Source organism: Pseudomonas sp. Sample_16, from assembly GCF_004307665.1.
In the GTDB taxonomy this organism is placed as follows: domain Bacteria; phylum Pseudomonadota; class Gammaproteobacteria; order Pseudomonadales; family Pseudomonadaceae; genus Aquipseudomonas.
In genome coordinates, this window is the sequence record NZ_RCOB01000097.1 from 29,168 (window position 1) to 144,510 (window position 115,343).

At 58.1% G+C, this 115,343-nt stretch carries 76 protein-coding genes and 7 pseudogenes (1 of these 83 cut by a window edge); 49 read left to right on the top strand and 34 right to left on the bottom strand.

Features of this window, described 5'->3' with window-relative positions:
* Nucleotides 1-221: 221 nt before the first annotated feature.
* On the bottom strand, nucleotides 222-1,580 hold the full coding sequence (locus tag D8U69_RS13980) for a glutamine synthetase family protein (protein WP_130907519.1): 1,359 nt from the start codon (nucleotides 1,578-1,580) through the stop codon (nucleotides 222-224).
* Between the two features lie 161 nt (nucleotides 1,581-1,741).
* On the opposite strand from D8U69_RS13980, the gene D8U69_RS13985 reads away from it, so the two are divergent.
* Entirely contained in the window at nucleotides 1,742-2,674 is a 933-nt protein-coding gene (locus tag D8U69_RS13985; protein ID WP_130904817.1) for a helix-turn-helix domain-containing protein, read from the top strand.
* On the opposite strand, the gene D8U69_RS13990 is transcribed toward D8U69_RS13985, so the two are convergent.
* Nucleotides 2,671-3,267: a cupin domain-containing protein gene (locus tag D8U69_RS13990; protein WP_130904818.1), complete on the bottom strand. Its 597-nt coding sequence runs from the start codon at nucleotides 3,265-3,267 to the stop codon at nucleotides 2,671-2,673. The two genes, D8U69_RS13985 and D8U69_RS13990, sit on opposite strands and share 4 nt — an antisense overlap.
* A gap of 105 nt (nucleotides 3,268-3,372) precedes the next feature.
* The gene (locus D8U69_RS13995) at nucleotides 3,373-5,328 is read right to left on the bottom strand and encodes an FAD-dependent oxidoreductase (protein WP_130907520.1); all 1,956 of its coding nucleotides are present in this window, start codon (nucleotides 5,326-5,328) and stop codon (nucleotides 3,373-3,375) included.
* 282 nt (nucleotides 5,329-5,610) lie between these two features.
* On the opposite strand from D8U69_RS13995, the gene D8U69_RS14000 reads away from it, so the two are divergent.
* From D8U69_RS14000 to D8U69_RS14085, 18 genes are all read left to right on the top strand, one after another.
* Complete coding sequence (locus tag D8U69_RS14000) at nucleotides 5,611-6,405, top strand: class II aldolase/adducin family protein (protein ID WP_130907521.1); 795 nt, start codon at nucleotides 5,611-5,613, stop codon at nucleotides 6,403-6,405.
* A 291-nt stretch (nucleotides 6,406-6,696) separates the two neighbouring features.
* Nucleotides 6,697-7,344, top strand: coding sequence for a TetR family transcriptional regulator C-terminal domain-containing protein (locus D8U69_RS14005; RefSeq protein WP_130907595.1), 648 nt, complete (start codon nucleotides 6,697-6,699; stop codon nucleotides 7,342-7,344).
* A gap of 75 nt (nucleotides 7,345-7,419) precedes the next feature.
* The gene (locus D8U69_RS14010) at nucleotides 7,420-8,136 is read left to right on the top strand and encodes a response regulator (RefSeq protein WP_056855303.1); all 717 of its coding nucleotides are present in this window, start codon (nucleotides 7,420-7,422) and stop codon (nucleotides 8,134-8,136) included.
* A complete protein-coding gene (locus D8U69_RS14015) occupies nucleotides 8,136-8,915 on the top strand; it encodes a transporter substrate-binding domain-containing protein (protein ID WP_130907522.1) in 780 nt (259 codons plus the stop codon). The genes D8U69_RS14010 and D8U69_RS14015 overlap by 1 nt, the downstream gene beginning before the upstream one ends.
* Nucleotides 8,912-11,173, top strand: coding sequence for an ATP-binding protein (locus D8U69_RS14020; protein WP_130907523.1), 2,262 nt, complete (start codon nucleotides 8,912-8,914; stop codon nucleotides 11,171-11,173). Before D8U69_RS14015 ends, D8U69_RS14020 begins: the two co-directional genes overlap by 4 nt.
* A 206-nt stretch (nucleotides 11,174-11,379) precedes the next feature.
* The gene (locus tag D8U69_RS14025; RefSeq protein WP_130907524.1) at nucleotides 11,380-12,792 is read left to right on the top strand and encodes an amino acid permease; all 1,413 of its coding nucleotides are present in this window, start codon (nucleotides 11,380-11,382) and stop codon (nucleotides 12,790-12,792) included.
* 330 nt (nucleotides 12,793-13,122) lie between these two features.
* Nucleotides 13,123-13,914, top strand: coding sequence for an enoyl-CoA hydratase-related protein (locus D8U69_RS14030; RefSeq protein WP_130907525.1), 792 nt, complete (start codon nucleotides 13,123-13,125; stop codon nucleotides 13,912-13,914).
* Nucleotides 13,915-13,956: 42 nt separating this feature from the next.
* Nucleotides 13,957-15,117 (top strand): acyl-CoA dehydrogenase family protein, encoded by a 1,161-nt coding sequence (locus D8U69_RS14035; RefSeq protein WP_130907526.1) that lies wholly within the window; start codon nucleotides 13,957-13,959, stop codon nucleotides 15,115-15,117.
* An 18-nt stretch (nucleotides 15,118-15,135) separates the two neighbouring features.
* Entirely contained in the window at nucleotides 15,136-17,235 is a 2,100-nt protein-coding gene (locus D8U69_RS14040) for an acetate--CoA ligase family protein (RefSeq protein WP_130907527.1), read from the top strand.
* 10 nt (nucleotides 17,236-17,245) lie between these two features.
* Nucleotides 17,246-18,853, top strand: coding sequence for a 5-guanidino-2-oxopentanoate decarboxylase (locus tag D8U69_RS14045; RefSeq protein WP_130907596.1), 1,608 nt, complete (start codon nucleotides 17,246-17,248; stop codon nucleotides 18,851-18,853).
* Nucleotides 18,854-18,877: 24 nt separating this feature from the next.
* A complete protein-coding gene (locus D8U69_RS14050; protein ID WP_130907528.1) occupies nucleotides 18,878-20,068 on the top strand; it encodes an aminotransferase class I/II-fold pyridoxal phosphate-dependent enzyme in 1,191 nt (396 codons plus the stop codon).
* The gene (locus D8U69_RS14055; RefSeq protein ID WP_130907529.1) at nucleotides 20,061-21,476 is read left to right on the top strand and encodes an aldehyde dehydrogenase family protein; all 1,416 of its coding nucleotides are present in this window, start codon (nucleotides 20,061-20,063) and stop codon (nucleotides 21,474-21,476) included. Before D8U69_RS14050 ends, D8U69_RS14055 begins: the two co-directional genes overlap by 8 nt.
* A gap of 98 nt (nucleotides 21,477-21,574) precedes the next feature.
* Complete coding sequence (locus D8U69_RS14060) at nucleotides 21,575-23,176, top strand: ABC transporter substrate-binding protein (RefSeq protein ID WP_130907530.1); 1,602 nt, start codon at nucleotides 21,575-21,577, stop codon at nucleotides 23,174-23,176.
* A 167-nt stretch (nucleotides 23,177-23,343) separates the two neighbouring features.
* Entirely contained in the window at nucleotides 23,344-24,303 is a 960-nt protein-coding gene (locus D8U69_RS14065) for an ABC transporter permease (RefSeq protein WP_056855312.1), read from the top strand.
* A 3-nt stretch (nucleotides 24,304-24,306) separates the two neighbouring features.
* Nucleotides 24,307-25,134: an ABC transporter permease gene (locus tag D8U69_RS14070; protein ID WP_056855313.1), complete on the top strand. Its 828-nt coding sequence runs from the start codon at nucleotides 24,307-24,309 to the stop codon at nucleotides 25,132-25,134.
* Between the two features lie 2 nt (nucleotides 25,135-25,136).
* On the top strand, nucleotides 25,137-26,780 hold the full coding sequence (locus D8U69_RS14075) for an ABC transporter ATP-binding protein (protein WP_130907531.1): 1,644 nt from the start codon (nucleotides 25,137-25,139) through the stop codon (nucleotides 26,778-26,780).
* A gap of 9 nt (nucleotides 26,781-26,789) precedes the next feature.
* Entirely contained in the window at nucleotides 26,790-27,497 is a 708-nt protein-coding gene (locus tag D8U69_RS14080) for an NAD(P)H-dependent oxidoreductase (protein ID WP_130907532.1), read from the top strand.
* A 107-nt stretch (nucleotides 27,498-27,604) separates the two neighbouring features.
* The gene (locus tag D8U69_RS14085; protein WP_130907533.1) at nucleotides 27,605-28,060 is read left to right on the top strand and encodes a YMGG-like glycine zipper-containing protein; all 456 of its coding nucleotides are present in this window, start codon (nucleotides 27,605-27,607) and stop codon (nucleotides 28,058-28,060) included.
* A 13-nt stretch (nucleotides 28,061-28,073) separates the two neighbouring features.
* Here D8U69_RS14085 and D8U69_RS14090 read toward each other — a convergent pair whose 3' ends face one another.
* From D8U69_RS14090 to D8U69_RS14100, 3 genes are read right to left on the bottom strand one after another with little or no spacing between them, the layout of a single operon-like run.
* Nucleotides 28,074-29,117: a DUF2955 domain-containing protein gene (locus D8U69_RS14090; RefSeq protein WP_130907534.1), complete on the bottom strand. Its 1,044-nt coding sequence runs from the start codon at nucleotides 29,115-29,117 to the stop codon at nucleotides 28,074-28,076.
* On the bottom strand, nucleotides 29,107-30,246 hold the full coding sequence (locus D8U69_RS14095) for an HlyD family secretion protein (RefSeq protein WP_056855319.1): 1,140 nt from the start codon (nucleotides 30,244-30,246) through the stop codon (nucleotides 29,107-29,109). The genes D8U69_RS14090 and D8U69_RS14095 overlap by 11 nt, the downstream gene beginning before the upstream one ends.
* Nucleotides 30,239-31,777, bottom strand: coding sequence for a TolC family protein (locus D8U69_RS14100; RefSeq protein WP_130907535.1), 1,539 nt, complete (start codon nucleotides 31,775-31,777; stop codon nucleotides 30,239-30,241). The genes D8U69_RS14095 and D8U69_RS14100 overlap by 8 nt, the downstream gene beginning before the upstream one ends.
* Before the next feature lie 238 nt (nucleotides 31,778-32,015).
* Between D8U69_RS14100 and D8U69_RS29950 the strand changes: the two genes are divergently transcribed.
* From D8U69_RS29950 to D8U69_RS14150, 10 genes are all read left to right on the top strand, one after another.
* Nucleotides 32,016-34,019 carry an aminotransferase class I/II-fold pyridoxal phosphate-dependent enzyme gene (locus D8U69_RS29950; protein ID WP_130907536.1) on the top strand — a complete coding sequence of 668 codons (2,004 nt, stop codon included), beginning with the start codon at nucleotides 32,016-32,018 and terminating at the stop codon, nucleotides 34,017-34,019.
* Between the two features lie 27 nt (nucleotides 34,020-34,046).
* Complete coding sequence (locus tag D8U69_RS14110; RefSeq protein WP_130904833.1) at nucleotides 34,047-34,829, top strand: transporter substrate-binding domain-containing protein; 783 nt, start codon at nucleotides 34,047-34,049, stop codon at nucleotides 34,827-34,829.
* A gap of 143 nt (nucleotides 34,830-34,972) precedes the next feature.
* On the top strand, nucleotides 34,973-35,686 hold the full coding sequence (locus tag D8U69_RS14115) for an ABC transporter permease subunit (RefSeq protein ID WP_056855322.1): 714 nt from the start codon (nucleotides 34,973-34,975) through the stop codon (nucleotides 35,684-35,686).
* An 18-nt stretch (nucleotides 35,687-35,704) separates the two neighbouring features.
* Nucleotides 35,705-36,403: an ABC transporter permease subunit gene (locus D8U69_RS14120; protein ID WP_056855323.1), complete on the top strand. Its 699-nt coding sequence runs from the start codon at nucleotides 35,705-35,707 to the stop codon at nucleotides 36,401-36,403.
* On the top strand, nucleotides 36,403-37,368 hold the full coding sequence (locus tag D8U69_RS14125) for a DMT family transporter (protein ID WP_130907537.1): 966 nt from the start codon (nucleotides 36,403-36,405) through the stop codon (nucleotides 37,366-37,368). The genes D8U69_RS14120 and D8U69_RS14125 overlap by 1 nt, the downstream gene beginning before the upstream one ends.
* Nucleotides 37,369-37,382: 14 nt before the next feature.
* A complete protein-coding gene (locus D8U69_RS14130) occupies nucleotides 37,383-38,399 on the top strand; it encodes a succinylglutamate desuccinylase/aspartoacylase family protein (protein ID WP_130907538.1) in 1,017 nt (338 codons plus the stop codon).
* Between the two features lie 2,141 nt (nucleotides 38,400-40,540).
* The gene (locus D8U69_RS14135) at nucleotides 40,541-40,780 is read left to right on the top strand and encodes a hypothetical protein (RefSeq protein ID WP_130907539.1); all 240 of its coding nucleotides are present in this window, start codon (nucleotides 40,541-40,543) and stop codon (nucleotides 40,778-40,780) included.
* 71 nt (nucleotides 40,781-40,851) lie between these two features.
* Nucleotides 40,852-41,097 (top strand): hypothetical protein, encoded by a 246-nt coding sequence (locus D8U69_RS14140; protein ID WP_130907540.1) that lies wholly within the window; start codon nucleotides 40,852-40,854, stop codon nucleotides 41,095-41,097.
* A 50-nt stretch (nucleotides 41,098-41,147) separates the two neighbouring features.
* A complete protein-coding gene (locus D8U69_RS14145; RefSeq protein ID WP_130907541.1) occupies nucleotides 41,148-42,380 on the top strand; it encodes a hypothetical protein in 1,233 nt (410 codons plus the stop codon).
* Between the two features lie 770 nt (nucleotides 42,381-43,150).
* Nucleotides 43,151-45,145, top strand: coding sequence for a patatin-like phospholipase family protein (locus D8U69_RS14150; protein ID WP_241668658.1), 1,995 nt, complete (start codon nucleotides 43,151-43,153; stop codon nucleotides 45,143-45,145).
* 547 nt (nucleotides 45,146-45,692) lie between these two features.
* Here the strand turns inward: D8U69_RS14150 and D8U69_RS14155 are convergent.
* The 4 genes and pseudogenes from D8U69_RS14155 to D8U69_RS29785 all read right to left on the bottom strand — a co-directional run.
* Nucleotides 45,693-45,815, bottom strand: a pseudogene (locus D8U69_RS14155) (transposase); the annotation flags it as partial.
* Between the two features lie 262 nt (nucleotides 45,816-46,077).
* Nucleotides 46,078-54,384 carry a hypothetical protein gene (locus D8U69_RS14160; RefSeq protein ID WP_130907542.1) on the bottom strand — a complete coding sequence of 2,769 codons (8,307 nt, stop codon included), beginning with the start codon at nucleotides 54,382-54,384 and terminating at the stop codon, nucleotides 46,078-46,080.
* Nucleotide 54,385: 1 nt separating this feature from the next.
* Nucleotides 54,386-65,965: a hypothetical protein gene (locus D8U69_RS14165; protein ID WP_130907543.1), complete on the bottom strand. Its 11,580-nt coding sequence runs from the start codon at nucleotides 65,963-65,965 to the stop codon at nucleotides 54,386-54,388.
* A 232-nt stretch (nucleotides 65,966-66,197) separates the two neighbouring features.
* Nucleotides 66,198-66,363 (bottom strand): annotated as a pseudogene (locus tag D8U69_RS29785) (integrase); the annotation flags it as partial.
* Nucleotides 66,364-66,754: 391 nt separating this feature from the next.
* Here D8U69_RS29785 and D8U69_RS14175 point away from each other — a divergent pair.
* The gene (locus D8U69_RS14175) at nucleotides 66,755-67,090 is read left to right on the top strand and encodes a hypothetical protein (protein ID WP_130907544.1); all 336 of its coding nucleotides are present in this window, start codon (nucleotides 66,755-66,757) and stop codon (nucleotides 67,088-67,090) included.
* A 664-nt stretch (nucleotides 67,091-67,754) separates the two neighbouring features.
* Nucleotides 67,755-67,943 carry a hypothetical protein gene (locus D8U69_RS14180; RefSeq protein ID WP_130907545.1) on the top strand — a complete coding sequence of 63 codons (189 nt, stop codon included), beginning with the start codon at nucleotides 67,755-67,757 and terminating at the stop codon, nucleotides 67,941-67,943.
* Between the two features lie 175 nt (nucleotides 67,944-68,118).
* On the opposite strand, the gene D8U69_RS14185 is transcribed toward D8U69_RS14180, so the two are convergent.
* The 7 genes and pseudogenes from D8U69_RS14185 to D8U69_RS29490 form a co-directional block, all read right to left on the bottom strand.
* Nucleotides 68,119-68,472 carry a hypothetical protein gene (locus D8U69_RS14185; RefSeq protein ID WP_130907546.1) on the bottom strand — a complete coding sequence of 118 codons (354 nt, stop codon included), beginning with the start codon at nucleotides 68,470-68,472 and terminating at the stop codon, nucleotides 68,119-68,121.
* Entirely contained in the window at nucleotides 68,427-68,843 is a 417-nt protein-coding gene (locus tag D8U69_RS14190) for a hypothetical protein (protein ID WP_130907547.1), read from the bottom strand. Before D8U69_RS14190 ends, D8U69_RS14185 begins: the two co-directional genes overlap by 46 nt.
* Before the next feature lie 496 nt (nucleotides 68,844-69,339).
* The gene (locus D8U69_RS14195) at nucleotides 69,340-70,632 is read right to left on the bottom strand and encodes a hypothetical protein (RefSeq protein ID WP_130907548.1); all 1,293 of its coding nucleotides are present in this window, start codon (nucleotides 70,630-70,632) and stop codon (nucleotides 69,340-69,342) included.
* Nucleotides 70,632-70,952, bottom strand: coding sequence for a hypothetical protein (locus D8U69_RS14200; protein ID WP_130907549.1), 321 nt, complete (start codon nucleotides 70,950-70,952; stop codon nucleotides 70,632-70,634). Before D8U69_RS14200 ends, D8U69_RS14195 begins: the two co-directional genes overlap by 1 nt.
* 272 nt (nucleotides 70,953-71,224) lie before the next feature.
* Nucleotides 71,225-71,473: pseudogene (locus D8U69_RS14205) on the bottom strand (integrase core domain-containing protein); the annotation flags it as partial.
* Between the two features lie 88 nt (nucleotides 71,474-71,561).
* On the bottom strand, nucleotides 71,562-72,782 hold the full coding sequence (locus D8U69_RS14210; protein WP_177434567.1) for a hypothetical protein: 1,221 nt from the start codon (nucleotides 72,780-72,782) through the stop codon (nucleotides 71,562-71,564).
* A gap of 101 nt (nucleotides 72,783-72,883) precedes the next feature.
* The gene (locus D8U69_RS29490; RefSeq protein ID WP_206663066.1) at nucleotides 72,884-73,288 is read right to left on the bottom strand and encodes a hypothetical protein; all 405 of its coding nucleotides are present in this window, start codon (nucleotides 73,286-73,288) and stop codon (nucleotides 72,884-72,886) included.
* Between the two features lie 328 nt (nucleotides 73,289-73,616).
* Between D8U69_RS29490 and D8U69_RS14215 the strand changes: the two genes are divergently transcribed.
* Nucleotides 73,617-75,065 carry an ATP-binding protein gene (locus tag D8U69_RS14215; protein WP_130907550.1) on the top strand — a complete coding sequence of 483 codons (1,449 nt, stop codon included), beginning with the start codon at nucleotides 73,617-73,619 and terminating at the stop codon, nucleotides 75,063-75,065.
* Nucleotides 75,062-75,673, top strand: coding sequence for a hypothetical protein (locus tag D8U69_RS14220; RefSeq protein ID WP_130907551.1), 612 nt, complete (start codon nucleotides 75,062-75,064; stop codon nucleotides 75,671-75,673). Before D8U69_RS14215 ends, D8U69_RS14220 begins: the two co-directional genes overlap by 4 nt.
* Nucleotides 75,674-75,742: 69 nt before the next feature.
* On the opposite strand, the gene D8U69_RS14225 is transcribed toward D8U69_RS14220, so the two are convergent.
* Complete coding sequence (locus tag D8U69_RS14225) at nucleotides 75,743-76,699, bottom strand: hypothetical protein (RefSeq protein WP_130907552.1); 957 nt, start codon at nucleotides 76,697-76,699, stop codon at nucleotides 75,743-75,745.
* 558 nt (nucleotides 76,700-77,257) lie between these two features.
* Here D8U69_RS14225 and D8U69_RS14230 point away from each other — a divergent pair.
* From D8U69_RS14230 to D8U69_RS14240, 3 genes are read left to right on the top strand one after another with little or no spacing between them, the layout of a single operon-like run.
* A complete protein-coding gene (locus tag D8U69_RS14230; protein WP_130907553.1) occupies nucleotides 77,258-79,084 on the top strand; it encodes a Mu transposase C-terminal domain-containing protein in 1,827 nt (608 codons plus the stop codon).
* 25 nt (nucleotides 79,085-79,109) lie between these two features.
* On the top strand, nucleotides 79,110-79,970 hold the full coding sequence (locus D8U69_RS14235) for a TniB family NTP-binding protein (RefSeq protein WP_130907554.1): 861 nt from the start codon (nucleotides 79,110-79,112) through the stop codon (nucleotides 79,968-79,970).
* Entirely contained in the window at nucleotides 79,967-81,037 is a 1,071-nt protein-coding gene (locus D8U69_RS14240; RefSeq protein WP_130907555.1) for a hypothetical protein, read from the top strand. The genes D8U69_RS14235 and D8U69_RS14240 overlap by 4 nt, the downstream gene beginning before the upstream one ends.
* Nucleotides 81,038-81,316: 279 nt before the next feature.
* Here the strand turns inward: D8U69_RS14240 and D8U69_RS14245 are convergent, their stop codons facing one another.
* A complete protein-coding gene (locus D8U69_RS14245; protein WP_130907556.1) occupies nucleotides 81,317-81,649 on the bottom strand; it encodes a hypothetical protein in 333 nt (110 codons plus the stop codon).
* A 194-nt stretch (nucleotides 81,650-81,843) separates the two neighbouring features.
* Between D8U69_RS14245 and D8U69_RS14250 the strand changes: the two genes are divergently transcribed.
* Nucleotides 81,844-82,146: a helix-turn-helix transcriptional regulator gene (locus tag D8U69_RS14250; protein ID WP_130907557.1), complete on the top strand. Its 303-nt coding sequence runs from the start codon at nucleotides 81,844-81,846 to the stop codon at nucleotides 82,144-82,146.
* 21 nt (nucleotides 82,147-82,167) lie between these two features.
* Here the strand turns inward: D8U69_RS14250 and D8U69_RS14255 are convergent, their stop codons facing one another.
* Nucleotides 82,168-83,316: a tyrosine-type recombinase/integrase gene (locus D8U69_RS14255; RefSeq protein WP_130907558.1), complete on the bottom strand. Its 1,149-nt coding sequence runs from the start codon at nucleotides 83,314-83,316 to the stop codon at nucleotides 82,168-82,170.
* Between the two features lie 78 nt (nucleotides 83,317-83,394).
* Between D8U69_RS14255 and D8U69_RS14260 the strand changes: the two genes are divergently transcribed.
* A complete protein-coding gene (locus tag D8U69_RS14260; protein WP_130907559.1) occupies nucleotides 83,395-84,267 on the top strand; it encodes a DNA-binding protein in 873 nt (290 codons plus the stop codon).
* Nucleotides 84,268-84,432: 165 nt separating this feature from the next.
* On the opposite strand, the gene D8U69_RS14265 is transcribed toward D8U69_RS14260, so the two are convergent.
* Nucleotides 84,433-85,347 (bottom strand): hypothetical protein, encoded by a 915-nt coding sequence (locus D8U69_RS14265; RefSeq protein WP_153189006.1) that lies wholly within the window; start codon nucleotides 85,345-85,347, stop codon nucleotides 84,433-84,435.
* Nucleotides 85,348-85,718: 371 nt separating this feature from the next.
* On the opposite strand from D8U69_RS14265, the gene D8U69_RS14270 reads away from it, so the two are divergent.
* The 4 genes from D8U69_RS14270 (at nucleotide 85,719) to D8U69_RS14285 (ending at nucleotide 91,845) form a co-directional block, all read left to right on the top strand.
* Nucleotides 85,719-88,046 carry an ATP-dependent endonuclease gene (locus tag D8U69_RS14270; RefSeq protein ID WP_130907561.1) on the top strand — a complete coding sequence of 776 codons (2,328 nt, stop codon included), beginning with the start codon at nucleotides 85,719-85,721 and terminating at the stop codon, nucleotides 88,044-88,046.
* Nucleotides 88,043-89,947 (top strand): UvrD-helicase domain-containing protein, encoded by a 1,905-nt coding sequence (locus D8U69_RS14275; protein WP_130907562.1) that lies wholly within the window; start codon nucleotides 88,043-88,045, stop codon nucleotides 89,945-89,947. Before D8U69_RS14270 ends, D8U69_RS14275 begins: the two co-directional genes overlap by 4 nt.
* Nucleotides 89,948-90,024: 77 nt before the next feature.
* Nucleotides 90,025-90,768 (top strand): UvrD-helicase domain-containing protein, encoded by a 744-nt coding sequence (locus D8U69_RS14280; RefSeq protein WP_130907563.1) that lies wholly within the window; start codon nucleotides 90,025-90,027, stop codon nucleotides 90,766-90,768.
* 57 nt (nucleotides 90,769-90,825) lie between these two features.
* Nucleotides 90,826-91,845: a hypothetical protein gene (locus D8U69_RS14285; RefSeq protein ID WP_130907564.1), complete on the top strand. Its 1,020-nt coding sequence runs from the start codon at nucleotides 90,826-90,828 to the stop codon at nucleotides 91,843-91,845.
* A gap of 297 nt (nucleotides 91,846-92,142) precedes the next feature.
* On the opposite strand, the gene D8U69_RS14290 is transcribed toward D8U69_RS14285, so the two are convergent.
* Both D8U69_RS14290 and D8U69_RS14295 read right to left on the bottom strand, forming a co-directional pair.
* Nucleotides 92,143-94,314, bottom strand: a complete 2,172-nt coding sequence (locus D8U69_RS14290; RefSeq protein ID WP_130907565.1) for a P-loop NTPase fold protein — start codon at nucleotides 94,312-94,314, stop codon at nucleotides 92,143-92,145.
* A 197-nt stretch (nucleotides 94,315-94,511) separates the two neighbouring features.
* A pseudogene (locus tag D8U69_RS14295) lies at nucleotides 94,512-94,736 on the bottom strand (transposase domain-containing protein); the annotation flags it as partial.
* Between the two features lie 4 nt (nucleotides 94,737-94,740).
* Between D8U69_RS14295 and D8U69_RS14300 the strand changes: the two are divergent.
* Nucleotides 94,741-95,346 (top strand): annotated as a pseudogene (locus D8U69_RS14300) (arginine N-succinyltransferase); the annotation flags it as partial.
* A gap of 442 nt (nucleotides 95,347-95,788) precedes the next feature.
* On the opposite strand, the gene D8U69_RS14310 reads toward D8U69_RS14300, so the two are convergent.
* From D8U69_RS14310 to D8U69_RS14330, 5 genes and pseudogenes are all read right to left on the bottom strand, one after another.
* On the bottom strand, nucleotides 95,789-96,589 hold the full coding sequence (locus D8U69_RS14310) for a pirin family protein (protein ID WP_130907566.1): 801 nt from the start codon (nucleotides 96,587-96,589) through the stop codon (nucleotides 95,789-95,791).
* 11 nt (nucleotides 96,590-96,600) lie between these two features.
* On the bottom strand, nucleotides 96,601-97,671 hold the full coding sequence (locus tag D8U69_RS14315; protein WP_130907567.1) for an alkene reductase: 1,071 nt from the start codon (nucleotides 97,669-97,671) through the stop codon (nucleotides 96,601-96,603).
* Nucleotides 97,672-99,388: 1,717 nt separating this feature from the next.
* A complete protein-coding gene (locus D8U69_RS14320) occupies nucleotides 99,389-99,823 on the bottom strand; it encodes a phosphate-starvation-inducible PsiE family protein (protein ID WP_177434571.1) in 435 nt (144 codons plus the stop codon).
* Nucleotides 99,824-100,015: 192 nt separating this feature from the next.
* Nucleotides 100,016-100,753, bottom strand: a pseudogene (locus tag D8U69_RS14325) (AAA family ATPase); the annotation flags it as partial.
* Nucleotides 100,750-102,435 (bottom strand): annotated as a pseudogene (locus D8U69_RS14330) (heavy metal translocating P-type ATPase); the annotation flags it as partial. The pseudogenes D8U69_RS14330 and D8U69_RS14325, both read right to left, overlap by 4 nt.
* Nucleotides 102,436-102,851: 416 nt before the next feature.
* Here D8U69_RS14330 and D8U69_RS14335 point away from each other — a divergent pair.
* The 3 genes from D8U69_RS14335 to ftsH all read left to right on the top strand — a co-directional run bounded on the left by D8U69_RS14335 (nucleotide 102,852) and on the right by ftsH (nucleotide 106,342).
* Nucleotides 102,852-103,394 (top strand): Hsp20/alpha crystallin family protein, encoded by a 543-nt coding sequence (locus D8U69_RS14335; RefSeq protein ID WP_056855336.1) that lies wholly within the window; start codon nucleotides 102,852-102,854, stop codon nucleotides 103,392-103,394.
* Nucleotides 103,395-103,730: 336 nt separating this feature from the next.
* On the top strand, nucleotides 103,731-104,378 hold the full coding sequence (locus tag D8U69_RS14340; RefSeq protein WP_056855587.1) for a BON domain-containing protein: 648 nt from the start codon (nucleotides 103,731-103,733) through the stop codon (nucleotides 104,376-104,378).
* A gap of 86 nt (nucleotides 104,379-104,464) precedes the next feature.
* Nucleotides 104,465-106,342 carry an ATP-dependent zinc metalloprotease FtsH gene (gene ftsH, locus D8U69_RS14345; RefSeq protein WP_130907569.1) on the top strand — a complete coding sequence of 626 codons (1,878 nt, stop codon included), beginning with the start codon at nucleotides 104,465-104,467 and terminating at the stop codon, nucleotides 106,340-106,342.
* A gap of 6 nt (nucleotides 106,343-106,348) precedes the next feature.
* On the opposite strand, the gene D8U69_RS14350 is transcribed toward ftsH, so the two are convergent.
* Entirely contained in the window at nucleotides 106,349-108,721 is a 2,373-nt protein-coding gene (locus tag D8U69_RS14350; protein ID WP_056855337.1) for a phosphoketolase family protein, read from the bottom strand.
* 224 nt (nucleotides 108,722-108,945) lie between these two features.
* On the opposite strand from D8U69_RS14350, the gene D8U69_RS14355 reads away from it, so the two are divergent.
* Nucleotides 108,946-109,692 (top strand): helix-turn-helix domain-containing protein, encoded by a 747-nt coding sequence (locus tag D8U69_RS14355; protein ID WP_056855338.1) that lies wholly within the window; start codon nucleotides 108,946-108,948, stop codon nucleotides 109,690-109,692.
* A 13-nt stretch (nucleotides 109,693-109,705) separates the two neighbouring features.
* The gene (locus tag D8U69_RS14360; RefSeq protein ID WP_056855339.1) at nucleotides 109,706-110,689 is read left to right on the top strand and encodes a zinc-dependent alcohol dehydrogenase family protein; all 984 of its coding nucleotides are present in this window, start codon (nucleotides 109,706-109,708) and stop codon (nucleotides 110,687-110,689) included.
* 151 nt (nucleotides 110,690-110,840) lie between these two features.
* Here D8U69_RS14360 and D8U69_RS14365 read toward each other — a convergent pair whose 3' ends face one another.
* The 4 genes from D8U69_RS14365 to D8U69_RS14380 form a co-directional block, all read right to left on the bottom strand.
* Nucleotides 110,841-111,179, bottom strand: coding sequence for a hypothetical protein (locus tag D8U69_RS14365; RefSeq protein ID WP_130931790.1), 339 nt, complete (start codon nucleotides 111,177-111,179; stop codon nucleotides 110,841-110,843).
* Nucleotides 111,130-111,465, bottom strand: a complete 336-nt coding sequence (locus D8U69_RS14370) for a hypothetical protein (RefSeq protein WP_130907571.1) — start codon at nucleotides 111,463-111,465, stop codon at nucleotides 111,130-111,132. The genes D8U69_RS14365 and D8U69_RS14370 overlap by 50 nt, the downstream gene beginning before the upstream one ends.
* Nucleotides 111,446-112,825, bottom strand: coding sequence for an MBL fold metallo-hydrolase (locus tag D8U69_RS14375; protein ID WP_130907572.1), 1,380 nt, complete (start codon nucleotides 112,823-112,825; stop codon nucleotides 111,446-111,448). Before D8U69_RS14375 ends, D8U69_RS14370 begins: the two co-directional genes overlap by 20 nt.
* Nucleotides 112,826-112,924: 99 nt before the next feature.
* Nucleotides 112,925-113,845: a universal stress protein gene (locus D8U69_RS14380; RefSeq protein ID WP_130907573.1), complete on the bottom strand. Its 921-nt coding sequence runs from the start codon at nucleotides 113,843-113,845 to the stop codon at nucleotides 112,925-112,927.
* A 291-nt stretch (nucleotides 113,846-114,136) separates the two neighbouring features.
* Here D8U69_RS14380 and D8U69_RS14385 point away from each other — a divergent pair, with 291 nt between their 5' ends.
* Nucleotides 114,137-114,562: a potassium channel family protein gene (locus D8U69_RS14385; RefSeq protein WP_056855342.1), complete on the top strand. Its 426-nt coding sequence runs from the start codon at nucleotides 114,137-114,139 to the stop codon at nucleotides 114,560-114,562.
* A 37-nt stretch (nucleotides 114,563-114,599) separates the two neighbouring features.
* Here the strand turns inward: D8U69_RS14385 and D8U69_RS14390 are convergent, their stop codons facing one another.
* Nucleotides 114,600-115,343, bottom strand: the 3' portion of a protein-coding gene (locus tag D8U69_RS14390; RefSeq protein WP_130907574.1) for a universal stress protein. 141 nt of this gene lie beyond the right edge of the window; 744 of the gene's 885 nt are visible here — the last part of the coding sequence; its start codon lies off the right edge, out of view; the stop codon is at nucleotides 114,600-114,602.

Consider the following 115,343-nt stretch of genomic DNA (forward strand, 5'->3'; position numbering starts at 1 on the left):
GCAGGGACGCGGAGCGTCCCGGGCTGTGTTCCCACGCAGAGCGTGGGAACGATCATTTATCGCTGGCAAGCCAGCTCCCACAGGGGAATGTTGATCGTTCCTACGCTCCGCGTGGGAATGCCTCCACGGACGCTCCGCGTTCGGCTGTTGCAGGGACGCGGAGCGTCCCGGGCTGTGTTCCCACGCAGAGCGTGGGAACGATCAACGATCATGAGAACTGGTCAGACGCTGAGCATCAGGAACTCACGCTCCCACGAACTGATCACCCGTTTGAAGTTCTCGTGCTCGGCGCGTTTGACCGCGACGTATCCGCGCACGAACTTGTCGCCCAGGTAACGGCCGATGGTTTCGCACTCTTCCATTTTGGTCAGGGCGTCTTCGATGGTGATCGGCAAACGCAGGTTACGGCGTTCATAAGCCCGGCCCTGGACGGCGGCGCTCGGCTCGACGCGCTCGACCATGCCCAGGTAACCGCACAACAAGCTGGCCGCGATGGCCAGGTACGGGTTGGCATCGGCGCCCGGCAAGCGGTTTTCCACGCGCATGGCGTCCGGGCTGGAGGTCGGTACGCGCAGGCCGACGGTGCGGTTTTCTTCGCCCCATTCGACGTTCACTGGCGCCGAGGTGTCCGGCAGGAAGCGGCGGAACGAGTTGACGTTCGGCGCAAACATCGGCAGCACTTTCGGGATGTATTTCTGCAAGCCGCCGATGTGGTGCAGGAACAGCTCGCTCATGTTGCCATCGGCGTCGGCAAAGATCGGCTTGCCGGTGGCGATATCCACCACGCTCTGGTGAATGTGCATGGCGCTGCCCGGCTCGTCGCCGACCGGTTTGGCCATGAAGGTCGCCGCCACGTTGTGCTTGAGCGCCGCTTCACGCATGGTGCGCTTGAACACGGTGATCTGGTCGGCCAGGTCCAGCGCATTGCCATGGCGGAAGTTGATTTCCATCTGCGCCGGGCCGTCTTCGTGGATCAGCGTATCGAGGTCCAGGCCCTGCAATTCGCACCAGTCATAGACGTCTTCGAACAGCGGGTCGAACTCGTTGGCGGCATCAATGGAGAACGACTGACGACCGCTTTCAGCACGACCCGAACGGCCCATCGGTGCCTTGAGCGGCAAATCCGGGTCCTCACAGCGCTGGGTCAGGTAGAACTCCATTTCCGGTGCGACAATCGGCCGCCAGCCTTTGTCGGTGTACAGCTGCAAGACTTTCTTCAGCACGTTGCGCGGCGACAGTTCGATCGGGTTGCCGAACTTGTCGAAGGTGTCGTGGATGACGATGGCGGTCGGCTCGATGGCCCATGGAATCACATAGACCGCGTCCGCGACAGGCTTGCAGACCATGTCGATGTCGGCCGGGTCGAGCAGGTCGTAGTAGATGTCGTCGTCGACAAAGTCCCCGGTTACCGTTTGCAAAAGCACACTTTCCGGCAGGCGCATGCCTCGCTCATGCAGGAACTTGTTGGTGGGTGCAATTTTGCCGCGTGCAATGCCGGTCAGGTCGCTGACGACGCACTCGACTTCGGTAATCTTGTGATCTTTCAGCCAAGTGAACAGCTGATCGAAAGGGACATTCATAAAGACCTCGTTATTGGTTTTATTAACGCCAGGAGAGGCCGGTTTCATCCGCCGGACACTTCCCCTGTAGCGCGTTGACGTCTATCTTGGGCGAGCCTCGCGGTTCCATCTATCCACTTTAAGCAGCACAAAGTGCACCAAAAGAGTGCGCAAGGTCACCCATGACAAACGGCAATTCACTCCAGGTTCAAGCGTTCAGCACCGTCGATGTGGCCGAGCAAATCCGTGTCACGCCGGGCTGGACTCAGCATTACCAACAGATGTCACCGGGGCATTTCGCCGGTCTGGTGCGCTATCTGGATTTACAGGGCGTGGAGATCTACGAAGAGCACATGAACACCCGGGTCGAGCAGAATTTCAGTGCACCGCAGGGGGCGCTGGCGTTCTGTTTCGATCGCAGTGACAACGCGCTGTACGTGTTGAATGGTGAAAGCCGCAACATCTGGATCACCCCGGAGAACTACCAGGAAATCGCCGTGGTGTTCGGTCCGGAGTTCGTGCAACGCAATCGCCTCGATGTCGCCCGGCTCGAAGGGTTGTTCATGGCGCCGCTCAACTCACAGCAGAACGCGCTGTTCTGCCGTTGGCTGAGCAGCACGCTGACGCGGCTGTCGCAGACGTTCGATCCGCCGACCCGGGAAGCGCTGACTCAGCAATTGCTGGATGACTGTCTGTTTATTCTCGACAACGCCTGCGTCTGTCTCGATCAAGGCGCGTTGCAGCGCCGGGCCGGAGAGCGGGCGATCATGAAGCGGGTAGGGGAATGGGCGGCAGACACCCCGGAAGAACACCTCAACCTGCTGGAGCTGTCCCGGGTTGCCGGTGTTTCACTGCGCCAGTTGCAGCATGCGTTCAAGGCCTATACGGGCATGGCGCCAACCCAGTGGCTGCGACTGCGGCGCCTGAACAGTGCCCGCCGTGAATTGCTCAGCCGCACGCCGACGCAAACCACCGTGGCAGAAGTGGCCATGCATTGGTCGTTCTGGCATTTGGGGCGGTTTTCCAGCAGCTACCGTGCACTGTTCAAGGAGTTGCCGAGCGACACGCTCAAGCGGGCAAGTGCCACTCAACCCATTGGACGTGGCCGGCGTTAAAACGTCGGCGGGGTAATCACCCAGATCACTACCGCATCGACTTCACCAGGGTTGCCGTAGCGGTGCGGTTCCCGGCTGGAAAAGCTGAAGCTGTCGCCTTCACAGAGCTGGAAATGGCGCTCGCCAACCCACAACTCGAAGCGCCCCGACAGCACATACCCGGCTTCCTCGCCTTCGTGGCTGTAGCTTTGCTGGCTGTAGGTGCCGGGCGGAAAACGCGAGTGGAGCATTTCCAGCTGTTGATTGGGTTGCGGCGTGAGCAACTGGTCGACGATGCCATCCTCGTAATGCACGCTCAGTCGGCTGTTCTTGCGCACCACGATGCCGTCATCTTCGGGGGCGGTATTGGCTTCGCTGGCGAAGAACCACTGGATGGTCACGCCGAGGCTGCGGGCAATATTGAACAGCGCCGGGATCGACGGATAGGCCAGGTTGCGTTCCAGCTGGCTGATGTAGCCGGCGGTCAGTTCGCTCTGTTGCGCCAACGCTGCCAGGGTCATGCCCCGACGTTTGCGCAGGCCGCGAATTCGCGTGCCGAGAAAGTGCGGCTCTGCGGCGCCGGTTGCGGGCTGTGTGGTGTTGCTGTTGCTCATGGTCAAATCCGAACCGGAAGGAGTGGCGCAAACCCCTGTAGGAGCGAGCAGGCTCGCTCCTACAGGGTCGGTGTTAGCCGTTGATGGCCCGGAGTATAAACAGGCTTAAAGCTCCCACGCGACTTTCAGACCTTCATAAATCGCTTCTTCAGCCGTGCGCGGCGCGAGGCAGTCGCCGATACGGCGAAACTCCACCAAACCTTGCAGTTCGGCACCCAGCGTGTCGACCGGTTGATGGCCCTGGCACAGTACCAGCGTGTCGATATTTTCCAGCAGCATCGGCTCACCACTGGCGGTGTGTTGCAGATACACAGTGTTGTCATCACAACCGTACAACCGGGCGTACGGAATGATCGGGATGCCCAGTTTGTGCAATTCACCGGCCAGTTGATCGCGGACATACAACGGCAGGTTTTCCCCGCAATGAGTGCCGTTGACCGCCAGTTGCACCTGATGCCCGGCGCGGGTCAGGCGCTCGGCGATGCCGGGGCCGATCCAGTCGCAGCGCCAGTCGACCACCACTACCGAGCGGCCAATCTGCACCTCTTCGCGCAGCACTTGCCAGGCGTCCACCACCTGCAATTCGCCACCGCGTTCGAACATGGGCCAATAAGGTTCGGCGCCGGTGGCGATGATCACCATGTCCGGTTTTTCCTGCTCCACCAAGGCGCGGTTGACGCGGGTATTACGCACCACGCGCACACCGGCCAATTCCATCTCCCGTTGCAGGTTGGTGCTGGCCCCACCGAACTCGCTGCGCCGTGGCAGCAATTGCGCGAGCAATACCTGGCCACCGAGTTGCGGACTGGCTTCGTACAGCGTCACTTCATGCCCACGTTGTGCGGCGACGGCGGCCGCTTTCATCCCGGCCGGGCCGCCACCGGCGATCATGATCCGTTTGCGTGTTTTAGCTGTTTGCCGTTCGCCAAAGATCAGCTCACGACCGGTTTCCGGGTGCTGGATGCAGGAGATCGGCAAGCCCTTGTGGAAATGCCCGATACACGCCTGATTGCAGGCGATGCACGCACGCACGTCTTCGGCGCGGCCAGTATCGGTTTTGTTGGGCATCTGCGGGTCGCAAATCAACGCCCGGGTCATGCCGCAGACATCGGCCTGGCCCCGAGCCAGAATCAGCTCGGCCTCCTGGGGCTGGTTGATGCGCCCTGTGACGAACAGCGCAATCGCCAGACTGGCCTTGAACGTCCCGGCTTCCCTGGCCAGGTAAGCCGCCTCGATCGCCATCGGCGGCACGATGTGCACGGCACCGCCCAGCGACGCCGAGGTGCCGGCGACGATGTGCACGTAATCGAGCTGAGTTTGCAGCGACTGCACGGCGGCCAGGGATTCGTCTTCGGTCAGGCCTTCGGGATCGCGCTCATCGGCAGAGATGCGCAGGCCGATGATGAACTGCTCGTCAGTGGCGGCGCGTATCGCAGCGATGACTTCGCGAAGAAAACGCAGGCGCTGTTCGAGTTCGCCGTTGTAGCCATCGGTTCGGCGGTTGACCCGTGGATTGATGAATTGCGCCGGCAGGTAACCGTGGCTGGCGACCACTTCCACGCCATCGATGCCGGCCTGATGCAAGCGGCGGGCGGCGGCGGCATAGCCGGTGACAATCTCGTCGATCATCGCCTGGTCCAACGCGCGTGGCATCACCCGGAAGCGCTCGTTGGGCACCGCCGAGGCCGAGTAGGCCACCGCCAGCAAGCCGTCGCTGGACTCCATGATTTCCCGGCCCGGATGGAACACCTGGGACAACACCACGGTGCCGTGGGCGTGGCAGGTTTGCGCGAGTTTGCGATAACCCTCGATACAGGCATCGTCGGTGGCCATCAGCACATGGGAGGTATACCGCGCGCTGTCATGCACGCCGGCCACTTGCAGCACGATCAACCCGACACCGCCTTCGGCACGCGCCCGGTGATAGGCGATCAGTTGCTCGTTGACCAGGTTGTCGGTGGGCATCGACGTGTCATGACCGCTGGACATGATGCGGTTTTTCAGGCGCTTGCCACGAATCTGCAAGGGTTCGAACAGGTGCGCGAAAGCAGGTGTCGGCATGGTGCGGGCTACTCCAGGCAGGCTGACTGTATAGGAGCGAGCCTGCTCGCGATGGATTCAAACACGCCGCGGGGTATCAGGTTCACGGTGTCATCGTTGACGTCCATCGCGAGCGGCTCGCTCCTACAAAATTGTCAGTTGATGTTGTTTTTTTTCTATAGAAATTTACCTGTAGTAAAAAATCAATCTATTTCTTTACTTTGGTGCACGGAAAGCGACTGGACGTTCAACACGTCCAGCCTTACTGTCTGCCCCAGCCGATCAACCTGGAGAACCATAAAAATGATTGAGATCGCGAGTCATCTGACTGCCGCCCCGGGGCGCAGCGCCATCGAACAGCGACTGCGCGAGGAACTGGCCGCGTGTTATCGACTGATCGCGCACTTTCGCATGACTGACCTGATCTTCACCCACATCTCGGTGCGCATTCCGGGGCCCGAGCACCATTTTCTAATCAACCCGTACGGGCTGATGTTCGATGAGATCACGGCGTCGAATCTGGTGAAGATCGGTCTGGATGGCCGAGCCGTCGAATCGTCGCCGTACCCGGTAAACCCGGCCGGTTTCGTGATTCACAGCGCGATTCACGGTGCCCGCGAAGATGCGCAATGCGTATTGCACACCCACACCCGGTCCGGCTGCGCGGTGGCGGCACTCAAGTGTGGTTTGTTGCCGGTGAACCAGATTTCCATGGAGTTCTATGGCCGCGTTGCTTATCACGAATATGAAGGCGTGGCGCTGGACATGAGCGAGCAACAGCGCTTGGTGCAGGACCTTGGCGACAAGCCGGTGTTGATGCTGCGTAACCATGGTTTGCTGACTGTCGGTGAAACCGTCAGCCAGGCGTTTTTACGCATGTATTACCTGGAAAAGGCCTGTGAGATTCAGTTGGCTGCTCAGGCCGCCGGTGAGCTGGTACTTCCATCCGCCGAAGTCTGCGCGCACACCGAGCGCCAGTTCAATGATCCGGGGCGACCGTTGGAAGAGGGCGAACTGAGCGATCCGGATGCGATGCAACTGGCCTGGGCGGCGATGTTGCGGTTGCTGGAGCGGGTGGCGCCGGGTTATCGGGACTGATCTGGATTCTCGGCTGTTGAGGCGGGCCTCATCGCTGGCAAGCCAGCTCCCACAATGTTTTCAGGTGTGCACAGATTTTGCGTACACCCACAATGTTTCTCAGGTGTGCATAGATTTTGCGTACACCCACTAACCCTGTGGGAGCTGGCTTGCCAGCGATGGGGCCCGGTCATGCTCCGAAGTCTTTCAGGCTGGTAACTGACTGGAGGTTTTTCCTGTTCTTGCTGTACAGTCGTTCAACTCGCGGGCCAATCGCGAGTCCCCATGATTGAATCCAGGAGCGTGTTGCCGATGAATCAGGAAGCCCGTTTTTCCCGCATGGAACCGGAGTTGCGCAAGGCCAACCTGATCGAGGCCACGTTGACGTGCCTCAAGCGCCACGGCTTTCAGGGCGCCTCGATCCGCAAGATTTCCGCCGAGGCCGGTGTGTCGGTGGGCTTGATCAGCCATCACTATTCCGGCAAGGACGAACTGGTGGCCGAGGCCTACATGGCGATCACCGGCCGGGTCATGACCCTGTTGCGTGACGCCATGGAGCAAGCGGCGCCCAATGCCCGCGAACGTCTGTCAGCGTTTTTCCGTGGGTCGTTCTCCGCCGAACTGCTCGACCCGCAACTGATCGACGCCTGGCTGGCATTCTGGGGTGCGGTGAAAACCGCCGAGGCGATCAACAAGGCCCACGATCACTCCTACGGCGAGTATCGCGGCATCCTGCGCAAGGTGCTGATGGAACTGGCACAAGAAGAAAACTGGGAAAACTTTGACGCCGATCTCGCGGCGATCAGTCTCAGCGCATTGCTCGATGGCTTGTGGCTGGAGTCCGGCCTCAACCCTGGCACCTTTACCCCGGAGCAAGGCATTCAGATTTGCGAAGCCTGGGTCGACGGTTTGCAGGCCGGTGGCCGCCAGCGTTACTGCATACAGACGAGTAGCTGTTGATCACCCGTTCAGCAGTGGCTACTCTCTGGCGCTGATGCAACACCCTTCTAATAAGAAACAAGCAGGACACCAGCAATGACTCCTCGGGTACTGGTCGTCGATGACGATCCGCTGATTCGCGAACTGTTGCATGCCTACCTTTCCCAGGAGGGCTATGAGGTGCATAGCGCCGCCACGGCGGAACTGGCCGAAACCTTTCTGGCCAGCCAGAGCGTCGACCTGGTCATGCTTGATATTCGCCTGCCGGGCAAGGACGGCCTGACCCTGACCCGCGAGCTGCGGGTGCGTTCGGAAGTGGGCATCATCCTGATCACCGGGCGCAACGATGAAATTGACCGCATCGTTGGCCTCGAATGCGGTGCCGATGACTACGTGATCAAACCGCTCAACCCACGTGAGCTGGTATCCCGGGCGAAAAACCTGATTCGTCGGGTCCGCCACGCGCAGACGCCGCCACCGGTCGCCGCTGTGTCCAAACCGGTCAAACAGTTCGCCGATTGGGCGCTGGACACCGACCGCCGCCGACTGATCGATGCGTCCGGCAGTGAAACCTTGCTGACCCACGGCGAGTATCAGTTGCTCAGCGTGTTCCTGCGCAACAGCGGTCACACGCTCAGTCGCGACCAGTTGATGGACCAGATCCGCAACCGCGAATGGGTGCCCAATGACCGTTCCATCGACGTGCTGGTGGGGCGTTTGCGCCGCAAGTTGCACGACGATCCGGCGGAACCGCAGTTGATCATCACCATTCACGGCGCCGGTTATCTATTCACCGCCAGCCTGGCGGCGTGATGGCTGCAATCAGGCTGCTCTGCCTGATATTGGCGCTGGTGGCGGGCAGTACGTCCGCGGCGCAGACGGTGCGCTATTGCGATTACCCGGTGTATCCGCCGATTTCCTGGAGCGATGGCAAGCACGTCCGTGGGTTGGCGCCGAGCGTGGTGAAAAAACTGTTCGGCCAACTGGGCTACGAGGTTGAAGTGGTGGTGCTGGGCAATTGGAAGCGTTGCCTGCTCGATGCCGCCGAAGGCCGGGTCGACGTGGTCCTGGCGTACAGCACCGCGCAGCGCGAGCAAAGCATGCTGTTTTCTACTGTCCCGGTGCTGCGCGAAGAAGTCGCGCTGTTCGTCAACCGGCAACACCCGGTGCAGTTCGAACACCTGCAAGACCTGGCGCATTACCGGGGCGGGCTGTTGTTCGGCGAAAGCTACGGCGTGGAGTTCGATCGCATGGTCGCGCAAAACAACAACATCGAGTGGGTCTCCGATAGTCGCCAGAACTTCGGCAAGCTGATTCGCGGGCGCATCGATTTCATCACCCAGGAACGCCGCACCGGCCAGCTCTACGTCGAAAGCCTGGCCGGCGCGCAAGATATCGTCGCGTTGCCCACCGCCCTGAGCGTCGACTATCTGCGGGTCGCTGTATCCCGCCGCTCACCGCTGGCCGCGCGGATGGCGGACATCGATGCGCAGCTGCAGCGGATGGTCGAAACCGGTGACATCGAACGCCTGCTCAATGAAAGTGAAGTCACCTACCGCGACATGATCAATCTGCCGGCGAACACCCCATGATCCGCGGCAGATCCGGTGGTTTATTGCGGCGTCTGCTGCTGTTCATTCTGTTGTTCAGCCTGTGCTTTACCGTGCTTGCCAGTAGCGTACAGCTGTATATCGAGTACCGGCGCGAGATGCGCGAGATCGATTCGCGCATGGAGCTGATCCGCGCCGGGTACCTGGCAAGCCTGGAGCGCAGCCTGTGGGATCTGAACCAGGAACAGTTGAACGTGCAATTGCGCGGGCTGGTGGACTTTTCCGACGTGGCACGGGTACATCTGATCAGCAACGATTTCGATCTGGTGCAGGGCAACCCGCATCCGATCGGGCCGCTGCGTATCGAGCGTTTTGTACTGGACTATCAACCACCGTCCGGCCCGTTGCGCCAACTGGGCGAGCTGGAAGTCAGCACCGATCTGGGGGCGGTGTATCAGCGCCTGTATGCCAGCGGCTTGACCAGCCTGTTGTGGATGGGCGCCTTCCTGTGTGGCCTGGCGGTGGCGTTGTCCGGCCTGTTTTATCGCCTGGTGACCCGCCACTTGCAGGTCATGGCCGAATTCGCCCGGCGCATTGCCGCCGGTCAGTGGCAGGAACCCCTGCGCCTGGGCAAGAGCCGTAGCGCCAACGAAGATGAAATCGACACAGTCGCCCACGCCCTCGACGACATGCGCCGGGCAATCCTCAGCGACATCGAACGCCGCGAATCCGATCGACTGGCCTTGCAGGACAACCGCGACGAATTGTTGAAAATGGTCGAGCGGCGTACCGCCAGCCTGATGCGCGCCAAGGATGAAGCCGAAGCGGCCAACCTTGCCAAGTCACGGTTCCTGGCGACCATGAGCCATGAGTTGCGCACGCCGCTCAACGGCATTCTCGGCATGGCTGAGTTGCTGCGCGATGCCCGGCTGGACGAGCGCGACGGCAAACGGCTCGATGCACTGCACAAGGCCGGCGAAGGTTTGCTGACCATCCTTAACGAAGTGCTGTTCTTCGCCAAGTTGGAGGAGGGCGCGAGCCTGCCGGAGCCGGTGGATTTCTCGGTTCGGCAATTGCTCGATGAAGTGCTGACGCTGCTGGAGCCGAAGGCCTTGGCCAATGACACGGTGCTGCAGTGTCGAATAGATCAGCGGGTAGCCGAGCGTTATTACGGCGCCGAACAGTTCTTGCGCCAGGTCTTGAGCAATCTGTTGGCCAACGCGATCAAGTTCACCGAGAACGGCGAGGTCAGTGTCGATGTGGCGTTACTCGCGCAACCTGAAGGCAATCGCGCAGATCGCTTGCGGGTGAGTGTCACCGACAACGGCATCGGCATCGCGCCGCCGATGCAGGCAAAGATCTTCGAGCGTTTTACCCAGGCCAGCGATGAAGTGGCGCAGCGTTTCGGCGGCACCGGGTTGGGACTGGCGATCTGCAAACACCTGGTAGAGCAGATGGGCGGGAGCATCGGTGTCACCAGTGAAGTCGCGCGGGGCAGTTGTTTCTGGTTTGAACTGACGCTGCAACCTGCTGTTGGCGTGACGAGTCCGGTGCCGGTGGACGTGCCGGGGCCGGTGTTGAAGGTTCTGGTGGTGGAGGACGTGGCGCTCAATCGGGAAGTGGTTTCGGGTTTGCTGGAGCGCGACGGCCATCGGGTCTGGCTGGCCGAAGAGGGCGAACAGGCGCTGCGCCAATGTGCTGCGCAGGCATTCGACCTGATTCTGTTGGACGTGCATCTGCCGGGCATGAGCGGTGTGGAACTGTGCAAAAGCCTGCGCAGCCTCGACGGACCGAACCGCACCGCACGTATTTTTGCCCTGACCGCCAGTGTGCAACCGGCACTGGTGCGCGGCTATCTCGATGCCGGCATGGACGGCGTGCTCGCCAAACCGTTGAAACTGGACAATCTGCGCAAAGCCCTGAGGGAGCAACGATCGACTCCGCCACCGATGCACGAAGACAGCGCGATGGACTGGCCGCTGCTGCAAACCCATCGCGACTTGCTGGGCGAACAGAAAGTGCAGGGGCTGCTGGCCGTGCTGCGCGAATCGATCCTGCAGCATCGTGAGGCATTGCGCGAAGCCATTGGCGCCGAAGACGGGACCGAAGTCGCGCACCTGGCTCATCGCCTGGCGGGAAGCTGCGATTCGTTGGGGTTTCGTGCGTTGGCCAATGCGTTGCGTTCGCTGGAGGACGCCGCACGAATCAACGATGAGGCGGCCGTGCGCCTGCTGGCGCCGCAGGTCGACGGGCAATGCCAACGGGCGCTGGACACGCTGGAACCGCTGTTGCAGAGCTGACGTACAAGTTTGTTACGACTTTTCACAACTTCGATCTTTACGTTCAACGCGACCTTACATGGCTTTCCAATAATCGACACAACCGCCGCAGCGCGGTCTTCGAAGCTTATTGGAGATAATAATAATGAATGGCCGTAAAGCTGATTTCTCCCCGTGCCCTGACGTCCTGTCATGCACTGCGCACCTCACCGACTTGGGGTGCTGACATGAACGAAAATACTGATCGCAAAGGCATTCACCTGACCCGCGCCCTGAAAAGCCGGCACATCTTCATGCTGTCCCTGGGCGGGGTGATCGGCACCGGGCTGTTCATGGGCTCCGGCGTGACCATCAATCAGGGTGGCCCGGTTGGGGCGATACTGGCGTATCTGGTGGCCGGTTTCCTGATGTACCTGGTGATGGTCTGCCTGGGGGAACTGTCGGTGCAGATGCCGGTATCGGGATCGTTCCAGACCCACGCCACCAAATACATCGGCCCGGCGACCGGGTTCATGATCGGTTGGGTGTACTGGATGAGCTGGGCGACCACTGTCGGCCTTGAATTCACGGCCGCCGGGATGCTGATGACGCGCTGGTTTCCGACCGTGCCGATCTGGTACTGGTCGGCGCTGTTCGTGGTCGTGCTGTTCGGCATCAACGCGCTGGCGACCCGGGCGTTCGGTGAAGCCGAGTATTGGTTTTCGGGGATCAAGGTGGCGGCGATTCTCGGTTTTATCGTGGTTGGCGTGCTGGTGATCTTCGGGGTGATGCCGCTGAGCAGCGGTGCTCCTGCGCCGATGGCGAGCAACCTGATTGGCGATTCGTTGTTCCCCAACGGCTTGTCGGCAGTGTTCGCGGTGATGATGACCGTGGTCTACGCCTTCCAGGGTTGCGAAATCATGGGCGTGGCCGCCGGCGAAACCGATCAGCCGGAAAAAAGCATCCCGCGTGCGGTGCGCAACGTGGTGTTCCGCGTGCTGATTTTCTATGTGCTGGCGATCATCGTGCTGTCCGCCATCGTGCCGTGGCAGCAAGCGGGGCTGATGGAAAGCCCATTCGTGCAGGTGTTCGACATGGTCGGCATTCCTTACGCCGCCGACCTGATGAACTTCGTGATCCTCACTGCGATCCTGTCGGTGGGCAACTCTGGCCTGTATGCCTCGACGCGCATCCTGTGGGCGATGTCGAAAACCGGCATGGCGCCCAAGAGCCTGTCGCCACTGAGCAAACGCGGGGTGCCGCTGCGTGCCTTGAGTATCACCTTGTGTTTCGCTTTGGTGTCGCTGATGACCAGCTTCATCGCGGCTGACACTTTGTTCATGGTGTTGATGGCAGTGAGCGGGATGTCGGGCACTGTGACCTGGATTGTCATCGCGCTGGCGCAATACAAATTCCGCAAGGCCTACCTGCGCGAAGGCGGCAAACTCAGCGATCTGAAATATCGCGCACCGTGGTTCCCGGTACTGCCACTGATGTGCATCACGCTGTGCTGCTCGCTGTTCGTGTTCCTCGCATTGGATGAAACCCAACGGCCATCGCTGTACTGGGGCTTTGGTTTCATTGCGCTGTGCTATGGCGCGTACTTCCTGATTCATCGCAAGCGCCAGGGCGTGTTGGCGCCGAACTTGCCCACGGTGTAATCCCTTCAATCCGTACATCCCCTGTGGGAGCCAGCCTGCTGGCGATAGCGGAGCATTAGTCAACAGAGATGTTGAATGTGATGACGCTATCGCCAGCAGGCTTGCTCCCACATTGGTTTTGGGGAGGCCGTAGCGAGTTGTTCGAAGTTGTAACAGCGCCACCGGCTTGCGCTCGCGCCATCAGAAAAAATTCAACAAAACCAATGCTTTAGAGATTCATAGAGCTTGTTACAGCTCATTCCACCAACAATTGCCGCCTTGCTGAACACTCGTTTAGTATGGCTTCAAGTCGCATCACCTCAGACTCATCAAAATAATTCGAGGATTCGCATGACTACTCATGATTCGCTGCTCAGCCAGGTCGAAGCAGGCGTTGCCTGGATCACGCTCAATCGCAGCGCACAGCGCAACGCGCTGGACATCCCGACCCTGAAAAGCCTGCAGGCGTTGCTCGATCGCTTCAACACCGATCCAGCGGTGCGCGTGGTGGTGTTGACTGGCAGCGGTCGCAGTTTCTGTGCTGGCGCCGACCTCGATGAGTGGGCCGACGCCGAAGCCCGTGGCGCATTGGAAACCTACGGCTGGACCGAAACTGCCCACGCCTTGATGACGCGTCTGCACAGCCTGGAAAAACCGACGATTGCCGCCATTAACGGCACCGCCGTCGGCGCCGGGATGGATTTGACCCTGTGCTGCGATCTGCGCATCGCCGGGCAGTCCGCGCGGTTCAAGGCCGGCTACACCAGCATGGCCTACTCGCCGGATGCCGGCGCCAGTTGGCATTTGCCACGCCTGATTGGCAGCGAACAAGCCAAACGCCTGCTGTTTCTCGACGAATTGTGGGGCGCTGACCGTGCTCTTGCAGCCGGGCTGGTCGGCGAAGTCTGCGCCGACGATCAACTGCTGACCGTTGCCAGCGAGCTGGCCGCGCGGCTGGCGGCCGGGCCGACATTCGCTTTCGCCCAGACCAAAAAACTCATCCGTGAAGGCGCCGAGCGCAGCCTGCCCGAACAACTGCAAGCCGAACTCGCCGCCGGACTGCTTTGCGGTCGCAGCGAAGACGGTGGCGAAGCCTTGCGCGCCGCCATGGAAAAACGTCCGCCACGCTTCATCGGCCGCTAAGCCTCGCACCCCTTTATCAGCACACGAACAACAGGTAGCAGCATGAATTTCCAACTGACCCAAGAACAAGAAATGTTGGTGGACTCGGTACGCAGCTTCGTCGAGAAGGAGCTGCTGCCCTATGAGACCGAAGTCGACCGTGCCGACGAGGTTTCGCCGGAACTGGCGGCACAGATTCGCGGCAAGGCGATTGCGGCCGGTTTCTACGCTTTCAACATGCCGGAAGAGGTCGGCGGTGGCGGCCTGGATTACCTGTCCCAGGCGCTGATCGAGCGGGAACTGTCGAAAGTCTCCTGGGCGCTGCATGTCTTCGTTGCGCGACCGTCGAAAATCCTCATGGCTTGCACCGGCGAGCAGATCAACGATTACCTGCTGCCGTGCATCCAGGGCGAGAAAATCGATTGCTTCGCCCTCACTGAGCCGGGTGCCGGCTCCGACGCCAATGCGATCAAGACCCGCGCCGTGCGCGAGGGCGATGACTTCATCCTCAATGGCAGCAAACACTTTATCAGCCATGCCGGGCATGCCGATTTCGCCATCGTGTTCGCCGTGACCGACACCTACGAACACAACGGTAAAAAGCGTAACGCCGTGACCTCGTTCCTGGTCGACCGCAACACACCGGGCATGACCATTCGCCGTGGACCGAAATGTGTGAGTAACCGTGGTTACCACACTTTCGAAATGTTCTTCGACGATTGCCGCGTTCCTGCCAACAAAGTGCTGGGCGAAGTCGGCAAGGGATGGGAAGTGGCCAACGCCTGGCTGACTGCCGGGCGGGTAATGGTGGCGGCCAACTGTGTCGGCCAGGCCCAGCGCGCACTCGATGTTTCGTTGCAATGGGCGGCGGATCGCAAGCAATTCGGCCAGCCGATCGGCACCTATCAGGGCGTGTCGTTCAAGTTGGCCGACATGGCCACGCAGATTCGCGCTGCCGAACTGCTGACCCTGCACACCGCGTGGAAAATGGACCAGGGCACCATGACCGATGGCGAGGCCGGCATGGCCAAATTGTTCGCCAGCGAGGTGCTCGGGCGTGCGGCTGACGAGGCGGTGCAGATCTTTGGCGGCATGGGCTTGATGGACGAAAGTCCGGTGGAGCGCATTTGGCGCAACGCGCGGATTGAGCGGATCTGGGAAGGCACTTCGGAAATCCAGCGCCACATCATTTCCCGCGAACTGCTGCGGCCACTGTTGCGCTGATCCGCCCGGAGAATTTCCATGTCGCAAACCATTCGTGACAACCTCAAACGCATGCTCGCGCCACAGCATGTGGCGTTCGTGGGCGGGCGCAGTATGGCGCGTGCCCTCAAGCGCTGCGCCGAAGGTGGCTACCAAGGGCAGATGTGGCTGGTCAATCCGCAGAACGACAGCCTTGAAGGCGTGCCCTGCGTACGCAGTATTGCTGACTTGCCCTGCGGCCCTGACGCGGTATTCATCGCCACCAACCGCGACTTGACCCTGACCTGTATCGCTGAACTCGCCGCCATCGGTGCGGGCGGCGCGATTTGCTATGCCTCGGGTTTTGCCGAAACCGGTGCCGAAGGCCAGGCGCTGCAACAACAACTGCTCGAAGCCGCCGGTGACATGGCCTTGCTCGGCCCCAACTGCTACGGCCTGCTCGACTATCTGCACAGCTGCGCGCTCTGGCCGGTGGCCCACGGCGGCAAAGCGGTGGAGAAGGGCGTGGCGGTGCTGACTCAAAGCGGCAACTTCGCTTACAACCTGTCGATGAGCGACCGCTCGCTGCCAGTGGCCTACATGGCTTCGGTTGGCAATCAGGCGCAACTGGGCGTCGCTGAGTTGATGGATGTGCTGCTCGACGAGCCGCGGGTCACTGCTATCGGCCTGCACCTCGAAGGCCTGAAAAACGTCCCGGGTTTCGCCCGCGCCGCGCACAAGGCGCTGGAGAAGGGCATCCCGATCATCGCTTTGAAAACCGGCGTGTCGCAGATCGGCGCCGAACTGGCCCTGAGTCACACCAGTTCGCTGTCCGGCTCCGATGCGCTGTATGACGCGCTGTTCGATCGCCTTGGGATTATTCGCGTCAGTGGCCCGGTGAGTTTCGTCGAAACCCTGAAAGCCGCGGCCTGCGGCAACTTGCCGGCGGGAAACAGCGTGATCGCGCTGGCGTGCTCCGGCGGTGATGCGGGGCTGATTGCCGACTACGCCGAACGCAACGATCTGGGCTTGCCAAAGCTCGATGACGAGCAGGTGGTTGAGCTGGCCCAGGTGCTGCCGAGTTACGCCAACCTGGTGAATCCGCTGGATTTCACCACGGCGATCTGGGGCGACGGCGAAGCCTTGAACCGCATGCTCGACAGTGCCCTGCGTACTGAAGCCGATGCGGCGATGCTGGTGCTCGATTATCCGGCCGAGTTCACTGGCGAGCGCAAGGAATGCGACCTGCTGCTGGACCTGTTCTGCAAGGCGCTGGTACGGCATGGCAAGACCGGTTTTGTCACTTCGGCGTTCCCTGAGTTACTGCCGGTCCACGCCCGCATTCGTCTGCATGCCCAGGGCGTGGCGGCGTTGCAAGGTGTCGAGGATGGCCTCGCGGCGTGGGGGCGCATTGCCGGTTACCAGCGCAATCGCCGGGCTTTGCTGGAGCTGGGTGAATCGGCGTTGGTGCCGCTGTGCCCGCAAGCGCTGACAGGCGAAGGCGAATTGCTCAATGAATGGGATTCCAAACAAGCGTTAAGAGTCTTCGGCCTGCCGACACCCAACGGTGTTCTCAGCTCACCGGCCAATGCGTTGAAAGACGCCGAAGCATTGGGCTATCCGCTGGTACTCAAAGCCGTCAGCGCACAGTTGCCGCACAAGACTGAAGCCGGCGCCGTGGCGCTGAACCTCAAGGATGGCGTCGCATTAAGCGCGGCCCTGGAAAAAATGCGTTCGAACATTACCGCGTATGCACCGGGCGTACCGTTCGATCAACTGCTGCTGGAGCCCATGGCCAAACCGCCGTTGGCCGAGGTGATTGTCGGCATCAAGCGCGAAAACGACTTTGGCCTGGCGCTGGTGATTGGCGCGGGCGGCATCCTGGTGGAATTGCTCAAGGACAGTCGCAGCCTGTTGCTGCCAACCACCGACGGCGCGATCCGCCATGCCGTGCTCAGCCTGCGCAGCGCACCGTTGCTGCAAGGTTTCCGTGGCCGTGAAGCGGCGGATCTGGAGGCGTTGGTGGCAGCGATTCGCGCGGTCGCCGATTACGCCTGCGAAAACGCCTCGCAGTTGCTGGAACTCGATGTGAACCCATTGTTGGTCGGCGCCGATGGCACGACCGCAGTCGATGCGTTGATTCGCCTCGGCCACGAGTGAGGACATGAACATGCAAAGCAAAACCTTGACCGGTGGCCAGGCGCTGGTGCGTCTGCTGGCCAATTACGGCGTCGAAACCGTATTCGGCATTCCCGGCGTTCACACCCTGGAACTGTATCGCGGCCTGCCAGGCAGCGGCATTCGCCACGTCTTGACCCGTCACGAACAGGGCGCCAGTTTCATGGCTGACGGTTATGCCCGGGTCAGCGGCAAGCCCGGCGTGTGCTTCGTCATCACCGGCCCCGGCGTGACCAACGCCGCCACCGGCATCGGCCAGGCTTACGCCGACTCGATTCCGATGCTGGTGATTTCCAGCGTCAACCACAGCGCCAGTCTCGGCAAGGGGTGGGGCAGCCTGCACGAATGCCAGGACCAACGGGCGATGACCGCGCCGATCACTGCGTTCTCCGCCGTGGCACTGACCGCCGAAGACCTGCCGGAACTGATCGCCCGCGCCTACGCGGTGTTCGACAGCGAGCGCCCGCGTCCGGTACACATTTCGGTGCCGCTGGACGTGTTGTCGGCGCCGATTACCCGCGACTGGAGCAATGACGTGGTGCGGCGTCCGACCCGCGGCCCGGCTTGTGCCACCGCCCTTGATGACGCAGCAGCCAGGCTCAACGACGCAAAACGGCCGATGATCATCGCCGGTGGCGGTGCCTTGAATGCTACCGAGCAACTGCTGGAGATCAGCACTCGACTGGCGGCGCCGTTGTTCACCAGCGTCGCCGGCAAAGGCCTGTTGCCACCGAACGCAGCGTTGAACGCCGGCTCGTCCCTGTGCGTAGAACCCGGCTGGAAGCTGATTGCCGAAGCCGACGTGGTGCTGGCGGTCGGCACCGAAATGGCCGACACCGATTTCTGGCGCGAACGCCTGCCGCTCAACGCTCAACTGCTGCGCGTGGACATCGACCCGCGCAAGTTCAACGACTTCTACCCGTGCGCGGTGGCTTTGCATGGCGATGCGCAACAAACCCTCAGCGGTTTGCTCGAGCGCCTGCCATCCAGCGTACGTGACGCCAGCGCAGCGATTGCCTCGGTTGCCGCGCTACGCGAAGCGGTCAAGGCCAGCCATGGTCCGCTGCAACAGATTCACCAATCGATTCTGGCGCGCATTGCTGCAGAGCTGCCGGAAAACGCGTTCGTCAGCACCGACATGACCCAACTGGCCTACACCGGCAACTACGCCTTCGACAGTCTCGCCATTCGCAGCTGGTTGCACCCGACCGGTTACGGGACGTTGGGTTACGGCCTGCCGGCCGGCATTGGCGCCAAGTTTGGCGCACCGCAGCGCCCCGGTCTGGTGCTGGTGGGCGATGGCGGTTTCCTCTACACCGCCCAGGAACTGGCCACCGCTGTCGAGGAACTGGACAGCCCACTGGTGGTGTTGCTCTGGAATAACGATGCATTGGGGCAGATCCGCGACGACATGCTCGGCCTCGATATCGAGCCGATCGGCGTGCTGCCGCGCAACCCGGACTTCGCCGCGCTCGCACGTGCATTCGGTTGCACCGTGACCCAGCCGCAAAGCCTGGCGGAGCTGCAAACCGACCTGCGCCACGGCTTCAAGCGCAACGGCGTGACCCTGATCGAACTCAAGCATGCCTGCGCCCATTGATCTGTATTAGAAGGATATGAAGCCATGCGCTTTTCCGATCTGACTCAACGTATCGCCGGGGACGGCGCTGCCGCCTGGGATATTCATTACCGCGCTTTGGCACTGCGCGAGCAGGGTGAAGACATCCTGCTGCTGTCCGTGGGCGACCCGGATTTCGACACGCCGCAGCCCATCGTGCAGGGCGCCATCGACAGTTTGCTCAACGGCAACACTCACTACGCCGAGGTGCGCGGCAAGCGTGCCCTGCGTGAAGCCATCGCCAGGCGCCATCAGCAACGTAGCGGGCAACGCGTTTCTGCCGATCAGGTCACGGTGCTGGCCGGAGCGCAGTGTGCGCTGTTCGCCGTTGCCCAATGCGTACTGAACCCAGGCGATGAAGTGATCGTCGCCGAACCGATGTACGTCACTTACGAAGCGGTGTTCGGTGCCTGTGGCGCCGTGGTAGTGCCCGTACCCGTGCGTTCGGAGAACGGCTTTCGCGTGTTGCCCGAAGACGTTGCCGCACGCATCACCCCGCGTACCCGTGCGTTGGCGCTCAACAGCCCGCACAACCCGTCGGGCGCAAGCTTGCCGCGCAGCACCTGGCAAGCGCTGGCCGAGCTGTGCATCGGCCATGACCTGTGGCTGATTTCCGATGAGGTCTACAGCGAACTGCTGTTCGAAGGCGAGCACGTCAGCCCGGCGAGCCTGCCGGGCATGGCCGAGCGCACCGCGACCCTCAACAGCCTGTCGAAATCCCACGCCATGACCGGCTGGCGCGTCGGCTGGGTGGTGGCGCCGCCGTCACTGACCGCGCACCTGGAAAACCTGGCGCTGTGCATGCTCTACGGTTCGCCGGACTTTATTCAAGACGCCGCGGTGATCGCGCTCGACAGTGACTTGCCGGAGCTGCACGCCATGCGCGAAGCCTATCGCCAGCGCCGCGACCTGGTGTGCGACAGCCTCGCCGGAAGCCCCGGTGTACGGGCGTTGAAGCCCGATGGCGGAATGTTCGTGATGGTGGATATCCGCGAAACCGGGCTCAGTGCCCAGGCATTTGCCGATCGCTTGCTGGATCGCCACGGCGTTTCGGTGCTGGCCGGTGAAGCTTTCGGCCCGAGCGCGGCCGGGCATATTCGTCTCGGCCTGGTGGTCGGCGCCGAACCGTTGCGCGATGCCTGTCAGCGCATCGCCCGTTGTGCCCAGGAACTGATGGAGGCCCAGGTTGATGCATAACCACAAGACATTGTTTATCGATGGCCGCTGGCAAACACCTTCGGGGCAAGGCGTGGCCGAGGTCATCAACCCGGCCACCGAGGAAGTCGCCGGCAGCGTGCCGTTGGGCGATGAGCGCGACGTCGACAACGCTGTGGCCGCGGCGCGCAAAGCCTTCGCGTCATGGTCGCGCACACCTGCCAGCGTTCGCGCCGGATATCTCCGGGCCTTGGCCGAACAACTGCGCAACCGCGCCGACGAAATGGCCGCGGTCATCACCGCCGAACTGGGCATGCCGGTGCAATGGTGCCGCTCGGTGCAAGTGGACGGGCCGATCATCGGCCTTGAGCAGTACATCGAGCTGACGCACTTGATGGACGAAGTGCGCGAAGTCGGCAACTCGCTGGTGATTCGCGAGGCGGTCGGTGTCTGCGCCTTTATCAATCCATGGAATTATCCGCTGCATCAACTGATCGGCAAGCTGGCCCCGGCACTCGCTGCAGGCTGCACGGTGGTGGTCAAGCCGAGTCAGGAAACGCCGCTGCACGCGTTTTTGCTGGCGCAAATGATCGAAGCCATTGGCCTGCCGGCCGGGGTGTTCAATCTGGTCAGCGGGCCAGGTTCGAAGGTTGGTGAAGCGTTGGCCAAACACCCGGATGTCGACATGGTGTCGTTCACCGGCTCCACCGGCGCAGGCGTTCGTGTGGCACAGGCGGCAGCGCCTTCAGTGAAACGGGTGTGTCTGGAGCTGGGTGGCAAGTCGCCGCTGCTGATCGCCGAAGACGCCGACCTGGCCGCAGCGGTTCGTTATGGCGTGCAGGACGTGATGATCAACTCCGGTCAAACCTGCACGGCTCTGACCCGCATGCTGCTGCCAGCCAGTCGCTACGCCGAAGCGCTGGAGCTTGCGCTGGCCGAAACCCTGAGCCTGAAAATGGGCGATCCGCTCGACCCGTACAGTTTTCTCGGGCCGATGTGTTCGGCGGGGCAACGTCGCACCGTGCTCGATTACATCAAGGTCGGGCAACAGGAAGGTGCGCGGCTGTTGTGCGGTGGTGATACGCCGTCAGCATTTGAACGGGGTTTCTACGTCAGCCCGACGCTGTTCGCCGATGTCGACAACCGCATGCGCATTGCCCAGGAAGAAATCTTCGGCCCGGTGCTGTGCCTGATTCCCTATGCCGATGAAGCGCAAGCCATCCAGATCGCCAACGACTCGCCGTTCGGCCTGTCCAGTGGCGTGTGGGCCGGCAGCGCCGAGCGTGCCTTGCATCTGGGGCGGCAAATGCGTGCGGGCCAATGCTTCCTCAACGGCGCGGCGTTCAACTATCAGGCGCCGTTCGGCGGTTACAAACAATCGGGCAATGGTCGGGAGTGGGGGGAAGAAGGACTGAACGAATTTGTCGAAGTGAAGGCGATCCAGGTGTGACCGTTGGCGATTCAAACGTTGTACGCACCGGGCCTTGGTCCGGTGTTTTGCGTTGTTTTGAATGGGTATTCCGTTAGCTTTTGATCAGGGGCAATCCAATGAGCGATAACAAAAACAAGATTACTCAAGCGAACCATGAATTCAGCTTCCCGCGTCGCGACTTCTTGAGGTACAGCGCCGCGGCGGCTGCCGTGGCCGGGGCGTTCACCATGGGCCTGCCGTTTGGCGCCATGGCGGCGCAGGCGACGCCGAAACCCGGTGGTGTATTGCGCCTGGGCCTGGCCGGTGGCAGCACCACCGATTCAAAAGACCCCGGCTCCTGGGTCGATACCTTCACCTTCGTCGGGTTCTCGGCGATCTATAACACCCTGACCGAGATTGCCGTCGACGGCACGGCGATCCCCGAACTGGCCGAAAGCTGGACCTCGAGCCCGGACGCACGGGTCTGGACGTTCAAATTGCGCCAGGGCGTGACCTTCCACAATGGCAAGACCCTGACCGCCGACGATGTGGTCGCCTCGATCCAGCATCACCTCGGGGAAAAATCCAGCTCGGCGGCCAAAACCGTGCTGGGCGATGTGGCCAAGGTCAGCGCCAACGGCAGCGACAGCGTGGTGTTCGAACTCAAATCAGGCAACGCCGATTTCACCTACGTGGTTGCCGATTACCATCTGGTGATCATGCCGAGCAAGGACGGTGTGCCGGACTGGCAGGCTGGTGTCGGTACCGGCGGTTATCGTCTGAAGGATTTCGAACCGGGCGTGCGCATGACCCTGGAACGCAGCCCGGATTACTGGAAGGCAGGGCGGGCACACTTCGCCGGCGCCGAGCTGATTGCAATTGGCGATGGCGCGGCGCGAATCAACGCACTGGTCACCGGGCAAGTCGACGTGATCAACAAGGTCGACTTGAAAACCGTGGCATTGCTCAAGCGCAACCCGAACCTGGTGATTGAGGAAACCAAAGGCGCGCAGCACTACACCTTCCCGATGCTCACCGACAGCCAGGTGTTTCAGAACAATGACGTGCGCCTGGCAATGAAGCATGCGATCAACCGCGAAACCTTGTTGGCCTCGGTGCTGTACGGCTACGGCCTGGTCGGCAACGACCATCCGATCCAGCCCGGTAGCCGCTTCATCAACACCGCACTGGAGCAGCGCACCTACGATCCGGAGAAGTCGCGCTTCTATCTGAAAAAGGCCGGCCTGGATTCGCTCAAGGTGCGCCTGCAAGCCTCCGACGCGGCGTATACCGGCGCTGTCGACGCATCCGTGTTGTTCAAGGAGCAGGCCCGTGCAGCCGGGATCGACATCGATGTGGTGCGTGAACCGGCCGACGGCTTTTTCACCAACGTGTGGATGAAGCAGCCGTTTACCACCTCGTTCTGGTACAGCAGCCTGACCGCCGACCGCATGTTCAGCATCGGTTACGCCAAAGGCGCAGCGTGGAACGAAACCCACTGGGACAACCCGCGATTCAATCAACTGCTGAATGCCGCCCGTGGCGAGATGAACGAACCGCTGCGCCGCGAGATGTACAACGAAATGCAGGGCCTGTGCCGCGATGAGGGCGGGGCGATTGTGCCGTTGTTCGCCAGTTCGGTGGCAGCGCGATCCAACCGTGTCGCGCACGGCGGGCAGACAGCGCCGTATGGCGAACTGGATGGCTTGCGGGTGATCGAGCGGTGGTGGCAGGCATAACGAAATAATCGATGCGATGAAAACCCGTGTGGGAGCTGGCTTGCCAGCGATGGCGTTGGCACTGTCAACATTGATGTTGCATGACCTGCCGCTATCGCTGGCAAGCCAGCTCCCACATCGGACATTTGCAGTCTTCACAGGCGTGCCCAAATTCAAGGAACTGCATGATGAGAAGTATTTTCAAGCTATTGGGACAGCGTCTCGCATTAGGCCTGCTTTCGTTGTTCGCTGTATCGGTGATCATCTTCCTGGCTGTCGGCCTGCTCCCGGGGGACATCGCCCAAGCCATGCTCGGCCAGTCCGCCACTCCGGAAACCGTGGCGGCTTACCGCGCGCAATTGGGCCTGGACCTGCCGCCGCTGACCCGTTTCGGGCATTGGATCTGGCAATTGCTGCAGGGCGATCTCGGCGTGTCACTGGCCAACCAGCGACCCATCGCTGACCTGGTCGGTTCGCGCCTGGGCAACACCTTCAGCCTCGCATTGCTGGCGGCGCTGGTATCGGTGCCACTGGCGTTGCTGCTGGGCATGCTCGCGGCGTTGTATCGCAATAGCTGGTTTGATCGCTTGCTCAATACCTCGGCGTTGAGCGCTGTGTCGTTCCCCGAGTTCTTCGTCGCCTACATCCTGATTCTGCTGTTCGCGGTCAAGCTCAACTGGTTCCCGAGCATCTCCAACCTGTCGCCGGACGCCTCCCTCGGCACAGTGCTGGAACGTTCGGTGCTGCCAGTGGCGACCCTGAGCCTGGTGGTGATCGCGCAGATGATGCGCATGACTCGCGCATCCCTGATCAATTTGCTGGCCAGCCCCTACATCGAAATGGCCCGGCTCAAGGGCATCAGCCAATCGCGGATCATCTTTCGCCATGCATTGCCCAACGCCTTGGCGCCGATCGTCAACGTCGTCGCGTTGAACCTGGCGTACCTGGTGGTCGGTGTGGTGGTGGTCGAGGTGGTGTTTGTCTATCCGGGGCTCGGTCAGTTATTGGTGGACTCGGTGGCCAAGCGCGACATTCCGGTGGTACAGGCCTGCAGCCTGATCTTTGCCGCGACGTACATCCTGCTCAACACCAGCGCCGATGTACTGTCGATCGCCAGCAACCCACGCCTGATGCATCCGAAGGGGTAGTTCATGAACCTGTTCAAACAATTGATCCGGGCGCCGCTGAGCGCGAAATTCGGGCTGCTGGTGATTGTGCTGTACATCCTCGTGGCGTTGTTCGCGCCGCTGCTTGCACCGTTCGGTGAAACCCAGGTCGTGGGCGAGGGCTTCGCACCCTGGGGCGGGCAGTTCCTGTTGGGCACCGATAACCTGGGGCGTGACATGTTCAGCCGTCTGGTCTACGGCGCCCGCAACACCCTGGGCATTGCCTTCCTGACCACGCTGCTGGCGTTCTTGCTTGGTGGTTCGTGCGGGTTGGTTGCAGCGATCAAGGGTGGCTGGATCGATCAGGGTTTGTCGCGGGTCGTGGATATCCTGATGGCGATTCCGCAATTGATCTTCGCCTTGCTGATCCTCAGCGTGGTCGGCACCACGGCGACCTCGCTGGTGCTGGTGATTGCCCTGCTGGATGCGACCCGGGTGTTTCGCCTGTCACGGGCGGTGGCGATGAACGTGGTGGTGCAAGACTTCGTCGAAGCCGCACGCCTGCGGGGTGAAGGCCTGTACTGGCTGGTGACCCGTGAAGTGCTGCCGAACGCGGCGGCACCACTGATTGCCGAGTTCGGCTTGCGGTTCTGCTTTGTGTTCCTGTTCATCAGTGCGCTGTCGTTCCTCGGCCTGGGCATTCAACCGCCCACCGCCGACTGGGGCAGCATGGTGCGCGACAACGCCGTGCTGATCACCTTCGGCGACATCAGCCCGCTGCTGCCCGCCCTGGCCGTGGCGTTGATCACGGTCAGCGTCAACTTCGTCGTCGACTGGATGCTGCACAAGTCCAGCGGCCTAAAGGAGTGCTGAACATGACGACGTCCAAACCATTGCTGGAAATCCGCGACCTGCACATCGAAGGTCACTACGAAGACGCGTGGCATCCGCTGATCAAGGGCATCGACCTGACGTTGCAACGCGGCGAGGTCCTGGGGCTGATCGGTGAGTCCGGCGCGGGCAAGTCGACCCTCGGGCTGGCGGCCATGGGCTACACCCGTGACGGCTGCCGGATCACTGGCGGCTCGGTGCATTTCGACGGCATCGACTTGCTCAAGGCCAAACCCGAAGCCCTGCGCAAGCTGCGCGGTTTGCGCATCGCTTATGTAGCGCAAAGTGCGGCGGCCTCGTTCAATCCTGCCCATCGGCTGATTGACCAGCACGTTGAAACCGCCGTGACAAACGGAGGTATGAGCCGCGATCAGGCCATGGCCGAAGCCGTTGAGCTGTATCGCGTGCTGCGTCTGCCCAGTCCGGAAACCATCGGCCAGCGCTATCCGCATCAAGTGTCTGGCGGTCAGTTACAGCGAGTGATGACCGCCATGGCCATGGCTTGCCACCCGGACCTGATCATCTTCGACGAACCGACCACCGCGCTGGACGTCACCACCCAGATCGAAGTGCTCGCGGCAATTCGCGATGCGGTGAAGACCTACGGCAGCGCGGCGATCTACATCAGCCACGATCTTGCGGTGGTCGCACAAATGGCCGACCGGATCATGGTGCTGCGTCACGGCAAACGGGTGGAAGAGGCCGTGACCCGCAAGATGCTCGGCGACCCGCAGGAGGACTACACCAAATCGTTGTGGGCGGTGCGCAGTTTCCGCACTGACCCCAAGGCGTGTCCACAGCAGGAACAGCCGCTGCTTGAACTGCGTAAGAGTTGCGCCAGTTACGGACATCAACCGGTGCTGCATGACGTTTCGTTGCAGCTGTATCGCGGCCAGACCCTGGCGGTGATCGGCGAATCCGGTAGCGGCAAAAGCTCTACGGCTCGGTTGATCACCGGTTTGCTGCCGCCCACCTATGGCGAGGTGCTGTATGACGGCCAGCCACTGCCGGCGGACTTTCGCCAGCGCAGCAAAGAGCAACTGCGGCGCATCCAGATGATCTATCAGATCCCGGATACCGCACTGAATCCACGTCAGCGCATTGTCGACATCATCGGCCGGCCCCTGACGTTTTATCTGGGGCTCAAAGGCAAAGCGATGCGCGCACGGGTCGCCGAGTTGCTGGAAATGATCGAGCTGGACCCGGCAACCTTCATGGAGCGCCAGCCCCGGGAGTTGTCCGGAGGGCAGAAGCAACGGATCTGCATTGCCAGGGCATTGGCGGCCGATCCGCAATTGATCATCTGCGATGAAGTGACGTCCGCCCTCGATCAATTGGTGGCCGAAGGTGTGCTCAAGCTGCTCAACCGCATACAGCAACAGCTCGGCGTCGCCTACCTGTTCATCACCCATGACGTTGCCACCGTGCGGGCGATTGCCGATCACGTGCTGGTGATGCAGCGGGGCAGGGTGGTCGACCAAGGCACGCGCAGCCAGATCTTCACGCCGCCGCACGAGGACTACACCGGACTGCTGTTTTCTTCCGAACCGCAAATGGACCCGGACTGGCTCGACCGTTTGCTGGCGAGCCGCACCAAGAATTCAAACCCTACGCTGGAAAAAGTCTAAGGAACCACCATGAAAGTATTGATCGTCCACGCTCACCCGGAGCCAAAATCCTTCACCGCCGCCCTGCGTGATCAAGCGCTGGCCACCCTCGAAGCCCAGGGCCATGAAGTGCAGGTCAGCGACCTGTACAAAATGAACTGGAACCCAGTGGCCAGCGACGCTGACTTCTCGTCGCGGGAAAACCCGCAATACCTGGTCTACGCCCTGGAACAACGCCTGGGCGTGAAAAGCCAGTCCCTGGCGCCGGACATCCAGGCCGAGCTGGACAAACTGCTGTGGGCCGACCTGCTGATCCTCAACTTCCCGATCTTCTGGTTCTCCGCCCCGGCCATGCTCAAAGGCTGGATCGACCGGGTGCTGGTGTCGGGCATTTGTTACGGCGGCAAGCGTTTCTACGATCAGGGTGGTTTGGCAGGCAAGAAAGCGCTGGTGACGGTGACGCTTGGCGGGCGTGAACACATGTTCGGTGATGGCGCCATTCACGGACCGCTGGAGGACATGTTGCGGCCGATCCTGCGCGGCACCCTGGCTTATGTGGGTTTCGATGTGCTGCAGCCGTTCGTGGCATGGCATGTGCCGTATATCAGCGAAGAGGCTCGCCAGCAGTTTTTGGTCGATTACGGGCAGCGGTTGCAGCATTTGAATGATGAGCAGCCGCTGATGTTTCCGAAACTGGCGCAGTTTGACGAACGGCTCTATCCGTTGACGAGCAACTGAATCCGTCGATGCCTCGCTGACCGTTCAACGTCCGGGGCAGGAGCGGGCCGGGGGGGTGAACTACACTGTTTCTACTTCACTCAGCCCGACTCCTGTCGGAGGTCAACATGAAACGCTTGTCACCGATCGGCCTGTGCGTTGCCTTGTCTTTTTTCAGTGTCCAGGGATGGGCGCAGACGGTGACGCCGTTGAAAGGCCAGAGTTCGCAGCAGACTCAAATGGATATCACCGAGTGCAATAACATTGCCGCCAGCCAGACGGCGTCGACCTCATCGACGCCCTCCGGAGGTCGGGTCAAGGGCGCCGTGGCCGGTGCGGCTGCCGGGGCTGCGGGTGCGCAGGTGCGCGGGCGGCAGCACGACGAGTTTTATGATCGCGTCGACGACGACACCAAACAGGATTACCGCCAGAACCGCGCCAAGGAAACCGCAGCGGCCGGTGCCGTGGTCGGTGGCTCGCGCCAGCGTCAGGAGCGACGCGCGCAGGAGAAGACCAACACCGCGAACACGGCGACGGCTTATACCAGTTGCCTGCAAGGCAAGGGTTATCAAGTCAATCCCTGAGAATCGCCGGTTGCTATGGAGCAGTGGCGGCATCCGCTCGGGTTGGTTTTTGCCGCTGTTCAAGTAAATGAACCATCAAGCACGCATACAGCGTTACGCCGATGAACAGCGCCATGCGCACGGCAAATGCGGTGTGTACGTCCTTGCCTTCTGCACTGTCCTGAACAGATTGGCCCAGCAGGATGATCAGGGTCAGCAGGCTGTTGAGCCAGAATCCCGGGCTAAAGCGGCCCGATTTCAACCCGTAGAGCTTGCGCGCGACGATCAGGGCGAACAACAGCATCCACAAGAAGAACATCCACAAGTGGGCGAACAGGCTGAGCGCCCACCAGAACATCACGGCCAACAGCCCCCCGAGCAGGGTCGATCCGATCAGCTCGCGTGCGGCGTTTCGCGCCGAGGTCGTCGAACTCTGTTGCCCCAGGTTGACCGCCTTGAGGACGATGGGCAGGTAACTTGCCGGATCAATCAAAGCGAGCAGGAATGCCGGAACCACGATCAAGGTGGCGCGCAAGGCGATTCGGTCCACTTCGCTCGTCGGGAGGGCTGGGGAAGGGGGCTGAGCCGGTGCGTTGACCGGTTCGGGGAACAGCCAGTGACTGAACATGCCGACGATCACTGCCAGAAGCAGTCCCGAGACCATGGCCGTGATGACCATGACTGCCAGGCCAAAATCGGCAACACCCGCCGAGGAAATCAGGGTCAGGCCAATCACCAGAAACGTGACGATCAGGTTATTGCCGCCCCGCAAGCCGAAGCGAAAAACCAGGAACAGGCACAGGCCGATCAACAGCACCCCGGTGTTGGGGTAGTAACGCAGTACCGGGATCAACAACAGGCCGGTGCCGGTGGTCAGCATTGCAGCCAGCGCCAATACCACTGCTGTCTTGAACGGTAGCGGCCGATTGGCGGACGCGAGCAGCAGCGCACAGAGCACCGGGGCTAAAAAAGGGATCGGCAGTGCCAGGCCAAAACTGGCGGCCAGGCATACCGACGTGCCAGTGGCCAGGCGCAATGCACGCTGAGCCCTGGGCGTGCGCTGTGCGCTAGTAAACATACGACAGCCAACTCATCAGCCGCAGGAACACCCGACCCAGTGGGTTCAGCAGATTATCTTCAGAGGGAAAAGCCATGACCTCCGCCTGGCCGCCAGCGCGGATGCCACGGTTGTCACGCAGCTTCGCCAGGGCGTCAGGGGAAAACTCGATGATCACCGGGAAGCGTTGCGCGGGACGCAGCCAGTCGCGGCTGTTCTGCACGGTCGGCAGGCTGCCGGGCGCGGCGGGTTGGCCAACGCTGACGCCGTAACCGATGCTGCGTATGCGCCCCTCGAACACTTCACCGGGCAAGGCATCGAGCACAATCGACACCGGGGTTTCAGGCTTGACCAGGCCGAGGTTGTTTTCAGTCATGTCGGCGCTGATCCATACATCGTGGATGGCAATCAGGGTCATGACCGGGTTGCCGGCTGCGGCGAATTGGCCGACATCGGTGCGCAGGTCAGTGATCAAACCGGCCGAACGGGCGCGGATCTGCGTGTTGGAAAGGTCCAGTTCAGCTTTTGACAATGCCGTCGCGGCGCTACGCAGCAGGGCGTTGTCTTCCGCGCTGCCACCCTCCGTTTCACGGGCGCGCTGGACCTCGGCGCGGGCGGCGGCCACCTGGCTGACCGCCGCTTCGCGGTTGGCGCGGGAAACTTCCAGCAAACGCACGGAAATGGTTCCCGGGTCCTCTCGATACAACCCTTCCAGGCGCTGATTGTCCTGGCGCGCCTTGAGCTCGTTGGCTTGCGCCGCACGCAAGCTGGCCTGGGCCGAAGCAATGCCGGCGGTACTGGCGCCGATCTGCCGGCGGGTGGATTCGAGGTCGGCGCGGGCACGGTCGACGGCAATCTGATACGGCTGCGGATCGATCTCGAAAATCACTTCCCCGGCCTTGACGTCCTGGTTGTTGCGCACATTGACGCGGGTTACCCGCCCCGCGACTTCCGCCGCCACCGGAATCACGAACGCACCGACCCGTGCCTGTTGCGTATAGGGCGTGAATCGGTCTGCCAGCAGGTACCACGCAAGGCTCAGGACGATCAGCAACAAAACCCACTTGATGCCTTTGCCAGTCGGGTCGGCAGCCGGTTCGGCGGGCGGCGGGGAGGGCGCGTCGGGCGTCACGGGCGCGGCTTCACTCATGGTTTTTCACCTGGTCGGGCAAAGGGGATACGGGAAGGTCGGCAGAGGGATCAGTCAGCAAATCGCCCCAGTCCGTGCGTTGCTCCATCTGCTTGCGCGTCGTGGAGTCGACTCTGGCTTGGGCGCTGTACCAACCGCCGCCGAGTGCCTTGTACAGGGCAATCACGTTGCTCACGGCATCGCCGCGACTGAGCAGGTAACTGTCCTGGAGTTCGAGCAGTGCGCGCTGTGCATCGAGTACGCGCTGGAAATCCGAATAGCCTTCGCGATACAGCGCGTTGGCCAGCTCCAATGAACGTTTGGCCGCGCCTTCGGCCTCACGCAGAATGCGTTCGCGCTGCAATGCGCGAACCAGTCCATTGGCTGCATCATCGGCCTCGCGCGCGGCCTGGCGGACTTTGTCGCGGTAAGCCTCGATCAATTGCTGCAACCGTGCATCCTGCACGCGCACGTTGTTGCTGATACGGCCATAGTCGAACACGTTCCAGCGCAGGCTAGGGCCGCCAATCAGGTCGAGACTGCGGGATGTCCCGCTCAAGGTATCAGCGGACCAGACGATACTGCCCAGCAACGTCAACGACGGGTAGAAATCGGTTTCGGCTACGCCGATCAGTGCCGATTGGGCGGCGACATTCAGTTCTGCGGCGCGTATATCGGGGCGACGCAGCAGCAGATTGGCCGGGACATCCTGCAGCACCGCACGGTCCACCAACGGAATCAACCCAGTGTTCTCGGCCATCAGCGGCAGCGCCCCGGGTGGACGACCAATCAACACCGCCAGGGCGTTGCGGATTCGACCGATCTGATCCTCGAGAACGGGGATTGTGCTCAAGGTGCCCAGGTATTGGGTCTTGGCTTGTTGCAAGTCGAGTTCAGCCGTCTGGCCACTCATGAACAGTTTTTCCGTGATCTCGTAATTGCGCTGTTGCTGGCGGGCGTTTTCCCGAGCCACACGCAAACGCGCTTCGGTAGTGCGCAGGGAAAAATAGGTATCGGCAACCTGAGCCCGGAGCAATACCAGCGCATCTTCATAATTGGCTTCGGCAGCGAAGTAACTGGCATCGGAAGACTCGATGGCGCGGCTGAAACGGCCCCAGAAATCCAGTTCCCAGCCCACATCGAACCCGGCGCTGTGCTGCCAGAAATGGCTGTCGACCGGGTTATTGCCGCCGGACTGGCGCCGGTTGACGTAAAGGCTGTCAACGCTGACCTGCTGCAGTTGCGGGTAGAGACCGCTTTGGGCAATGCCCAATTGTGCGCGAGCTTCCATGACGCGCAACCCGGCGATCTTCAGGCTGGCGTTGTGCGCATCGGATTCGGCAATCAACTGGTCCAGCGCCGGGTCGGCGAACACTTGCCACCACTGGCGGATGTCCGGATTCACTGCACGTTGGCTGGCGCGCTCAAGGGCCGGGGTGTTCCAGTGATCGATCCACGTTTCGCCGGGCGATTGAAAGTCCGGCCCCAACCGCACGCAACCGCCAAGGACAAGCACGGCAGACAGCAGCAGCTGGAGGGTACCTGAATGCATTACGCGTTTTCCGACCAAGAACATCACAGCAGCATAGACGCCCGGGCGCCTGCCGCTGTGTTTCAACGTCACGCGGCGTAAAAACGCCACCACTGTCGCAAAAACGACCTGTTTACGCTGAACGCGAACCACCACGACTTTTCTGTTGAACGAGTGTTCAGCCTGGTCTATGTTCGTTCCACCTTCTTTCCCGGCTGGTTGCGGGCTTGCGTTTCTTCTATTTGAACGAGGCACTGGCATGCGGTTTTCACCTTTTGTTGAGCGGATCTCAGGTCAAGGTGTCGCTGCCTGGGATATTCACAATGCGGCGTTCGAAGCCCGCCGCAATGGTGAGGATGTGATCATTCTCAGTGTCGGCGACCCGGATTTCCCAACCCCCGATTTCATTACCGATGCTGCCATCCAGGCGTTGCGCGAAGGAGATACCCACTACACCGAAATCGCCGGCCGCCAGGCGTTGCGCGAAGTCATCGCCGCGCGCTACGGCAATCTGTTCGGGCGTCAGTTGCAGGCGGCGAATGTGATCACCGTGGCCGGTGCGCAGAACGCCTTGTTCGTCACCTCGATGTGCCTGCTCAGTGCGGGGGACGAAGTGATTGCCCTCGATCCGATGTACGTGACCTACGAAGCTACGCTCAAGGCTTCTGGCGCCACCCTGGTGCGGGTACCGTGCTCGGCGATGGATGATTTCCGTCTCGACGCTGCCGTATTGGCAAAAGCCATTACTCCACGAACCCGGGCGATTTTCCTGTCCAACCCCAACAATCCCACCGGCGTGATGCTCAATCGCGAAGAGCTGCAAGCCATCGCAGACCTGGCGATCGCCCATGACCTGTGGGTGGTCGTCGATGAGGTCTACGAGAGCCTGGCTTTCGAACGCGAGCACCTGAGCCTGGCAGCGCTGCCGGGCATGGCCGAGCGTTGCGTGGTCATCGGCAGCCTGTCGAAATCCCACGCCATGACCGGTTGGCGGATCGGCTGGATCGTTGCCGACCCCGCCCTGATCGCGCATGCCGAAACCCTGGTCCTGAGCATGCTCTACGGCTTGCCGGGGTTCGTCATGGAAGCCGCGCTCAAGGCTGTCGAGGCCCACGCTGAAGTGACCCACGGCATGCGCGACATCTATCGCCGCCGCCGTGATCTGGTGGTGAACGGGCTGTCCGATTGCCCGGGCATTTCGGTGCTCAAACCCGATGCCGGCATGTTCGTACTGGTGGACGTGCGTGGCACTGGCCTGACTTCGCTGGAATTTGCCTGGCGCCTGTTGCGGGAGGCGAGGGTGTCGGTGCTGGACGCGGCGGCTTTCGGCGAGCCGGCCCAAGGCTTTGTGCGCCTGTCCTTCACCTTGGGTGAAGAGCGGCTGACCGAGGCTTGCCAGCGCATTCGGGATTTCGTCCTGGTATTGAAGGGCGAAGCGCCGCGACCGGTGATCAACAGTGTCGCAACCGAGCCAAGGGTCGAACCGGTTGCGGCGCGGACCATGATCGAAGTCGAAAAACTGCACAAGCGTTTTGGCAATATCGAAGTGCTCAAAGGCGTGTCCCTGACCGCCCGTGAAGGGGAAGTGATTTCACTGATTGGCGCCAGCGGCTCGGGCAAAAGTACCTTGCTGCGTTGCATCAACATGCTTGAAGTGCCGGACCAGGGGCGCATTCTGGTGGACGGCGAAAGCATTCACCTCAATCACACCCGCCCCGGCGCGCCGCTCATTTGCGACGCCAGGCAACTGGTGCGCATTCGGTCCAGCCTGGGCATGGTGTTCCAGAATTTCAACCTCTGGCCCCATCGTACGGTGCTGGAGAACCTCATCGAAGCGCCGACCCAAGTCCTGCGCGAAAGCAAAGCGGAGGCCACCGAACGCGCCGAAGCCTTGCTCGAACGCGTGGGGCTGGCGGCCAAGCGCAACGAGTACCCGGCGTTCCTCTCCGGGGGACAGCAACAACGGGTGGCCATCGCCCGGGCCCTGGCCATGCGGCCCAAGGTCATGCTGTTCGATGAACCTACCTCGGCACTCGACCCGGAATTGGTCGGGGAAGTGCTGCGGGTGATCCGCTCCCTCGCCGAAGAAGGCCGGACCATGATCCTGGTGACCCATGAAATGGCCTTCGCACGCGATGTCTCTTCCAAAGTCGCCTTCTTGCATCAAGGCCTGATCGAGGAAACCGGTTCGCCGGACGAAGTGTTCGTACACCCACGCAGCGAGCGTTGCCGGCAGTTCGTCAACGCTCATCAAACTCGCTAACGCCACATAAAAAGACGGGAAAACACCATGGGAAATCGACGTTTTGCACACTGGTTGACTGGCGCCGCCTGCGTATTGCTGGCCGGCATGAGCGCAGCTCAGGCACAGCCCATTCGCTTTGCAGTCGCCGCGGAACCTTATCCGCCGTACACCGAAAAACAGGCCAACGGTGAATGGAAAGGTTTTGAGGTCGACTTGATTCACAAGCTGTGCAGCGAAATGAAGGCCGAGTGCGAGATCAAGGAAGTGGCGTGGGACGGGATCATTCCATCGTTGTTGGCGAAGAAAATCGACGTGATTTTCTCCTCGATGTCGGTGACCGAAGAGCGCGAAAAACAGATCGCATTCAGCAAAGCCTATTACGACTCGGTGGTCGCGGTGGTGGGGCCGAAGGACGCCGTCGTCAAAAAGTACCCGGATGACCTCAAAGGAAAAACCATCGGCGTGCAGAACTCGACAGTCAGTGCGAGCTACCTGAAGACCTACTACGAAAAAATTGCTGACGTGAAGTACTACGACACCCAGGACTCGGTGAACGCCGACCTGCTCGCTGGCCGCATCGACCTGATGATGGCCGACGGCACGGCCATGGCTGCTTTCGTCAAGACCCCGGATGCCAAAGACCTGGCCTACCTCGGCGCGGTGCCATACGACCCGATCTTCGGCAAAGGCGTGGGCGCCGGTCTGCGCAAGGACGACACCGAGCTCAAGAGCAAACTCGACAAGGCGATCCAGGAGTTGCTGGCGAGCAAGGACTATGACGACTTGTCCCAGCGCTACTTCGGTACAAGCGTGAAGCCGACGTTCTGACCAACCGGGCGCATATAGAACCCTGTGGGAGCTGGCTTGCCGGCGATTGACGCGACGCGGTGTGCCTGACGTACCGCCTTCGCTGGCAAGCCAGCTCCCACAAAGGCTATGCGGTGCGTTCACGGTTGTTACGGGAGACTGAAATGCCTGCAATGTTCGATTTGATCAATTTCAGCGAGCAAGGGTGGGGCGGGGCGCTGCTCAAGGGGCTCTGGATGACCCTGCAGATCTCGGCCGGAGCATTCGTGCTCGGGCTGGGGATCGGCTTGCTGGTGGCCTGCCTCAAGTTGGGTGCGCCGAAACCGATTGCAGCACTGGCTCGCGGTTACACCACATTGTTCCGCGCGGTGCCGGAGTTGTTGCTGATTCTGTTGCTGTACTACATGGGTTCGATGCTGCTCAACTCGCTGATGACCTCGCTGGGTTACGAAGTGGTCAATGTCAGTGGCCCGTTGGCGGCGATCGTGGTGCTGGGACTGGTGCAGGGTGCCTACGCCTCGGAGATTTTCCGTGCGGCGATCCAGGCGATTCCCTATGGCCAGATCGAAGCAGGCAAGGCCTTCGGCTTGCACGGTTTTGGCCTGTTCCGGCGTGTCACGTTGCCAATCATGGCCCCTTACGCAATGGCGGGGATGGCCAACCTGTGGATCAACCTGATCAAGGACAGCGCCCTGATCAGCGTGGTCGGCACCAACGAGTTGCTGTACACCGCCAAGCAAGCGGCGGGTTCGACGCGTCACTATCTGTTGTTCTACCTCACGGCCGCGGCGTTGTATTACGCGGTGACGCTGGTGTCGAACTACCTGTCGGGACGGTTGGAGCGGCGTATTCGTCGCTGGATGCCTCTTGTTGACTAAACCGGCTGAGTAAATGAAATGATTCCAGCGTGGACAGTTGAATACGCATCGCTGTTGATCAGGGGGCTGCAAACGACCCTCATGATTCTGTTGATTGCCAGTGTGCTGGGTTTCTTGCTGGCGATTTTGGTAGCCCTGGCGCGAATCTCGAAGAACACAGTGATCGCCAGGGTCAGCCTGTTTTACACCAGCGTGACCCGCGGCACGCCGCTGCTGATTCAGATTTACATCTTCTACTACGGACTCGGCAGCCTGTTTGCGCAGTTCCCGCTGATTCGCGGCAGCTTTCTCTGGCCGTACCTGCGCGATGGTTACTGGTACATCGTGTTTGCCCTGGTGGTGTCGGTTGGCGCCTATGTCGGCGAAGTGATCCGCGGCGGTCTGTTGGCCGTCCCGAAGGGTGAGATGGAAGCAGCCTCGGCGTTTGGCATGACGGCTCGCCAGGCACTGTTGCGCGTGCGGCTGCCGCGGGCCTTGCGTTTGCTGTTGCCGACCCTGGCCGGGGAAACCGTGATGCTGCTCAAGTCCACGGCGCTGGCCTCGACCATCGCGGTCATCGATTTGCTGGGTGCGGCCAACGTGGTTCGGGCGCAAACCCTGCAAGTCTACGAACCGTTGTTGCTGGTGGCCGGTGTCTACGTCTGTCTGACGTTCCTGATCGAAGCCTTGTTTGCCTTTTTCGAGCGCCGGGGAACGCCGGTACGCAGGTCCGCATGATGAACAAACCGTTGGTTGACCGCTCGCTGCAAGGCATCGGCCTGTGCACCTTGGGCTACGCGTTCCTGTCGTTGCAGGACGCCGGCATCAAGTGGCTGGTGGCCGACTATTCGGTGGTCAGCATTTTGTTCTGGCGAGCCTTGGTGGTTGCGGTTGCGTGCTTGCTGATCGGGCGTTTGTCGCTGGTGCGCCGTGCGTGGCAGTCGTCCAGTCGCCGCTTGCTGGTCGTGCGCGGGTTGTTGTCGATCGCTGCGTGGCTGCTGTATTACACGGCAGCCCGGGACCTGACGCTCGCGGAAATGACCACGTTGTATTTTTCGGCGCCGATCATGGTCACGGTGCTGGCGACTACGATACTCAAGGAACGCGTCAGCGGTTGGCAGTGGTTTACCTTGCTCATCGGTTTTGTCGGCGTGGTGATTGCTTGTCGCCCCAACAATCTGGCCGATCCGCTGCCGATTGTGCTGACGCTGTTGGCGGCGATGTGCTGGGCATTCACCTATATCCAGCTGCGCCAGGTGGATGACCAGACCTCGGTGCTGGAGCAGATGCTGATCACCAACGTGGTGTTCGTCATTTGCATGGCGGTGGCATTGCCCTGGACCCATACGCCAGCGCCGACCCCGGCCTGGCTAGGCATGCTGGGAGCGGGCCTGTTGGGCGGCATCGGCCAGTTCCTGCTGTTCGCCAGTTTCCAGCGCGCCACCGCGACGGTATTGGCACCCTTCGAGTACACGGGATTGATCTGGGCGTTCCTGCTGTCGAGCCTGATCTGGGGCACGCTGATGGATGTGTCGTTGATGATCGGCGCCGGTTTGATCGCGGTCAGTGGCACCCTGGCGATGATTTTCGGCCGGCATCCCTCACAGGACGTCGTCGGTGCTGAATGCTCCGTGTCGCAACCCCTTTACCCAGCAGCGGCAGATGTGGAACCCGTTGACCAGGCTGAAAAATTACGTTCATGACAGAGGGGAAGGGCATGGCGCAGGACGTTTCATTCAGCGTTCTTAACAACAATGGTGACGCGGTGCAGGTCGGTGCCTGGCGTTTCGAAGGCGACAATACCGGGCCGAAGGTGCACTTGCAGGCTGGGGTGCATGCCGATGAAATTGCCGGAATGCTGGTCTTGCACGTCTTGATGCAACGACTTGCAGTGGCCGAGGCCGAGGGCCGACTGAAGGGCAGCGTGACCGTGGTTCCACAGGCCAATCCCCTGGGCATCGGCCAGTTTCGCCAAGGTCGGATTCTGGGGCGCTTTCACGATGCTACCGGCCATAATTTCAACCGGGGCTTCGATCAATCAGCCGCGATGGAACAACCGGCTACGAATGTCCAGCAATGGCAAAAGAAACTGGTAGAACTGGCCGCGTCGGCAGACGTGATGCTTGATCTGCATACCGATGACGAAGCACTTCCCTATCTCTACGTGCATCGCAGTTTCTGGCCCCGAGGCCACGAACTGGCGACAGCGATGAAGATGGACGTGGCAATCATCTGGGACAATGGCGGCGATGGCTCATTCGAAGAAACCATCATCGCTCCGTGGTTGCGCGAAGGTACGACGCAAGGTCGCATGGCCGCTACCCTGGAGCTGCGAGGGCAGGGCGACGTCAACGACCGGTACGCCACGCAAGACGCCGATGGCCTGTACGCCTGGCTGTGTGGCTACGGAATTATCGACGAAGTGACCGCACTGGCCGAATGGCCTGTCGAGATCAGGGACATGGCGCAGATGGAGACCATTCTTGCACCACAATCTGGCGTACTGATCTTTGAAAAAGAACTGGGTGATGTCGTGGAGCAAGGCCAGCGGTTTGCGCGAATCCTGCGCCGGCCGGGAGATCCGTCTTCGCAAGTCGTCTTGTTGGCCGAACAAACCGGGCGCATGGTCACGCGTTATCGCGATCGCCTGATCCCACAAGGCGCGGTAGTGGCCAAATTCACCGGTAGCCGTGTTTCACGCAACTGGAGCGGCGGGTTGCTGGATCCGAACTGAGCGTTGAAGGGATGAATTTTATAACTACGCTAAATGCCTGTTTAGTCGAGTTAATCGCCTATCGTCGGCGAAAACACGTAAATACAAGCCAAAAAACGTTAGCAGTGCGCGACGGACTCAGCCGGACAATTGATCGTCGCACTCGAACTGGCACTGCACCAGATGCAGCGAATACCATCGACGTTACGCTCCGACAAACAAGCCATACCGACCAACAGGGACGGCTCACGATATTGCGGATGGCTGAAGATTCGCCCACAGGACATTTTCCCCCAACCAGTCAGGCGTGATGCATTACTACCATTTGGGTGACGCCATCGAGTACTCACTGATTTTCCCAGCCGGCACATTGAAAACGCAACGACGTTGTTGCCGGGTGGAGTTTGCAAATGCACATAGCTGGCGGAATCTGGAAAGCGTCATCGGCTGATGACGGGCTCATCAGGATTCGGTCTGGCCAGCGAAGCCATTTCGCCAGGGCTTGATTTTTGCCGATATGGAAATCGTCAGCCAACAAAAACTGGTAGAGCAATTTTCAGAACAACTGCAGTTGATTGATACTGTCGGTATCACTTAAAAAAGATAAATTCTAATTTGTTGTTTTGTATGATTTATATCGGGCTCTGACAAGTTTTACACCCTGTTTTTCTGTGGCTTTATTTTTTTTGATGGCGATTTTCTGTGTTTATTTTTTTAAAGTGATTGTAAGTAACTTAAACTCAATCTAAGCGATTGGTACTTTCAATCAACTGTAACGAGGGCCTGAGATTGAGGATCTGATTGAGCACCTTACCCAGTTGCGTCTTGGCGCTTGCCAACGCAATTTCACACGGCTCCGGTTTCAGGGTGAACAGCACTTGACCCTTGATGACAACCGCTGGTTGTCTCTCACATCGACTGAGGTCTCCAGGCCCCGAGACAGCGGTGGAGACACCAACGCGATCGGCCTGAATGTAGGCGTTGTCTGTTGGAATTATCTGCCTACCTGTGACGTACAGGTCCAATTGACGCGCGAGGAGGCCACGATGGGCTTTTCCGAGGAAGAGCGTCAACTAGGTTTTGAGGTGTATGGATTGTTAAGGGGCGACCTTGTCTAAGAACGGATATTAGTAAGACAATGGTTCAGACGGCTCTCTTTCACGGTTGGGAACTGAGTGAAAAAGCCCGCAATGTCACAGATGCAAAGCAGCGGGCTGAGTTGGAGAGCTTAGTAATGTCTGCGCTCAGAATAGCTCGCCCGCATCTCGCCCCTTCATATCCTTTCCTTGCACAGACCCGATCCATATTCCAGTCCTATCGCCTTTCTGTTTGATCGCAGTTGTTGGCTGTAGGACTACGGAAGTTGGAGAGCTCTTCAATCAAGCACTTCCGATTTTTTAGTCTTCTTGTCAAAGCTTCCGCTAGTTCAGTATTTATTTCGAATATCAACAACTCTGCAGTATGCCTTGTACCTCCTTAGGGTGCTTTCAGTGTCTGGCTAGTTCCATGTTTTGCATTGAGGTTATGTAGGTCCTGTGACGTGGCGCCATGTATGTCTGCGATTGAGCTAATGGCCGAAAGCACAAGGCAGATGAAAAGCCACTTAAGAGGGGGGGGGGGCAGGCACCAATATAATTATTCCGCATTAATAGTATGGGGTGATCGCGAATTAATATAAGTCAAATCATGTGGCATGCTAATAATTAGATCTAAATAACTTGTTGTGTGTGCTGTAAAGGCAATGGATCGCAATGGGATATCTTAGTTTTTGGCTGCCGCTTTAGGGTTTGTTGTTGATTTTAGAAAGGAGTTATTTGTGGCTAGTGTTTATACATTGGAATGCAGCGATGACGGAATTACCGCAGGGCTCGAAATAGCCGTTGCATCATTCATGAGTGATATGATGCAGGGTCTGTGCTTCAACCTCTGGCTGGTGGCTGGCAGGTGAGCTGAATGATCCATGCTGATATAGCTAATGAAAGAATTTAACACGTCGCCCTGGCTTATTTAATGATTTTTTATTTGCTTGGTTGAATGATTCAAGCGCCAAAGCATCTGAGGCTGAACATATAGATGGGAAGACTAGCCATATGTTCAGTTAATGAGCAGTCGAGTGCCGAAAGAAGAGCGTGTATTTCTGTAAATGAGCAATGGAGAAAAGTATGGGCCATATAAAAGTAACGTACTATTTTGTATCAATTACTGGCTTAGAAATTGACGATACCTACTTTGCATGCGGAGATTCTACCCTCGCCGGGCCATTTTTGAGTGGGGGAACGGCGGTGGATTGGCAGCGGCAGTTCAGCCCGGGCGCAAACATCATTCAGTTATGGGGTGATGATCCTGACACATGTACCCATAGTCCGTTGTCATTTGAAAATGGCCAGTGGGTGCGTTCCTAACGATCAGTTCAGAGTTTTAGGCACATTCGATTTTGCGGCTTCAATGCGAAGACGGCGGATCCACGCGTCTAATGATTGATGCCCCGGAGGGAAATATGTTCGGTTCTGGTATTCTCGATACGGTCATCGGTCTGATATTCATCTTTTTGCTCGTCAGCATGCTGGTGACGATCATCAACGAAATGATCGCTGCAGCACTGATGTCTAGGGCGAAATGGTTGCGACTGGGAATCGACCGGCTGATCGGTTCCGAATGGATGGAAAAGGTGTACGCCCACCCCCTGATAGAAGGAACTGCAAGGAAAAGACTTGGATAATAGAGCGCGGACCGTCCTATATTCCCTCCCGTTCGTTTGCCAACGTGCTGATGAGCGTGATCCAAGAGAATTCAAGCGCAATCGCCGAGTGTCAGAAGGCTTTGAGGGCCGCACTGGATTCAGCTGCCAGCACGGGCGCGACGGTGGATAACCTGAGGGAGCAACTGTCCACGGTGGCAGGAAAGATGTCGGCTTCAAGCGGTATCCAGGCGGCTATCGCTGGCGATCTTGTCCGGCATCTCGATGCGAGCGGCAGCTCGAATACGCGCACGTGGCTGGGGGAGGTGGACACCAGGGTCAGGGAACTCAACAACGTGGGCAGGCCGGAACTCGTGCCTCTGCTCCAGACCTTGCAGCAACTGGTCACCGATGGAGTGACTACGCGTGCCGGGATAGAAGAATTACGCCAGCGCTTCGACGTTGCGGTTACTACTCTGCCGGCGGGCCCGGCAACCATGGTGTTGAGAGAGGAGCTCACCGCGATGGGCAAGCGGCTGCAGGGTCCCTACACGGTCGCGGACGCCTATGCCGACATCCAATGGTTTATCGACGGGATCTCGGCCCGTTACGTGCGCCAGATGCTTGAAGCGCTACCTACCGGAGACCTGCAGAAGGCGCTGTTGACCTTGTTCGATGACGCCAAAAACGATGGCGAAAAACTAAAAGAAAACATCGAGGTCTGGTTCAACAATGGAATGGACCGGGTCAACGGCTGGTATAAACGTCGCTCGCAACGAGTCATCGCCATTCTGGCGCTGGTCGTGGCTATTGCAATGAACGTCGACGCCATACTGATTTTCAGGCATTTGCAAACTTATCCGGCAGTGGGTGAAGCGATTGCAAGGCAAGCAATGCAGTTTGCAAAACAAAATCCACCTTCCGCGCCGGGTGCCCCGATCGTCGCCGACGGCGACCCGCACAGCCTGCTTGGACAATTTAATGCGGTGCAGACAAAACTGACGGACTTGGCAGTTCCAATTGGTTGGGTCAAGAAAGGAACGAAAGCCCAACAGGACAACGGTCAGGAGCTACCTGCTGGTTTAAGTGCATACGGCGATTTAGCCTGGCAACACGCGCTGGGATGGCTACTGACAGCGCTGGCAGCCACGCTAGGTGCGCCATTCTGGTTCGATATGCTCAATCGCGTGATCTCTATCCGGTCAGCCGGCAAGCCTCCAGAAGAAGAACCAAAACCGCCGAAGGCCGTGTCGGTGCCAGTGGAACCAGGGCAGTCGCAGCAGGAAGCTGACAGGCTCAGACAGGGCGAGCCGCGAAGGCGATAACGGACGTGTCGGCAGCATCCATTAGTAACCCAATGTTGCCATATCTTGCGATTGCCAGCCCTTCTCCTGCACGGAGTCCCCATGACGCTAACAATCCTAGCAGGACTTCCCGCCGTGACTGGCCTGGCCGACCTGTTCCCTGGACAAGAACTCTCGATCGACAACGGCAAAAATCACCACACTTTAGTGTGTCGCTGTATCTTTACACACGAATTGCGCCCAATTATGACCGGGCGGGAGCTTATCAAGCGCAGTGGAGCATATTGAAGGGGGGGGAGGACGTGCACACAATACTTCACTGCTGTTATCGCAGGTTGATTGAACTTTCGTTCTGCGCTATCGAAATGCAAATAAATAAAAAACCATCCTTTCCTCTCAGACCGGAAGCGGGGATGGTGTGGTGTGACACCATTACAAGAGCCTCGCAAGTTGTTTATTTTTTAAGCTATCGGTGCGTTATTCTAAAAAATATCGAATTTTACGGTGTTCGGGTTGCGCGTTGGCTTACCCGCATCTACGCTTGGGATCGAGTCATATGCGAATCAGCTAAAATATCTTGATTGAATATTAACTCCTTGAGGAACGAGCTCTAATAGAATCTGATCACTATAGTTTTTTGTTAGCTTTCCAGAGTTTTTTGCATCTTCCTGCAAAGCATATGATTCGACTTTTTGCTCACTAGCTGTACTTTTCTAAGTTTGTACTTCAGCGTTAATGTTGTTCGACTTATTTGAGGTGACTTCGCGACATCCACGACAGGGTATTCGCTGATGAACGAAGCTGATATGGAACCTGATCAACCACTCGCAGAACAAATCTTGCCTTCCATCTCATACCCCAGTGAATGCGATCTGGTTATGAAGGGTGGTATCACCAGCGGCGTTGTTTATCCGCTGGCCATTGTCGAAATTGCCAAGGCATTCCGCCTGCGCTCCATTGGTGGCACCAGCGCAGGAGCGATCGCAGCCGCCGCAGCAGCTGCAGCCGAGGCGGGTAAACAAAGGCGCAAGCAAGGTCTGCTTGACGCAAAAAGCCAGTGCAGTGACTTTGAGCTGCTGGCTCAATTGCCGCATTACCTGGCCTCCCCGGATAAAGTAACAACCCGCACCGGCTTGCTCGGTATGTTTCGGGCTCATCCCCGCCTATCAACGTTGTTCGATGGCTTGACGACCTCGTTGAGTATTGAACGCAAACGAACCAGATACTGGAGCGTTGCCAAGTGTTTGTCGGGGGAGCTGCGGATTGCGTTATTGTTTGGTTTTGTTCTCGGTGCGCTCCCACTGACGTTCACCGAATGGCAGGCGCTGCATTTTTTTACCTTGGTTTGGTTCCTTGTTGGCGGGCTTTTATGTGCTGCTATCGGCGGTTTCATTTTGCTTGCGGCGCGTCTGGTGTCCGTACTGCGAAGTAATCGATTTGGTCTGTGCAGTGGAATGCCGGAACCTGGTGACACCACGGAAGTGGCGTCCCAGTGTTTGACAGTCTGGTTGCATCGCTATCTGGATCAATTAAGCGGCCAGGCCGATGTTCTAAGTGAAGTAGTGGGGGCACCGACCCACAAACCATTGACGTTTGGAGACCTGGCCAAGCTCGACATCAACTTGCAAATGATGACCACCTGCCTATCCCAAGGGCGCCCCTATCGATTGCCTTTTCGCGACGACGTGCTGGTTCGCGAAAACAATCAGTTCTATTACCTGGAAGAGGATTTTCGGGAGTTATTTCCGGCAAAAGTCGTGGACTGGATGATTGCCCACCAACGGCCGGCACAGGGTGGATCGCACAGTGAAGCGTCGCGTATTGGCTACTGTCGCCTGCCAAAACCCGAAGATTTGCCGGTGGTTGTGGCGGTCAGGATGAGCCTGAGCTTTCCATTTTTGCTCAGTGCCATTCCCCTCTACGCCACAGATTATGGGAACCCAGGCAAAGATCTGGAGTATTGCTGGTTTTCCGATGGTGGTCTGAGCTCGAACTTCCCCATTCATTTTTTTGACTCGCCGCTTCCGCAACGACCAACATTCGGCCTGGATTTGGGCGTATTGCACGATTATCAGGATCCGAAGCAGGACCGGGTTTTCTTTCCACAGAACAACAATCAAGCACGGCTTCCCTCCTGGCGCCGTTTCCACCAATTGGGTGCATTGGGTTCAATAGGCGGTTTTGTTTCTGCCATTTTCAATACGGCCACGGAATGGAGCCATGACACGCTGTCACGTCTGCCCGGGTTTCGCGATCGTGTCGCGTTGATTCGGCTGACGGCCGAAGAGGGTGGACTCAACCTCGCGATGCCTGAAAGCCGGATCAATGCACTGACTCGATACGGACAAGAAGCAGGCATCGAGTTTGTCCGGCGCTTTGGCGATTGCAGTCATCTGGAGGGTATCGCCCCTAGCCCGGATATGAACTGGGAGAACCATCAGTTGATCCGCTTGCGTCTATTGATTGCGTCGGTGAGCGAGGTGGTCGGTTGCCTCAGGACCACGGACATCGCGCTCAACGCCACACCCTCACAGCGTTATCAGCGCTTCTTCACCAACGCCAAACTGGGGCCGGCGACCTATCGCTTCCAGCAGCGTGCCGGTACTCAACAGTCTGGTCCGCCGTTTCGCTCCCAGGCTGTACTGGCGCAGCACATTCTCGAATCTTTGCTGAAACTCGCCGCGGAAATTGCCGCATCAACGGCCCAACCGGGCGGCGCGACCATCGATCCGGGGAACAAAGCACCCAAGCCGACCCCCGAATTCAAACTCAAACCACGCATTTGAACTGTAGCGCCCGAACTGTGGCGCCGGAGCCTTTGGCTTCGAAATGTTCGATGGTTCCTGACCTCACATGGAGGTGAACGATGTCTGATCGATTTCTGGCGTTTCGGTGCTTTGGCAATTACGCTTGGCCACCCGTGGGCAGCGGTACACCGGCCGAGACGAGGGCTGGAGGCGTTGTCGAGATTCACTATATGCTGGACGGGGCGCTCCAGAAAATGGTGGGCTGCGTGCGCTGGGTGCCCAAGTCTCAATGGTCCGCTGACCTGGCTTTCAATACGCCCTTGAAAAATCTGACTACTGCAGACGCTTTCAAACGCCGCACAAACGATCGTTGCACTACGGTTCGATGTTCCACCCGGCAGCCTGGCGTCTCACCTGGACGATGACCAGTACAAGGCACGGCAGATATTCGTGGGCGCGGCCACCCTGCCCACCACTCGGCTCAGTGGTAAGACCCAAGGGTGGCCGTAGAGAACATGGTCTTTATAGACCATAGCTCTATCAGGTTAGTCGATTAATGCAGCCCCAACAGATCCGTTTAATGCGGCTGAGCGCTGTCCGTCGCCCCCTTGGGTGTGTCGCTGAACAACCAGTTCTTTCTTCCGACAATGAAGGGCCAGATCGCACGTTCGGCGTTGTTGTTGTCGATGGGTAGCTTGCTGCTTTCGACTATCTGTAACGATACCCGTCCACTGGGTTGATGCTAGCTACCCGACGACGAGTAACGAGGAAGAAAGGATGAGCTTGTCGTAGAGCGCCACCAGGCGGGTAGGGTACAGGTGCACTGTGGCGGCGTTTTTCTTTTGTGCGACGTATCGACGCAATAGGTTGGCCCGCATGCGCATCCAGGGGCGTCCTCCCGGGCGGCGCCTCCAATAGCGCAGGCCAGGCCGGCGGCACCGATCAGGGTCATAAGTGTCATGCTGTTTTCCTCACTTGATGTTGAAGTCTTCCGGTGTCAGGAATTCGGCAACACTGTCCGGCCAATAACCCTGACCATTGCGATCGCTCTTGAGCACCGCCAGCGCATGCTCTTTCAACATCGTGGCCGGACAGGTCAGGTACCACACGAAATCCGCATGGCGTCGCATCAAGCCCGTGCGAAAGCCGCGCGCCGGGTCCATCAGGTCGACACGGCGCGGCAACGGCGACTGGGCGTGCAGCGGCATCGCCAGACGCCACCGTCCATCCTTGCCCAGGCTACGTTGCAGTGCCAGGTACAGCGCGGGTGGAGGCTCGACCACCGCCTCGTCGGTCAGCGTCAACGCCAGGGTACAAGTGGGCACTGGTGCCAGGGCTATGTCGACCGCGGTAAAATCCCCTTTCTGCGTGTTCCACAGGCGGCGCGTGAGTAATGCATCAGTCTTGTCCTGCTTGCCGCGGAGCGCCGCGCTCACCTGCAGCACATCGCCAGGCTGCAGGTCGGCTGGCTCACCATTGGCTTCCACCAGCCGGGTCAGCGGCATTTCGTAGACGGTCGCAAGCTTGACCCATAACTCGCCCGCGACCGGCTTGTCTTTAACGTCGATGTGGCTGCCAAATTTCACCTCGCGTGTCTTGCCGCTGGCCGCCAGCAGTTTTAAGGTGACGCGCGCGACGTCCTTGTGCATCTCGGTATCGTTACGCTGATCCAGGTCGCCCGCTGGCGCAGCACCTTTCGCTTCGGCCACCGCTTGGGCCAGTTCGTCCATGCGCCGTTCGTAGGCGATATCGAGCATCAGCGTGACCACCCCACGCAGGTTAACCCGGCCGCGGTCCGCCGACAGCACCAGACGCAGGTCGCCGCGCTGGTCGACGCCGAGAGGGTCGACGTGGCCTGTCGCCTTGAGTTTGTCGACGGTACTGAACGGCGGGTTGGCGAGGTCTCGGTCATAGGCGGGGTCGCTGAAGATCAGCGTCGATGGGGTCAGCGGCAGCGAGCCTCGCGCCTGCAGCATCGGGTAAAGTGGCATGCGCAATGTCAGCGGCGCACGCTCGCTGCCACCCTCGACCAGCCGTCGCTGGTCCGGATCACCGCTGTCGAGCTTGACCTGCTCGGCGGGGTTGGTCGGCACCTCGCTCGAGGAGCAGGGCAGGAAAGTCCACTGCAGTTCCACTGGCGGCAGTACTGCCTGCTCAGCGAGCGCGCGTGCGATCTCGGGTAGCACCGTTGGCGGCTGCGCCGACAACGGTAGCGAGACCGCGCGCGGATCGAGGGTCAAGGCAATCGAGGCCATGCACCAGTTCCAGCCAGCGGCATTCTTGCAAGGCGCCTCCTGTATCCCATATGTCCATTTGACCTGCGTGGCACCCGCAGCCAGTACCAGCCAGTGGTAGGTGAGGAGATGGCCGCCGATTTTCAGTCGCGCACTCGACATGCCGTCTCGAAGGCCAAGCGCGGTGAACAGAAAAGCGGCCGGGCTGACCGGCATTGTCTCGGCAGGCTGTTGCAGGGCCAGGCGCACGACGATTCGGCACACCAGGCGCACCGAGCCGTCCCAGCGCTCCGATACCACGCTTGCGCTTTCCGGGCTAGCCACGACCTCGATCGCCCAGTCCTGGAACTGGTTGCCTTTGCCTTTATCTGGCCCGGGGCCGAAGGATCCAGAGCCACCCTGGACGATGTCGGCGGAACCCAGCAGGGCACTGGCCTGGGTCAGCGGGCGCACCAGCGAAGCCTGTATACGGCGGTCGCGCGCGGCGTCGCCGCAATTGGCTGGCAGCTCCTTGGGCCGCGGTGTGCGCAACTTGCGCGCGAACGATGAGCTGGCCTGGGCCGGCGCGCCGAAGCGCGCATTCACAGCGTCGTAGGCGCGAATATCGCCTGTCGCCGTGCCATCGAGCCGCGCGAGTATGCGGACTCGGCGCAGCGTCATTATACCGGCCCGTTCTCCGACGGATGCGCCCGCTACCTGGCCAGGCATGAAGGGTTGTGCCTGGGGTCCGGCTAACGCATCCGCCGCAGCGGCGGCTTCGGTATCTTTGTGCGGCACGCCACGCGGCGTACTCTCCAAAATGGCGCCGACCACCTCGTTGTCGACTGGAAGGCGCACCCGTGGCGGTGCCGGCTGCAGCCAGCCGATGGGTTCCCCACGCAGTTTGGCGACTTGCAGCGGCAGATATACCGGCACCTGCGTTTGAGACAGCCACACTAGGTCCAACGCCGGCTTTTCCAAACTCAGGTCGATTGGCGCCGAGGCGCTGGCCGGCAACGTCAAGCGGCGTGCCAGGCCAGCCAGGCCGGAGCCCTCCTCATCGCGGATAGGCGTGCCCGGCCCCTCGTTGGGTGCGGCCAGCCAGCGCAGCAGGTTGTGGACTGCCGGCATGGCCGGCGAACCGCGGCTGCCATCGGCAAACGCGACGGGAACGGCCGGATCGCCCATCCCGCGGTCGAGCGCCATCGACGCAATCGTGCCGTGCAGGAAGGTTGCCCCATCCGGTCCGTCATAGGATGCCAGTAAAAAACCGGTAGGGTCGGGGTCGAGGGTTACGGCGATCGCGCGAAGATAGGGCGCCATCGAGAGGTCGTTCGAAACTGGGCGGGTGTAAGGGGAGGGTTGTCGCCGCACGCGGCTCCCCAATACGTACAGCATGTTCGAGGGCGGCCGCGGCGGCGTCTCAAGGGTCACCGGCGCGACATCGCGCATTTCGACTGCCGCGGCCAGGGTAACGTCAGGGAACACGCGCCCGGACTCGATGCGCTTCAGTGTGCATGCCACCAGCGACAGCGCACGGATGTCCGTCTGGTCGGGCTTGTTGACATACTTCGCAGGGGCGGCGTTCAACACGGCATTGACTGACACCGCCGCCGCCAGGAAGAACGGCGTGCCCTCCAGGCTGGGGTTGTCCTCCTGCGGACGTACCTCGAAACTTTGCTCAACCAGTACGGTGCCGATCATTTGCACCACGGCTGCGGTGTCCCACTGGCGCGTCAGCGAACCGGCCAGCAGGGCGGTCGCCAGCGCGTCCGACGACACATTGGCGGGCGACGCCGCCGTCGGACGGGTGAGCGCTACCGCGCGCGCGGCCGGGCCATCGTTCCAGGCAAGCTCGATACCAGCTTTGAACGTGTCCTGCGCGATCCGGATGCCGAGCCCTGCCAATACCGGCAGACGCAGCAGCGGGGCGGCGATGTCATTTTGCTCGAATCGCAGCATCCCGACGAAGCCCCCCGCAATCATGACGGTGTCGCCCCCGTGCGCGGCCCAGAGCTTGCGGAACAGGGCGCCCAATGCACCCTGCAGGACGGTGGCGACGGCGCCGGCACCTGCCCGTAGCATGCCCGGCTCTTCCTCACCCTTTTTGCCATTGACAATGCCCCGCTTGTATCGGGCCGCGAAGGTGTTGGCGTCTTCCTCGAGTTTCGCTGGCACAGGCGGTACCAGGCCGGCAGGGCGGCCCACAGCAATCGATTCGACGCCGGTCCAGCTCAAGGTCTTGTTGTCGCGCTTGAGTGTGTGGCGGGCCACCACTGGCGTCACCCAGACCGCCGTGCCATGGGGCCTGAGGATGGCCGCCGCGAGCGTGAGCGGTATACGGTGGCCGGCCAGGGTCCATTTGACCCTGTGTTGCGCCGCACTGCCCGTGCCAGGGCCAACAAGCATCCGGCCGCTGAGTGGGCGCGTTGTCGTCAGAGGCAGCGGTACCCGGGATGCCAGTGAGCCAACGTCGAGTGCCGGCCAACCGACGTCGTTGTCGGCGTCGATAGAGGCGTCGACAGTGGCCTGCCCCACCCATTTGCCCTCGTCGTTAGTACCGACACTGAAGTACAGGTGCACACCCGTGACGGTAATGCCTTTTCCGCACAGCCGGCCGGCACCGCCGTTGTACGCCTGTTTATCCTGCAACAGCACACCCTCGCACTGTCCGGCGGCGAGCTCCACCGTGCCATCAATCCGGTCGGATACACCCAGCTGCACGACGAGGCCGGCCCGCACGCTGGCGCGCGCGCCGTCCGCGGCTACATTAAAACCGGCTTTCAGCTCGTCTGAAATCGCGCCGTTCGCCTCGTCGGGCGGGTCGTCCCGCTTCGTGTTCGACGCCGTCATCCCGAGCAGCACCAAGGGTGCGTCCAGCCCCAGAGGCCAGATCACCGGGGCGGTGGCGCGATCGGCGTGCTCGCCTTGCGCAAATAGTTCGATCACCGGGTCCCATTCGAATTTGACGGGCAGATCCCTGAGCGGCTCGTTTGGGTCGAACAGGTAGCCGGCGCTCACGCAAGCACGCTTGATGCGCAGGCGCGACTGGCCAGTATCGGCTGGATTCGGGGTAGCGCGCATCACCACTTGCCACGCGCCGTCCTCACCGGGTGCCGATACGATAGCCGGCCGACCGAGGCCTACCATGACGCCCGCGACGTCGACGCCGAAACTGAGACCCTTCAAGGCGAATGTCGCACCTGTGGAGCAGCGGGCCGTGACCTGCACCCTTCGCCCGCGCGCGTTGTCCGCTGCGCGCAGCTCGAACCGCAAGGGGTGTGCCGGGTCGGCCAACGTGAAGGAGGCTGTCAGGCCGCTGGGGCCCGGGTTCGATAGGGTCACCCGGATCAGGTTGCTACTGTCAGTGCGTGGGTTGAGCGCCAGGCGGCACAGCAGTTCGACGGATGACACCGCATTGGAAGTCAGCTTCAAATCGATCAGGCGCAGCGGCTCCAGGCGAAAGCCGAAGAAGGGTATTTCGCCGCGACCGAGCAGGATGGCAGCTTTGGCGGCGGCCATCTCGACCGGAGCGAAGCGCCATTCGGCACCGTTGCGCGCGAGCACTGCGTCCTTGTCTAAGGCATCGAAGGCGATCGACGCCTGCGGGTCAGCATCGAGCTGCGCAGTGTCGCCATCAAACAACAGATCCTTGAACCAGAACTGGAATCCGACGCCGTTAATGGTCGCATCGACTGGTTTTACCAGTGAGACCAGCCGTTTGCCCGCGGCGCTACCGCCCACCGTCACCGGACGCGTCATCAAGATGGAAGCGACGACCAGCGTTGCGGGACCGGCCCCGCTCATCGCGTTGTCGAGATCGATGCCATCCTGGCGGAAGGTGGCCGGACTGAAGCCGAGTACTTGAACACTGTTTGCGTCGCCTGTCGCTATTGTCTCCTCCAGCCTGAGCTTGTTGTCTTTACTGCGCCCCAGCCAGCCGTCGTAACCAGCCAATGCCCCGTTTCCTCGCACAGCCGCGCGATTTCCCAGCGTCAGGGCGCCGTAGGGCAGTGGCGGAGGGAGTGGGCTGTCGCCATAGTGGTCGATACGCAGTGTTGTTGACCAGGTCAATCCGCGCACCAGTGTCTTTATGTCGACAGCCTTCGGCGCGTCGAGGGCCACAAATCCGCTCAGGTAGCTGTCTACCACGCGGCTGTTTTGCTGCTTGCGCTCCTGTTCGCGCCAGAAAGCGGCCAGTAGGGGCCAGTCGAGGGCGGTGGGGACGCTGCCGGTCGCCGGCTGCTCTACCGACGGTGCCGGCACACCCTGTGCTGGCGGCAGGGCGGCAGTGGCAAAGGCCTCGTCGAGCAGCGGCAAGTCATAGCGCAAAGCAGCCTGGAAGACAGGTTGGCCATTGCCAGCCTTGGGGCCGGGCAGCATGCGTAGCTCAACGCCAGGCACGCCGACGCAGGCGAAACCGATGCCGCGTTCCGGTACCACGCCTTCGCGGCTATTGGCACCCCCTGCGCGCGGCCAACTCGGCACCGGCTTCAGTTCGAACGCTTTGCCGTCGACTCCCCGCAGTTCCAGTAAAGGAGCATGGATGGAGCGCGCCAGGAGCGCCAATGGCATGAGTACTTCTTTAGGGTTCGTCACGCTGCGTTCGAGCAAGGCGTAGGGATGCAGGTCGCGACTTTCGAGGGGACGCAGGGAGCCACCGGCCGCGCGTGTCATCGGCATGCCGGCGGCCAGCGGGATAGCGGGATGGCGCAGCCAGGCCACGGCTGGCCACGGCTTTTGCCGCTCCAGCGCCAAGTCGGGGAGCACTTTGCGCGCGGCTTCAAGCGCCGCTTGCGCGTCGTCAACACGATTCGACGCTGTTTCGGTACTGACATGCGCGGCTTTGAGTTGTTTGTCGGTTTGCGTTATTGCGCCTGCCAGCATCGGGTCCTTGCGCAATTGTGCAATCGGTGCCAGCGCCGCGCGCCATTCGACGTCGGATGCAGCAAGCTGCGCGCGCATTGTATCCACCCGGTTTTCGACGACACCCATCAGTAAGTTGCGCGGGTCGTCGCGGTTGGGTATTGCGTCGTAGCGCTCGTCGATGCACTGAGCGGACTCGACCAGCGCTTCGCGTGCTTCTTCAGGCTTGAGCAACTCATCGACCCAGCGCGTGCTGTCGGTACGAAACGACAGCGCCATCGTGTCCCAGCTGAGCTTCAGGTCGGTATCTTTCGTTTTCCGTTCGGCGCGCAGAACGAGGTTGCTCAGCGTTGCGCCGAGCGCAGGTCGGGCAGCATCAAGTGATTCCGGGGTCAGCATGACCACGTCGACGAAGGCCCCGGGGCCGGCGCCCAGGCGCGGTAGCGATTCCTGTGCGTCGGGACGGTCGGCCGATAGCCACAGCAGTCCCCGGGCCGAAAGGACTGGATCGTGGAGGGTGATGACCGCGTCCTCCAGTTGGGCACCACCGCCTGATATGCCGGGACGAAGGCGTACCTTGCCTTGCACCCCGGACGCCTGTTCTACCGTTAAGCTCCATGGCGACTCGGCATCGCGCACCGTCGTCGCCTCGGGCATGAAACCGGATTGCACGTCAGCAGAAATGCCAACGCGGCGCAGCCGGAAGAAGCCGTCGAGCACACCAGGTAGCGGCGCCGCCCGCGGTGCACCGGCGAGGACATGATCATTGCTGGTGTCGATCGGGCCCAGGTTAGGCACTGGCAGCTGCAGCCAGCCATTGTCGAGGGCAACAAAGGCCGGGATCAGGGGCCGTGCGTACTCGTCACCGAACGGCAGCCCCGCCATTCGGGCGGACGGCACCGGCGGTGGCGTCGCGATGCCATAGGCCTCACGCAGCTCGGGCACGAGACGCCCCAGGTCGAAGTCCAGCTCAAGCGGTTTAACTTTGCCGACCTCCATTGTCAGCGTTTTCGCATCGCATCGACACGCCAGCGACACGGCACCTTGCAGATTGCCTTCTTCGAAGGCGAACTGCACCCCCCGCGCGCCGTCGGCCAGCGCCACCTCGCTCACCTGCAGGGATTGCGCGCGCAAGCCGGCAACGCTGTCTATCGCCCCCAGAATCTGCGGGCTGACCAGCGCGACCTGGACGTCAGGTCCGGGCACCTCAACCGCATTCGCATCAAGGCCGGTCGGTTCGCCCGAGTTTGGCGCGCGCAGTACGCGCCAGGAAAACTCCGGCAAGGCACCGCCGCGGCGGCCCGCGAACTTGAGTCCCAGCATATCTTCACCGGAGTCGCCACTCTCCGGCACGATCGCTCCCCATGCTTTGGACCACTCGGCAGGGTCGGCGGCGGCGAGCAGTTTGAGCCGCAATTCAAAACCCTGATTAACCGGCAACGCATGCAGCAGGACTCGACCGACCAGAGGCGCGGCTGCGGCGCGACCTGGGAATGGCAACGCGGCGTCGAACTCGATGCCGTCCGGAACCAGCCAGACCTTGGGCCAATTACTCCAGCCGGTGCCGGCTCCGACGACAATGCCCAGCTTACGCAACCATTTGAGCCCGAGCATGTCGAGATTGACGTGCAGGCCGACTCGGCCAGCGATCAGGCGCAGCGGCGGCACCGCAATTGCGTCGTCGACGACCTTCTGGAACCGGTCCTGCCCCTCATCGTCCAGGACCTCGGCCACTACATGCACGAACGGGGCCGCGCCGGCTGATTCGTCCGGGCCCTCGGTAACCGAGCGCAGTGCCTTGCCACGATCGACGGCGACTTCCTTGCCGTCCTCGTTCCAGCCGAACAGCAAGCGATCCTTGTCGATGTAATTGCCGTTCTCGTCAGTGCGCTGGCGGTAGTGCAGGTTCTGGGCGCCGACCACCAGATGCAGGTCGAGCAAACGTGGCCGCACCCACTTTTCGTCGGGCATCGCCGGCTGGTCGGCTACCAACACCCGTACCGGGTGGACATGGTCGGCGGTGGCGCCGATTGCCTTATCATGCGCTCCCAGCGCGTTCCGCCATCCGAAATGGGGGGCACTGGCATGCAGGATCCAAAGAGGCCAGGCGCCATTTCCGCCAGGTACCTGCGGCCCGGCCAGCGTGACGCTGCGCAGCATGCCCGGCTGCTGCGCCAGGTCGTCGATGATCCGGTTCATGCTATATCACCTCGCTCGCCCATTTGGTCCAGGTCGGCAACCCGACCGGGACTTCCATTTCGCCGGGCGTTACCCAGCCCTTGCCCAGCGCTTCCCGTTCAATGGCGTTGCGGGTGTCAACCACCCGCACCGCCATCGAACTGCCCGCACCCAGCAGCCGTTCGCGGCATGCCTGCCAGAGTTGGCCGGTGCCGCGCTGCGCCGCCGGGTGGCCGGATTGCCAGGCAGCGGCGGCTTCTGCCTGAACAGGTAAGTCATACAACGTCAGCAATTGGACGCCAGTAGTACTGGCGATCAGCGGGAACGGTGAGTCGGCCACAAGAGGATCGAGAGCCAGCGGTAACAGTTCGACTTCTATAGTGCGCTGGCGTTGTAGTGCGGCTTTTTCCGGATCATAGTCAGGCACGGGCGGCAGGGCATTCGCTTCCATCTCCATACTGCGCGCAATTGTGCGCAGCGCGGTGCATGCGGGTTGCAGGTCAGCGTCCAGCTTGGGTTCGAGACTGTCGACTGTTGCCTCTATCTCATGCGCACGTTCGAGCAGCCATGCCTGGGCCGCGTCGCGTCCATCGGGGAGATCCACGAACGGTCCCACCGCAAGCAGGACGATGTCTTTAATCTCGGCAAAGTTACTGGCGGCGGCATTGAAGGCCTGCGTCACAGCTTGCTCAGCACCTCGGGGAAGGCGGATGCGGCGCTGTTCCGGCGCCAGCCCGTTCGGTGCCAGCTGCAAGCGCGCGCTCAGGTGGAACTCAAGCCGACCGCTGACCACCGAGTGGCTCATCCTGGGTTCGCCGTCCTCACCATCAATCGTAGCGAAGCGCGTACCGCGGCATCGCAGCACGATCGGACGCGGCACCTGGCCTCCTTCTGCCACGGGGTCATGCGCGATCAGGGTGACTTCGGCATCCTGATCTTCAAAGCTGCGGCCGCCGCCCAGGTGCCCGCGCCGAAGCAGCGTGTAGCGCACATTTGGGTCGGGACACCACGCTACGTCAAGTTCTCCCCCGGAGAACCAGGCGTGCGCGCCGACTTCGCTCAGGTCTGCGTGCGATATCATGCGCAGGCCGCCCAGGTGGATTGCCGAACTGTGTTTGTCGAGGCGGGTGATGGTCAGCTCGGGTGTGCCACCCAGCGCCGCGGTTTCCTTGTCCACATCGTTCTGCCGCACGCGCCAGGAAAGTGCCAGTGGGCGCCGAGGCGTCGCGTCCTGCACCGTGCTGATCACGCGCGACACCACCACGCCGGCGCGCGCCACGGCAAGCGCGGTGACGCGATAATGGGCTGGCAAATGGCTGACCCGCCATACGTCGGCGCCTTTCCACAACGACGGATACAGGCCAGCAAGTTCGCCCAGGTCGGTGCCGTCGATGCCACGCGAGTCATCCATGGCGATGGCCGCCAGCGTCGGCAAGCGCTCCGGGTACACCGTGAATTGCAGGTCGGCAGGGGGGCGCAGTGCGCCGGCAATTGTGGCCGGCCAGTCCGGGTCGCGGTATTCGCGCACGAAGCTCAGCGCAGTGCCTTGCGTGCCGAGCCGGGCATACAGCGGCCGATTCGAGAAAGCCAATCCTTCCTCGCCATGCCTTGCCAGGATCAGTTCCCACTGGCCTGCCGCGACGGGGCCAACGTCGGCAACGGTATAGTCGCGCCGTACCAGACGAGAGCCGAGGATTACCGGAGGTTCGATGCGTTCGGTGCGTTCCGACACCGCTAGCGCATAACCGATCGCGCGCTTGAAAGCGCCGGCTTGGTTGCCAGACTCCACTAGCAGGCCGTCGGTGACCAGTTGCTCGCTTTCCCCCTGAGTCTTGTAGTAGCCCGCGCCCAGGGCCTGGTTCTGGTAGCGCGGGGTCGCACGCACCGCGTACACGCGCGCATGCGCCCAGCGGTCAGCGTGTAGAAAGGAAAGCGTCAGCCTGCCCGCGTCATCGGCTGCCAGGTTCAACGGATTGGCCTTCACTGGCGCGGCCAGTGCAAACTGAATAACGTTGTGGTTGTAGCCCGGCGCGGCCGCATGATCGAGGAAGCGCTGGGTCCAGGGCAGGTAGGCCGCGGCAATTTCCAGGGTAGACTTGGTTTCGACATCGTCGGCCCAAGTCGGGCCAGGCCAGGCCAGCGCGGGCGCGGCGAAGCGCAGGTTGTCACGCAGCGAGAGGAACGCCGCCTTCGGGCGTGCGGCCTGCGCGAGCTCGTCGGCCCACTCGTCAGGGGCGAGCGCTCGGAAGCGCTCGTATGGCGAAGGCCCATCGGCGTCCGGTGTACAGATCTCGACGAATGCGGGTGTGAGGGAGGAGGGCGATATCAGGCCCGATGTTGGCAATTTTGCTCCAACCGGCGGCACGACGAACGTCTTTAACTCCTCAAAGGGGACGAACTGCTCGCCCGACGTGGTCTCCGTGGTCATAGTCGGAACGCTGCCGGCCTGACCGAAGGTTTCGGTTGTGGTGCTGGTAACCATGCGCACGCGCGCGACCAGCGAGATGTCCGGTTGCGCAAAATCGCCCTGGTCACTGCTGCGCAGGAAGAATTGCAGTGCAAGAGCAGGCGGCGTCGTGCTGACCAGGCCTTTGGGAAACGCGTTCAGCGCCAGGCGCTCGGCGACAGCGGGTTGCAGCGCACTGGTACGCCCATCCTGCATGCTGGTCAGGTCGGCCGACATGCCTTTTACGGTGAACACAACCTCATAGCCGAGCAGCATGCGGGTGGCGCTGACCGTTTTACGGGTGCGCCAAGTGCCGTCAGGGTCCTTCTCGACCTTTACCGTGAGCAGGCTCGCGTCCTCCAGTTGCTCGGGCCAGTAGCCTTTTTCCCAGCGCATATCGAGGAAGAAGTAGCGGCGCGCGGGAGCCGGCACTGGCCTCAGCGACAGCTGCGCGATCGACAAACCGTCGTTGTCGAGCTCAAGCCGGCCGTGCTCGAGTTCGACACCGGCGCTGGCCAGAACAGCGTCGAACGGACCTGGGGTGCGGTCGCGCCCGGGGCGCAGCAACACGTCGACAAAAGGCTGCCCGAAATCGTACCCATCCTCCCCGTCCGCGGATGAGTAGCGGCTGACGGTGGATTTGAATACATTATGAACCCGCCCCAGCAGCTCTTCGGCGGAAAGGAAACGGTCCATGTCGCGGTCATACATCTTGATCGTGGAGGCCAGGCCGAGCTGCTGCAGTGCGGCCCATCCGTAGGGATCGGTCTCGTTATTGCTGTCGGCCAGGAAAGCGGCCATGGTGGTCGCAGCCACCGGCTGTACCGGCTGCACCGCCACCACATATCGACGGTACAGACCCTCATTGGCGCTGCTGTATTCCAGTTCGCCCACGACCTCTTCCAGGATGGGATGCAAGGTTCCCGTCAGGGTCAAGGGCAGTACCGCTTCGCCGCATAACTGGTCATGCATCCCACCACTGGCCTTGGCCACCCAGCTGCGCGCTTCAAGACGGATGCTGCAGGTGAGTAACGTGCCCCCGGCCAGCGCCCCCAACATCTGGCGCACCGCCGTGGGCGGCACCTTCAGTAACAGCCCCAGCAGCGCGGCGCGTACTCGCGCGGTGCTGAGAGCCGAGGCGCCATCGGGGGCCGTCAGCGTCAGCAGGGGCTCGTCTTCAGATGGCTTCGCCAATAGCTCCAGATGTTTCGAAAAGGTTGCTTCGCCGAAGTTCAGGTGGCCCCAGCGGACGTGTGCCTCCTCGTTCAGCTGTTTGGCAAGCAGCTTGAGCCAATCTTGCGCATCGGCCGCCGTGGTGCAACTGAAGCTGACATAGATACGATCCGGTTGGCCGTGGGACATCAGGTCCGTCACGGCGGCCTCGGATGCAGTCGCAAACACGCGCATGCGCGGCACCCGCGCGGCGAAGGCCACCGTTGATTCTGCCGCCGAGTACCAGGGCGCGCGGCGTGGCACGGATTGGCCGGAGCGGCCTTGCGCACGCAAAGCAAGGCGCCAGGTTTCGCTGGGGTAGTGCGCTTGCCAGCCGGGCCAGTCCTTGTTCGAGTCAGGCAGCAAGCGCGCCATCTCGGGCGACACACGTTCGATCCGGGCGACACGGCGCGCGCGTCGCCAAGTGTCGGCGTTCCTGTCGAACTCGGGTGCCAAGGCGGTGTCTAGCGGGGCCAGGTCGTCAAGGTCGAGTTCGTGCAGGTCGAACCCAGCGATGCTGCTGGCGTGTATACGGTCGACGTCGGCGCCATTGCCACGCACAAAATCCGGGACCGCATCGAAACTGACTTCGGTGAGGATGCGCCGTTCCGGGTCGCGCACCAGTACACAGGCATTGACGCCGCCGGGCTCGAGCAACTTGTCGAGCCCGCCCTGATGTGGCGGCGCGAGAAAACGTGCGAAGCCGCTGCTGGCTTGCAGCTGGCCCGGACCGTGCGGTGGCAGGTCGAGGTGAACCGGCCATTCGAATGCATCCGGGCGCAGCAGGCCAATGTCGTTGCGGACCAAGTCGAGCGGTTCGATCCGTACCTCGATGTTGACAGGCACTCGCTTCGAGATCGTTGTGAAGGTATGCGGCTTGCCATCGGCACCCTGTACGGTCGTCATCTGGACTGTCTCGAGCGCGAAACGGGTGGCGATGCGCGCACCAGCCTTTGCGCCCCCGCGTCGCCAAAGGCTTTCGAGAAAGCCGACATTGTCTTTCGGTTTCACAAGCAGGGGAATATGTTCGTTGCCGAGTGCCTCATCGACCCGGCCGATGTCGGTGGTACCAGCGAGCAGGCTCCACAGCGGATAGGTTTCGAGCGTCTGGTGGTCCGGCTCGATCGGGTCGATGAAGCTGTCGGCCGGTATCTTGTCGTTCAAGCGTACGTCGACAAAGCTATCTCGCTTGAGCTCCCAGACGCGCTCGTCGCCGCTCTTGTTGAAGGTAGCGGCAAGACCGGGGCGGCGCTCGGTCAGTCCATCGGTACCGTAATGGCCAGAGGGACTGATGTTCTCCGGATCAGCCACCAGATGGTATTTGCGCACGACCGTGACGTTGTCCTTGCGCCGGGCGTTGGCCTCTCCCGCCGGGTCGCGTAGCGCCATCAGGATTGCGATACTGCCCTTGTCGGGCATGTCTTCCTTGTGATGAGGTGTCGTGACGTACTGGCCAGGCCCCATGCGCTTGATGATGACGCGCAGCTCGGCTTCGGCTGGGCGCAGCGGCGGCAACGGTCGCGGGATATCGACCAGAAATGACTTGGGCATGCCGCGCGAACCGGCGCTGTCGACAGGGGTCACGGTATAACTGAGTGAGATCGACTCGCGGTCGGCGAAGGTGCGCGCCCAGGCGGTAGCGCCTTCGAATGTGCCGGCTTCGTCGTTGCTCGGCAAGAGCGCCCGGCGCAATTCTTGATTCAGGTCAGACAGGTCGTCCGTGTACTGCCAATCCGGTGCCAGTTGCGACACGACGCCATGCAGGTCGACGCCGCCAAGGGTGGCTGCTGGCTTGACCAGAACCGTACGCGGCGTGAATTCGTGGCCCTCCAGGGTACGCACGATCTCGTAGTGTTTCAGGAACTGGTCGGGATTGGCTTGCGGCGCCAGTTCCGGCGTGGCGGCGTCGCACTTGATGGTCTGGGCGAACGGCAGTGTCAGCTGCCAGTCGAGCTTGACGCCGTCGGTGGCGCAGGTGCTGCGGTCCCCCGTCAGCATCGGATCCTGCTCGACGAACCAGCTCGGAAACGGATTGAACACCTCGATCTTACCGGCAGTGATTTTTGCCGCGGGCTTCGGCTCGTCCGGCTCGTCCTTGCGAATACCTAATAGCGCCAGTTTTTCCAGCGCTTTCACCGGGCCGAAGAACACCAGTCCGAGATCGGCCACGTGGGCTTCGTGATTGGGGGGCAGGGTAGAAGCCGTCAGCGCCACAAATTGCTCGGCGAACATTGCCAGCACCGTGGAGCGAGCCTGGTGGACACCGTCGACCACCGGGTTGGCAGCGGTTTCAGCCGCATGCCCACGCTGGAACAGGTCGCGCTCGGAATTACGCTCCTGCTCGGTGCCCACGGGTGCTGGCTTTGGATTGGCGTGGATGCGCGGCCTTTTCGGCTCGTGCCAGCCTGAGCTGCGGCGGTAGGGCGGCTCGTTGGGCACCGGCGTATCGAACCACGTGGTGTCAGTCAGGTAGCATTCGTCGAACAGCAGCGCGAGTGTCAATTTCTTCGAGCCATCCTCGGTCTGAACCGGATTGTTCCATTTGGCTCTGACCTCGATCTCCTGGGACTTGTCTCCCAATGGGATAATGAATGGCTCGAATTCGCTACTTGCGGCATTGTATCGATACAGCTTCTGCAGAAGGTCGATATCCTCTTTTGACAAACTGTCCGTGAGTAGGAAATGGGCCGGCCTGGTCTCGTCGCGCGCGCCGTCATCTTTGATGAAACCGGTTGCGGGGGCATAGAACGCGCTTTTAAACGGGGGCTCGTTCGCCAGTTGGTTGTCCCGCTTGGTCGCTTCCTTTGGGGTCAGCAGGGCATATCCAAAGCCATCCTCGGGCGTCAGCGGGCTCAGTGTTTTCGGGTGGATGCTTGCCTGATGCAGTACACACCAAAAATCGGTTTCACAAGGCGGCAAACCGAACTGGCTGCGACGTTGCGAGTCCGGCTTTGGGTTGCCCGTGTTGTTCGGTATCTTGATGTCGCTCGGCGCGGGTGCGCTGGCCGATGCCTGCGCGTGCGCGGCGTCTTTTGCGGTGCGCTCGTCGCCACTGCGCGCGAGCGCCGCAGGCGCTGCGTCAGGTTCTTCGGCGGTGATGGACATGGCCAGGAAGCGCTGCACGCGCGCGCGCGCGTCGTCGAGCTGGCCCTTGCCAAGAGTGAAGCCGACACTGACCGAAAGCGTGCAACCGAACACCGATACCGCCACTCTGGCGGCCACGCGGGCACCTACGCCTTCGGTCGACAGGGCGATCTCGACCGCCGCTGAAAACTGCAGCGTCTGCGAAAAGCCGATGCGAAGGGTAAAGCTGGTAATGCCGAGGTCGACCTCGAGCCAGGCACGAAACGATACTTTCAGTTCGGCGTCGAGGGCGATCAGGCCGTAGATCAGCGATCCGCTCACACGCCAGGTCAGGTAGCACAACACGCGCGCAACCAGACTGGCCCTCAGCGTTGCTTCGGCGCAGACGCCGACCGGGCCCGCCTGGAATTCACCCCCAAAGCGGAAGAACGCATCTGCCTCGATGTTGTAGCCCCACAGCAGGCCGTCTTCGGCTGCTCGGAAGATCATCCCCCCGCGCACGGTCACGCGCATGTTTTCCTCATCCATCAAGCGCACGACCAGCTGGTTCGGCCAGCCCAGTTCGTAATGGAAGAGGCCAGGCTTGATGAATAGTGTGGCCGACCAGTCGACCGACTGCAGTGCGGTGCGCATCGGAGCACCTTTCTGCAGCGCGGGAATGCGTTCGCCGATATAGCCTTTACTGTCGCCGATCATGCGCGCCAGCAGGCGCTGCTGTGGCGCCGAGATGTACAGGTAGCCCCGCAGGCCAGGTTTCGAGCGCAGGCCGTCCTTGTCGTTCAGATAGTCGATGTAGTTGGTGCCGACCCAGCCGCGCAAGCCCATGAACAGGGTGAAGTCGGAGCGGATGGCCGCCACCAGATCAAACAGGAAGGGGTTCTGCGCCGCGTTTTCGGCCTCTTCATCCCAGTTCTTGCTGGCTGGGTAGACCTGGATCGCGCCTTTCAGGGCCAGGGTCACGCGGTCGCCTTCGAATTCCGGCTTCCATGCCGAGAACTTGTGCAGGTCGCCCTGGGTTTTCGACACCTTGTCGAGCGCGCTGACCAGCTTGGGGATCGAGGTGGCGCGGTCGGCCGCGTCGATTGCGTCAAGCGTGTAGCGAAAGCCCAACCCGAAGCCGGCTTCGCGCAGGTAGAAATTCCACACCACGGTGGGGATTTCGATGGCCAGCTTTTTCTTGTCCGCATAGAAGAAGAACGACTTGCGGCGCTCACCCGGTCGGTCCTTGTGCTCCAGTTCCAGGAAGCCGAGGCTGGCGCCCATGGCGCCCCAGCCGGGGATGTCGAATTCGCCTCGGCCGAGGAAACCGTAGGCGTTGTAGTCGGGCGGCGCCAACTCCTTGCCTTCGACCGTGCGCGTGTCGGCGTCGACCGCAATAACAGAGCCACGGACGCGGATCGCGCCTTTGAGGTTGAGGTCGATACCGAGCCCATCGGCCTTGATGCGGGGAAGCGATTCGCCTTCCTTCGGCGGCGCGATCCATAGGCCGTGGAAGTCGATTGATGGCGCCATCACGTCGCCAATCTCGACAAACTGGATCTGGCCCGAAATGTTCACCGCCGGATCGCCGTCGAACTTGGGCGAGGCTGGATGGTAACCAAAACCGCGCAGCTCGAACGTAAACAGGTTGAACAGGTTGAAGCTCTTTTTCGGGTTTAGTGTCTTCTGGAACGAGATATGTTTGAGCAGCACGCTTGGATCGGCCGACAGCGGCGTGCGCTCGAGATTCATTTCGACCCCGTCGAGGTATTGCAGCAGCCCGCTTTCGAACTCTCCGGGTTTCGGCGTGAAGCGAAGCGAACCTGTTACCAGGTAGTAGAAGTGGTAGCCACCATCCTTCACAAAGGCGATGTCGAGGTCGCTGATGGTCAGGGTGAAACGTGACGTATGGCAGATGATGGGATCGCTCTTCTTGTCGAGCTCTACTTTCCCGGATTGAAGGACGATGCCTTCACCTTCGACTTCTGCAAACGTCAGCGCCACCGTACAGTCGGCCTCGCCGACCAGATCGGGCGGCAGCGCACCGCGTCCCGCGATCATTGCGCGGACCAACCGGCCACCCTTGATTTCCAGCGTCCCGTCGTTGAAGTGAAAGGGCACGTCGATGCCACTCAAACGCACCGGATTGTCGGCGACCTTTGCAACCAGGTCGAGCCCACCCGGCCCGATCTTGAAGGTAGTGACCTCGAACACCACACCCTGACCGTCCGACGACAAGCCATTGAAACGCAACTGCATGCGTGCCTTGTTTTTGGGCTCTTCACCCGGTTTTGGCGCATTCAGTTCAAACCCGCTCTGGCCACCGGCAAAGCCAAGCTTGAACATGTCAATTTTGGCGTTACTTTTGCGCTCATCGGCATCGGCCTGTTCGATCACCCACAATAGCCCGAGTGCGTTTTCCTCGATGCGTTGGGACGCAATTGTAAATTCGTCGCTCGTCTCGAGTGTGACGGCAAGCGAGTCAAGGGAGATCTGTGCTTTGAGCGCCAGGCTGGTTTCCAGGCCCGCTGCCTTTAGCCCCAGCACCAGCTCTACTCCTGCATTGCGGTTGCTCAGGCTGGCGTAAGGCCTGGATTCCTTGACCCACACCACGTTTGCCAGGGAGCCCTTGAGTTTGTCGAGGAAGCCAGGTCCCGCGCCAGGAGTAGGATCAGCGCCGGATTCGCCCATCCCCAGCAGCGGCAGAATGCGATCCGCCTTGAATTCGACGTCGAGGTCGAACGCCTGCTCCAGCGGTACCAGGCGGAACGGGCCGTCCACGGAGCGTACATTCATGCCGGGGTTGCCGGGCAGTTGCACGGCGGTGGATGCGCCCGCCATACGCATGAAAAACACCGTATGGCCACGGGTCAATCCGGCTACCACCAGAATCAACTGCGACGCCTCGGCCATCTCCTTCAACTTCAAGTTGAGCCCGAGCAACGGCTCATCCGATAGCGTGCGCGGCTGCGGCACGGAATTCTTGCCATCGACATCGCGCAAAGGTCGACTGTCGGTTTTATGGGTTTCGTTATCCGTACGATCGAGCCAGAGATCAGTGTGCAGCGACGCAACTTTGGCAGATTCATCATCGGGCGGGGGCGTGTCGCAGGTGAGCACCAGATAGGCACCGGGCTGAGTAACGAAATCAAGTAGCAGCCCAGGTTGCCAGTGGCCGGGGATTTTCAAGGTAAATCCCAGCAGTGCCTTGTTGCGTTCCTCGTTGCTGCCATTCGTGCGCGAGGTTACCAATATTTGGCGCAGTTCGAACGGATGGGTGCCGATACGCAATTCAAGGGTAAAGGGTGGGTTTGTCGATGGGCTCAAGGCCAGGTCTTTGAAGCCCCGAAGCAGCGCCGCAACCATCTCGGCGATACCGCCCAGCCCGCTGCTGAGCAAGTCGCCAAGCGCATCCAGGGCGCCGCCGACTTTGTCGGCCAGGAAGATCGCAGCGCGGCCCGTTGCCAGCGCCATGCGTGCGAGCACGTCGAGCAAGGTCTCCAGGTGCTGAAGCAGCATCACGCCAGTATCGATGATGATGTTCATCACCGCCGCGCCGCCCCGTAGCATCTCTTGCGCCGCGTTTTGGAGCAGGACCAGCGGGAACGGTTCGACCAGTTCCAGTGCGAGCAGGCGGGCGCCCGAGGGGTCGATCTCGATCTGGCCTGTTAACGTCAAAAAGGCGTCCGGGTCGTCAGTAACCCGTAACATCAAACGCTCAAAGCTGATGACCGCGCGCAGAGTCTCACCCTCGTCGGGTGGGGCGGGTTTGCCAAACGCGTTTCCCTGATGTGAGGGGGTGACCGTCAGTTTCGCCCATGTGAACTCGAACGGGCCGAAGCGGTGCGGCGCATTCAACGGTATATCGATCGGTTGCATCACGGCCTTGACCGTGCCGCCGAAAACCTGTTTGTTCGCCACGTCGCCCAGCGTCAGGCGTTCGATCCTGACCCCCGCGCCGCCCGGCAATGCCACATTCACCGTGAAGACCGCAGCCTTGGCCACCGGGTCGAGGTCGACGTCGGGGTTGAAATCGCCGGTGACCACGACCCAGTCGATTCCCGGACCCGCCGAGCGCAGCTTTAGGAAGAGTTTTGGCTGGACGTCGGCGGGTGGGTCGAGCTCGACTGTAATGTTTGCATCGTCCACAAGGCGTCGCAGTGTGGACTCGGCTCCTGTCAAGGCATTGCGAAGTGAGAGGGGCGCCATCGGCTCACCGAGATCGAAATGCGGCAGGTTAAATGTCGGGAAGCGCAATCCCAGGTCGTCCGCGTCGATCCGTAACGACGCACCCACTGCGGCGTCGACGATCACCGTCAGCGCCACGCTGCGTTCGAGGGTGCCGGTCATTAAACTGACGTAGGCCGCCAGCTCGATCGACATATCTGCCTTGAGCGTAACGGGATCATCGGCAACCGCCGGGTCGACCGTCCACAACTGCATCCTGATGTGCCCGCCGGCAAAAGCGTTGACGAGTGGTGAACCAAGGAAAGCGGCAGCCTGTGCCTTCGCATCGACCTCGATCGACTGCATGCGGCGCACTGTGTCCTGTACTAGAGCGACAAACTGCCTGACAGCGGTTCCACTGGCCGTCGCGATTTCGGCTTTCAACTCGGCACTGTTCAGGAACCGCTTTTTATTCTCATGGATCAGGGCGCCGGGAATGCGCAGAGGACTGGTCAGGAAAAAATTGCAGGCAGCGCTCGTAGAAGCGTCCGGCGGGTTATCGGGGCATGGTCCGACAACGCGGGCGATTTCGACGAAAGCACTGTTCAGCTCCTTGTCCCCGACAAGTATCTTGCCTAGCGTACCGGACGCCGTACCGACCAAATAGAACTTATTAATGCCCTCGATAGGAATGGCAATGAAATCACTCGACACGTGCGTCTCCTTACGATCGGTACACGCGCCGATGGAGCGTCGTGTCGTGGGCGAACTGGTTTGGGGCAGTGTAGTTGCAAAATGCGCACGTATTGGCTGCGGTTGGCCAGGAGCGTTTGCCATTGCTCTGTTGCGCGCAGAGGAACTCGGATGGCGCGCAAAGTCATGCAATGCGCGTCTGATCCTTTGCAAAGGTTGTCCAGGGTCGACAGCCGCGCCTGAGCGAATGTGACCTTGTAAGCTCCTGACACTTGCTATCGATTACCACGTCAAAGAGAGCAAGGTCTCGTGTTCTTCCTGCAAGCTGAGCCTGACCCGGATTGCCCAGATGTCTCTGCGTCGGAGCGGAGCTTTCTGCCCGATGAAGGTTGATGGCTATTGTTGGAAATGGTGTTCATGGCGTGTCCTCCACGTTATGGGGGGACAAGGGTGGATCAGTCTAAGGGTCACTTTCCGATCCAAACCGATCGGTCGCGACGCATAGAAAACCGGAGGCAGTTCAAACTCAACTTACTGGCCATGTCTTCGAGGCAAGTCTGATCCTGCGCCTATTTCGTCAATGGAGAGCGCTGGGAATCAGCGTTTGCGTGAGTACAACTGGTATTGGAGTCGAAGGCAATCGATGAGCGATTCGAAAATGCGAGAGGAGTAGGCCGGAAAGAAAGCTGTGCATACGGTTTCTCATGACCGACGTTTTGTCGATGTGCAATTGTATCTGCACCAATCAGCACTATGCTTGGCTGAATTAGATAGAAGCTGCCGCGACTTTTGCCCACGGAGTTCCCTTATATGAATATCGTCATCCGCCTGCAAAACTTCACTGGCTTCGCGCCCGATACCCTCGGGCCCGATGACTATGTCGAAGTCGTGTTTCGCGATGACGGCACATGGACGCAGGAAGATTTCAGCGGCTTCACGTGGTGTCCGCCGTCTGGCGTGTGGAGCATTGCCCTCGCGCTTGAAACGCATATGAAGCAAACGGCCGCCGGAAAGGCACTCTGCATCCTGAGCGACTGCAATCTGAAGAATCCCGCCTCACTACCCGATAAAGGAGAGTTCTACTGGTATCGCGAGGCCCCCGCGGAAACCATTGGCGGCTACTGGATTGTGCAAAAGGAAGCATGAAGCCCGCTGGCACATCGTGACTTCACGGTGCACGGTTGCGTATCTCTTGCTGATCCAGAAAATCGCTCTGTCACTTTGGCATTTTCCAGTATTCGTTTGCTCGGCCCGCGTACTGATGGCACCGGTTCTGTCAAAAGTGTCAGCCACCAGATTCCATCGAGGCGGGCCACCATAGGATGGTGAAAGAGTCTCCATGCGCGGCTGGCAAGTGACCGGGCCCGGGAAGTACCAACTGTGGAACTGGTAAGCGTCACACAGAATATCGCACGACCATTTGGTGCCGTTTCGGCGATCAAAGTACTCATGATTGAGCAAGGTTTTGAAATTGAGTTCGGTCGCGAGCCAATTAATCAAACCAGTGACGTGAGGGAGGGTGGCACAGGCTTGATTGGTCGTCGTCAACAAGCAGTTGAAGTACACCTGGACAGAATGTCGCGTCGTGGATTCCGCCACCTGATAAGGCTAGGTCCCGCATCGACTCTTCCGGGAAGGTCGTTAAACTCAGCCAGTGGGTGGTGGATGTCAATGGCCAGACACACACACCCTGAACGCCTCTTTGCCTGTACCTCCCTTGAATCTCAATGCCGCGAAAGGCCTGGTACTTACAGTCGGGTCAGCGACCTTCAGCGACCATTCGGACCAGGAGTTCTGGTTGGAGATTGCAATGTTGGCCTCAAGGAAGGCAGGCACCGTTCCTGACGGTTTCAACAGTACGTTGGACCTGGGCTGGTTCTTCGGCGTCGATCCGGCACCCGTGGACTCAGCGGCTACCGAAGCGTCGTTGCGCTCGCTGCACGAGGCCCAGGCGCGGATCATCTCGGTGTCGCCACCCATCGGACTGATCAGGAAATAGGCCTGGATGCCGGAGTTCGGCGGGACCTGGACGAGACCACCCGCCTGAGCATCTTCACCGGCCCGAGACTTCCCGACAACGACGACACTGGAAGACCGACGAGATCGACGGCGCCCCGATCCTCGAACCGGAGGGGGGCCTCAGATCATTGCCATGTCGCAGGCTTCCTGAGGGGTCAGGCAAACAGCCTGCACAGCACATGCGCAACATCTACGTCAGCCGCCGTGGATACCTCACAGCGCCATGCAATGGTACTGCCGAATACCGTCTGCTTGAAAACGCGCTTCGTACCTATCCCGGGTGTCATCAGCATCGTGGATACACAAAGGTCTTTTTCTCCGTCCGGACCGGTTTCATAGAACCTCACACTGACCGGCGAAGCGTGGATCGTGTTGTTGGTCAACTCCAGGTATGCCACCTGGCCGCCCGTACCGACCAGCTTTGCTGCAGAATCCGCCGTCATGATGCCGTTGGCGATTTGCTTCAGCGTAACGGGAATAGTGCCTTCAAACAGGGTGCAGACAGCCATGGCAATGTGCTCTCAGGGAAAGGTTGGAATGGACGATAGCTCACTTTCCACCGTTCAATCACGTTCATCAACCAAGTCTGTCGGTCGTAGGCATGCGCGCAGATGCTGATGTCCAGCAGAGTAAGATCGGTGTGGGTTGCTCTTATATCCAGTAATCCGTCAAGCAGGTGCTCAACGGGAGCGGAGCAGGGCACGCGAAACAGCATATGCGTCAGTTCTGATGCCTCTCCAACACACTGGAAACGGGTTGTCATGTCTCGATGAAGATGCTGCCAAAGCTGCGTAGTACGGCTAGGATCGCGATGGAACAGCGCCTCGCGCAAGGCCACATAGAAACCTTCGGCGAAATGCAGGCGGCGACGAATATCCATAGAACTCTCGGCTGCAGCGCTCAACCACCGGTTGATTGCCTCTGGGCGATGAGTATCTTCAGTTGGCGTTCCAGGAACTGTCTCATCCGAGCAGGGGTGCATACATCCTGGCACAGGGCTAACGGATCAGGCGCCGCCAGTCCTCGGACGTAAGACGCTGCTCTTGAACCACACGCTCAATCGCGGCTGCAGCCGGGGACTCGAAATGCATATCCAGCCATCGCTCGAACTCATCGGTAAGCTGCCCGCCAAGAGTGTAGGTGTACAGATGTTGGTGGAACGCGATGGCTTGGTTGCCACAGCGGATAGCTGTCGCGCGGCACCAGCAGGCGATAGGTCAGGGCATTGCCAGCGCTCGCCCAGTTATTAAGATAAAGCTTTGGGATGTAGTGGTTGTCTCGACATAATCCCGTCATCCAAGGGCTCCTTGTCGCACTCATTGCCCGCGCTTGCGGGCTTCGGCAGCAGGAGAAACGCGATTTCACGTCTGTACCGCTCATTCCTCCGGCCAGCCAAGCGCCGCCATAAAACGCTCTTTCACGGCGCCCTCACGCATTTCCTGGACAAATGACAGTAGCAGCTTGAATTGCTGAAGACGGATCCACTGTTCCGAACTATCCCCAACGTCCTCTTGATCCTCGGTATACACGTCGGCAAAAAAATCTGCAGCCACTTGCGCTACGCGTTCAATGACAAACTCCGGATAGCCTCTGGCAAAGATCTTCCCGGCTAACGGATGAAAAGACATGTAATCGGGCACCATTCCTCCCGAACACTCATCCAGTGCGCTATTAAGGTCCTCGAGCAGCGCTGCAGCCTTGCGCTCATAATACTGCGCATGTTCTTGCGGAGAATCGAGGATTGCCAAAATATTGTCGAAGATGCCTTCGATGCCACCGGCAATTGTCGATAATCCAAGCCAAGACTCGTCATCGGCACAACGGCGGCGAATAGCGTTGCGGATGAAAGCCAAACGCTCGGCCGCTGGGGGATGGCTGTCGCTGAAATCCATCCCGATTTTTTCAAGGCATTGGTAGATCTGCAGCACGAACTCTATGCCGGCGTATCTGAATTGCAGTGCGATGGCGTCGGCTGAAGATTGGTCATCTTCTCTCGTCCCCAACACAAACATAGTTCCAAAAAAATCCGCGATAAACTCGTCGAGGTGTTCTACACGGTCCACCCCCTGCAGGTCATTCGATAGTTCTTCCAGCATGCCAGGTGTGTCCGAAGCAATATGTCCGATCTCATGACAGAGCAGAAACGCCTGAGCCTCCATGGCCAGGTTGTTTGCTACCTGCTTTTGGGCTTCGTTGATCGCATAGTCGGCACCATGGGCAACGTTTGTTTCCTGGAACCACCAGAACACTTCTGCTACCAGCCTGGCAGTTTCGTGCAACTCAACTTCAACGCTTTGGTCGGCGATCGAGAAGCGAGTCGCGATGATCCGTGCCAATCGGTACACGAACTCTCTCATGCCCGTACTGAAAAGGATGGCATAGCCGTTTTCCAGACTGGTGATGGTGGCATCAGGGAGAGGACTGTCGATTGTGCCTATCGCGACAGTGTCGGATTCCAATAGCGAAATCAGTACAGGATGAAGCCGGGGTTTCAAGTAGCTGACTAGAAACTCTGCCCAATCCTTCTCGTTAAGCTCTTCGAGCAGATCGGACAGTTTTAGTTCGACAGTCTGCCAAGAAGTGGCAACAGCAGAAGGGATATCAATCTCCGTGTAGACGCGGCGGCTCGCGTTTGCCTTCATGGATGCGACGTAGTCTTTCGGCGTCATTACTGGGCTCGCTTGAACTTCACCTTAATACCGGCTTGCATGCCGGCCTCGAGCTTGCCAATCAGCGCAATGCTGCCTTTAGCATTGACCCCGAGCGACACCTCAATCTCATCGACGCAATAACCCGATTTCGCTACCGGCTGTTCGTCCAGCATTGCCTGGAACCGTGATAGCACCGTCTTGAGGTTTTCACTCAGGATTTCCAAGTCAACTTCGGTAGTATTGATTTTAGGTCGCCCCAGTGATGGGAGGGCGTTGCGCGTTACTGTTTCGGTCGTTTCGATATCCCAGACTTCAATGGAGCGCAGTCCACTAGCCATAGCACTTTCCTGATATTAATTACGGTGGCCCACCCTTCGATGAGGGTCTAAGGGGAGGTGTGAATGATAGCATTCTGGCATTGTTTCGCAGCGGGTGTGCTTTGGTCTTTCAAACTCACTTTTTCGCCAGATATGATCACGCGATTACGTCTGCTCTCGCCACAAGCGTGCGCTAACCTGCTCATTAGTATGTTAACTGGGACTGTCAGATAGCGTTATTATCGACCGGTGACAGCCAGTCCTGACAAGCAGCCAGGGTCGAAGTGTAGTGGTCAACTAATCCCGGACACGACGTTAAGTTTTTTCTCGGCCTGAGCTGGGGCCAGCCCATTGTTGAACTGGTGCGGTCGAATCCAGTTGTACCGATGCATCAGGTAATGGCTGATGTCTCGGTGCGCTTCTTGAGCCGTCATGTAGCCCACGGTCGGTATCCATTCAGTTTTCAAGCTGCGAAACACGCGCTCCATCGGCGCATTATCCCAACAGTTTCCACGACGGCTCATGCTTTGGCGCATACGGTAAATGGGTGTCCGGTTTCATTAGACCACTACACTTCAGGCCAATAGCCTGCACCTCCTTGTACTGCCTCTGATCCTGTTTGAAGCGCCCTCAATGGACGTCCCAGTAGCCCCTTTTTATGACCAGTGTCGCGTCCCGGTTTACAGGGCCCCCGTGAATGTACCCACGAGACAATCCCTGATTGAATGTCTCGCAACCGATCTCCACCTGTACGCACCCGCTGCAGGAACTACCGACATCCGAACACACGGGATCAAAGGCACAGTTGAAAGCGAACAAGCTGGCGTCGTCGAACCAAGGCTGGAGGTAATGCTGAAACAGGGTCAGCAAACCACCCGCCGTGTAGTTCTGAATTGACGACACGTACAGGATGACCGACAAGTCCATCGGTAATAGGTATTCCTGGATACTCTTGGAGTCATACCCCGTATGACTACGGGCTGTGAGCATCATCGAGTGGCTGATTGAATGCAGCAAGTGGAACGGTGCCCCCTCCGCCGGTTGTTCCGTCGAAGTTGCTTTGGTGACCATTCCTGGGTGCATGGAGAGTGCTGGATAGTGACTCAATAGATAACCATGACTTTTGGATCTGTCAGCAAGCACATCTTCGCTAGGTGCTTCGAGATGGGCCGACTCAATGCACCATTGCAAAACCTTGCAAGGATCCAGTCGAATCCAGAGAGCCTCCGTCTTGGCGGACATCGCATACACCGAGGTTTTTCCCTTCATGGCTTCGTCTACTCGGTCGGCGAACGCGTTGAGCACCACTTGAGGTTCATTTTCGGTAACCGATGGACTGCTCTTTTCACGCGAGTATCCCAACGTCGCCAGGACAACGCGCAAGTCCGGGATGTGAGAGATTGTCTCTATCCCGTATCGGTTCTTGACGTTCTCCCATTGCTCAATCAGCACGTCCCGGTGCGCGGTATCCGTCGTCCCAAAAATCTTCTTCTCAATTGAGATTCCATTGACGTCGTGTGGCAGAAAAACAGCTTCCAGGGAGCGACGAAGCTGGATCAAATTTATCAATGTGTTTTCGTCAGGAATCAGATCGCGGGCGTCCTTGAAACACCCTGATGCACTGGCCAACTGCGCTTCAATTGCAGCCACCTCTTCTTCCGCAGAGTTCAGCAGGTCTGCAATGGATTCATTAGTTTTAGCAAGCTCGGTGAACTTGGAAATACTCTCAAGTTTCTTGGCAAGGGTCGCCCGCAACGCGGCCTGCTCCCCGGGATTTCCAACACTCGCGGACAGCAGGAGTGTTAGTTTCTGCTCGAGCTCCCGCCCTGGTATTTTGTGCACTAAAGCCAACGCGATTCCCTGGGCGATGTCTTGCGCGGCCCCACCCGCGGCACTTTGGCCTCCTTGCAAACACTGCAGCAACCTGGCAATGAGCTTGCCGCGCTCTTCGCTTAAAGCGATGTACTGTGTGCTTTGTGCGTAAAAGGATTCCCCGCTGGTAGTGGTGTCCCTCGCTTGTTGATCTCCTGCTGAAACCGATCCTGGCAGGCGGTGCAGTTGTCCTGCAGTGAGCCGGCGAGCTTCTCATTGGTGTCTACATCGAAGAAGGATGAATGGATAAACGAACCTGCATCCCTGTATCCGATGTTTTGGGAACGCCGAGCAGAATGATGGACGTAAATCGGGCTGGCATAACCACATCGATGAACCGCCAGATAAGGAATCTGGATCATTTCTCCAGGACATTCCTGGCGCTTGCATTGGATATAGCTCCTTCCAGCCCGGTGATGAATGCGAGCTTCCATTTTTGAAAGGGTTTGATCCTCCGGCCACCGGGGGTCGTAAAAATCGATCACCTTGCACTTTTTGCAGCTGAGCATAAGCGGGGCGGGCGTCACCGATATTTCCGATGGAGACTGAATTTCGAGTCGCTTCTTCTCAGCGGCTGTCAGAAAGGTAGGATCAACCCAGAAACCAAAGCAGGGTAGTGATGAAGTTTCGCAATGTGACTATGGAGCTCACGGCTAGCATAAGCTCCTCAACTCAGGCAGGCGCAACCTACTTGCCTCCTCACGGCAAGCCTGAGATTGCAGGAAGCGATATGGTGGCACTATGATCCCGCCCTGAAATCCGGGTGGTGTCACGCGAAACGCCACAGAGTTTAGTAGGCAGATGGAATAGAGAATGCAAAGGAAAGGTTTTACTCTTCTCGAATACTTCGATGATGACTTGAAAATCAATTTCTTCAACGAGAAACCCAATGCATCGGAAACTGTAGTTTCAGTTATCATCGGCCCAAATGGCTCGGGAAAGAGTATAGCACTCAGTCGAATAGTCGAGGAGTTCGATTATTTGGCGTCACTGAAATCTAAAAGCAAGAATAGTCGAGTGCTGCGCCGAACCACGTCGCAGACATGCTTCATCAGATATCAGATAGACGGCGTTGAGTGTCAGGTGGTGCGGAAAGAGGCTGCGTTGAAATTTCATGTCAATGGTCAAGCTGTTCCCAGCGTTAGAGCGCTTCCATTACCGACGCAGCTCGCAGCGGTCGCACATCTCCCCACGGACAAGTTCCGGTTCAAACGTGAAAGTGCGAATTCGTTCTATAAATACCTTGGTCTGCGTCAAGCTACCAACCTGACGACAACTGGTGCGCTGGAGGCGAAGGTGATTATGGGGCTTCTTCGAGGACTCGAAAAGCCAGATTTCAAAGAAAATCTGGAGCGTTGGTTGAATCTGGCAGGATATAAAGCAGAATTAGCCTTAGTCATCACACCTCATTCTGATAGCATGCTCTCTGATGACTTTGAAACGTTCGAAGAAGCTATTATTTACAGGCAGCCAACTGGAACGATAAGTAACTCGGTAATCGCCGGCGCAAAGGTTGCATTCGAGTTTTTCAAGCGCCTGAAAAGGGAATTATCGAACGGCAGCGTGTTTGCTTTGGACATATATGACATCGCGCAGTCGAATTTAAAAGTCTGGCGTGAAGGTTACGAGATAGCACGGCGACTGAAGGCGTTCAGTTCTGTGGAACTCTACTTTCACAAAACGACCGGCGCTGGCGGAGTTTTTCAGTTCTCCGAACTCAGTTCTGGCGAGCAACAGATCATTGGTACGCATACGCGTCTGTTGGCAGAGGTCGAAAGCAACTCACTCGTGGTAATTGACGAACCCGAATTGAGTCTGCATCCAGACTGGCAGCAGAGGTACATCCCAACCCTTAAAGCCTGCCTGGAAGCGGTCGTAGGCGTCCATGTGCTGATCGCTACGCACTCGCATTTCATGGTAGCGGACGTTGATGACGGTAACTCCTCTCTAGTGTTGTCCAATAAGCGTAATGATGCAGACAAGTGGGATTTCGAGTTCTTTGATGGTGATGTGTACGGACGATCGCCTGAAAATATTCTATATCGTGCATTCGGTGTAGCGACATCGGGGAATTTTTACGTCGAAAATGACCTGCGCGAGGCACTACGCATCATATCCATGAACGAAAATGCAGATAAGCAACGACTGGAGGCAATATTCGGCAGGCTTCAAAGGGTGTGCGCACCTGACAACATCGCCATGAATGTCATTCTGGATAGGATCTATGATGTCATCAGTGGTGACATCGAGGGTAGATCATGATCCGGCTTGCGCGTTGTGCAACCATTCCTGCAGATGTAATGAAAAAGCTCGATGCTTATCCGCTAAATAAGCGGCCTATACTCTGGAAAGGTAAATCAAAGCCTGTCAAACAGTTTCGCGACGAGATTCTGGCTCAGGGAATAGCCATTCAAGCGAATGCTTGCGCATGGTGTAGATTGCCATTAGGCCGAGAAGGTCGTAGAACCATCCACAGAGATCACATCGCACCTAAAGCGCTTCATCCAGTGTGGACGTTCCTGCCAATCAACGTTGTTCTCGCGTGCGAATATTGCAATGGGTTTGAGAACAAATCGGATACCCCTACAATTGCTATCCTGGATGCTGACTACGAGAAATGTAAGTTTCTCCTAGTGCACCCCTATCTAGATAGGGTGAAGTGCCACATTGCATTCGATAACGACAAAAATGAACTGCCAGTGTTGATTAAGGGACTGAGTGAGAAGGGGCGCTGGACGATCAATAAGCTAAAACTCGACACTACTGGGATCACCGAGGAGCGAGCAAAAGAGGTCATATTTAAACGGTGGAAAGAAAGCTTGTCTGCTGAAGACGAGGTGCTCGTGACTAGCGCGGTGCAAGCAATCTAACGGGCCACATATCAATGCGTCTGCTTCCAAGGAGTCATAATTTGTTGCCGATGGTCGTCAGCTTTTTTCCTACTGATCGGGCGTTATTTCGACACTGAGGCGTTCGAGCAGCGCTTCCTGCAACTTTTTATTCTGCTCGCTGAGTTGGGCGTTTTGCAGTTCCAGTTTGTCCAGGTTGCGATCAGTAGCCTCAAGGCGGCCGCGGAGTTGCGACGCCTCATCGCTGGCTTTCGATCGCATGTGCTGCAACTGATCTTTCTCATTCCGCTCCCGCTCTAGCTCTTTGGTTAGCTTCTCGGTTTTGCTCCTCTCTTCATCGCGAACCCTGGCCGTTTCTCGCATCAAGAAGTCTTGCGTCTTGACCAGTTCGTTCTGGTGACTTTCCGCGAACGCTGTCAACTCCCGCTGCGAACTAGTTCTCAGGTCAGTCAGTTGGTGTTGTAATCTGTCGATGACCCCTTGCAGCCTTTGCTGTTCCTGCATGTGCACTGCGTACTGTGCCGCTGTTTGATCACTGATCTCCTTAAGTCTAGATGTCAGATTTTTGCGTTCGGTGTCATTTGCTTGTAATCGTTCCAAAAGAGAGGTCTTGTCCGACCTAAGGCCTTCCACTTCTCTAGTTTGGCCATCGAACCTATCAATGGCGGCCTGTTCATTGGCTTGGGCTGTAAAGGCCGATGTGAGCGCCAAATCCACCTGCTGTTGGAGTTGCAACCGCTCGGCCTCGTGCCCGGCGAGGGCGGCATTCAGGGCAATGCCCCAGATGTTATCGAAGCTTTCACACACATCGTCGGGGATACCAGGGCGGCGTAGACGTGCACTTAGTGTCGGACCGGCCTTGGCCCAAAATTTCTTGATCTCATCGGTAACCAAATTGGGTGATGCGGTGATGCCATGTTCGGCGGCTATCAACTCACGAATGGCCGACTGACGCACCTCTTCCCCATGCGCGAGCAGACGCGCCGCGTAATCATGCACCCATTGACGAGTGCTCTTGAGTTGCGCGCTTGGAGACTGTGTAGGCATGGTTTACAGACCTCTTATTTGGTAGTGCGAAGCGAATATATTGAATGCGCTAGATAAGTCACGGTCTCTGAGAATACCCCGGCTTCTGATCTGCACGGTCATCACACTGGAATATTGATTAAGACCCAAATCGCTGACAAGTAGGAAATTACATCGACGGGATGGTTTTTGTTAAAACGGTGCTCATTGGTCTTCTGGGATCCGGCGGCCGGAACCATAAAAAGTCGTTTCTATCAGCAGTTGTGGTAGTCATTTAGCGCAGGAAAAAACGATGGGTGAAGCCGACAAGTGATGAATAGGTGCTCTCATTCAATAGTGCGACCAACACAAAATCATACTCTGGCCGTCAAAGGCGAAGTGTAAATTTTTGTTTGCCGGTGGATAGCCGACAGGGTAAACCAATGAAAAGTGAGTAGTTCTTCTGCATTATAGGTGCGTTAAACGCACTAGTTGACAGCGTACCGTTGTCACGATCTACGATAGTACATCTTGCGAGCGATATCGGAAAACTCGCCTATATTGCTGTCTGTCGTATCTGATGCTTGTCGAGGTGGGACGATGGAGAAAATAATCAGCCGCGAGAAGGTTCTATACGAAGGGAGAATTTGTGAATACGCACGTTCTGTCTCAATCGATAAAGTCCAGATTTACGACATAACGAACAGAGCTTACCTGATCGTCGAAATCGCCGATCTGCAATCTATTTCGCATGCTTCTATCATCTCTGAGATTAATAAAAAAGAAATTGGACGAGATGAATCAGAGCTGTCCGCAGAGATGAGTGAGGCAAAACGAAGGTTTGACGTGATTAGCCAGTGCATTACAGAAGAAGGCAGCCTAAAGGAGGTAGTAATAAGGGTGAGCCGGCGCTTGGGTCTAAGTCAGCCCTATTGCTACCGTTTAGTCGCTGATTACGACGTTAATGCTGGTCCGGGGTCGCTGATGCGTTACAGACGAGGGCAGAAGAGGGGCACACGCAGACTCAGTCCGGCCGTAGAGTCAATCATCAGTAGCTGTATTGAAACTGAATGGAATGGGCCAGGGGCTGATAGAAAAAAAGTACACACGTTAGTAAAGGGAATGTGTCAAGCCGCCAATCTTCCGGTGCCCTGCATTAATACTATCGGAAAGAGAATCAACAGTAAAAGATCCGCAAAAGACCTAACGCGCCTAAAATTAGGTAAAAAAGCCGCAGCTGATAAATATGATGGCAGACCCAAACAAATTAAACTTAAAGAACCACTCGAATATTGGCAGATGGATCATACGGTCATCGATTGTATTATCGTTGATGAGCAGACTAGAAGGGCTTTGTGCCGTCCCTGGGTGACGCTGATTATCGACGTCCATACAAGAGTGGTTATGGGTTATTATTTGTCTATTCATGCCCCTAGTTCGGTGAGTGTCGCCATGGCCATTATGCACGCGGTGATGCCCAAGCGTGAATGGCTTAAAAGTCTTGGTGTGGACGATATCGCTTTTCCTTATTATGGAAAACCCAAGGCCATAGGTATGGATAACGCCAAAGAGTTTAAGGCTAAGTGTTTTCATTATGCGGCAAAAAAACACCGTATTGATTTGCGCTTTAGGCGAGTCAGAACTCCGCATTGGGGAGGGCATATAGAACGCCTAAACGGAACGTTTCAGATGGGCTATGTAAAGTATTTACCAGGCGCGACCTTGTCTAACGTGGTGATGCGAGGTGACTACGACAGCGAAAAGGAAGCGGCCCTGACATTTTCGGAATTTAACGTTTGGTTCGCGCGTGCGATCAATATTTATCACTTGGAGGAGCATCGTATGTTGGGCATGAGCCCGCATGAGAAGTGGCTTGAATCTTATACGGACTCTACCGGCGGGTTGAGCCATCCGCCATTACTCAGCGATGCCTTCGAGTTTTTTGTTGATTTTCTTCCGGAAGAAACTCGTGCCATTTCCCGTTCTGGGCTTGTGCTGAACAAGATTTGGTATTGGTCTGACGACTTCAAACCGCTAGTAGGCAGTAAAATAAAGTTTGTCGTTAAATACAACCCCCTGTCGCTACGGCAAGTGTGGGTCCGTGATGGCGAGGGTCGATACATGCAGGCTCCCTATTCAGATGTGGGCTTGCCGGATATTACGCTACAAGAACTTAAGCTTATACGCGAGAAAGGCAAGCGTCCGCCGAAGAACGAAGCGGAAATATTCGAAAAAATTCTGGCTAATCGAGAACTGGTCAACAGTGCTGCCAACGCAACTAAAAGGCTCAGGAAAGTCGTTGAGACATCAAAGCTGTCAACTGGCCTGGCCATTGAACAGATGCTGGAAAAGCAAAAGCAAACCCAGCGCCCCAAAAAAAGTCTCGATTATACCCAACCAATTATACCTTATGAGCCAGAAGAATAACTCGTTCGTTTTTTGGAGATAAGCGATGCATGACCATATTGCTGAGTACCGCAGAGGGTTGATGTCAGTGTCGGACGCCGATCGTACGATCGCGGTGTACGAAGATGTATGGGTGCCCCATGAACAGTGGAACAACATTCGCAACGCGGTAGAAACTGTTTTAAAAATGCCCCCCAAAAATCAAGCGTTGTGTTTATTGGTTTCAGGTGAGTCTGGAATGGGCAAGACCGCCATGGTCGATCGATTGGGTCGTCATTTTGGTCTGAAAGAGGGTGTCAATGAACCTTGTGTAGTCATATTAAAACTTCGCGCAGACGTCGAGTACAAAAAATTCAAAATGCTGTTGTTTTCAGCGCTGACGGCGGGCATGCAGTTCTCTGAGAACAACATCACCGACGAACTGATGCTAGGAGCGATAAGGGCGCTTAATATTCGCGCCATCGTCATTGATGAGATAAACAACCTGACTTTGGCTACCCGTCCAGATGTCAGTAAAAATTTGGCGCTTTTACGGGCGTTAGGTGGCAGTCCTTTTCATATCTCGGTAATAGCGCTGGGTAATGACCGGGCAGCCAATGCTCTGGCATCGGATAAGCAACTGCAGCGCCGATTCGAGAATTTCACATTAACCCGCTGGCAGGAAAATGCAGAGCTTAGATCGTGGCTATCCGGAGTTCAGGCAACTCTCCCACTCAAAAACCAATCGAACTTGGCTGCGCGAAAAGAGCTTAAGTTTATTTTAGAGTGCACCAACGGAATTACTGACGGAATCATCAAACTGATTCAGCGGGCGGCTATCTGGTCGATCGTTGAGGGGGTAGAGGCTGTTAATCTTAAAATGTTAAAGCTCGGATGGGGCGCCATACCTCCCTTGGTGAAATCATGAGTAATCTATACCGCAATGAATCAATGCTGTCGTGGATATTTCGGCAACTGAACAGCAAAAGTTTTTCCCAAATACAAATTCGAGCCATTAAGAAAATCGTTGAATCCGCATTTGAACGGTGTGCTAGTGGAGCCAAACTTTATGAGCTGGAACCAGATAAATTACGAAGTTATTTACTGATGCCGGCCGAATTATATCGTAATCAGTACGAGTCGTTCTGGCCAATTGTCCCGTTTTACAGCAGAACCAGTTACTGCCCCCATTGCTTAGTGCGCGACATGCAGACCCTGCATGAATGTTACTGGCGGTCTGACTGGGAGCATTATTGGTGCGTAATTTGTCTGCGCCACGGAGTGCGCATGGTGGATATTCCGAACACTGCTTATGCCTTTGAAACTATGGGCAATAAATTCGGTGATGCTTTTGCTGACGCCTTAAAACGCACGTCAATTGACCAGTATCTGTTTTTTAATGCTAGACACGGCGAACTACCACTGTCTGCCAGGCATCGCGCAACGCTAATACCTGGCGCAGCGAAACCAATAATGACTTTTAAGTTGGCTATAAGCAACTTGGCACTCGCGTTGCAACAATTGGTGACGAACCATTTGAGCGGTGAAAGCGTTAAGTTCGGCTGTTTGCCAGTTATACAGGATCTCATGAGGTTGGCTATGCGCCCCACCACCGAATTTTGCGACGCCTTCCCCATCGGGCATGTACTTTCGCAGAACTTTGGATTGATAAAATACGGAAAAATCAAATGGACAGACATTGGTGTGGATGAGTTTTTAGAACAGTCGGATAGATACTCATCTGCATGGATACGGTTGATTGCGATGGGTGTGACTTGCTATGTTTTGAAGCTGAAAAATTCAAACTACTGGTGGGCGCAGATGGTACAGAGTTGCCGAGAGCTTGGTCATAATCTCCCTGACAGTCCCGAGCAAGTTTATCGGAATTTGTTGGACGGCAGTTATTGGGGACTTCGCGCCTGGTTTGAAGTGCGACACGGCGCGGGACCGGGGTTTCGTGCCCTGTTCGGGGATCGCCTATACGGCGACTCGTGACAGTCTTGCAAGCAATCGCTGGCGTATTCTGCGGTAGCTTGATCGTGCGGATGCTGTCGCGGCGAATTGCTATGAGGTGAACTTACATCCCTCGCGGGCACATAGCACAAATGCTGCTCCGCACCTTTCGTTGGGCGTTTCGTTATCGAAGCCTGCTGGAGCCGGGTTAAAAGCGTTGTTTTGTGAGTTATCGTCCAGCACCACCCCTATGCAATTGATCAGGCCAAATTGGTGAGGAGGGCGCTTCAGGGTGCCTTATCAGTGTTATGCAATGTGGAGCTATCCCAGCTTCGGGGCTGAATAGATGCATTGTGATATTGCACCTGTCTTCTCGACAGTCTTGCCACGAAGCAGGTCGTAGGTCTTCCCATGCTCCACGATCAGGCGAACGTGGGGCGGTCCTGAGCGTTCATCTGGCACAGTGTTGATGGCCAACACGTGCTCCATGCGCCAGTGTGCCGAAGCATTCATGCGGGGCGGGGTCATGACCATTACCGAACACACCGAGCCGAACGGCGAGACTTCATTGAGTACTCTCTCCAGGTACTCCACGTCGGAGACCAGCAGGGTGCGACCGAACTCGATGTCTTCTTCCGTCATCCTGATGCTCACATGAAACCAGGGATTTTCTAGGTCCTGTTCGACCACTGCCCATCGTTTAATTTTGAGATCAAAGGGTAGAGGTGGATGGAGCTCTGCACCTGGCTGAGTAAAAAACATCGCGACGCCCTCATAAAACGAACCCTATAGATTGTAGCTCTAAAGTATTCAAAAAGGCTTCATCGTTCCTTTTGTGAGTAATGCAAATGGAACTGAAACAGGCCTTTGGGACGGCGTTAAAGGCGCGACGGCTGGAGCGTAAGTTGACCCAAGAAGATTTTTCCGACGTGAGCCGCCGAACTTACCTCAGCACCCTGGAGCGGGGAAAGAAATGCCCCACGCTCGAGAAGGTGGTGGAGCTGGCCTCTGTTCTGCAGATTCATCCGCTGACGTTGATCGCTGAAAGCTTCCTGGCCCTTGAGCCAGACCAGACGCTGGAGGCATTGAAGTGCTCGTTATTGGCAAAGCCGACCCGGAAGCGTGCGCGGAACAAAGCATCCGCCCGGTAATATAGACGAATACCAGGAGTGTCATTCTTCGCCTAAGTCGGTTTCGGTAGTTTCAGCCTTCGGCTGACCGCCTTGCGTGAGCGCTTCGCTATTCACCAGCAATGACGTGGCACGGCTGCTGAGCAACGAACCCGCCTGGAAGTAACCCATCACCGTGGTCACGCTGCGGTGTTCAGTCATGGCCATCACTTCACCGAGCGGCACGCCCTGGCGCCCGGCTTCGGTGACAAACCCCGAGCGCAAGCTGTGCGCCGCCCAATCCCCCTCCAGCCCGGCCAGCTTGGCACGACGCTGAACGATGCGTGCCACCTGATCGGCTGACAATCCCGTACTACCAACCTTGTTGCCTTTATACAGGCGGCGAAACAGCGGACCGGAATCGGCCGGTGCCGCCGCCAGCCAGGCCGCCAGCGCGGCTGCGGCCGGGCCGCGCAGCGGCTTCTCCCGGCGCACGCCGCCGGTATCGGTCTTGGTCGTGCCCAGGGCGTACAGCCAGGTGTCGGCATCCAGTTGGCGCACATCACCGACTTGCAGGCCGACCACTTCCGAGCGACGGCGACCGCCACCGCTCCAGGCCAGCAGGAGCAGGGCGCGGTCGCGAATGCCACGCACGCCGTCGTCGCAGGTGGCGAGCAGCGACTGCAACGGCTCGCGCACGATCGCGGTTTTCTTGCACACGTTCACGCCCTGGCGTGACTGCGCCTTGCGCGCGTCACGGAGCAGGGTCTTCAGCGCCGGCGCCTCGCATGGACTGTCCCACTCCTGGAGCCGGTGCCATTTGCCGAGTACCGCCAGACGGTGGCTGACCGTGTTGAACGCCAGCGGCCCCAGCTTGGCCTTGACCCGGGAGGTGACCAGTGCGGCGTCGATTGACGGTGGCAACAGGTGGACCCAACCGCCGTCGGCCAACGGCCGGGCCAGGTGATCGAGGACAAACTGCACGGCGACCGTGATCGGTAGCGGCGCATCGCCCAGCGCCTGGCCGTAACGCAGCTGCAGCCAGGCCGACCAGTAGGCGAGGGCGCTGCGGTAGCTGCGTACGGTGTTGGCCGCGGTGCCGGCGGCGAGGAACGCTGACGCGGCGGCCTGAGCGTTGCTCGCCAGAACAAGCAGGTCAAGCGGGGCTTCGTCGACCAAGGGTAATTGGTCTGTAATATTTAATACGTTCAACGTATGATAATTCCATTAATTAGAAAATAACGTCGGATAATCTTTTATTATCAGACCTAATATAGCTGGAGGTGGGCCATGGCGGTAGGAGTACCGGAACACGACGTGTTTGCTGCCGCGGATGCCGTGCTGGCGCGTGGCGAACGGCCGACGGTGGAACGGGTGCGCCTCGAGCTGGGCCGTGGTAGTCCGGCGCGGGTCGGCGGACTGCTTGATCAATGGTGGGGGCGCCTGGCTGAACGTCTGAATGGCGAAACGCGACTGCCCGCATTGCCGGCGGAGGTGTCGCAGGCCTTTGTCAGCGTGTGGCAACAGGCAATTCACCTGGCGCAAGGCTTAGTCGAACAGGGCTTGGTCGAGCACCGACAAGTGCTGGATGCCGAGCGCGAACGAGTAGCGGCTGTGGAGGACCAGGCGCGCCGAGACGCGGCACAGTTTCGCCAGCAGAAGGCGGAGGCTGTGGCCGGACGCCAGGCCGCCGAGACGCGGCTGGCGGATCTGGAACTGTTGTTGGCGCAGCGCCAGACGCAGATCGAGGACTTGCAGCAGCAGCGTGAAGGTTTGCTGCACGAGCGTAGCGCGGCGCAGCAGCACCTCCAGACACTACAACAGGATCTGCAGGAGGCGCGGCTCAAGGCCGAGCAGGCGCGCGTCGCGCAAGAGAGCTACGTGCGCGGGGTGGAGGATCGTGCGCACCGCGAGGTCGATCGCGCGCGGGAGGAGGGTAAGGCCTTGACTGCCCACTTCAAAGAGGCCGGACGGCATGTCGAGCAGTTGCAGCAGCGATTGGAGTCGATCCAAACCGAGCTCAGTCAATCCCAGCAGCGTGCCGCGGCACAGCAGGCTCGTGCCGATACGCTGGAACAGCAATTGACGCAGCTACGCCAGGTTCCCGTGACCAAGCGTAAGCCAAGATCCCGAAAACCCGCGGCGACAATGTCCAATTCCTGAAGGTAACGTCGGTATCCGCGCGCGTAGATACGGCGCAAGTCGATTCAGTAGGTTGTACGCTCCCCATTAAGGGCTGGAGTCGGCCAAGAGCAGTCGCTCAACGTCTACAAAACTAGGGGCGATTCAAGATGTAGCAACGTGCGTATCAATTCTATGTCGCTTTCCTCAGTCTGTTGACGTTGACTGAATATCGGCACCACCGGCAATAAACCGGTGGATGTCCTCGATAATCATTTGTAGCCTGCGGGTGTCATGCATTCGTTTACTCACCAATTCGACCGCGAGATGACCAGAATTCAGGATTGAGTTCAACTCCTTTCTTTTCCCCGCCAACCGCAGCCCCTGACTGAGAGCTGTTTGTTCGAACATGCGGGAAACATTGCTCCTCGATAGCCCAGGCATCAGGCCAGCTAGGATGCTTGGCTCACTCGCCATCAATAGAGCTGTTGCTAGATGCGTCTCGACGTGTTCGTATTCCGAGAATATCTGCAGCCTTAAATCTGCCTTCATTGCCGTTTCCCCGCCATCGCGCAGCAGGCTTTGGTAGATCACCTTTGTATCATCGGCAATGGCACCGGCCGAAACAGTTGATGGGTAGCCGTAGTAGAAGGCAAACGGTAGGCGGTCTTCCTCACCTAGGTGCTTGATGGCCTTCATGGAATGGCAGGCGGCAACTATCACGGTCAACTCACCAGCTGACGTTTGAATAATCTTCCGGCAATAGCAAAGCAGGTCCAGCCATGACACATGATCTCCCGAAGGGAGGCGAAGACCTTTTTCCGGATGTCCATGCCCATCTATGAACAGGATAGGCCGGATACCAATGCGGCAAAGCCGGACAATCTCTCCAAGACTCTCATCGAATTGCTGAGCGTTTGATGCTTCGAAATGACGGGCGAAATCGCGAAAGTAGTCGTACTTGTCCGGGTCCATTTCAAGCAGTAGGTCGTGCATTCCCTGCAGCCGACTGCGGCCCGTCTGTAAGTCCCCCTCACCCAGGCAATCCACTATGAAGATGGCGTTGGCCTCAGAAAATCCGATTTTCCTGAGTTGGAACCGTGTTCGTTCCGGGCGTCCCATGGTCTGCGTCCCTCTGCGTCCGGCAGGAATAATTCCAGCCATAGAATACCTGCAGCAGAACGGAATTGTATTTCTTCATAGAAACCCCTCGTTTCATAGACAGGTCCGAGCGTCCCTTATGGGTCGTTTTCTGCCTGTCGCCCCAGGGTGCTATGAGTCGAAATCTGCCGGTCACGACCACCAAATGCATTGGTCAAATACCGTGCAAATGACTAGTCAGGACGAATGCAAACGGATGGTCAAGTCGGATGCAAATAGCCGGTTAAGTCAGTGCAATTAAGCACTTTGGCGATTTCGGACGAAATCTGCTGGCAAAAACTGATCACAGCTAGTAAGTCTTCCGCATCAATTTTTTCAGGGAGCGAAGTAATATGCATATCGAGACTGTTTGGATTCGGAATTTCCGTCGTCTTAAGGACACTCGCATCGATCTGGCGGCCGACATCTCCATCTTCGTCGGAGCCAACAACAGCGGCAAAACTTCAGCAGCGCATGCTTTGCAGCTATTCACCTCCGCTTCCAAAGATCGTTTCACCCTTCATGACTTCAGCTCAGAATGCTGGGATGCCATCAACGCGTTCGGAGAGGGAACTGAGGAGGCTGAACTACCTACCATCTCTATCGACATCTGGTTCAGTGTGAACCCTGCTGATTTGCATCGCGTGGTCGATTTGCTGCCTAGCCTGGAGTGGCAAGGTAGTCGAGTTGGCATCCGCGTTGAGCTCGCAGCGATAGATGCACCTCTTCTACGAAACAATTTTCAGGAAGCGCGTGCCAGCGCACGGCGCGCTCAGGCGCAGCCAGGTGCAAACATTGCGGCACAGGCAATGCTGGAAGCCGCCGTTGCTCAAAGGGAGTACAACCCGCGGCCACGTAATCTCTGCGACTTCATCTCCGATACCGCGGCTGACAGGCTGCGGCGGGACTTCGAACTGCGCTACTACGTTCTCGATTTCGCCGGATTTGACTCCGATTTTAGCCAGCGCGATGGATACGACCCCCTGCGCATGGCTCCCGACAAAGGTCGCGGTGGCAAAGATGTGCTGGCGAGCCTGGTTAAGGTGGATTGTTTGCATGCCCAGCGTCATCTTTCCGACTCCAACGGTGGGTCACGATCCGAAGATCTATCCCGCTGTTTGAGCCGCTTCTATGAACGGAATCTTGAAAAACGCGGTGAGGATTACGATGCTCAGCGAGCGCTTTATCAGTCCGAAAGTTTGCTGAATGACCATCTGGAGCGAGTCTTCGGTCCCACTTTGGAGCGACTGGCTGATCTGGGCTATCCCGGAGTGAACAACCCAAGGCTATTGATCAGAACTGCTCTGAACCCCGCAACCATTCTCAGCAGCCATGAGGGAGCACGTGTCCACTATGCACTAGGCGCGGTTGGAGCGGCAGAGATTACGGCAACCTTGCCGGACAGGTACAACGGGCTCGGCTTCAAAAACCTGATTTACATGGTTGTAGAGTTGCTTGATGTACACGGTAGGTGGCTGGACATCGAGGACAGCCGTCCACCTCTGCATCTGATCTTTATCGAAGAGCCAGAAGCCCATCTTCACGCGCAGCTACAACAGGTCTTCATACGGAAGGTGCTCGATATTCTCGCCGTACCTGAAGAAGACGAGCCGTATTGCACCAGCCAGCTTGTCGTCTCGACGCATTCACCGCACGTGCTGTACGAGCGAGGCTTTACGCCGATTCGATATTTCCGGCGTGCCGCAGATATTGGCGTCCAGGAATCTCAAGTGCTCAGCATGGCCGCCTTCTACCAGGCAGCTGCTAATCCTGAAGACCCAAACGACCGCACCAGGGATTTCCTCGAGCGTTATCTCAGGCTGACTCATTGCGACCTGTTCTTCGCCGATGCAGCTATTTTGGTTGAGGGGAACGTTGAACGGCTATTGATGCCGCAGATGATCGCTAAAGCCGCACGAAGGCTTCAGTCAAACTATTTGAGCGTATTGGAGGTGGGTGGTGCGTTTGGCTATCGATTTAAAGAGTTGATTGAGTTTCTGGGTCTCACTTCGCTGATCGTGACCGATATTGACAGCGTCTACCCTCCAGCGGTCCGTGAGCTGCCAGCAGGTGCTGAACTGCCTATTGATGAGGATTCCGCGGACGCAGATCCTGATGACGACGATGAAGCCGAAGCCATGCGCACAGGGCGCTCAGCCTGCATGGTTCACGAAGCTGGAGCCCTTACTTCCAATCAGACTCTGATCAAGTGGCTACCGGGGCAGACTACGATCAATGAACTGCTGGCTGCGACTGTGGATCAGCGCATTCAGCTTCGCGGGGAAAACAACGGAGCCCTTGTGCGTGTTGCTTACCAAACTCCCGTTGAAGTGACATGGCGTGAGGTCACACAGTCGAGAACAGGCAGAACGTTGGAGGAAGCGTTCGCACTGCAAAATTTGACCTGGACACAACACCTGGATCGAAAGGATCTCGGTTTACGTGTTAAAGGTCGCAACAATCTGGACATCGAGCAAATGGCGGAACGCTTGTACCGTAAGGTCAAAAGCTCAAGTTTTCGCAAAACTGATTTCGCTCTCGGCCTTCTCGCGCAAGAGCCATCCTCGTGGATGGTGCCGGCATATATCTCGGAAGGTCTTAAGTGGTTGGAAGACCAGGTAGCCCCGCCGTTGCTCGCAGCGCAAGCAGCTCATGAACCTCACGAAGGGGAGGAGGTATGACTGCACGTATAGGCCAACCAGACACTCAGGCGGATATTGATTTAAGGGCGTGCTTGGACGAGCGCCCCCAACGCAGCTTCATAATGGTTGCCGGCGCTGGGTCGGGTAAGACCACGTCACTGGTGAAGGCACTTGCGCACCTTGGTCAGACACGAAGGATTGGGCTCAACACGCGTGGTCAGAGAGTCGCCTGCATTACCTACACTGACGTCGCCGTCAAGGAAATCTGGGGCGATGTAGGAAACGATCCACTATTTCACGTTTCGACGATCCACAGCTTTCTTTGGACTGTGATACGTCCATTCCAAGTCGACCTGAAGGCTTGGGTTACCGCGCGGATTCAAGAGAAAATCGATGGTGCACAGCAGCACTATGACAAGCCCAGAACACAGGCAGCAACTCGTGAGCGTCTCGTGCGGGAAATTGCGCGTTACCGACGACATCTTGAGACCGTAGGGGATTTAACGCACTTTACCTACAGTGCCGGGAGCGATTTTGGCAGAGGTGTGTTAGGCCACGTTGATGTGATTGTGGCTGCTGTTGAGCTAATCGAACGGAGCCAGTTGCTACGGGACGTCATCGCCAGTAAATACCCGGTCCTTTTCATCGATGAAAGCCAAGATACTCGGCCGGATGTGGTGTCAGCGTTTCGCAGGATTGCAGAAACGACTCCGGTCGAGTTTTGCCTCGGATTCTTTGGTGATCCGATGCAGAAAATCTACCTTGAGGGTGTTGGTGGTATTGAAGCGGCCGCAGGTTGGCAGCAAATCACCAAGCCTGAAAATTTCAGATGTCCACAGCGAGTGCTCGACGTAGTGAATGCGATCCGGGAGCCCGGTGATGGTCTGTCACAGACACGGGGAAGGATGAAATGGATTGATGGCCACCATGTCTCGGTCGCAGGATCAGCACGGATATTCCTGCTGAAAGCGGATGAACATCGCAGTTCGAAGCTGGCCAAGGTTCGGGAGTGGAACCGGCGGATTAACAATGACGATCACTGGATGAGTGATGACCCTGCGGCGGATGTCCGGGTGCTGGTTGTCGTGCATAGGATGGCGGCTGCCAGGCTAGGCTTCCCGAATCTCTACTCGGCTTTGAATGACAACAAAGCACCGTCTTCGATCAAAGATGGCCTCAAGGACGGGTCCTCATGGCCGCTGCGACCATTCCTGAATTACCTACTTCCCTTGGCAATGGCTATTTCAGAGGGGCGGAAACTGGATGTGATGAATCTCCTGCGTTCGCAGTGTCCTTTATTGGAGCCTATGACTCTATCTGGTGCCGATCCCGTAGCGGTGTTGCGGGCGCTGCAAGGAAGCACCACGGAACTGGCCCGGCTCATTTTTTCGAGTGACGCAACGCTACGGGATGTTCTTGTTTACTCGCTGGGCGAGAGGTTGCTGCAATTGGATGAAGCATGGACCAAGTACCTGGAGGCAGATTTCGCCGATGACGATGACGATGACGATCCTGAGACGCCAGCGGTGTTAGCCTTTTTAGGTTGTGGGGTCGGTGAGCTGGTTGGCTATCATCACTACCTTGAGGACCTTTCTCCTTTTGCTACCCAGCAAGGTGTGAAAGGTGCAGAGTTCGAGCGCGTTCTAGTGCTAATAGACGATGAAGAGGGGCAGGGACAGAAGCTGTTCTCCTATGAAAAGTACTTCGGCATTGCCGGGCTTTCAGAAAGAGATCTAGAGAATATCGCAGAAGGAAATGACAGCGTCATGGCGCGCACTCGACGACTTTTTTACGTGTGCTGTTCTCGCGCTACTCAGGATCTCGCTGTAGTCATGTTCGTGCATGACATCGAAGATGCTCGGGAAAAAATCACGGCGACAGGAATATTCCAGCCAGATGACATTGTGGATGAGCAAACTTTGGAGGCTGACTTGGTTTGACCCTGGGCGCTTGCTACGCGCGGTTTACCTGCCGGCACGGACGCAACGAGTATGAAAGCGGATCCCTCAGCAGGTGCATGAGGCTAAACTCAAGCGAGCTCGGCCGGCTCGCTCGAGAACTGATGGAGGCCACGCCAGCATTACTCCGTAGGCTGGAGTGCCTCTACGACGAAATACTGATCGATGAAGTGCAAGATCTCAGTGGCTACGACTGGGAGATCATCCATGAATTGCTTCAGTCGCTGATCGATGTCCGCATGGTCGGCGACGTACGCCAAGCGGTGGTCTCAACCAACCCGCGGGGGCAAAAAAACAAACAGTATGGGTACGCAGGTGCCCTTGAGTGGTTCTTGGAACGCGAAAAGGGAGGGCTGCTGAGCATCAGTTATGCGAACACAACCTACCGCTGCAGAACCGAGATTGTGATGTTCTCTGACACCATTTTTGATGCGTCATGGGGCTTCCCAGATACCACTTCAGCGAACCACGTGGTGTCTGAGCATGATGGCGTGTTTCTTGTGCATTCGCAGCATATCGAGCAATACGTCGAGCGGTACCGCCCCCAGTGTCTACGCAGCACCCTAGTGTCCGGCAAGGAGTTCGCCCTGGACTTCATGAACTTCAAGGTGTCGAAAGGTGCCACATTCGAGCGTGTGCTGATTGTTCCCACTGCACCGATCAAGGCATTTATCCAGAAGCAGACCTGCTTGGAATCAACGTCCGCGGCGGCTCTTTATGTAGCAGCTACGCGAGCAAAGCAAAGCCTGGCGATCGTCATCGACAAGCCAGTGAACTCGAAACTACCTGTGTGGGTGCCTTGAATAGCCGAGTAAAGCTCGTTCATGCTGCAGCGGCAAAAGTATCTCAGAGGCACCGTAATGACCCAAGATAAAGACAACAGCAAAATCATATCGAGCATCGCTGGAAGCGTAACCAAAGCTGGCCTAGGGCTTGTCCCGGGAGGAAGCGTTGCAGTGGGGATCTACGAACTACTCAGCCTTGGCGTCGAACAGATGGCTGAATACATGGAGCGCAGAGCCCAGCGGAGATGTGAGGAGTTCCACGAGCGCCTCGTCGCTGGCGAAAAGCTCGACGATTTCACGGCGGAGAATTTGGATGTTGAGGATTACCACGCGCTACTCTGTGCCTGCCTAAGTGAAATTGAGTCCGAAAAAGCAGGCTTTTACGGCGCAATGGCCTCCGCCATCGCCTTAGGAAAAGTCAGCAACCGAGAGAAGCGATTTCTCATGCTTGCGCTGAAGGAGCTGTCCCACGCGCAGCTTCAGATGGCACGTAAGGCTTACATTGCCAAACGGCATTCACTCAAGCCCCACCAAGGAGGTGGGCAGCGCGAAGAACGGGAATTCCTGGGTCTCAGCTCCACAGATGAGATTGAGCAGCTTAACCACGAATCACTGGTGGCAGCGAAAATTGTCCGCGAGAACAAGCTTGCACCCATAGGTGAAGCGCTTGTACGGGCATGCTTCACTGAAAACGAATTGACACCGAGCAGCATAGGGGAGAGCGTCTGGAACCCAGTAAGGCTAAATATCCTCTCCTTTGAACTTGCGGGGCGAGTGCAGACGCTAGCGATACACCTTTCAGATGCCGCTTGGCATAAAAATATGCACAGCTCAATCCACCGCCCTCAAGCTCATGGGGTTCTTCAGCCATACGATAGACTCCACGTTCTGATCATTGATGAAGATGTCAACTCGGTGATCAAAGGAAAAGAAGCACTACTGAGAGAGGTGGGCAAGCGGACACTTGTAGTGGTGGCGCTGTGTGAGGTGTCGGAGGAGCTGAGAGTAGAGCTACCCACAGCCGTATGGGTTGATGCCCACCATTTGCCAGCAACTGAGCTCCTGCAGCGAATCCTTGTGGCTGTAGGGCATTGAGATCCCTCGGTTCGGAGGTTTGGCCATTTCCGACTACCCGTCCCGCAGGGCCTGATACTAGGGTTAGCGCAAGAGAGCTTGTGCTAACCCTCTGTATTGGAGCTTTGAATCAAACGGAAGGGACACCGAAATCGCACGCGTGATGAGACTGCAAGGATGATCACCCACATCCAGAGCGTTCAAGCTCACCGCGGTCAGCGGCGAGCCATCTTCATCAAACAGGTGTTCCGAACGTTCCTCTCCATCATGGGCTACGTGAGCAGCAGTGTACCCAGGCCGCGCCGGCATGGTGGAGACTCATCTGGTGGCATCAGAGCCATCCACGCCATAGAGGCTTTTGCCCTCAATGACCGATTGCCATGCTGCTCGTGCCGGATATCCAAGTGCTGGATCCTCGAGTCGCCTGGATGCGTATCTCTGTAGGGTCCTCAGCGAACAATAGGCTGTAGTTACAGCCTCTTCACGCGGTAAACCATACGCATGCCCCTTGGACGAGTCCCAGCTGCGGCCCAAGAAGTGCAAGGCGAACTGATCTAAGGATCCATCAGATTTCTCCACGATGCGAAAAATTTTCTTGCATATCCGGGAGTCCAGGCGAGCGACCGTCCAAAGAATGCGACCAGGATGGTTTTTCTCAAACAGTCGCTGCTGCTCTGCCGCAGCCAGTACGTTGCCGGTGTATGCTTCGATCACCTTATCTTTCGAATCCTGCTCTAACAGAACGTCACTCTCGTATCGTTTTTCGTTCGGCACATAACTGACCCTCAGGATTTCGGTGGCACAGGTGAGCGCTTCAGGATCCGCCGCAACCTTCACGTAGATCGATAATGAGATCTCGGGGCTACTCGATTTAGTGAGAAGCTTGATCTGCTGCAAAGCCAGATCATCGATGCTCATGCCAAATAATCCTTCCCGGTTCGAAGCGCGCTCAACAAACAACCGAGAGTCGACAAGCCTCGCGATCGATATGCATATCTCCGGAAGATCTTGGATTTGATCACTTTGTAGCGTCGAGCCTACTTGCCCCAGCATGTCTAAAAATTCATTACAGATACCAGGTGTAAGGCCGGCGACGATCTGTTTCCGCTGATCAGCATTCTGCAAATACTTTCGAGCCGCTTTGATACTGACGTCCCCGTCTGTTACGCCCAGTTGCAGCGCAACGACGAGACGTGACGGATGCGAAATGACTCCATCAGCATATGAACCTTCACCCATGGAAAAGCCTTTTTCAGCCGATGCCACTTCGGGAAAAAGGAAATGTACGACCTTTCCCACGGCGCCACTGGCACTTGCAGCGTAAGCGCGGCCACGCTCGTCTGATCCATTCCCAATCGTTTTCAAAGCGTCTTCTGTAGAGAATATTTCGTTAGGCAAGCGTCCGACGAATAGCTGCGGCTTGCTTTTCAGGAGCTCGTAAACGCTGGGTGCCTTAACTGATAGCGCGGCTATCCCAAGTATGTCAGCAAATACAATCTCACCCCGAAGAAGTGGCTCCATCATGCGCACAGCGTTGAACACTCGGGCGAGATCACGCGGCTGCTCCAGCAGGTCGCGTAGACCTAAGTGGTACAGATAGCCTAGCCGCTTCCCTTGTCCCTCGAAATATGACTGAGTAGCTTTCGGATCAAGCCGCTCGAGGGCTGAATCAAAGAGTTTTGCGCGCGCGCTCAATGATAGGTTTGGCAATGGCATCCTGACCTGAACAATTTTGTCCAAGTACGAGCTTGCTTGTGGGACGTTCAGGTTTGTAAGCGCTCCCGTTACGTAAGCAGAATCCCAAGCTACAACATATCCAACTCGAGGCAGACCACCGACCGCTTTGATGATCCGGATCATCTCGAACACTTCGGCAGGGAAGAGCCGGTCGACATCGTCGATGAACACTATGACAGGGCGGTCAAAGCGTAAAAGCGCTGCTTCAACACACTGTTTTTTTTCTTCGATATCAGGCGCTTTGTACTCGGCTATGGCTCCTGTTGCATCGCCTGTAGCTTCCATAACCGACTTGAATAATGATGCCCACGGCTCAGCACCTGGGATGTACTTGAGGACATCAAAAACTTTTGAGTAAGCCTTGAGTTCCTTAGCAACCTTCAAGCCATCCTTACTGTGATCGTTAAGCTTGATAGCCTTGGCGATGCTGTACAAAAACTGGCGTAGCAAGGCCTCCTTCTCACCAATCAGCCAGGGATTGAAATGCACGATGACTGGTCTATGACGCGTGTCCTCACGCTCAAGCATCGCCTGGATCATCGCAAGCACTGAGCTTTTTCCGCTACCCCAAGGGCCCTCAATTGATAGAACGAACCCCGACGTGGACGGCACCTTACGGAGAGAGGACGTAGCGATCTCAGCAAAGCCGCCACGGGATAACTGATCACTATCTAAGGCGGATCCTGGTTGCAAAGGGACATCGAAATCAATGCCAGCCATGTGGATGCCGGCTGCAGCGAGCTGCGTGCCCATAGGTGCTCCTCAATAGGAGCGAAGAAGCTCCCTTCCGTATGACAACGTTAACAAAGAGGCTGAGCATAGAGTTTTTGAGGGCCAATCAACAACCGGGAGGTAGCAAACCTTGGCGTCCCTGCGGAGCCGATAGATAGTCTCCGCAAATCGCAAGCGGTCGGATACGAAGTAGCGTTTGCCCAGCACACCTTGCGTGGTTAGACGGGCGCCCAATTATGCGGTAGTAGCTCGGTAATCTCACTCGCCCGCTGCGTCGGCAGACGCGTGAGAACGTCCTTCAAGTAGGCGTACGGATCATGCCCATTCATACGCGCCGACTGGATCAAGCTCACGATTGCCGCCGCCCGCTTACCGCTGCGTAGTGACCCGGCGAACAACCAATTCGAGCGTCCAAGAGCCCAGGGCCATATCTTATTTTCGACTCTCCTGTTTCTCGCGGAGTTTCGCCAGCGTTTCGGTGACAAGGTCATTGCGGAAATGCGCGGTTATTCGGATGAAGAGGGGGGTTCACCTTTCTGGGAAGGTCTGGGACGTCACTTCTTCAAGATGGATTTTGCCGATGCCGACTACCTCACAGGGCTGGGCAACAAGACCTTCATCGCTGAACTGATGCCCAAGTTTCCGCTGCCTACCTGCCTGTTGCCGGAGACAGCACGAACGGCCATCGGAAGGGTATACCCAAGCACCGAACCGGCGCTGGGCATGCTCAGGGCAGAAGGAATTGAGCATCGTGACTACATCGATATCTTCGACGGCGGTCCACTGATCGAGTGTGCCACCGGGGATATTCGTGCAGTGCGCGATAGCCAGGTACTGCAACTGAGTATTGGCACACCGGGGGAGCAAGCGCCGACTTACTTGATTCATAACCGTCAGTTTGCCGATTGCCGGATTACTGCGGCAACGGCGCGAGTTGCAGCCGGTACTCTGATTGTCGACGCTCAAATCGCCAAGGCGTTGGGCTTAAGTGCGGGGGCTTCGGTGCGGGCGGTGAGCCTGATGGTGCCTGCCTCGCATCCATCAGTGGCCTAAATAGCGTGCAGAAAAAGATCGCAGCCTGCCGCGGTACCTGCAGTTCCGCATTCATCTCATTCTAGAGGTGAGCACGGTGAATGGAGCTGCCGCCGGCCGCGGTTTTTTTTGATTCTGCTCCGTCATAACAGGTAATCGAACGCCTCAGGTCGATTGCTGCCTCCTCGCATTCATCATCGATTTCCAGTCTGCTGCCTAAGGCTTCGAGTCCACTCCAGTTCCTTCGTATAAAGCTTGCTTCTAGTTATTCATAACCCGAGCTATTTGCTCCAAAACCCGGCTGCGCCTAGGTTAGCGCCTAGCCGAGCTTCAAGCTTTGCGTAAAAGAACAACAACAAGAGAGGCGAATAATGCCTGTGATAACCATCGGTATGGTGGGAATCGGCCAGCTTGGCCTTCCTATCGCAACCAACCTGCTTGCGGCCGGATTTCGCGTTGTCGGTTAGCCATCAATGGCTTCGGTCAGCGCAAGCTGAGAAGCGAGTGCCAGCGGACCTTGCCAATACACGGGTTGATTCAACGGGACACCTGAAAACAGCACAGCCTTGGCGTTGCCCTTGGGGGCGCTCAACCTGACTGCGCGATCGTCATGCAGCGGCAGATTCACCGGCAGCGTGAGCTCGATGAGATTGAAGGGGAGGTCGTCGACCCACACTTCGCCGTCAATCGGCATCACGAACGCCACATGACCCTCGGGAATCGGGACGCTGACTTCAGCGCCGTCCTCGAGCGAGATGTCCAGCACGGTCACTTCGGTGGGCACCGATAATGGCGACGACACTTGGGCGAAACTGCCCAGCGGCACGCGCACCTTGACCCCTGGCAACCGCACCACGGGCACATCCTGCGCTTCGAGACTGAGCGCAAACGGAGCGTCCGCTTGGCGCTCCTGCGGCAGGTTGATGAAAATCTGCAGCATGTGCACCGTCTTGCCCGGCTCGGCCGGCACCTCCTCGTGCACCACCCCTTTACCCGCCGCCGTCCAGTGCAGCCCACCGGGTCGAATCAGGTTGCGGTTGCCCAGCGCGTCGCGGTTATCAATCCCGGTTTCGGAATCAAGAAACAGATAGGACACAGCCGAGAACCCGGCATGTGGGTGTGGTGGAAAAGTTGGCCCGCTGATCCAGGCATGATCGACAGCAAGGAACGGGTCGATAGGCTTGGCGAACTGACTTCCACGCAGACTGAAAGCCCGGAACTGACTGCCGTGATTCATGCGCTGCAGGCGTGCGATGGGTAACATGGCTGTGCTCCTCAGACGCGTTCCGCTGCGGGCAAAGTCGGGTAGTCGATATACCCTTGCGCACCCGGTGCGTAGAACGAATTCTTGTCCGGAACATTGAGCTCGGCGCCTGTGCGAAAACGCTCGGGCAGATCCGGGTTGGCGAGGAATGCGCTGCCAAACACGGCAGCATCAGCGCGGCCATCAGCGATCAGGGATTCGGCGGAGTGTTGATCGAGCCCGCCACCGATCAGGTAGCTGCCGTCAAACAGTGGACGTAACAAGCCGTGGTAGTCGACATTGGCGCCGAACAGGGCGACATGCAGATAGGCAAGATTCAGCCCATGCAGGTGTTCGACCAGATAGGTGTAGGTTTCTTGCGGGTTGGCATCGACGATGTCGTTGAAATTCATTTCAGGGGAGATCTTGAGACCCACCCGGTCACCACCGATTTCCGTCGCAATTGCGGACAGCACGTCCAATACAAAGCGCACACGGTTTTCAACCGATCCACCGTATTCATCCGTGCGCTGATTGCTGCCAGTCGAGAGGAACTGTTCAGGCAGGTAGCCCGACGCGGCATGCAACTCGACACCGTCGAAGCCAGCTTCAATGGCCAGACGCGCCGCTTGGCGATAGCCTTCAATGACTGCGGCAATCTCAACCACGCTCAGCGCATGGGGGGTAACGAAATCCTGAAGGCCCGTTGCGGTCCAGGTCTGGCCAGCGGGTTTGATCGCGGAAGGGGCCTGTGGCAGGGCGCCATTCGGTAGCAACGAAGGGTGCGAAATGCGACCGCTGTGCATCAACTGCATGAAAATCCGTCCGCCACGAGCATGCACGGCCTCAGTGACGTGCTTCCACGCAGCGACCTGCTCGGCGGTTTCGATACCAGGGGTACGGACATAACCCTTGCCCATAGCGATGGGGAACACGCCTTCACTGATGATCAGTCCGGCGCTGGCACGCTGAGCGTAGTAAGTCGCAACCAGTTCGCTTGGCACACCGTCATCGTCGGCGCGTGAGCGCGTCATCGGGGCCATGATCATACGGTTGGAGAGGGTGTAGCGACTGAGCTGGACTTGGGAAAAGAGAGAATTCATTGCGGGCTCCTCAGTAGTGATGGGGCCATCATTGATCAATCCTGACCTGGGATAAACTGGGTAAAATTGAAATGACTGATCCACTAATGGAGCAATATCTCGAGTGGAATCCGCGATAGGGTCAGATAAATTGAGCTAAACCTTCATGCGCGACTGATCACTGTGGTGAAGGAAGGGGAGAGAGCTCTAGGAAGTGGTGATACACGAGATAGCGCTCGACGTAGTCGTCTCTAACACAAGCGACAGATCCCCGGGCCATATAGTAAGTACGTGAGGAGAGATTGCTCATCGTCTCTTAACTCAACTAAATAGCCGTTTAGTTGAGTTGGTTTATGTTCTCCATATAAAGACTTTTAAGGTGCCTCAGGCGGTTGGTAATACATAGACTATCCTCAATAGCACAAATCACTCGTCAGACATGACGTTCTGATGAGCTCCAACCCAATCTAACAGGGTGCCAAGCAATGGAAAAGCCTGTTGAAATTTGCACCTTTGAGCTCGATGTTATATTGGTAGATAAGGCGGGAAAACGCCTACCGAACCCGATGATTACGGTCGCTGTTGACCGTAAAACGCAAGTGATAATAGGGGTATGCATTTCGACTGGCAAACCCCGGAGTTCGAACAGCATAGCGGAGCTTTGAATTCCCAGGTGCGCCAGGAGAATCAAGGGCTAACACGCAGGTTCAGCATTACTCTGTAAACTTGTTTTTTGACTTGTTAACTACGGTGATTAACAAGTCAAAATTGTGGTTAACAACGGTATCGGACGAGCATTGTACTGAGCTTTTCATCCAACCAGATTCTGGCGAGCCACCAGGGTATTTGGTGGCAGGAAAGCTCCACAGGCTTCAAGCGCAAGGCGTGCACCGCCAAACCTGCAGCATCTGCAAGTAAATCAACCGGCGTTTGTGATTTCCACGTGTGGCAGCCCTTGAAATCTGCGCACCAACTCCACGCTGAACGCCGCAGATTTCACACAGCGACGTGTTTGCACGTGGACCTGTAGCGTAAGCAATGCCGTAAACGAACAAGCTGTTACCAAAAAGACCCTTTATATCAAACGAACAGACGAACTCGCATACGGTGCACGATCACGCGAATCTAGGGCGATTCGCCGCGATTTCTTCCGAGATCTGCGGGCTCCGACGACAGGCATGCTTACGTGAGGCCGCGAAGAGCTAAAATGTCAGATGGGACTCATCGATGTAGTGCATGGGTTGAGTCCAATGTACTGAGTGGAACAGCACCGATTACTTCATATGCTTAAACCACGAAGAATCATTTTCGTGACTTCCTAGGCCCATGAATTTTCGAGAATATTTTTTTAAGATGATTTTTCTGATTTTTAAGTGACGACGACAGATACGCTGGCAATTCGATGAGTATTCCTTGGGACGATTAGAGCGTTGAAATCCTGTGCAACGAGCCTGCTTCTGAAATATCCTGTTACGCATAATGTATATTATGTTAAACGACGTGTGGAAGCTGTTTGTCTGTTTATGGCATTGCCCTCCGCCAAAAGCTCTCGAACTATTTTAGGGATAACGTGTGAAGTAAATGTCGGATTTCCACTAGGTGCATTAAAAATCAGGTGTCAGTTCGCGAATACGCTGTTGGCATCAGTAACTTCACCCTGTCCGTACCGCATAGGGCCAGCTAACAATCCTTTCATTTGTACCGAGCGCGTATGCATGGCTTGAAGAAAGCCTTGCAGCTATTCATCCTTATCACTCTCTCGTAAGTCATCCTTATCACGCTCCCGTAAGAGCCAGCAGACGATGCCGAGCACCAGGGTGGCAAATCCTAGTGCGGCAATGGTGAGCGCAGGAGTAGCGGCAGAATCGAGAATAACGAACTTCCGGCTGAGCGCCAGCAAGGCGATCAACAGCACTGTGCGAACCTGAACGATGCTGTTGCGTCGTAGGGCCGGGCGCACAATCGAATGCTTAAACTCCAGGGCTATCAGCACGGTGAAGATTGAGCCAAAAAGGGCCTGGAAAACATCGTGATCTAGAGGGTCAATCGCACCACCGATCACCAACGGCACAACCCTGCGACAGAGCTGCAGTAGCGCCATCAAAATCACAGACGCGATGATGAGACTGAGCGCAAGAACAACCAATTGTTCGAAACGTTCGTAAGCATTCATCAGCGCCCACTGAAGTCTGAAATTTTTCAGCGTCGAGTTGCGCTCACGCCCTTCAGACTCCGGCTTTGACACGATAACCCTCCACACTTGCGTCTTCAGTCTGCCGGGCTCGTCCAGGCATTTGAGGATCCAGTTCATCATTGCACGTCGTGATCAACAGGCCCGCTCCCAGGTTACGTGAGTGTGTTGAGGCTAAGTCCCAGTCTCCGCAACAGGTGCCAGATCATCTGGCTGGTCTGGCGGACTACTCTTTCCGGAGGTCTTTGGCGCATCCACCTCCACCTTATTGAAGACCACTTCGCTACGCCCCTTGTCGTAACCCAACTCAACACTGTCGCCAGCTTGCAGCTTGTCAGCGAGCATTTCCTTCGCAAGCCGCGTTTCGACGGCCTGGCGAATCTGACGTTTCAACTCACGCGCGCCAAACTCAGGCTGATAACCAACATCCGCCAGATGATCAATGAGTGAGTCATCAATTTTCACTGTGATGTTCTGTGCAGATGCGGTTCGAATGACCCGATCAAGCTGAATACTCACAATCGATCGGATGTTGTCACGGGTAAGGGCATGGAACACGATGATGTCGTCAATACGGTTCAGGAATTCGGGACGGAAATGCCCTTTCAAGACTCCCATTAATTCATCACGTAACGCTTTATCCGTAAGGCGTTCATCTTCTGGGCGCTCAAGATTCTCCATGATCACGTGAGAGCCCAAGTTGCTGGTGGCAATGATGATCGTATTGCTGAAGTCCACAACACGCCCCTTGCCGTCCGTGAGACGCCCATCGTCGAATACCTGCAGTAATACGTTGTTCACATCGGGATGCGCCTTCTCGATCTCGTCGAGCAGAATCACACTGTAGGGCTTGCGGCGAACACGCTCTGTCAACTGCCCGCCTTCGTCGTACCCCACATAACCGGGTGGCGCGCGATGTAGCGGGTGCGTCGGGCAATGTCCAGTGCCTCGACCAGACGATCCAGACGATCCACCAGCAGCACAATTCCAGCGGCTTGCGCAGAAGCAGTGGCACCGCCGGCCCCCATGGCCACACCGACGTTGGCCGCTGCCAGTGCGGGAGCGTCGTTGATGCCGTCGCCAACCATCAGCGTGCTGGCACGCAGGCAACCTTGCTCAACAGCACGCACTTTTTCTTCTGGGGTCAACCCGGCACGCAGTTCATCAATCCCGGCAGACAGCGCAATCATCTGCGCGGTTTCCAGCCGATCGCCGGTGAGCATGACGATCTTTTCGATACCTCTGTTGCGCAGTCGACGCAAAGTCTGCGGGGTTTCGCGCCGAACGTTGTCCGAGAAAACGAGCAGGCCGGCGAGTTTTCCATCCACGTCAATGAAGCTTCCGCTGCACGCCAGGTAATCCATGTGGCGCAGCATGGCTGAGGCCCATTCGGTTGCAGGGTTGTCGTCATCAGCAAAAGACAACGTACCGAAACGCACCTGCACGCCATCGACGCGCCCACAAAGCCCCGAGCCCGGGTTTTCCTCTACGTCCTGCGGCACGCTGAGGGGCAATTGGCGCTGATGCGCCGCTTCGACAATGGCCTGGGAGATGGGATGAGTCGAGGCTTGCGCCAGCGAAGCCGCCAGGCCTAGCAGGCGTTGCGGATCGCCGAGTCCATTGATCTCTATCGACTGCAGGCGGGCATGGCCGCTGGTCAGCGTGCCGGTCTTGTCGAGAAATACCTGTTTTACCCCGGCCAGTGCTTCCAGCGTCGCGCCATCCTTGATCAGGATCCCGCGCCGTGCCGCCCTCGAAATGCCAGACATGATGGAAATGGGTACCGCCAGGATCAACGGGCAAGGTGTAGCCACCACCAGCACCGCCAATGTTCGCAAGGGATCACCACTCACTTGCCAGGCCACTGCGGCAATCAGCAACGTCAGCGGTATGAAATACAACGCATAGCGGTCAGCCAATCGCACAAAAGGAGCACGCGAACGGCGCGCGGCCTCGGCCAGCCGGACAATGCCGGCATAGGTGCTTTGCGCTGACGTTCTTGTGGCCGCGAGCAGGAAGGGTGCACCCACATTGGATACCCCACTGGGCAGTAACTCTCCCTCCTGATGGGTGACCGGTAACGACTCCCCGCTCAGTGCCGACTCGTCCAGTATGGCTGCCGCACTCAGAAGGCAGCCGTCGACTGGCACGACCTCTCCCAGCCGTACCAGAATTGTTTGATGTGGCTGGATTTGCTCGACAGGGATCTGGCGTAAGCCGCCCTCCTCCTGCAACCAGGCCGTCCGTGGCGCGCGGTCGACGAGGGCTCGCAGTTCGCGTTCGGCGCGCTGTGTGGTGAAAAATTCCAACGTCCGCCCGGATGCCAGCATCAAGGCGATCACCGCCGCGACCAATGTCTGCTGGAACAGCAGCGCAGCGACTATCGACAGCAATGCGATCAAGTCGACACCTGCCTCCCCTCGAGCCAGTCGCCGGGCAAACTCGACGAGCAGGATCACCGCCATCACCACGCTTCCTGCAGCCCAGCATAGTGATGCCCAGTCAGGTTTCTGCCCAAGGTGCGCAGCGCCCCCCACCAGCAACGTCAAGGCGGTGAGCAACAACAGCGCTGGGTCTGGCCATTTACTGAGCATCGAAGCGAGTACCTGAAAAAACGATTGGCGTTGCACATACCGCCGGTGGCTTGAACGTGAGGGTGACATCAACGACTCAAGTCAGCGACGCCTCTGCAGAGCTTAGGTCTGGAATGCCTGACGTGTCCGATGGGGCTCATTGATTGAAGTTGAACACAAGCCGAGTGAAGGCGGCATATGGAAAAAACAGGTGTGTGCCCTCTTTCTGATTTAAATCAAACACGCTTGGGTCGTTCAGGAGAAATTAGAGACAGTCGTTGCGTCATCAGATTCGATGCCTGCACACCTCGCGTCAGGCGCAGAGTGCCATGACCACGCAATTACAAGGTGCAGCCCTTGGGCCTTCGCTCTGTTCTTTCAAAGTGGATCGACAGATGTGATGCCGGCAGCCACCTTCATCTAAGAGGAATGTAAACATGAGCAATTCCGCGAAAAAAATGCCCGTGACTCACGACGATAAAGCCCGTGAGCATTCAGTGGTCACTGATCTTTGGCGCCCTCTGGAACAACTCCGGCAACACGTCGATCACCTGTTCGAAGACTTCAATCACCATTCAAGCCTGTCACCCTTTGGCCGTGGCTTGTTTGATGTCGATCCGCTCTGGCGGCGAGAACACATCGGTCACAGTCTGCCTGCCGTGGACATCACCGAAAAAGACAAGAGTTTCGAAATCACGGCCGAACTGCCCGGCATGGATGAGAAAAATATTGAGGTCAAACTGTCCAATGGCAGCCTGATCATCAAAGGGGAAAAGAAAGAAGACAAGGAAGAAAAACGTAAAGGCTACTACCTCAGCGAGCGTCACTATGGTTCCTTCGAGCGGGTTTTCAACCTTCCCAAAGGCGTCGATGCCGATAAGATCGAGGCGAGCTTCAGCAAAGGCGTGCTGAGCCTCTCGCTGCCGAAAAAGCCGGAAGCCATGAAAGCGGACAAAGTCGTGCCGATCAAAGCCGGTTGAACCAGACAACTCGCCCCCGGCAGGTACACTGACCGGGGGATTTATATTGTTAACATCATCGGTATCAAGGCTGTTCGATACCGCTGAATCAGACGCTGTCGCTACTCGTAAACACTTGCACGTCAAACTCTATTCAAGCAGTTACGTCGGCGCAGGACATACGATAGGCGGGGATAAGATTTGCAGAGGCGCATGGACTCAAAACCCGCGAAACGTCTTACTTCTTCCGACTGGCACGTACGTTGGCACCTTATTGATTTAACTCAATACCCCGACGGTGCCCAGGCGTAAAAAAGGGAAATGGGCAAATACCGCCCTTCAACCGAGGACATCGTCATGAACGACTTGAGCCTGCGAAAAACCATTCTGGAAGAGCTCGAATTCCAGCCCGACATTGATGCCGCCCACATTGGCGTCGCCGTAGACAAAGGTGTGGTCACCCTGACTGGCCACGTCACCAACTACGCTCAGAAAGTCAGCGCCGAGCGAGCAGTCAAGGCGGTTACAGGCGTGCGTGCACTGGCCGAAGAAATTCAGGTACGACTGGACAAGGGAGCCGGCACGGCGGACGACACCATCGCCAATCGTGCGCTGAACATCATCGACTGGAGTTCCGATCTTCCCGTAGGCGCCGTCAAGGTCATTGTGGAAAACGGCTGGGTCAGCCTGGAAGGTCAGGTCGACTGGCAGTACCAGAAGGAAATCGTGGAGCGGGCCGTGCGCAAACTGTCCGGTGTGGTGGGCGTGGACAACCGTCTCACGCTTCGTCCCCGGGTTGACGTGGGCGATATTCAAAAACGCATCGAAGAAGCGCTCAAGCGCAATGCCGAAGTTGACGCCAAGGGGATTCATATCAAGGTTGAAGGCAATGTAGTCAAACTCGAAGGCAAGGTGCATCTGTGGCGTGAGCGTCAAATCGCGGAGCGTGCCGCCTGGTCGGTACCCGGCGTAAACAAGGTGGAAGATCATTTGCTTATCGCTTGAACCAATGGCCCGGAGAGATCCAGTTTCCTCCGGGCTTTTCTGACACTGGGTGCCCTTCCACACTGCCTTTTCCGCGAGCCAAGGCCATGAAGAAAAATCAACAATGGAACCTGTCTTACTTTGCGATCGCCTTCATCGTGTTTGGTCTGCTGCAGTTTCTTTTTGTTGAACGCCATGTCGTTCAGCCCATCCCATACAGCGACTTTTTGCAACTGCTGAACGAGCAAAAGATCAGCGATTTGCGAGTGGAACAGCAAAGGATCAGCGGCAAACTGCAGGTACCCATTGATGGGCATACTCAATTCTCAACCGTCCGAGTAGATCCGGCACTCGCGGCGGATCTCGCCCATTCGGGGGTCGGGTTTACCGGCGTACAGGAAAATACGCACCTGATCGGATTACTCGGATGGCTGCTGCCTTTCGTTTTGATCATGGTGATCTGGCATTTCCTGTTCCGCGGTCTGGCAGAAAAACAAGGCTTCGGTGGCCTGATGAGCATCGGAAAGTCCAGGGCCAAGGTATTCGTCCAGCGCGATACCGGCATCACGTTTGCCGATGTGGCGGGTATCGATGAAGCCAAGGCTGAGTTGGTGGAAATCGTCTCGTTCCTCAAAGACAAGACAAAATATGCGCGCCTGGGAGCGCACATCCCTAAAGGCACACTGCTGGTTGGGCCGCCCGGAACCGGAAAAACCTTGGTGGCTAAAGCTATTGCCGGTGAAGCCGGCGTACCGTTTTTTTCGATCTCGGGATCTGAGTTTGTCGAAATGTTCGTTGGGGTGGGGGCCGCTCGAGTCCACGATCTGTTCGAACAGGCACGTCAGGCCGCCCCCTGCATCATCTTCATCGATGAACTGGATGCGCTGGGAAAGATGAGGGGCGTCGGTGCCTTTGGTGGCAATGACGAAAAAGAACAAACGCTCAATCAGTTACTGTCCGAACTCGATGGATTCGACCCTCGTGAGGGCGTTGTATTGCTGGCCGCGACCAATCGACCGGAGATTCTGGACCCGGCACTGCTGCGTGCTGGACGAATCGACCGCCAGGTGCTGATCGACCGCCCGGACCGAAAAGGTCGTCAGGCAATACTCAAGGTCCATCTGCAAAAAATAACGGTCTCGCCGGACCTCGACAACGACCGCATTGCTGACATCACCACGGGTTTTACCGGCGCCGATCTGGCCAACCTGGTCAATGAAGCCGCCATCGTGGCGACACGTCGCGGTGCTGATGCGGTCAACCTGGACGACTTCACGGCTGCCGTAGAGCGTATCGTTGCCGGGGTTGAACGCAAAAGCAGCGTGCTGCGCCCCGATGAACGTCGAGTGGTGGCGTTTCATGAGATGGGGCACGCCCTGGCGGCGAGCGGCCTGCCAGCCATGGACCCGGTCCATAAGGTCTCAATCGTGCCCCGCGCTGTGGGTTCACTGGGCTATACGCTGCAGCGACCGACCGAAGACCGCTTCCTCATCAGTTGCCAAATGCTCAAGGACAGGATTGTCGTTCTCATGGCAGGACGCGCCGCCGAACACCTCGTGTTTGGTCAGATATCCACCGGGGCGGCTGATGACTTGGCGCGGGCCACTGATATCGCCCGACAGCTGATAACCCGGTTTGGCATGAGTGCCACGCTCGGCCAGTCGGTGCTGGAGCGGCAAAGCGCGTCCTTTCTTGGCGAACACATGCCGAGCGCCATGGATAAAGATTATTCGGAACAAACAGCCAGGGAGGTCGACCTGGAGATTCGTGCCCTGCTCGACGAAGGCTACCATCGGGCAACGGCCTTGCTCGAAGGTCGTCGGGCAGATCTGGACGCTGGTGCACTTCTGCTACTGGAGAAAGAAACGCTCACGCCTGAAGAGTTTCCACCGATCCTGCCGTTCAAAGCCGCCACGGTGAATCGTGCCCCGGTCCTGACGACGTGTGTAGACACTCTCGATTTCAATACGCAGCGGCGTCACTGACGACGGTCAACATTCCACTTGCGTCCATTGCCAGTTCAAGACCTCGGGCATGTCCTGCCCATGCTCGATCAGATAAAGCTTGTGCCGCTCCATCGTCGACCAATATCGCGCCCTGGCGAGCAGCATGTGATCCTGCAGACGAGGCACACGCTCAATGACGTCCAGTGCCAGCTGATAACGGTCCAGATTGTTGATCACCGCCATGTCGAAGGGGGTGGTCGTGGCGCCCTCCTCCTTGAAGCCTCGCACATGGAAATTCTCATGGTTCGTGCGTTTGTAGATCAAACGGTGAATCAACGCCGGGTAGCCGTGGAAAGCAAAAATCACCGGTTTGTCCCGCGTAAATAATTCATCGAACTCGCTGTCCGGCAAGCCATGGGGATGCTGGTACGACGGCTGCAGCACCATCAGATCCACAACGTTGACCACCCTCACCCGCAAATCCGGCACGTACTCCCGCAACAAGGTGACAGCGGCTAGCGTTTCCAGGGTCGGCACATCACCGGCGCAGGCCATCACCACGTCGGGATCCTCATCATTGCGGCACGCCCAGTCCCACCGACCGATACCCTTCTGGCAATGCGCAGTGGCTGCATCGATATCCAGCCACTGCCATTCCAGCTGTTTGCCGGCGACAATGACGTTGATGTAATCGCGGCTTCTGAGGCAGTGGTCCGTCACTGACAGCAGGCAATTGGCATCGGGGGGCAAATAAATCCGCGCTATGTCCGACTTTTTATTGGCTACCAGGTCAATGAATCCCGGGTCTTGATGTGAAAAGCCGTTGTGGTCCTGACGCCAGACGTGGGATGTCAGCAAAAAATTAAGCGAAGCAATGGGTTGACGCCATGGCACGTCGGCGGCGGTCTTCAGCCATTTGGCATGCTGGTTGACCATCGAATCGACGATATGGATAAAGGCTTCGTAACAGGACAACAGACCATGACGTCCGGTCAGCAGATAACCCTCGAGCCAGCCCTCGCAGACCTGCTCACTGAGAATCTCCATCACGCGACCATCGGCGGCCATATTGAGGTCGTCCGGTTCCAGTGGCTCCATCCACGCCTTGGCGCTGACCTCATACACCGCATCGAGCCGGTTCGAGGCGGTTTCATCCGGGCCGAACAGGCGAAAATTGCCGGCGGTCAGGTTGTTTTTCATCACATCGCGCAAAAACGTACCCATCACCCGTGTCGCCTCCACGCGCAGGCTGCCAGGTGTTTCAAACTTCACGGCATAATCGCTGAATCGCGGCACATCCAGGGGGCGCAGCAACACACCGCCATTGGCATGGGGGTTGGCGCTCATTCGCCGGTGTCCGGTCGGTGCCAGTGCCGTAATCTCAGGCAACAACGCACCGTTTTCATCAAACAGCTCATCCGGCCGGTAGCTGTTGAGCCATTCCTCCAGTTGGCGCAGATGTAACGGCTGCTTAAAGTCGGCCAATGGCACTTGATGTGCGCGGCACGTACCTTCGACGCGCTGACCATCGACGAATTTCGGACCGGTCCAGCCTTTGGGTGTACGCAAGACCAGCATTGGCCACAGTGGCCGTTGCGGCGGTGTGGATCGGCCCGGCCGACGCGCCTCAAGCTGAATGTCACGAATTTTCAGAATCATCGTGTCCAGTGTTTGCGCCAGCGCCTGATGCACCTGCATGGGTTCATCACCTTCCACGAAGTACGGATCGTAGCCATAGCCATACAACAGGGCCGAAAGCTCATTCTCACTGATTCTGGACAGTACGGTGGGATTGGCGATTTTGTAGCCATTGAGGTGCAGGATGGGCAATACCGCGCCATCGCGCGCCGGATTGAGAAACTTGTTGGAGTGCCAACTGGCCGCCAGTGTCCCTGTTTCAGCTTCGCCGTCACCGATGACACAAGCGACAATCAGATCCGGATTGTCAAACGCCGCGCCGTAGGCGTGTGCCAGGCTATAGCCCAGTTCGCCACCTTCGTGGATGGATCCCGGTATCTGTGCCGAGACATGGCTGGAGATGCCGTAAGGCCACGAAAACTGGCGAAACAGGCGCAGCAAGCCGCTTTCATTACATTCCACAGCGGGGCAAAACTCGGTGTAGGTGCCCTCGAGGTAAGTCTGGGCGACGACCGCCGGTCCACCGTGACCGGGACCGGCAATGAACAGCATGTTCAGCTCGTACCGGTTGATCAGATGATTCAGGTGGGTATAGATCAGGTTGAGCCCGGGCGTCGTCCCCCAATGACCCAGCAGACGCGGCTTGATGTGCGCCAGGGTCAGGGGTTGTTTGAGTAGCGGGTTGCCTCTGAGGTAAATCTGACCGACGGCCAGATAATTGGATGCCCGCCAATAAGCATCCAGTCCCTCCAGTTGCTCAGCATTCAGGAAATCGCTCATGAACTTCTCCGCCGAAGGACCAGGCTCCAGGTAGGCTTTGAACGAGTCTGAGAGTCTGGGAAGCTTAAGACTTGATTTACATCAATTTCCCACGTCGGTACCCGGGTAAAGGGTGCAAAGGCAGGTCCATTCGTCGATTACACCGGTTGATCCGCAAATCCGGTGAGTCTAAATTTCCTCGACGCCTATCCTTAGGGAGTCACTCCTACTGACGTCACCTCTCGATGCCAGACATTCGCGCTTTGCAAGTGCATTTCCTGAAAACTGCGTGCTCGACCTGCAGTGTGATGGAGTTGTGCCTGCCCATCGGGATGACCAGCCAGGAAGTCGAGCGTCTGGACACATTGATCGTGCAACGCTTCAAAGTGAAAAAGGGCGCGGCGCTTTACCGGGCAGGCGATCCGTTGCGCTCGCTTTATGCGGTACGCATCGGCTCGTTCAAGACCAGCTTTTTGTCGGTCGATGGCCGCGAACAAGTCACCGGGTTCCAGATCCCCGGCGAAATGCTCGGTCTGGACGCTATCAGCACAGACCTGCATGCGTGCAATGCCGTTGCCCTAGAAGACAGCGAGGTCTGCCCTATCCACTTTGCTCACCTGGAAGAACTTGCCCATGAGCTGCCTTCGCTGCAGCACAGCTTCAACAAAATCCTCAGTCGGGAAATCGTGCGTGATCACGACATGCTGATGATGCTGGGCAACATGAGCTCGGACGAGCGTCTGGCAGCCTTCCTGCTGAACCTGTCGCAACGTTTGAAAACCCGTGGCTATTCATCGACGGAGTTCGTGTTGAAAATGCGCCGCGAGGAAATCGGCTCCTACCTGGGGCTGCGCCTGGAAACCATTTGCCGAGGCATCGCACATTTGCGGGATCAGGCACTCGTAGAAATTTCAGGCCGTGAGGTCAAAATCCTTAATCCAGAAGGCCTCAAGCAGTTGATTGCCGGCTGCCATCGCCCTCCTGCCTGTTGATCCCGGTCATCCTATGCGCGCCATGGTTTTACACTCGTCCGGTCAGCCGTTGCAATTGCAAGACCGCCCCATCCCGGCACCCAGTGCCAACCAACTGTTGATCAAAGTCCTGGCCTGCGGTGTCTGCCGCACGGATTTGCACTTGGTGGACGGAGAATTGCCACAAGCGGTGCTGCCCCGGGTGCCGGGGCATGAAATCGTCGGTGAAGTTGTCGCTGTGGGCAGCCATGCAGACCCCGAGCGCATCGGCCAACGGGTAGGCGTTCCGTGGCTTGGCTGGACGTGTGGGGAGTGCTCGTTCTGTCAGGCCGGGCGGGAAAACCTTTGCGATCAGGCCCGGTTCACCGGATGCCATCTGGACGGTGGATACGCCGAATACGTCGTGGCCGATCAACGCTTCTGTTTTTCTATCCCTGAGGCCCTTTCCAATATTGAAGCGGCACCGCTGCTGTGTGCCGGGCTAATTGGCTTTCGCGCTTTGCAAATGGCACAAGGCGCGCGCCATCTCGGGTTCTATGGCTTTGGCGCTGCAGCGCATCTGGCCATTCAAGTCGCACGGGGACGCGGTCAGGAGGTGTACGCCTTCACTCGTCCGGATGACACGCAAGGACAGGCGTATGCCCTGTCCCTGGGCGCGAAATGGTCCGGTTCGTCGGACCAGCCTCCCCCTCACCTGCTCGATGCCAGCCTGATTTTTGCTCCGGCCGGTGCGCTGGTGCCGCTGGCGCTCGCCGTCACCGTCAAGGGCGGCTGCGTGATTTGCGCCGGCATCCACATGAGTGACATCCCGGCCTTTCCTTATCGGCTGCTATGGGGCGAGCGCAGTGTACGATCGGTGGCTAATCTGACCCGCGACGATGGCACAGCGTTCTTCAAAGAACTTCAACACACCCACGTGCACTGCGACACCACCCGGTTTTCCCTTGAGGATGCGAATCAGGCACTGGCGCTATTGCGCAGTGGTCAATTCAACGGTGCGATCGTGCTGGTGCCGTGACACGCCGCTCATTCATTGCTTTACACCGAGCGCCGCCCGTCCCATGACAAGCGCTGTACGCTGGGATGCTCCTTCTCAGGCAAGCCAAGGCGAAAGATCACTTCACCTCGCACATCTTGCGTCCCGGTGTCAGCCTGCATGGCTCGCCGGCTCAAATCGCCTCTCCCTTTGCCAGTTCGATATCAGGCAGCCACAGGGCGTTGATGCAGGCCTCCTCGTCCTTTCCCGTCACCGGTTCCAGGGCCATCGGATCAAGCAGGTGCTTGTTGAGCATGGCCAGGCGCACCATGCCGTTTTTGTCGAGGAGCGAATGTGCCACGCACTCGCACAATGACCGAGGCAGGGCTTCTGGAAGGGACTCTATTTCAGCATTTGCAAACTCGATCTCTAATCGCAAGGTGCAAGTGTCGACCAGATCCCGCATCGCGTGAGAAGCGAAGTTAAACACTGTTGAGTAGCCCGCCATCAACGCCATCGAGACCGACAGCAAGAGGGTTGCCTCGCGTTTCCACGAAAGGGTGCCCGTCCGGTGCAGGTATTTGTGTGCCGTTGCCTTGCTCCAGTCCTGAATTGCCTGACACCGGCTGAAAAGCTTGTGGTTTGACATGACTGAATCTCTCACCATCTTTATCAAAACAATGGCGCTCACTGAAAAATACCGTTTGATCTGAATCAACCTCCGCCAAGCTGAGTCCCAGCTTCTTGACTTGCTGGCGATCCTGCTGCAAACGGCGGTGGCTTTTGGGATTCACTTGATCAACTTGCAATGAAGTCATCGCTAGAGAGTTCCACGTTGTCGCGATACTCCGGCACCGACACCGACCACCCCAACTCCAAACTGATGCGCCGGCGCAGCACATCCGACGCGTTAGGTTCCCCATGGACGACAAAGGTATGTTTTGGCGGTCGTTTGAACCCACGCAGCCACTGCATGATTTCATCAGCGTCGGCGTGTGCGGACAGTGTTTGCATCGGTACCACTTCGGCGCGGATCGGCACGTCCTTGCCGTGGATACGCACCGAAGAGACGCCGGCAACAATTTGCGCACCACGGGTGCCACCGGCCTGGAAGCCAGGCATTAACAGTGTGTTATTCGGATTGGGAGCCAGTGCCTTGAGGTGATGGACCACCCGCCCTCCTGTCGCCATGCCACTGGCCGCAATAATCACCGCCGGGGTGCGTTGCTGATCAAGCGCTCTCGACTCATCGACCGTGTGGACGAATTGCGCCACATGGCACATGCCCTCGCAGTCTTCCAGGGATAATCTGTGCTCGTTCCGGAAGCGCTGGTACAACAATGTGACGTCGGTGGCCATCGGACTGTTGAGGTAGATTGGAATATCGGGAATCGCCCTTTTGCGCTTCAACTGATACAGGTGATACATCAGCAGTTGAGCGCGCCCGACCGCGAAGGATGGCACAAGGGTTATCCCTCGGCGCAGTGCCGTGCGGGTGATGATGTCGGCCAATTGCGCCTGTGGCGCCTCGACCGGATGTTGACGGTCACCGTAGGTAGACTCCACCAGCAGATAATCCGCCTCCTCGACCTTTTCGGGAGCAAACATCAATGGATCGTCCGGACGTCCCAAATCACCTGAAAACACCAGGGCCAGGCCGCCGGCTTTAACTTCTACTGTGGCGGCTCCCAAAATATGCCCGGCGCCACGAAACAGAAGGGACATGTCCGGGAGGATTTTAACGCTGTGGTGCAATTCCACGGGCCGCAACAGTTTCAGGGCTCGCTCAGCATCTTGCTCGGTGTAAAGCGGCAGCGCCGGGCTGTGCTTCGAGAAGCCATGCCGGTTGGCAAACTCCGCTTCTTCTTCCTGCAAGCGACCACTGTCCAACAGCAGGATTTTCACCAATTCACAGGTGGCGGGCGTGGCGTATACCGGGCCGCGATATCCATTGCGCACCAGCACGGGCAGATAGCCGCTGTGATCAAGATGGGCATGGGTCAGAACAATGGCATCGAGGTCGCTGACCGGAAGCTGGAACGGGTCGCGATTGTGCAGTCGCAATTGCTTGTAGCCCTGGAACAGACCGCAATCGACCAGCACATGTTGGTTGCCATGTTCCAGCAGATACTTGCTACCCGTGACCGTACCCGCGGCACCTAGAAATGTGATTCGCATGGCCGTTGCCCTTGAACATTCAGAGGAGCGCTATTGATCGCTCCTTTTGGCCCAGGGTCAGTTGATTTTTATCAACTGCGGGCTCGATGGGGGTCTCGTTCAACCGTATGGAGTGACCGGTTTGACGATCACCAGACTGCACGGTGCCCGGTTTAACAGGCGTTCAACGGTGTCGCCGATAAACCGGTCGGGCCCTGGGTGATAGACCGTGCCCAGTACCAGCATGTCGAAGTCATGCTGGTGAGCAAACAACCCGATGACCTTGTGGGGCGTACCCGACAACAAATGTCGATGTGCATCCTTGATGCAATAGCGTTCGGCAAGCACGTCGAAAGCCTCTTGCTGGGCATCCTCAATGGCGTCCCGCAAACTGTCATCAAGGCTGACTGTCAGCACACTCCTCGGTGCATCGCTGATCTCTGACCAGCGACTGACGTTAAGCAAGTGCAGTTCGGCGCCACAACTGGCCGCCAGAGTTGAGGCCAGATCGACAATTCGGGCATTCAAGCCCTGAGTCAGCTCCTCGAGATGGGACAAATCGATCGAGGCCAGGATTTTCAACGGTTTGGGGTTTCTGGCACTGGTCACTAAATGCAAGTGGGTAGGACATTCGCGCAACAGCCGCCAATCAAGAGGCCGGTGAAAGACGCGGTCGAGTGCTGGCACGTGATGGGCGTCCTTGATTACCAGGTCCGGATGGAAGTCACTTATGTACTCCAGCAGGTTGGTCAGACTCGACCGGGCCCAAACCGCCTCGGTACTCACCTGAAGGCCGCCGCACCTGTAAAAACGGGCTTGCTGTTCCAGCCAATGACGGTGCACCTGTAAATAGCCTTCTCGTGCCTGGGCCATCGCATCGTGGTCCAGCAAACCGGCTACGGCCAATGCCTGGACATAATCGAACGCTACAATGTGCAACAACGCACCGGTTGCACATGCCAACGCATGTGCACGCTCGAACGCCGGGGTATGGCTCATTTCGCTGGGAGCTATCAATAGAATGCGTTTGAGCTTGAGCATCACATACCTCGCCCTGGGTCATGGTTGCCATTCGATTATTTGGCGTTACGCCGAGGGGGACATGACTTTTATCAACGAATCAGCAGCCGGAGAAATGCACCGATTCGCCCTCGCTAGTCCATCCATGGTTGATTCAGCTCAACCTTTTTTCGGTTTTCTGCTGTAGAAATACATTGACCACTGGACCCGGTGCGGCGGCTAGGTGAAAGGAATCACTGGAATCGCTACACAGCGCGCATATGCCATGCAGCGTGCCCCCGACTATCCGCCCCTTCTCCCTGGAGCTTTGCCATGTTGGCGGTCACCCTGATCAATATGCTGGTGGTCATCATCGTTGTCGTGATCCACTACGAATGCCTGCTACGACTGAACGATTGGCTGCCCCGGCTCAAGTTGTGGAGCCGCTTCAGGATTGTCGTTGGCGTATTCGGCGCCCTGGTTGCCCACGCGACAGAGGTTTGGTGCTTTGCATTGGTTTACTACCTCATGGTGCACGCTGGTAAATGGGGCACTCTGACGGGCAGCTTCGACGGTTCACTGATGGATTGCGTCTACTTTTCCTTCACCACGTACACGACGATCGGCTTCGGCGATATTTCACCCGTGGGCGACATCAAGTATTTGACCGGGCTGCAAGCGCTGACCGGGCTGGTACTCATTACCTGGACAGCCTCCTTCCTGTTTCTGGAAATGCAGAAATACTGGAAACGCAAATAGTTGCCACCCGTTCGCATCGGCGCTCTACAAGCTCGCTCTAAACCGCCAACACGCAGCATGGCGCTTGATACAGAATATGCTCGGTCGTGCTGCCCAGGAGCTTGTTTAATCCCTTGGACTGGACCCTGCCCATTACGATCACATCCACGTTGCGTTCATCAGCGAACTCACACAAAACCTTGACCGGATGACCGTCTATGAAATGCCGACGATCCGCAGGCACGCCGAACTGATCTGCCAGGCGAAGGAAAGACTTTTCCAGGTCTCGTCGAAGCGCTTTGGTCAGGTCAGCGAGCGTGAGACCGTCCATGTCCGCCAGAAAATCGGCCGAAATATCGCAGGCGTACAGCAAATGCAATTCGGCATTGCACTGCATGGCGAGATTGCAAGCTTGCTTGATGATTTGTTCATTCAGTTCGTCGCCGGCTGACTCGACATCCGATACTTCGACAGCCGCGACAATTCTGCCAGGCAGGTTCAAGCCGGTGTTACCCATCAGATAAACCGGTGCCGAGCAGTGTCGCAACAAATGCCAGTCCAAAGGCGTGAAAAAGGCCCGCTTGAGCCTTGACGCATGGTCAATTTCCTTGATCAACAAGTCGGGCTGCATATCCGTCACGTGATCGATAATGTCTTGCTTCAGATCCTCAGCCCATGCCACTTGCGTGGTCACCTCAATTCCCCGGCCTCGCACACTCTCAGCCTGAGACTCAAGCCAGTCGCGATGGTCCTGCAGGTATCGCTCGCGAGCCAATGTTCGATCGCCCTCCTCAAGCAGCGA

Coding starts and splice junctions, on each gene's coding strand:
- D8U69_RS14315 (WP_130907567.1), bottom strand. CDS start 97,671: ATGAATTCTCTCTTTTCCCAAGTCCAGCTCAGTCGCTACACCCTCTCC.
- D8U69_RS14050 (WP_130907528.1), top strand. CDS start 18,878: ATGCGCTTTTCCGATCTGACTCAACGTATCGCCGGGGACGGCGCTGCC.
- D8U69_RS14290 (WP_130907565.1), bottom strand. CDS start 94,314: ATGGGCACGCAGCTCGCTGCAGCCGGCATCCACATGGCTGGCATTGAT.
- D8U69_RS14045 (WP_130907596.1), top strand. CDS start 17,246: ATGCAAAGCAAAACCTTGACCGGTGGCCAGGCGCTGGTGCGTCTGCTG.
- D8U69_RS13980 (WP_130907519.1), bottom strand. CDS start 1,580: ATGAATGTCCCTTTCGATCAGCTGTTCACTTGGCTGAAAGATCACAAG.
- D8U69_RS14360 (WP_056855339.1), top strand. CDS start 109,706: ATGCGCGCCATGGTTTTACACTCGTCCGGTCAGCCGTTGCAATTGCAA.
- D8U69_RS14225 (WP_130907552.1), bottom strand. CDS start 76,699: ATGCCTACACAGTCTCCAAGCGCGCAACTCAAGAGCACTCGTCAATGG.
- D8U69_RS14025 (WP_130907524.1), top strand. CDS start 11,380: ATGAACGAAAATACTGATCGCAAAGGCATTCACCTGACCCGCGCCCTG.
- D8U69_RS14355 (WP_056855338.1), top strand. CDS start 108,946: ATGCCAGACATTCGCGCTTTGCAAGTGCATTTCCTGAAAACTGCGTGC.
- D8U69_RS14160 (WP_130907542.1), bottom strand. CDS start 54,384: ATGAACCGGATCATCGACGACCTGGCGCAGCAGCCGGGCATGCTGCGC.
- D8U69_RS14185 (WP_130907546.1), bottom strand. CDS start 68,472: ATGGCTGTCTGCACCCTGTTTGAAGGCACTATTCCCGTTACGCTGAAG.
- D8U69_RS14055 (WP_130907529.1), top strand. CDS start 20,061: ATGCATAACCACAAGACATTGTTTATCGATGGCCGCTGGCAAACACCT.
- D8U69_RS14260 (WP_130907559.1), top strand. CDS start 83,395: ATGGCGGTAGGAGTACCGGAACACGACGTGTTTGCTGCCGCGGATGCC.
- D8U69_RS14115 (WP_056855322.1), top strand. CDS start 34,973: ATGCCTGCAATGTTCGATTTGATCAATTTCAGCGAGCAAGGGTGGGGC.
- D8U69_RS14340 (WP_056855587.1), top strand. CDS start 103,731: ATGAACGACTTGAGCCTGCGAAAAACCATTCTGGAAGAGCTCGAATTC.
- D8U69_RS14085 (WP_130907533.1), top strand. CDS start 27,605: ATGAAACGCTTGTCACCGATCGGCCTGTGCGTTGCCTTGTCTTTTTTC.
- D8U69_RS14005 (WP_130907595.1), top strand. CDS start 6,697: ATGAATCAGGAAGCCCGTTTTTCCCGCATGGAACCGGAGTTGCGCAAG.
- D8U69_RS14375 (WP_130907572.1), bottom strand. CDS start 112,825: ATGCGAATCACATTTCTAGGTGCCGCGGGTACGGTCACGGGTAGCAAG.
- D8U69_RS29950 (WP_130907536.1), top strand. CDS start 32,016: ATGCGGTTTTCACCTTTTGTTGAGCGGATCTCAGGTCAAGGTGTCGCT.
- D8U69_RS14335 (WP_056855336.1), top strand. CDS start 102,852: ATGAGCAATTCCGCGAAAAAAATGCCCGTGACTCACGACGATAAAGCC.
- D8U69_RS14235 (WP_130907554.1), top strand. CDS start 79,110: ATGCATGACCATATTGCTGAGTACCGCAGAGGGTTGATGTCAGTGTCG.
- D8U69_RS14350 (WP_056855337.1), bottom strand. CDS start 108,721: ATGAGCGATTTCCTGAATGCTGAGCAACTGGAGGGACTGGATGCTTAT.
- D8U69_RS14125 (WP_130907537.1), top strand. CDS start 36,403: ATGAACAAACCGTTGGTTGACCGCTCGCTGCAAGGCATCGGCCTGTGC.
- D8U69_RS14130 (WP_130907538.1), top strand. CDS start 37,383: ATGGCGCAGGACGTTTCATTCAGCGTTCTTAACAACAATGGTGACGCG.
- D8U69_RS14000 (WP_130907521.1), top strand. CDS start 5,611: ATGATTGAGATCGCGAGTCATCTGACTGCCGCCCCGGGGCGCAGCGCC.
- D8U69_RS14110 (WP_130904833.1), top strand. CDS start 34,047: ATGGGAAATCGACGTTTTGCACACTGGTTGACTGGCGCCGCCTGCGTA.
- D8U69_RS14280 (WP_130907563.1), top strand. CDS start 90,025: ATGAGGCTAAACTCAAGCGAGCTCGGCCGGCTCGCTCGAGAACTGATG.
- D8U69_RS14150 (WP_241668658.1), top strand. CDS start 43,151: ATGAACGAAGCTGATATGGAACCTGATCAACCACTCGCAGAACAAATC.
- D8U69_RS14070 (WP_056855313.1), top strand. CDS start 24,307: ATGAACCTGTTCAAACAATTGATCCGGGCGCCGCTGAGCGCGAAATTC.
- D8U69_RS14020 (WP_130907523.1), top strand. CDS start 8,912: ATGATCCGCGGCAGATCCGGTGGTTTATTGCGGCGTCTGCTGCTGTTC.
- D8U69_RS14240 (WP_130907555.1), top strand. CDS start 79,967: ATGAGTAATCTATACCGCAATGAATCAATGCTGTCGTGGATATTTCGG.
- D8U69_RS13985 (WP_130904817.1), top strand. CDS start 1,742: ATGACAAACGGCAATTCACTCCAGGTTCAAGCGTTCAGCACCGTCGAT.
- D8U69_RS14080 (WP_130907532.1), top strand. CDS start 26,790: ATGAAAGTATTGATCGTCCACGCTCACCCGGAGCCAAAATCCTTCACC.
- D8U69_RS14385 (WP_056855342.1), top strand. CDS start 114,137: ATGTTGGCGGTCACCCTGATCAATATGCTGGTGGTCATCATCGTTGTC.
- D8U69_RS14060 (WP_130907530.1), top strand. CDS start 21,575: ATGAGCGATAACAAAAACAAGATTACTCAAGCGAACCATGAATTCAGC.
- D8U69_RS14370 (WP_130907571.1), bottom strand. CDS start 111,465: ATGACTTCATTGCAAGTTGATCAAGTGAATCCCAAAAGCCACCGCCGT.
- D8U69_RS14270 (WP_130907561.1), top strand. CDS start 85,719: ATGCATATCGAGACTGTTTGGATTCGGAATTTCCGTCGTCTTAAGGAC.
- D8U69_RS14140 (WP_130907540.1), top strand. CDS start 40,852: ATGATTGATGCCCCGGAGGGAAATATGTTCGGTTCTGGTATTCTCGAT.
- D8U69_RS14095 (WP_056855319.1), bottom strand. CDS start 30,246: ATGAGTGAAGCCGCGCCCGTGACGCCCGACGCGCCCTCCCCGCCGCCC.
- D8U69_RS14200 (WP_130907549.1), bottom strand. CDS start 70,952: ATGGCTAGTGGACTGCGCTCCATTGAAGTCTGGGATATCGAAACGACC.
- D8U69_RS14215 (WP_130907550.1), top strand. CDS start 73,617: ATGCAAAGGAAAGGTTTTACTCTTCTCGAATACTTCGATGATGACTTG.
- D8U69_RS14285 (WP_130907564.1), top strand. CDS start 90,826: ATGACCCAAGATAAAGACAACAGCAAAATCATATCGAGCATCGCTGGA.
- D8U69_RS14135 (WP_130907539.1), top strand. CDS start 40,541: ATGGGCCATATAAAAGTAACGTACTATTTTGTATCAATTACTGGCTTA.
- D8U69_RS14030 (WP_130907525.1), top strand. CDS start 13,123: ATGACTACTCATGATTCGCTGCTCAGCCAGGTCGAAGCAGGCGTTGCC.
- D8U69_RS14040 (WP_130907527.1), top strand. CDS start 15,136: ATGTCGCAAACCATTCGTGACAACCTCAAACGCATGCTCGCGCCACAG.
- D8U69_RS14380 (WP_130907573.1), bottom strand. CDS start 113,845: ATGCTCAAGCTCAAACGCATTCTATTGATAGCTCCCAGCGAAATGAGC.
- D8U69_RS14015 (WP_130907522.1), top strand. CDS start 8,136: ATGGCTGCAATCAGGCTGCTCTGCCTGATATTGGCGCTGGTGGCGGGC.
- D8U69_RS14010 (WP_056855303.1), top strand. CDS start 7,420: ATGACTCCTCGGGTACTGGTCGTCGATGACGATCCGCTGATTCGCGAA.
- D8U69_RS14265 (WP_153189006.1), bottom strand. CDS start 85,347: ATGGGACGCCCGGAACGAACACGGTTCCAACTCAGGAAAATCGGATTT.
- D8U69_RS14100 (WP_130907535.1), bottom strand. CDS start 31,777: ATGCATTCAGGTACCCTCCAGCTGCTGCTGTCTGCCGTGCTTGTCCTT.
- D8U69_RS13995 (WP_130907520.1), bottom strand. CDS start 5,328: ATGCCGACACCTGCTTTCGCGCACCTGTTCGAACCCTTGCAGATTCGT.
- D8U69_RS14190 (WP_130907547.1), bottom strand. CDS start 68,843: ATGGATATTCGTCGCCGCCTGCATTTCGCCGAAGGTTTCTATGTGGCC.
- D8U69_RS14195 (WP_130907548.1), bottom strand. CDS start 70,632: ATGACGCCGAAAGACTACGTCGCATCCATGAAGGCAAACGCGAGCCGC.
- D8U69_RS14145 (WP_130907541.1), top strand. CDS start 41,148: ATGAGCGTGATCCAAGAGAATTCAAGCGCAATCGCCGAGTGTCAGAAG.
- ftsH (WP_130907569.1), top strand. CDS start 104,465: ATGAAGAAAAATCAACAATGGAACCTGTCTTACTTTGCGATCGCCTTC.
- D8U69_RS14180 (WP_130907545.1), top strand. CDS start 67,755: ATGTTGGCCTCAAGGAAGGCAGGCACCGTTCCTGACGGTTTCAACAGT.
- D8U69_RS13990 (WP_130904818.1), bottom strand. CDS start 3,267: ATGAGCAACAGCAACACCACACAGCCCGCAACCGGCGCCGCAGAGCCG.
- D8U69_RS14065 (WP_056855312.1), top strand. CDS start 23,344: ATGAGAAGTATTTTCAAGCTATTGGGACAGCGTCTCGCATTAGGCCTG.
- D8U69_RS14175 (WP_130907544.1), top strand. CDS start 66,755: ATGAATATCGTCATCCGCCTGCAAAACTTCACTGGCTTCGCGCCCGAT.
- D8U69_RS14230 (WP_130907553.1), top strand. CDS start 77,258: ATGGAGAAAATAATCAGCCGCGAGAAGGTTCTATACGAAGGGAGAATT.
- D8U69_RS14310 (WP_130907566.1), bottom strand. CDS start 96,589: ATGTTACCCATCGCACGCCTGCAGCGCATGAATCACGGCAGTCAGTTC.
- D8U69_RS14320 (WP_177434571.1), bottom strand. CDS start 99,823: ATGAATGCTTACGAACGTTTCGAACAATTGGTTGTTCTTGCGCTCAGT.
- D8U69_RS14075 (WP_130907531.1), top strand. CDS start 25,137: ATGACGACGTCCAAACCATTGCTGGAAATCCGCGACCTGCACATCGAA.
- D8U69_RS14120 (WP_056855323.1), top strand. CDS start 35,705: ATGATTCCAGCGTGGACAGTTGAATACGCATCGCTGTTGATCAGGGGG.
- D8U69_RS14220 (WP_130907551.1), top strand. CDS start 75,062: ATGATCCGGCTTGCGCGTTGTGCAACCATTCCTGCAGATGTAATGAAA.
- D8U69_RS14035 (WP_130907526.1), top strand. CDS start 13,957: ATGAATTTCCAACTGACCCAAGAACAAGAAATGTTGGTGGACTCGGTA.
- D8U69_RS14250 (WP_130907557.1), top strand. CDS start 81,844: ATGGAACTGAAACAGGCCTTTGGGACGGCGTTAAAGGCGCGACGGCTG.
- D8U69_RS14090 (WP_130907534.1), bottom strand. CDS start 29,117: ATGTTTACTAGCGCACAGCGCACGCCCAGGGCTCAGCGTGCATTGCGC.
- D8U69_RS14275 (WP_130907562.1), top strand. CDS start 88,043: ATGACTGCACGTATAGGCCAACCAGACACTCAGGCGGATATTGATTTA.